This is a genomic window from Streptomyces sp. NPDC043908 (assembly GCF_056435525.1).
The window spans coordinates 573,246-685,298 of sequence record NZ_JBWKEI010000001.1 but is presented as its reverse complement, the minus strand read 5'-3'; the positions used below and the strand labels follow the sequence as shown (position 1 = coordinate 685,298).

Annotated in this window: 109 protein-coding genes (2 of these 109 running past the window's edge); 49 read left to right on the top strand and 60 right to left on the bottom strand. The window is 70.3% G+C overall.

Annotation, left to right across the window (positions count from 1 at the left end):
• On the top strand, positions 1–18 hold the 3' end of the coding sequence (locus tag AC069K_RS03225) for a M4 family metallopeptidase (RefSeq protein WP_478611618.1). Its footprint begins 1,038 nt before the window's first position; only the last 18 of its 1,056 coding nucleotides appear in the window; its start codon lies beyond the left edge, outside the window; it ends in the stop codon at positions 16–18.
• A 141-nt stretch (positions 19–159) separates the two neighbouring features.
• On the opposite strand, the gene AC069K_RS03220 is transcribed toward AC069K_RS03225, so the two are convergent.
• Positions 160–2,178: a glycoside hydrolase gene (locus AC069K_RS03220; RefSeq protein WP_478611616.1), complete on the bottom strand. Its 2,019-nt coding sequence runs from the start codon at positions 2,176–2,178 to the stop codon at positions 160–162.
• Positions 2,179–2,661: 483 nt separating this feature from the next.
• On the bottom strand, positions 2,662–3,675 hold the full coding sequence (locus tag AC069K_RS03215) for a LacI family DNA-binding transcriptional regulator (protein ID WP_478611614.1): 1,014 nt from the start codon (positions 3,673–3,675) through the stop codon (positions 2,662–2,664).
• A 383-nt stretch (positions 3,676–4,058) separates the two neighbouring features.
• On the opposite strand from AC069K_RS03215, the gene AC069K_RS03210 reads away from it, so the two are divergent.
• Positions 4,059–5,003 (top strand): glycoside hydrolase family 6 protein, encoded by a 945-nt coding sequence (locus tag AC069K_RS03210; RefSeq protein WP_365107928.1) that lies wholly within the window; start codon positions 4,059–4,061, stop codon positions 5,001–5,003.
• A gap of 98 nt (positions 5,004–5,101) precedes the next feature.
• Positions 5,102–6,388 carry a glycoside hydrolase family 6 protein gene (locus tag AC069K_RS03205; protein WP_478611611.1) on the top strand — a complete coding sequence of 429 codons (1,287 nt, stop codon included), beginning with the start codon at positions 5,102–5,104 and terminating at the stop codon, positions 6,386–6,388.
• Positions 6,389–6,472: 84 nt separating this feature from the next.
• On the opposite strand, the gene AC069K_RS03200 is transcribed toward AC069K_RS03205, so the two are convergent.
• From AC069K_RS03200 to AC069K_RS03185, 4 genes are all read right to left on the bottom strand, one after another.
• The gene (locus AC069K_RS03200; protein ID WP_365107923.1) at positions 6,473–6,970 is read right to left on the bottom strand and encodes a hypothetical protein; all 498 of its coding nucleotides are present in this window, start codon (positions 6,968–6,970) and stop codon (positions 6,473–6,475) included.
• Between the two features lie 141 nt (positions 6,971–7,111).
• On the bottom strand, positions 7,112–7,528 hold the full coding sequence (locus AC069K_RS03195; RefSeq protein WP_478611610.1) for a DUF2752 domain-containing protein: 417 nt from the start codon (positions 7,526–7,528) through the stop codon (positions 7,112–7,114).
• A complete protein-coding gene (locus AC069K_RS03190; RefSeq protein WP_365107917.1) occupies positions 7,521–7,964 on the bottom strand; it encodes a TM2 domain-containing protein in 444 nt (147 codons plus the stop codon). Before AC069K_RS03190 ends, AC069K_RS03195 begins: the two co-directional genes overlap by 8 nt.
• Before the next feature lie 152 nt (positions 7,965–8,116).
• Positions 8,117–8,578 carry a nitroreductase family deazaflavin-dependent oxidoreductase gene (locus AC069K_RS03185; protein WP_478611608.1) on the bottom strand — a complete coding sequence of 154 codons (462 nt, stop codon included), beginning with the start codon at positions 8,576–8,578 and terminating at the stop codon, positions 8,117–8,119.
• A 594-nt stretch (positions 8,579–9,172) separates the two neighbouring features.
• Here AC069K_RS03185 and AC069K_RS03180 point away from each other — a divergent pair.
• From AC069K_RS03180 to AC069K_RS03170, 3 genes are all read left to right on the top strand, one after another.
• Positions 9,173–11,161, top strand: a complete 1,989-nt coding sequence (locus tag AC069K_RS03180) for a PIG-L family deacetylase (protein ID WP_478611606.1) — start codon at positions 9,173–9,175, stop codon at positions 11,159–11,161.
• Positions 11,162–11,360: 199 nt separating this feature from the next.
• Positions 11,361–11,546: a hypothetical protein gene (locus tag AC069K_RS03175; protein ID WP_478611604.1), complete on the top strand. Its 186-nt coding sequence runs from the start codon at positions 11,361–11,363 to the stop codon at positions 11,544–11,546.
• A gap of 177 nt (positions 11,547–11,723) precedes the next feature.
• Positions 11,724–12,686 carry an expansin EXLX1 family cellulose-binding protein gene (locus AC069K_RS03170; RefSeq protein ID WP_478611602.1) on the top strand — a complete coding sequence of 321 codons (963 nt, stop codon included), beginning with the start codon at positions 11,724–11,726 and terminating at the stop codon, positions 12,684–12,686.
• Between the two features lie 58 nt (positions 12,687–12,744).
• Here AC069K_RS03170 and AC069K_RS03165 read toward each other — a convergent pair whose 3' ends face one another.
• Positions 12,745–14,025 carry a PucR family transcriptional regulator gene (locus AC069K_RS03165; RefSeq protein WP_478611600.1) on the bottom strand — a complete coding sequence of 427 codons (1,281 nt, stop codon included), beginning with the start codon at positions 14,023–14,025 and terminating at the stop codon, positions 12,745–12,747.
• Positions 14,026–14,266: 241 nt separating this feature from the next.
• Here AC069K_RS03165 and AC069K_RS03160 point away from each other — a divergent pair, with 241 nt between their 5' ends.
• The 3 genes from AC069K_RS03160 to AC069K_RS03150 all read left to right on the top strand — a co-directional run bounded on the left by AC069K_RS03160 (position 14,267) and on the right by AC069K_RS03150 (position 16,664).
• Positions 14,267–15,610 carry a lipase family protein gene (locus tag AC069K_RS03160; RefSeq protein ID WP_478611598.1) on the top strand — a complete coding sequence of 448 codons (1,344 nt, stop codon included), beginning with the start codon at positions 14,267–14,269 and terminating at the stop codon, positions 15,608–15,610.
• A 32-nt stretch (positions 15,611–15,642) separates the two neighbouring features.
• Positions 15,643–15,780, top strand: a complete 138-nt coding sequence (locus tag AC069K_RS03155; RefSeq protein WP_478611596.1) for a hypothetical protein — start codon at positions 15,643–15,645, stop codon at positions 15,778–15,780.
• A 113-nt stretch (positions 15,781–15,893) separates the two neighbouring features.
• Positions 15,894–16,664 (top strand): aminoglycoside phosphotransferase family protein, encoded by a 771-nt coding sequence (locus AC069K_RS03150; RefSeq protein WP_478611594.1) that lies wholly within the window; start codon positions 15,894–15,896, stop codon positions 16,662–16,664.
• 78 nt (positions 16,665–16,742) lie between these two features.
• On the opposite strand, the gene uvrA is transcribed toward AC069K_RS03150, so the two are convergent.
• Positions 16,743–19,211, bottom strand: coding sequence for an excinuclease ABC subunit UvrA (gene uvrA, locus AC069K_RS03145; RefSeq protein WP_478611592.1), 2,469 nt, complete (start codon positions 19,209–19,211; stop codon positions 16,743–16,745).
• An 86-nt stretch (positions 19,212–19,297) separates the two neighbouring features.
• Positions 19,298–19,990 carry a TetR/AcrR family transcriptional regulator gene (locus AC069K_RS03140; protein ID WP_478612008.1) on the bottom strand — a complete coding sequence of 231 codons (693 nt, stop codon included), beginning with the start codon at positions 19,988–19,990 and terminating at the stop codon, positions 19,298–19,300.
• A 56-nt stretch (positions 19,991–20,046) separates the two neighbouring features.
• On the opposite strand from AC069K_RS03140, the gene AC069K_RS03135 reads away from it, so the two are divergent.
• From AC069K_RS03135 to AC069K_RS03115, 5 genes are all read left to right on the top strand, one after another.
• Positions 20,047–21,162, top strand: coding sequence for an FAD-dependent oxidoreductase (locus tag AC069K_RS03135; RefSeq protein ID WP_478611590.1), 1,116 nt, complete (start codon positions 20,047–20,049; stop codon positions 21,160–21,162).
• 163 nt (positions 21,163–21,325) lie between these two features.
• A complete protein-coding gene (locus AC069K_RS03130; RefSeq protein ID WP_478611588.1) occupies positions 21,326–21,859 on the top strand; it encodes a hypothetical protein in 534 nt (177 codons plus the stop codon).
• A gap of 119 nt (positions 21,860–21,978) precedes the next feature.
• On the top strand, positions 21,979–22,815 hold the full coding sequence (locus AC069K_RS03125) for a DUF4097 family beta strand repeat-containing protein (RefSeq protein WP_478611586.1): 837 nt from the start codon (positions 21,979–21,981) through the stop codon (positions 22,813–22,815).
• Between the two features lie 281 nt (positions 22,816–23,096).
• A complete protein-coding gene (locus AC069K_RS03120; protein ID WP_478611584.1) occupies positions 23,097–24,116 on the top strand; it encodes an ATP-binding cassette domain-containing protein in 1,020 nt (339 codons plus the stop codon).
• Positions 24,113–24,937 carry an ABC transporter permease gene (locus tag AC069K_RS03115; protein ID WP_478611582.1) on the top strand — a complete coding sequence of 275 codons (825 nt, stop codon included), beginning with the start codon at positions 24,113–24,115 and terminating at the stop codon, positions 24,935–24,937. The genes AC069K_RS03120 and AC069K_RS03115 overlap by 4 nt, the downstream gene beginning before the upstream one ends.
• 136 nt (positions 24,938–25,073) lie before the next feature.
• On the opposite strand, the gene AC069K_RS03110 is transcribed toward AC069K_RS03115, so the two are convergent.
• Complete coding sequence (locus tag AC069K_RS03110; protein ID WP_478611580.1) at positions 25,074–26,714, bottom strand: class I adenylate-forming enzyme family protein; 1,641 nt, start codon at positions 26,712–26,714, stop codon at positions 25,074–25,076.
• A 284-nt stretch (positions 26,715–26,998) separates the two neighbouring features.
• Between AC069K_RS03110 and AC069K_RS03105 the strand changes: the two genes are divergently transcribed.
• Complete coding sequence (locus AC069K_RS03105) at positions 26,999–27,637, top strand: hypothetical protein (protein WP_478611578.1); 639 nt, start codon at positions 26,999–27,001, stop codon at positions 27,635–27,637.
• 9 nt (positions 27,638–27,646) lie between these two features.
• Here the strand turns inward: AC069K_RS03105 and AC069K_RS03100 are convergent, their stop codons facing one another.
• The gene (locus AC069K_RS03100) at positions 27,647–28,093 is read right to left on the bottom strand and encodes an ATP-binding protein (RefSeq protein WP_365107870.1); all 447 of its coding nucleotides are present in this window, start codon (positions 28,091–28,093) and stop codon (positions 27,647–27,649) included.
• A 187-nt stretch (positions 28,094–28,280) separates the two neighbouring features.
• On the opposite strand from AC069K_RS03100, the gene AC069K_RS03095 reads away from it, so the two are divergent.
• Complete coding sequence (locus AC069K_RS03095) at positions 28,281–28,694, top strand: FKBP-type peptidyl-prolyl cis-trans isomerase (protein WP_365107867.1); 414 nt, start codon at positions 28,281–28,283, stop codon at positions 28,692–28,694.
• 212 nt (positions 28,695–28,906) lie between these two features.
• On the opposite strand, the gene AC069K_RS03090 is transcribed toward AC069K_RS03095, so the two are convergent.
• A complete protein-coding gene (locus AC069K_RS03090; RefSeq protein ID WP_478612007.1) occupies positions 28,907–30,991 on the bottom strand; it encodes a phosphocholine-specific phospholipase C in 2,085 nt (694 codons plus the stop codon).
• Positions 30,992–31,715: 724 nt separating this feature from the next.
• Here AC069K_RS03090 and AC069K_RS03085 point away from each other — a divergent pair.
• Positions 31,716–32,036 (top strand): hypothetical protein, encoded by a 321-nt coding sequence (locus tag AC069K_RS03085; RefSeq protein WP_478611576.1) that lies wholly within the window; start codon positions 31,716–31,718, stop codon positions 32,034–32,036.
• A 33-nt stretch (positions 32,037–32,069) separates the two neighbouring features.
• The gene (locus AC069K_RS03080; RefSeq protein ID WP_478611574.1) at positions 32,070–33,212 is read left to right on the top strand and encodes a polymorphic toxin type 44 domain-containing protein; all 1,143 of its coding nucleotides are present in this window, start codon (positions 32,070–32,072) and stop codon (positions 33,210–33,212) included.
• 989 nt (positions 33,213–34,201) lie between these two features.
• Here the strand turns inward: AC069K_RS03080 and AC069K_RS03075 are convergent.
• The 3 genes from AC069K_RS03075 to AC069K_RS03065 form a co-directional block, all read right to left on the bottom strand.
• Positions 34,202–34,561 (bottom strand): RICIN domain-containing protein, encoded by a 360-nt coding sequence (locus AC069K_RS03075; RefSeq protein WP_478611572.1) that lies wholly within the window; start codon positions 34,559–34,561, stop codon positions 34,202–34,204.
• Positions 34,562–34,864: 303 nt separating this feature from the next.
• Complete coding sequence (locus tag AC069K_RS03070) at positions 34,865–35,353, bottom strand: GNAT family N-acetyltransferase (protein ID WP_478611570.1); 489 nt, start codon at positions 35,351–35,353, stop codon at positions 34,865–34,867.
• Positions 35,354–35,481: 128 nt separating this feature from the next.
• Complete coding sequence (locus tag AC069K_RS03065; protein ID WP_478611568.1) at positions 35,482–35,937, bottom strand: hypothetical protein; 456 nt, start codon at positions 35,935–35,937, stop codon at positions 35,482–35,484.
• Between the two features lie 129 nt (positions 35,938–36,066).
• On the opposite strand from AC069K_RS03065, the gene AC069K_RS03060 reads away from it, so the two are divergent.
• The 3 genes from AC069K_RS03060 (at position 36,067) to AC069K_RS03050 (ending at position 37,599) form a co-directional block, all read left to right on the top strand.
• Complete coding sequence (locus tag AC069K_RS03060; RefSeq protein WP_358832486.1) at positions 36,067–36,222, top strand: DUF6131 family protein; 156 nt, start codon at positions 36,067–36,069, stop codon at positions 36,220–36,222.
• Between the two features lie 286 nt (positions 36,223–36,508).
• Complete coding sequence (locus tag AC069K_RS03055; protein WP_478611566.1) at positions 36,509–37,060, top strand: hypothetical protein; 552 nt, start codon at positions 36,509–36,511, stop codon at positions 37,058–37,060.
• A 50-nt stretch (positions 37,061–37,110) separates the two neighbouring features.
• A complete protein-coding gene (locus AC069K_RS03050; RefSeq protein ID WP_478611564.1) occupies positions 37,111–37,599 on the top strand; it encodes a hypothetical protein in 489 nt (162 codons plus the stop codon).
• Between the two features lie 30 nt (positions 37,600–37,629).
• Here AC069K_RS03050 and AC069K_RS03045 read toward each other — a convergent pair whose 3' ends face one another.
• Entirely contained in the window at positions 37,630–38,541 is a 912-nt protein-coding gene (locus tag AC069K_RS03045; RefSeq protein ID WP_478611562.1) for a hypothetical protein, read from the bottom strand.
• Positions 38,542–38,891: 350 nt separating this feature from the next.
• On the opposite strand from AC069K_RS03045, the gene AC069K_RS03040 reads away from it, so the two are divergent.
• Positions 38,892–39,374: an SSI family serine proteinase inhibitor gene (locus tag AC069K_RS03040; RefSeq protein ID WP_478611560.1), complete on the top strand. Its 483-nt coding sequence runs from the start codon at positions 38,892–38,894 to the stop codon at positions 39,372–39,374.
• Positions 39,375–39,413: 39 nt separating this feature from the next.
• On the opposite strand, the gene AC069K_RS03035 is transcribed toward AC069K_RS03040, so the two are convergent.
• The 7 genes from AC069K_RS03035 to AC069K_RS03005 form a co-directional block, all read right to left on the bottom strand.
• Complete coding sequence (locus AC069K_RS03035) at positions 39,414–39,719, bottom strand: STAS domain-containing protein (RefSeq protein WP_478611558.1); 306 nt, start codon at positions 39,717–39,719, stop codon at positions 39,414–39,416.
• A 567-nt stretch (positions 39,720–40,286) separates the two neighbouring features.
• Positions 40,287–40,742 (bottom strand): VOC family protein, encoded by a 456-nt coding sequence (locus tag AC069K_RS03030; RefSeq protein WP_478611556.1) that lies wholly within the window; start codon positions 40,740–40,742, stop codon positions 40,287–40,289.
• Positions 40,743–40,862: 120 nt separating this feature from the next.
• Positions 40,863–42,638, bottom strand: a complete 1,776-nt coding sequence (locus AC069K_RS03025; protein ID WP_478611554.1) for a caspase family protein — start codon at positions 42,636–42,638, stop codon at positions 40,863–40,865.
• Positions 42,631–43,074, bottom strand: coding sequence for a hypothetical protein (locus AC069K_RS03020; protein ID WP_365107838.1), 444 nt, complete (start codon positions 43,072–43,074; stop codon positions 42,631–42,633). Before AC069K_RS03020 ends, AC069K_RS03025 begins: the two co-directional genes overlap by 8 nt.
• Before the next feature lie 78 nt (positions 43,075–43,152).
• On the bottom strand, positions 43,153–44,070 hold the full coding sequence (locus tag AC069K_RS03015) for a tyrosine-protein phosphatase (RefSeq protein WP_478611551.1): 918 nt from the start codon (positions 44,068–44,070) through the stop codon (positions 43,153–43,155).
• A gap of 269 nt (positions 44,071–44,339) precedes the next feature.
• A complete protein-coding gene (locus tag AC069K_RS03010) occupies positions 44,340–45,593 on the bottom strand; it encodes a beta-ketoacyl-[acyl-carrier-protein] synthase family protein (RefSeq protein WP_365107830.1) in 1,254 nt (417 codons plus the stop codon).
• A 118-nt stretch (positions 45,594–45,711) separates the two neighbouring features.
• Positions 45,712–46,389, bottom strand: a complete 678-nt coding sequence (locus AC069K_RS03005) for a lysophospholipid acyltransferase family protein (protein ID WP_478611548.1) — start codon at positions 46,387–46,389, stop codon at positions 45,712–45,714.
• 321 nt (positions 46,390–46,710) lie between these two features.
• On the opposite strand from AC069K_RS03005, the gene AC069K_RS03000 reads away from it, so the two are divergent.
• Together AC069K_RS03000 and AC069K_RS02995 are read left to right on the top strand one after the other, a co-directional pair.
• Positions 46,711–48,006 carry a cytochrome P450 gene (locus AC069K_RS03000; RefSeq protein ID WP_478611546.1) on the top strand — a complete coding sequence of 432 codons (1,296 nt, stop codon included), beginning with the start codon at positions 46,711–46,713 and terminating at the stop codon, positions 48,004–48,006.
• Between the two features lie 39 nt (positions 48,007–48,045).
• Positions 48,046–49,665 (top strand): peroxidase family protein, encoded by a 1,620-nt coding sequence (locus AC069K_RS02995; RefSeq protein ID WP_478611544.1) that lies wholly within the window; start codon positions 48,046–48,048, stop codon positions 49,663–49,665.
• Between the two features lie 45 nt (positions 49,666–49,710).
• On the opposite strand, the gene AC069K_RS02990 is transcribed toward AC069K_RS02995, so the two are convergent.
• Together AC069K_RS02990 and AC069K_RS02985 are read right to left on the bottom strand one after the other, a co-directional pair.
• Positions 49,711–49,968 (bottom strand): hypothetical protein, encoded by a 258-nt coding sequence (locus tag AC069K_RS02990; protein WP_478611542.1) that lies wholly within the window; start codon positions 49,966–49,968, stop codon positions 49,711–49,713.
• Positions 49,969–50,002: 34 nt separating this feature from the next.
• A complete protein-coding gene (locus AC069K_RS02985) occupies positions 50,003–52,171 on the bottom strand; it encodes a hypothetical protein (protein WP_478611540.1) in 2,169 nt (722 codons plus the stop codon).
• A gap of 309 nt (positions 52,172–52,480) precedes the next feature.
• Between AC069K_RS02985 and AC069K_RS02980 the strand changes: the two genes are divergently transcribed.
• From AC069K_RS02980 to AC069K_RS02965, 4 genes are all read left to right on the top strand, one after another.
• On the top strand, positions 52,481–53,458 hold the full coding sequence (locus AC069K_RS02980) for an acyl-CoA desaturase (RefSeq protein ID WP_478611538.1): 978 nt from the start codon (positions 52,481–52,483) through the stop codon (positions 53,456–53,458).
• An 83-nt stretch (positions 53,459–53,541) separates the two neighbouring features.
• The gene (locus AC069K_RS02975; protein ID WP_478611536.1) at positions 53,542–54,279 is read left to right on the top strand and encodes a VOC family protein; all 738 of its coding nucleotides are present in this window, start codon (positions 53,542–53,544) and stop codon (positions 54,277–54,279) included.
• Between the two features lie 283 nt (positions 54,280–54,562).
• A complete protein-coding gene (locus AC069K_RS02970; protein WP_478611534.1) occupies positions 54,563–55,213 on the top strand; it encodes a DUF998 domain-containing protein in 651 nt (216 codons plus the stop codon).
• Between the two features lie 146 nt (positions 55,214–55,359).
• On the top strand, positions 55,360–55,572 hold the full coding sequence (locus AC069K_RS02965) for a hypothetical protein (protein WP_478611532.1): 213 nt from the start codon (positions 55,360–55,362) through the stop codon (positions 55,570–55,572).
• Between the two features lie 29 nt (positions 55,573–55,601).
• Here the strand turns inward: AC069K_RS02965 and AC069K_RS02960 are convergent, their stop codons facing one another.
• The 3 genes from AC069K_RS02960 to AC069K_RS02950 form a co-directional block, all read right to left on the bottom strand.
• Positions 55,602–55,793, bottom strand: a complete 192-nt coding sequence (locus AC069K_RS02960) for a chaplin (protein WP_478612004.1) — start codon at positions 55,791–55,793, stop codon at positions 55,602–55,604.
• A 281-nt stretch (positions 55,794–56,074) separates the two neighbouring features.
• Positions 56,075–56,857: an oxidoreductase gene (locus AC069K_RS02955; protein WP_478611531.1), complete on the bottom strand. Its 783-nt coding sequence runs from the start codon at positions 56,855–56,857 to the stop codon at positions 56,075–56,077.
• A 75-nt stretch (positions 56,858–56,932) separates the two neighbouring features.
• A complete protein-coding gene (locus AC069K_RS02950) occupies positions 56,933–57,511 on the bottom strand; it encodes a TetR/AcrR family transcriptional regulator (protein WP_478611529.1) in 579 nt (192 codons plus the stop codon).
• A 281-nt stretch (positions 57,512–57,792) separates the two neighbouring features.
• Between AC069K_RS02950 and AC069K_RS02945 the strand changes: the two genes are divergently transcribed.
• Entirely contained in the window at positions 57,793–59,829 is a 2,037-nt protein-coding gene (locus AC069K_RS02945) for a M6 family metalloprotease domain-containing protein (protein WP_478611527.1), read from the top strand.
• A 133-nt stretch (positions 59,830–59,962) separates the two neighbouring features.
• Here AC069K_RS02945 and AC069K_RS02940 read toward each other — a convergent pair whose 3' ends face one another.
• Positions 59,963–60,409, bottom strand: a complete 447-nt coding sequence (locus tag AC069K_RS02940; RefSeq protein ID WP_478611525.1) for a nitroreductase family deazaflavin-dependent oxidoreductase — start codon at positions 60,407–60,409, stop codon at positions 59,963–59,965.
• A gap of 145 nt (positions 60,410–60,554) precedes the next feature.
• Here AC069K_RS02940 and AC069K_RS02935 point away from each other — a divergent pair, with 145 nt between their 5' ends.
• On the top strand, positions 60,555–60,944 hold the full coding sequence (locus AC069K_RS02935; RefSeq protein ID WP_478611523.1) for a winged helix-turn-helix transcriptional regulator: 390 nt from the start codon (positions 60,555–60,557) through the stop codon (positions 60,942–60,944).
• 168 nt (positions 60,945–61,112) lie between these two features.
• Here the strand turns inward: AC069K_RS02935 and AC069K_RS02930 are convergent, their stop codons facing one another.
• On the bottom strand, positions 61,113–61,760 hold the full coding sequence (locus AC069K_RS02930) for a hypothetical protein (RefSeq protein WP_365109988.1): 648 nt from the start codon (positions 61,758–61,760) through the stop codon (positions 61,113–61,115).
• A gap of 22 nt (positions 61,761–61,782) precedes the next feature.
• Positions 61,783–63,039, bottom strand: a complete 1,257-nt coding sequence (locus AC069K_RS02925) for a beta-ketoacyl-[acyl-carrier-protein] synthase family protein (protein WP_478611520.1) — start codon at positions 63,037–63,039, stop codon at positions 61,783–61,785.
• 67 nt (positions 63,040–63,106) lie between these two features.
• Between AC069K_RS02925 and AC069K_RS02920 the strand changes: the two genes are divergently transcribed.
• Positions 63,107–63,724 (top strand): TetR/AcrR family transcriptional regulator, encoded by a 618-nt coding sequence (locus AC069K_RS02920; RefSeq protein ID WP_365109982.1) that lies wholly within the window; start codon positions 63,107–63,109, stop codon positions 63,722–63,724.
• A gap of 350 nt (positions 63,725–64,074) precedes the next feature.
• Here the strand turns inward: AC069K_RS02920 and AC069K_RS02915 are convergent, their stop codons facing one another.
• Positions 64,075–64,734 (bottom strand): TetR/AcrR family transcriptional regulator, encoded by a 660-nt coding sequence (locus tag AC069K_RS02915; protein ID WP_365109979.1) that lies wholly within the window; start codon positions 64,732–64,734, stop codon positions 64,075–64,077.
• Positions 64,735–64,920: 186 nt separating this feature from the next.
• On the opposite strand from AC069K_RS02915, the gene AC069K_RS02910 reads away from it, so the two are divergent.
• The gene (locus tag AC069K_RS02910) at positions 64,921–66,039 is read left to right on the top strand and encodes a serine hydrolase domain-containing protein (protein ID WP_478611517.1); all 1,119 of its coding nucleotides are present in this window, start codon (positions 64,921–64,923) and stop codon (positions 66,037–66,039) included.
• Between the two features lie 177 nt (positions 66,040–66,216).
• Here AC069K_RS02910 and AC069K_RS02905 read toward each other — a convergent pair whose 3' ends face one another.
• Entirely contained in the window at positions 66,217–67,086 is an 870-nt protein-coding gene (locus tag AC069K_RS02905; RefSeq protein ID WP_478612002.1) for an AraC family transcriptional regulator, read from the bottom strand.
• A gap of 119 nt (positions 67,087–67,205) precedes the next feature.
• On the opposite strand from AC069K_RS02905, the gene AC069K_RS02900 reads away from it, so the two are divergent.
• Positions 67,206–67,988, top strand: a complete 783-nt coding sequence (locus tag AC069K_RS02900) for a phytanoyl-CoA dioxygenase family protein (RefSeq protein ID WP_478611515.1) — start codon at positions 67,206–67,208, stop codon at positions 67,986–67,988.
• A 153-nt stretch (positions 67,989–68,141) separates the two neighbouring features.
• Here AC069K_RS02900 and AC069K_RS02895 read toward each other — a convergent pair whose 3' ends face one another.
• On the bottom strand, positions 68,142–70,031 hold the full coding sequence (locus AC069K_RS02895; protein ID WP_478611513.1) for an HAL/PAL/TAL family ammonia-lyase: 1,890 nt from the start codon (positions 70,029–70,031) through the stop codon (positions 68,142–68,144).
• Between the two features lie 217 nt (positions 70,032–70,248).
• Between AC069K_RS02895 and AC069K_RS02890 the strand changes: the two genes are divergently transcribed.
• From AC069K_RS02890 to AC069K_RS02870, 5 genes are all read left to right on the top strand, one after another.
• Positions 70,249–71,505, top strand: a complete 1,257-nt coding sequence (locus AC069K_RS02890) for a hypothetical protein (RefSeq protein WP_478611511.1) — start codon at positions 70,249–70,251, stop codon at positions 71,503–71,505.
• A gap of 109 nt (positions 71,506–71,614) precedes the next feature.
• Positions 71,615–71,902, top strand: a complete 288-nt coding sequence (locus AC069K_RS02885) for a hypothetical protein (protein ID WP_478611509.1) — start codon at positions 71,615–71,617, stop codon at positions 71,900–71,902.
• Positions 71,903–72,228: 326 nt separating this feature from the next.
• Complete coding sequence (locus AC069K_RS02880) at positions 72,229–74,403, top strand: hypothetical protein (protein WP_478611507.1); 2,175 nt, start codon at positions 72,229–72,231, stop codon at positions 74,401–74,403.
• Positions 74,404–74,844: 441 nt separating this feature from the next.
• Positions 74,845–75,384 (top strand): ArsR/SmtB family transcription factor, encoded by a 540-nt coding sequence (locus AC069K_RS02875; protein WP_478611505.1) that lies wholly within the window; start codon positions 74,845–74,847, stop codon positions 75,382–75,384.
• Complete coding sequence (locus tag AC069K_RS02870) at positions 75,384–76,667, top strand: MFS transporter (RefSeq protein ID WP_478611503.1); 1,284 nt, start codon at positions 75,384–75,386, stop codon at positions 76,665–76,667. The genes AC069K_RS02875 and AC069K_RS02870 overlap by 1 nt, the downstream gene beginning before the upstream one ends.
• A 500-nt stretch (positions 76,668–77,167) precedes the next feature.
• Here the strand turns inward: AC069K_RS02870 and AC069K_RS02865 are convergent, their stop codons facing one another.
• Positions 77,168–78,151, bottom strand: a complete 984-nt coding sequence (locus AC069K_RS02865) for an aldo/keto reductase (RefSeq protein ID WP_478611501.1) — start codon at positions 78,149–78,151, stop codon at positions 77,168–77,170.
• A gap of 96 nt (positions 78,152–78,247) precedes the next feature.
• Entirely contained in the window at positions 78,248–79,093 is an 846-nt protein-coding gene (locus AC069K_RS02860) for an SDR family NAD(P)-dependent oxidoreductase (protein WP_478611499.1), read from the bottom strand.
• 134 nt (positions 79,094–79,227) lie between these two features.
• On the opposite strand from AC069K_RS02860, the gene AC069K_RS02855 reads away from it, so the two are divergent.
• A complete protein-coding gene (locus AC069K_RS02855) occupies positions 79,228–79,812 on the top strand; it encodes a TetR/AcrR family transcriptional regulator (RefSeq protein WP_478611497.1) in 585 nt (194 codons plus the stop codon).
• A gap of 439 nt (positions 79,813–80,251) precedes the next feature.
• Entirely contained in the window at positions 80,252–81,661 is a 1,410-nt protein-coding gene (locus tag AC069K_RS02850; RefSeq protein WP_478611495.1) for a M4 family metallopeptidase, read from the top strand.
• Here the strand turns inward: AC069K_RS02850 and AC069K_RS02845 are convergent.
• Entirely contained in the window at positions 81,631–82,293 is a 663-nt protein-coding gene (locus tag AC069K_RS02845; protein ID WP_478611493.1) for a response regulator, read from the bottom strand. The genes AC069K_RS02850 and AC069K_RS02845 overlap by 31 nt on opposite strands.
• Complete coding sequence (locus tag AC069K_RS02840; RefSeq protein WP_478611491.1) at positions 82,290–83,543, bottom strand: sensor histidine kinase; 1,254 nt, start codon at positions 83,541–83,543, stop codon at positions 82,290–82,292. The genes AC069K_RS02845 and AC069K_RS02840 overlap by 4 nt, the downstream gene beginning before the upstream one ends.
• Positions 83,544–83,999: 456 nt before the next feature.
• Here AC069K_RS02840 and AC069K_RS02835 point away from each other — a divergent pair, with 456 nt between their 5' ends.
• From AC069K_RS02835 to AC069K_RS02820, 4 genes are all read left to right on the top strand, one after another.
• A complete protein-coding gene (locus tag AC069K_RS02835) occupies positions 84,000–85,451 on the top strand; it encodes an alpha/beta hydrolase family protein (protein WP_478611489.1) in 1,452 nt (483 codons plus the stop codon).
• A gap of 403 nt (positions 85,452–85,854) precedes the next feature.
• The gene (locus AC069K_RS02830) at positions 85,855–87,726 is read left to right on the top strand and encodes an RNA polymerase sigma factor (protein ID WP_478611487.1); all 1,872 of its coding nucleotides are present in this window, start codon (positions 85,855–85,857) and stop codon (positions 87,724–87,726) included.
• 180 nt (positions 87,727–87,906) lie between these two features.
• Positions 87,907–88,068 carry a hypothetical protein gene (locus AC069K_RS02825; protein WP_478611485.1) on the top strand — a complete coding sequence of 54 codons (162 nt, stop codon included), beginning with the start codon at positions 87,907–87,909 and terminating at the stop codon, positions 88,066–88,068.
• A 296-nt stretch (positions 88,069–88,364) separates the two neighbouring features.
• Positions 88,365–89,933, top strand: a complete 1,569-nt coding sequence (locus AC069K_RS02820; protein WP_478611483.1) for an alpha-L-arabinofuranosidase B — start codon at positions 88,365–88,367, stop codon at positions 89,931–89,933.
• A gap of 218 nt (positions 89,934–90,151) precedes the next feature.
• Here the strand turns inward: AC069K_RS02820 and AC069K_RS02815 are convergent, their stop codons facing one another.
• The 10 genes from AC069K_RS02815 to AC069K_RS02770 form a co-directional block, all read right to left on the bottom strand.
• Positions 90,152–90,409, bottom strand: a complete 258-nt coding sequence (locus tag AC069K_RS02815) for a helix-turn-helix domain-containing protein (RefSeq protein ID WP_365109930.1) — start codon at positions 90,407–90,409, stop codon at positions 90,152–90,154.
• A complete protein-coding gene (locus AC069K_RS02810) occupies positions 90,409–90,900 on the bottom strand; it encodes a DUF2975 domain-containing protein (RefSeq protein WP_478611481.1) in 492 nt (163 codons plus the stop codon). Before AC069K_RS02810 ends, AC069K_RS02815 begins: the two co-directional genes overlap by 1 nt.
• A gap of 79 nt (positions 90,901–90,979) precedes the next feature.
• Positions 90,980–91,321, bottom strand: a complete 342-nt coding sequence (locus tag AC069K_RS02805) for a gas vesicle protein K (RefSeq protein WP_365110012.1) — start codon at positions 91,319–91,321, stop codon at positions 90,980–90,982.
• 61 nt (positions 91,322–91,382) lie between these two features.
• Positions 91,383–91,655: a gas vesicle protein gene (locus AC069K_RS02800; protein WP_478611479.1), complete on the bottom strand. Its 273-nt coding sequence runs from the start codon at positions 91,653–91,655 to the stop codon at positions 91,383–91,385.
• Entirely contained in the window at positions 91,652–92,572 is a 921-nt protein-coding gene (locus AC069K_RS02795; RefSeq protein WP_478611477.1) for a GvpL/GvpF family gas vesicle protein, read from the bottom strand. The genes AC069K_RS02800 and AC069K_RS02795 overlap by 4 nt, the downstream gene beginning before the upstream one ends.
• Positions 92,569–93,015: a gas vesicle protein gene (locus AC069K_RS02790; RefSeq protein ID WP_478611475.1), complete on the bottom strand. Its 447-nt coding sequence runs from the start codon at positions 93,013–93,015 to the stop codon at positions 92,569–92,571. Before AC069K_RS02790 ends, AC069K_RS02795 begins: the two co-directional genes overlap by 4 nt.
• 18 nt (positions 93,016–93,033) lie before the next feature.
• On the bottom strand, positions 93,034–93,282 hold the full coding sequence (locus AC069K_RS02785; RefSeq protein WP_358832608.1) for a gas vesicle protein GvpG: 249 nt from the start codon (positions 93,280–93,282) through the stop codon (positions 93,034–93,036).
• Positions 93,283–93,367: 85 nt separating this feature from the next.
• Positions 93,368–94,084, bottom strand: a complete 717-nt coding sequence (locus AC069K_RS02780; RefSeq protein WP_478611473.1) for a GvpL/GvpF family gas vesicle protein — start codon at positions 94,082–94,084, stop codon at positions 93,368–93,370.
• A gap of 3 nt (positions 94,085–94,087) precedes the next feature.
• Positions 94,088–94,567, bottom strand: coding sequence for a gas vesicle protein GvpJ (gvpJ, locus tag AC069K_RS02775; protein ID WP_365109915.1), 480 nt, complete (start codon positions 94,565–94,567; stop codon positions 94,088–94,090).
• 25 nt (positions 94,568–94,592) lie between these two features.
• Complete coding sequence (locus tag AC069K_RS02770) at positions 94,593–94,967, bottom strand: gas vesicle protein GvpO (protein WP_478611470.1); 375 nt, start codon at positions 94,965–94,967, stop codon at positions 94,593–94,595.
• Positions 94,968–95,162: 195 nt separating this feature from the next.
• On the opposite strand from AC069K_RS02770, the gene AC069K_RS02765 reads away from it, so the two are divergent.
• Positions 95,163–96,299 carry a histone protein gene (locus AC069K_RS02765; protein ID WP_478611468.1) on the top strand — a complete coding sequence of 379 codons (1,137 nt, stop codon included), beginning with the start codon at positions 95,163–95,165 and terminating at the stop codon, positions 96,297–96,299.
• A 3-nt stretch (positions 96,300–96,302) separates the two neighbouring features.
• A complete protein-coding gene (locus AC069K_RS02760) occupies positions 96,303–97,418 on the top strand; it encodes an SRPBCC family protein (protein ID WP_478611466.1) in 1,116 nt (371 codons plus the stop codon).
• A 194-nt stretch (positions 97,419–97,612) separates the two neighbouring features.
• Here the strand turns inward: AC069K_RS02760 and AC069K_RS02755 are convergent, their stop codons facing one another.
• From AC069K_RS02755 to AC069K_RS02745, 3 genes are all read right to left on the bottom strand, one after another.
• Complete coding sequence (locus AC069K_RS02755; RefSeq protein WP_358832614.1) at positions 97,613–97,786, bottom strand: CsbD family protein; 174 nt, start codon at positions 97,784–97,786, stop codon at positions 97,613–97,615.
• A 170-nt stretch (positions 97,787–97,956) separates the two neighbouring features.
• Positions 97,957–98,778 (bottom strand): GNAT family N-acetyltransferase, encoded by an 822-nt coding sequence (locus AC069K_RS02750; protein ID WP_478611464.1) that lies wholly within the window; start codon positions 98,776–98,778, stop codon positions 97,957–97,959.
• Between the two features lie 182 nt (positions 98,779–98,960).
• Complete coding sequence (locus AC069K_RS02745; RefSeq protein ID WP_365109902.1) at positions 98,961–99,173, bottom strand: cold-shock protein; 213 nt, start codon at positions 99,171–99,173, stop codon at positions 98,961–98,963.
• Between the two features lie 393 nt (positions 99,174–99,566).
• Between AC069K_RS02745 and AC069K_RS02740 the strand changes: the two genes are divergently transcribed.
• The gene (locus AC069K_RS02740) at positions 99,567–100,244 is read left to right on the top strand and encodes a DUF4328 domain-containing protein (protein WP_478611461.1); all 678 of its coding nucleotides are present in this window, start codon (positions 99,567–99,569) and stop codon (positions 100,242–100,244) included.
• Between the two features lie 12 nt (positions 100,245–100,256).
• On the opposite strand, the gene AC069K_RS02735 is transcribed toward AC069K_RS02740, so the two are convergent.
• The 9 genes from AC069K_RS02735 to AC069K_RS02695 all read right to left on the bottom strand — a co-directional run bounded on the left by AC069K_RS02735 (position 100,257) and on the right by AC069K_RS02695 (position 110,459).
• Positions 100,257–100,694 carry a VOC family protein gene (locus tag AC069K_RS02735; protein ID WP_365109896.1) on the bottom strand — a complete coding sequence of 146 codons (438 nt, stop codon included), beginning with the start codon at positions 100,692–100,694 and terminating at the stop codon, positions 100,257–100,259.
• 295 nt (positions 100,695–100,989) lie between these two features.
• Positions 100,990–101,340 carry a beta/gamma crystallin domain-containing protein gene (locus tag AC069K_RS02730; RefSeq protein WP_358832619.1) on the bottom strand — a complete coding sequence of 117 codons (351 nt, stop codon included), beginning with the start codon at positions 101,338–101,340 and terminating at the stop codon, positions 100,990–100,992.
• A 330-nt stretch (positions 101,341–101,670) separates the two neighbouring features.
• Entirely contained in the window at positions 101,671–102,171 is a 501-nt protein-coding gene (locus AC069K_RS02725; RefSeq protein ID WP_478611459.1) for a hypothetical protein, read from the bottom strand.
• Positions 102,172–102,293: 122 nt separating this feature from the next.
• Complete coding sequence (locus tag AC069K_RS02720) at positions 102,294–104,921, bottom strand: caspase, EACC1-associated type (RefSeq protein WP_478611457.1); 2,628 nt, start codon at positions 104,919–104,921, stop codon at positions 102,294–102,296.
• A complete protein-coding gene (locus AC069K_RS02715; RefSeq protein WP_365109891.1) occupies positions 104,918–105,268 on the bottom strand; it encodes an effector-associated constant component EACC1 in 351 nt (116 codons plus the stop codon). Before AC069K_RS02715 ends, AC069K_RS02720 begins: the two co-directional genes overlap by 4 nt.
• A 259-nt stretch (positions 105,269–105,527) precedes the next feature.
• Positions 105,528–106,544 (bottom strand): DUF5914 domain-containing protein, encoded by a 1,017-nt coding sequence (locus tag AC069K_RS02710; protein WP_478611454.1) that lies wholly within the window; start codon positions 106,542–106,544, stop codon positions 105,528–105,530.
• Positions 106,541–107,554 carry a phytoene/squalene synthase family protein gene (locus tag AC069K_RS02705; protein WP_478611452.1) on the bottom strand — a complete coding sequence of 338 codons (1,014 nt, stop codon included), beginning with the start codon at positions 107,552–107,554 and terminating at the stop codon, positions 106,541–106,543. The genes AC069K_RS02710 and AC069K_RS02705 overlap by 4 nt, the downstream gene beginning before the upstream one ends.
• Positions 107,551–109,083: a phytoene desaturase family protein gene (gene crtI / locus AC069K_RS02700; protein ID WP_478611450.1), complete on the bottom strand. Its 1,533-nt coding sequence runs from the start codon at positions 109,081–109,083 to the stop codon at positions 107,551–107,553. Before crtI ends, AC069K_RS02705 begins: the two co-directional genes overlap by 4 nt.
• Positions 109,080–110,459, bottom strand: coding sequence for a polyprenyl synthetase family protein (locus AC069K_RS02695; protein WP_478611448.1), 1,380 nt, complete (start codon positions 110,457–110,459; stop codon positions 109,080–109,082). Before AC069K_RS02695 ends, crtI begins: the two co-directional genes overlap by 4 nt.
• 233 nt (positions 110,460–110,692) lie before the next feature.
• Between AC069K_RS02695 and AC069K_RS02690 the strand changes: the two genes are divergently transcribed.
• Both AC069K_RS02690 and AC069K_RS02685 read left to right on the top strand, forming a co-directional pair.
• The gene (locus tag AC069K_RS02690; protein WP_478611446.1) at positions 110,693–111,886 is read left to right on the top strand and encodes a lycopene cyclase family protein; all 1,194 of its coding nucleotides are present in this window, start codon (positions 110,693–110,695) and stop codon (positions 111,884–111,886) included.
• Between the two features lie 25 nt (positions 111,887–111,911).
• A protein-coding gene (locus AC069K_RS02685) for a class I SAM-dependent methyltransferase (protein WP_478611444.1) crosses the window boundary here: on the top strand, positions 111,912–112,053 show its beginning. 590 nt of this gene lie beyond the right edge of the window; 142 of the gene's 732 nt are visible here — the first part of the coding sequence; its start codon is at positions 111,912–111,914; its stop codon lies beyond the right edge, outside the window.

Sequence of the window (112,053 nt, the reverse complement as noted above, 5' to 3'; positions counted from 1 at the left end):
GAGATTCCCGGGGTCTAGGAACACGGTCGTTCAGCAGCGACGGCGCCTCCGGCCGAAGAAGCGTTCCCCGCGACTGCGGCCGGAGCCGTCCACCTCAGTCCGCCGGCCGCCGCAGAACGTGGGCCCCGCAGGAACGGCGGGGCCCACGCGGCCGGTGGGTCAGCAGGTCGAGTTGGTCTGGGTGAGCAGGCCCAGCCGCCACGGCAGGCTGTTGTAGTCGCCACCCGCGTTGGGGTTCAGTCCCTGGTACAGGTACTGAAGCCGGCAGGAGGGGATCGTCAGCGTCTGGTCATAGCCCGCGCGGATCATCTCACCGTGACTGATGTCCCGGCTCCAGGCGCCCGCGGGGAAGGTGACGTTGTTCGCCCGGGCGAAGGGGTTGCTCTCGGACGCGGCGAGCGGGGTCCAGGAACCGGCGAGGCTGCCGGCGGTCCAGGAGCGGAAGTAGCGCCGCCCGTCGGATCCGATGGCCTCGACGAGGAGCAGGTACTGGTTGGTGCCCTGCACCTTGTAGACGTTGCTCGCTTCGAACAGCGCGTTCCTGGAGTCCTGCGCGGCGATGGCGGTGTTGGTGAAACCGTTCGGGAACTGGCCGACGGTGGTCTGCGAGCGGTACAGGTGCCCGTTGTCGTCGGAGGAGAACAGGTAGCAGTTGGCGTTGTCGCAGATCACCCACATGTCGACCCAGTAGCCGTTGCCGATGTTCTTGCGGATGATGTCCGGCATCGACGAGTAGAAGTTGCGGGGTGCGCTCCACCCGTTGGGGTTGCTGATGTCGGGGTTGGTGGAGTACGACGCGTTGCCGGTCTGGTAGACCAGGTACCACAGACGTTGCGGCGCGTTGTAGAAGACCTGGGGTGCGGCCCGGTACCCGGCGCCGATGGCGGTGCGGTCCAGGTAGTGGTGGGTGGCCGAGCCGGCCTGCGACCAGTCGGAGAAGCTCAGGTACACCAGGTTGTATCCGGCGGCGCTCGCCGTACTGGCGAAGACGTGGTACTTGCCGTTGTAGTAGACGACCGACGGGTCCTTGATCCCGGCGATGTTGTGGCCGGCGTCCGGCTTGGGGGCGATCAGCGGTCCGCTCGAACTCCACCGGAAGGACGAGGGGAGCGCGGTGGCGGACCGCGGCGCCGGTGCGGTGCCGGGCGCCGCCGCCCTGCCGCCGAGGGCGGTCAGGGCGGACTGGTAGGCCGGCTTCCTGTTGCCGTAGCGGTCGAAGAGCAGCGGGTTCTCGCCGGAACGCCAGGAGTCGCTGTCGCGGATTCCCCAGACGGTGATACCGGTGCAGCGGGCGACGTTCATGCAAGCCCGCACCGTGTTCGCGTAGGCCGTCGGCGGGGCTTGTGCGATGTCCAGTTCGGTGAGCTGGACATCGACGCCGAGGGCGGCGAAGTTGGCGAGCGTGGTCTGGAAGGTGGACGGCGGGCCGCCGGTGCCGAAGTGGGACTGGAAACCGACGCAGTCGATGGGCACGCCTCGCGCCTTGAAGTCGCGGACCATGCGGTAGACGCCCTGGGTCTTGGCGGCGTTCCAGTCCTCGATGTTGTAGTCGTTGTAGCAGAGCTTGGCCGCGGGGTCCGCCGAGCGCGCGGTACGGAAGGCCTGCTCGATGAAGCCGTTGCCCAGCAGGTTCTGGAACACCGAGGAACGGTGCTGGCCGCTGCCGCCGTCCGCGAACGCCTCGTTGACCACGTCCCAGGAGTGGATGCGGCCCTTGTAGTGGTTCGCCACGGTGGTGATGTGGTTGTTCATCACGCTGCGCAGGGTGTTCGCGTCGGTGAGGGAACTGACCCAGCCGGGCAGCTGGGAGTGCCATACGAGGGTGTGTCCGCGCACGCGCTGGCCGTGGGCCGCCGCGCGGTTGACGATCTGGTCGCCGGGGCCGAAGTTGAACGAGCCGCGGGACCGCTCGGTGGTGTCCCACTTCATCTCGTTCTCGGGGGTGACCGAGGTGAACTCACGGTCCAGGATGGAGGTGTACGTACCGTCGCCGAGCCTTCCGGCCGCCACCGCCGCTCCGAAGTAGCGCCCCGACTGCGCGGCTTGCGCTCCGAGGGTGGAGGCCTGCACGGCACGGGGTGCGGCCGTCGCGGCGGCCGGCGTCACCAGGGCGGCCACGGTCAGCAGGGATAAGACCGAGGCCCGACGACGGCCGAGCCGTTTCAGGGGATTGTTCATGGTTCTCCTCTATGGATTCGCGGGGGGTTGGGTAGTGCGGCTGGTGGGGTGAGGTCAGGGCCCGCCAGACGCGGCCACCGGGTTGGTGAACACCGCGTCGGTCGTACGGGCTGCGGTGTGGAGCAGCAGGGCGCCGGTGGTGGCCGGCCGCGGCCAGGGCTCGGCGACGACCCGAGCGTTGATCAGGGCATGACATGACCATCTGTCGACCTCACTGCGAGGGCGCGGCGCGCCTGGGTCGGTGGATTGGCTCCATGGCGTTCGATATGACGAACGACGGTCGACTCATCGAGCACCCTGGATCATACGAGGCGGAGCGCTCCCGTCAATACATCTCGCATGATTCGGGTGTGCCTTCGAAATCTTTCGAAGGCTGAGGTGCACGTCAGCCTGCGAATACGGCTTGCTTCTGCCTCTGGGCAAGCGCGCGGGGACGGCCTCCCGGCCTTACCCGCCGTACCGCTGAAGGGCCGGTCGAAACCCTCAGGCGCTGGAACGTACGACCAAGCGGGTCGGAAGGATGAGCGGAGTGCGCTCCTGCCCGTTGACGAGCGAGACGAGCATGCGCGCCGTCTCCCGCCCCAGAGCCTCTATGGGCTGGTGGACGGTGGTGAGTGGCGGATCGGTGACCTGGGCGACCGCCAGGTCGTCGAAGCCCACCACGGCGACGTCCGCGGGGACCCGTCGGCCGGCCTCCCGCAACGTGCGCAGCGCTCCCGCCGCCATGTTGTCGTTGGCCGCGAACACCCCGTCCACACCGGGATGGTCGGCCAGCAGCGCGGCCATGACGGCGGCTCCGCTGGGCTCGGTGAAGTCGCCCTCCCACGGGGGGAACGGTTCGAGGCCGGCGCCCAGCATGGCGTCCCGGTAGCCGCGGTACCGGGCGCGTCCGGCCTCGGTGTCCAGGCGCCCGCAGATCGCGGCCACGCTTGTGCTGCCGCGCGCGACCAGGTACTCGGTCGCCTCGCGCGCTCCGCCGACATTGTCGACGTCCACGTACCACCGGGGGGTCGAGCCGACGGGGCGTCCACCGAACACGACGGGCATCTGCGCCTCCTCCGCCATACGGGCCAGTGGATCGTCCTCACGGAGCGCCATGAGCATCACCCCGTCCGCGCCCCTGGACCGAAGAAGCTCCTCGACCCGCTTGCGGCCCCGGTCGGAGGCGGCCAGGCACAGCATCAGATGCAGGTCGGCCTCCTCCAGGGCAGCCGACGCCCCCACGATCACCTGGGCGAAGAACGGATCGGCGAAGATCGACGGGCTCTCTCCCGAGACCACGAGGGCCGCCGCTCCGGTCTGCCGCGTCGCCAGAGCGCGGGCGGTCGGATTGGGTACGTACCCCAGCTGCCGTACGGCCCGTTCGACCGCCTCCCGCTTGGCACGGCTGACGTGCGGAGCGCGGTTGAGGGCGCGGGAGGCCACGGAGCGGGAGACGCCGGCACGCTCGGCCACCTCGTCGAGTGTCGGCTGCCGACGGGGTGCACCCTCTGCCATGGACGACGAACCCTTCCCCCTCCAACCGGACGGGCAGCCTCCCAGTACGGCCCACGCCACCGCCACCCGCGGGTGGCGAGCCGGAGACCAGCAAAGACGCGTGCCTGTCACTCAATTGGGAGCGCTTCCAGTTATCTGCTCGTCACGAGCCTATACACAAGTCGAAGCGCCTGTCCGCGTGTTGACCCTTGACAGCTCAACTACCTCGTCACACCATACCGACCACAACACCAACGGTTCCGCCGCACTGTTGGGAACGCTTCCAGTGGGAGCGCTCCCAGTAATCGTTTCACCGCACTTCCCTCAGTGCCGCATGCTCGGGACGAGAGCGTGCCGCATCCCCGTCAGGAGAACGAGGTCCGCTCATGCGCCGACTCCGCGCCATGGCCGCAGCTCTCTCAGCTCTGCCGCTGGCATTCGCGGCCGCACCATCCGCCCACGCGGCCGATCCGACCACCATGACCAGCGGGTTCTACGTGGACCCCGACTCCAGCCCGAAGAGATGGGTGGCCGCCAACCCTGCTGACGGGCGGGCGTCCGCGATCAACGCCTCCATCGCCAACACGCCGATGGCCCGCTGGTTCGGCTCCTGGAGCGGCTCCATCGGCGCCGCCACGGGTGCCTACGTCGGAGCGGCGGACTACCGGGACAAGCTGCCCGTCCTCGTCGCCTACAACATCTACAACCGTGACTCCTGCGGTGGGCACTCCTCGGGCGGAGCCTCCTCGCCGTCCGCCTACGCCACCTGGATCGCCCAGTTCGCCGGCGGCATCGCCAACCGCCCGGCCGTCGTCGTCCTCGAACCGGACTCGATCGCGGACTACGGCTGCCTGACACAGGCCCAGGTCGACGAACGCGAGGGCATGATCACCGGAGCCCTCGCCGAGTTCCACCGCCAGGCCCCCAACACCTGGGTGTATCTGGACGCCGGCAACGCGCACTGGATAGACGCGGCGACCATGGCCCGGCGCCTGCACGAAGCCGGTCTCCGTCAGGCCCACGGCTTCTCACTCAACGTCTCCAACTACTTCACCACCGCCGAGAACACCGCCTACGGCAACGCCGTCAACGGCGAACTCAGCGCCCGCTTCGGCTACACCAAGCCGTTCGTCGTGGACACCAGTCGCAACGGCAACGGCTCCAACGGACAGTGGTGCAACCCCTCGGGCCGCCGCATCGGCACACCCACCCGGACAGGCGGAGGAGCCGAGATGCTGCTGTGGATCAAGACCCCCGGCGAGTCGGACGGCAACTGCGGCGCCGGGGCCGGCTCCACGGCCGGACAGTACCTCCCGGAAGTCGCCTACAAGATGATCTACGGCTACTGACCAGGACTCCCACCACCCGGCCGGGCGATGGACTGTCCGCCGGGACACCGGGCGACGTCAGGCGCTCCCCCGCCCCGCTCATCGACCAGAAAGCAGCCATGACTCCACGCAGCCCACGGCGCCGCGCGGCCGCCATCGCCGCGGCCCTCACCGCCTGCGCCGCTCTCACCGCGACGCACGCGCAGGCCACACCTACGCCCTCGCCCTCGCGGGAAGCGATCCCCCCGGCCACGAAGTTCTACGTGGACCCGCACAGCAAGGCCGCGAAGCAGGCTTTCGTGGACTTCCGCAACGGCGACACCGAGAACGCCGTGAACATGGCCAAGCTCGCGAGCTGGCCGCAGGCCGAGTGGTTCACCGAGGGCACACCCACCGAGGTGCGCTCGAAGGTGAGCGGGCTCGTGCGCCGGGCCCGTGCGGTCAACCGGACTCCCGTCCTGGTCGCCTACAACATCCCGGGCCGGGACTGCGCGCAGTACTCCAGCGGCGGCGCCGCGTCCTCGGCTGCCTACCGGCAGTGGATCGACGCCTTCGCCGCAGCCATCGGCGACAGCAAGGCGGTCGTCGTCGTGGAACCCGACGGCACGGCCCTCCTGCCCCGGGAATGCGGGCCCACCGTGGACCCGACCGGCGAACGCACGGCCGCCCGGATCGCCGATCTCCAATACGCCGTCAGAACCCTGAAGGCCAAGCCGCGCACCGCGGTATACCTGGACGCGGGGAACGTCCAGTGGCGTTCCGTCGGTGAGATGGCACAGCGACTGCTGGACGCCGGGGTCCGCTACGGCGACGGCTTCGCGCTGAACGTGTCCAACTACCACCCCACCGAGCACAACGCCAAGTACGGCACCTGGACGGCGAAGTGCATGTGGTTCGCCACCGAGGGGCCCGAGCAGGCGCGCGGCCACACCGACTGGTGCGCGAGCCAGTACTACTCCTCCGCCGCCCCCAACGACGGCACCCCCGGCAACTCCGTCTCCTCCACCGACCCCACCACCTGGCGATGGACCGACGCATGGTTCGACCAGAACGTGGGCAACCCGCCCGCCGACAAGCTGCGTCACTTCGTCATCGACACCGGCCGCAACGGTCTTGGCGCCTGGGCCCCGGAGCCGGGCAAGTACAGCGGAGACCCGGAGCCCTGGTGCAACGCGCCCGGCCGAGGACTCGGCCCGCGCCCCACCGCCAACACCGGCGTCCCCCTCGTCGACGCCTACCTCTGGATCAAGATCCCCGGCGAATCCGACGGCAGCTGTACGCGGAACACCGGCGGGACGATCGACCCCGAGTACGGCATCGTCGATCCGGCCGCAGGAGTCTGGTGGCCCGACCAAGTCCACACGCTGGCTCGCAACGCGGCACCACGGCTCACCTTCGGCCGCTGATGGACGGGTTGTCGGTCGGTGTCTGTCCCGTTCAACCGTGCGCGGAAGCCCGCGAGATGACGCGGACAGTCAGGCCGGACACACTCACAGCGACATCCAGCAGTAGAGCCGATCGTCAGCGCCGCGAGCCTGCCTGGCAAGCAGGATGAGTTCTTCGGCCAGGGGCTGTATATCTTCGGCGCGCGCTCCCCCCAGCTCCTCGGCCCGCACCCATCTGGCGACGACGGCCGGTATCTCGGAGTCGTGCACTCCTGCCAAGGTGTCGCGTACCGCAGATGGGAGTTCCGATACCCACGGTCCCGTCGCCCACGGGTCGTCCTCGTCCTCCGGGCTGTGCGGGCCGGATGGTGGCGGGGAGGTGGGCCATACGGCCGTCTCCTCCACCAGATCCACGCGCCACTCGATCTGCCGGATGGCGGCGATCAGCAGCGCCAGCACCACGGCGGGATCCACACGCTTGGCTTCGACGCCGTCGAACGCCGGCGGCTCCGTGAAAAGCGGAGAACCACCGTCCGCCTGTTCCAGCACCCGCACCACCGATGCCGCATCCGGCGCACGGAAGTAGTCGGTCAGCACACCCATCGTTCTTCTCCCCGTCCCGGGTTCACCTGCAGGCAGTAGATCAGACGCCACTGACAACCACCCGAAACCACTTGCCTACAGGGGGCCGCCGAACGGGATGACGATCGCTCCGTAGGGCCCTACCTGGTGCACCCGGGGATGTCAGACGAGGTTGCGGACCACTGCCCAGGCCACCGCCGTCACCAGGATCAGCACCTGCACGGCCGGGGCGATCCTCGGTCGCCAGGAACGGCCGCGCAGGCTTTCCAGCGCCCAGCGACCGCACAAGGCGAGCGCGAACGGCGCGGCGAGCAGCAGGCCCCGGTTGTCCAGCCAAGCCGCGCCGAGGTGACCGTGCATCAGGTCGTACGTCATGCGGGTGCCGCCGCAGGCCGGGCACAACAGTCCGGTGACAAGCCGGAAGGGGCAGGCGGGCAGCAGGTGGCCGCCCTCGTGGGGATTCGTACCCCACAGGTAGCAAGCCCCCGCGACGCCCGCGGCGAGCACCGCCAGGGGCGCCGCCGCGGGGTGCCGGAACAGACGCTTCCGCGTCGGCGCCGGATGGGGCACATCAACCACGCAGGAGTCGGCCCTGAGCATCGGTACGGTCGTTGCCGACCAGGTACATGATGCCGTCGATCAGTGCCCAGATGCCGAGGCCGCCGCAGGTGAACAGCTGGGCCAGGCCCACTCCCACGGAACCGGCGTAGAAGCGGCCGATGCCCAGCGTGCCGAGGCAGAGCTGGAGGATCCCGGCGATGATCTTCGACTTGTCCGAGTACGGGCGGCCGTACGGGTCGTAGCCGTAGGGCGCGTTGGGGTCGCCCGTGTAGAACCCCGGGGGCGGCGGGTAGCCCGGCGCCTGCTGGTAGCCGGGCGGGGGGTAGCCGCCGGGGGCCTGCGGGTTGCCGCCCTGCGGGTGGCCGTAGGGACCGGCCTGGCCTGCCGCGCCGGGACTCTGGTTCGGATAGCCGTAACCGTGCGGCTGGGAAGGCTGCGGCGGCTGCTCGCTCACAGTGGCGTCACTCCTGAATGGTATGGAAGGCTGCCGGACATACTGCAGGACTCGGCCACCAAAGAGAAATTGTGACGGTGGGAAGACGTCCACCGCGCTGCGGCATGCTCAGCTATCGCCCGCTTCTTGGGGGTTCTTCCGACGCAGTGCTGCTACGCCAGGAGCGAGGGCGACGGCACGGGCTCCAGCACGAAGACGGGGATGACGCGGTCGGTCGCCGCCTGATACTCGGCGTACGGGGGATACGCGGCGACGGCGCGCTCCCACCACTTGGCCTTCTCCTCCCCACTGACCTCACGAGCCGTCATGTCCCGGCGCACCGAGCCGTCCTGGAGCTCCACGTGCGGATCGGCCTTGAGGTTGAAGTACCAGACGGGGTGACGCGGGAAACCGCCCTTCGAGGCGACGGCCGCATACCGTCCCTCGTGCTCCACCCTCATCAGCGGGATCTTGCGGAGCTTGCCGCTCTTCGCGCCGCGCGTCGTGAGAATGACGACGGGCAGACCCGTGTCCCACAGCGTCCCGCCCCGCGCGCCGCCCGAGCTCTCGTACAACTCGACCTGTTCGCGCACCCACTGCGCCGGGCTCGGCTCGTACTCACCCTCAAGAGGCACCGCGCTCACCCCACCGTCGCCTGAAGCCTGTGTCGCACAGTTCAACACAAACCAGGCCTTGCTGATAGATGCCGTGCCGGTGCCCCGGCAGCGGGCGGCCGCCTGTTGCTCGGCAGGAACACCGGCAGTCCGGTCAGTGATGTCGTACCGCCCACTCAGCGAGGCCGCGGGCGGCCGGGGCGACTTAACACCTTCGCATGGCAATGTCCGGACAACTGTTACATCGCCGATGGAATACCTACGTGCGCTCTTCGTAACGTCGACCCTGCCGCTCACGCCCCGGCGCCGCCATCAGCCCGACCCGCATCCCGTAGGCCCGGGACAACGCCGTGCCATGCCTCGGGCAGACCACCGTGCCGGTGCACGCCTCCTCCCAGGAGTCGTGCGCGCTCCTCGCCCCGCCCGTATGCCTCCACCCGCGAAAGACCTCCCGTGCCGCCTCAGCCCGCTCGCCGCGCCCTCATCGCCGGACTCATAGCCCTTTCCGCGGCAATTTCGGCCTGCACTCCCGCTTCATCGACGCTCGCCGCCCCGCCGGTCCACAAGCGCGGCACGGTGCAGGCGTCCCGGGACGGTTCGAGCGGTGTCCGGGTCATGCAGGTCCTCGCCCACCCGGACGACGACCTGTACTTCATGAACCCCGAGCTCCAGCAGTCCATAGACGCCAATGACCAGCTCATCAGCGTCTATGTGACCAGTGGCGAAGCCCAGGGCCTCAACAAGGTCCCCGGCCGCAAGTCCCCCAAGCCCAACGTCGCCGACTACGCCGGCGCCCGCCGTCAGGGCCTGCGCCAGGCCTACGCGCTCATGGCGACCGGCGACCCCAAGACGCCTTGGTCCAGGCAGGCCACGGCCCTCCCGGACGGCACCTTCATAGAAGTGGACGCCCTGAGCCACCACCCGGGCATCCGTTTGGCCTTCCTCGGTGTGTCCCAGCACTCCCCCTCCCACGGAAGCACCCCCGACCTCGACCTGCGGCACCTCTGGGAGGACCCCCACACGGTCACGCGGACCCTGGTGGGCACGGGCTCACCGGCTCACACATCGCATCCGGTCACGCGCGCGTCGCTGATAGCCGCGCTGGCCCACCTCATGGGCAGCTACCGGCCCACGCTCGTACGCACCATGGACCCCGACCCGGACATGCAGGTCCGCGACGCCAAGCACCGCGCCCACCACGACCAGCGCGGCTACTCGGACCACCCCGACCACACCGCCGTCGCGCTGTTCACCTACGCCGCACTCGACCGCTACCGGGCGCCGCACGCCGTCACCGCCTTCCGCGGCTACTACAACGAGCGCTGGCCGCAGGCCCTCCCCGCGCAGATCGTCCGCGACAAGGCCGACGTCCTCAACGCCTACGGAGGCTCACCGCAGAGCTGCGACGAAAAGGCCCTCGGTGGCTGCGGTGACTACGACGTCGGCCGGGACCGCTCCTACGGCACCGGATGGCTCCAGCGCACCTCCTTGCGCTACCCCACCGCGGCACCGCAACTGCGACAGGACGCCGACGGGACGCTGACCGCGTTCGCCGTCCTCAACGGGCAGGCCGCGCTGTGGCAGGAGACCGCCCCCCGCAGCGGTCAATGGACGGCGCCGGCGTTCCTGGCGGGCAGTGGACTGTTGCCGGGCCTGACGGCCTCGTCGACGCAGGACGGGCGCCTGCAGCTGTTCGCCGAGCGCATCACCGCCCTCGGGGCACGGGCGACGGACAACCGGCGTGAGATCGTCATGGCGCAACAGACGCGCCGGGGCGGGCCGTTCGGCGCGTGGGTCTCGCTGGGCACCCCCGACCGCGATCCCGAGCACGGCCGCCGGGTCGGCGGGCCCGTCGTGACGCGCGGCGCCGACGGCACCACCTGGTTGTTCGCACGCAACTGGGCCAAGGGCGTCTCCGTCCGCAGTCAGCGCCCGGACGGTACGTGGAGCGACTGGTCGGACCTCGGTGGCGCCGAAGTACAGGAAGGACTCAGCGCCGTCACCGACCCGCGTGGCATCGTGCATGTCTTCGGTGCCGGCCACCACACCGTCCGCCACTGGGCGCAGCGGTACCCGGGAGGACCGTTCGCGGTCGTCCCCACCGGGCTGCCCGCCCCGGCCGATCCACCGGCGGCGCTGGCCCGGCCCGACGGCTCGCTGCTCCTCGCCTTCCGCCAGGCCGGGAACGCGCGCGTACTCGTGCGCACCCTGCCGGCCGGTGGTGGAGCGTGGCGCGACGAGCACGTCGACCTGGGCAGCCGCGGCTATGGTCCGCTCACACTGAGCCCGGTCCCCGACGGAGTGCTGCTGGCCACCCGCAACAACGACGGCGGTACGAGCCTGGTCCTTCTGGACACCGGGCGGGCCCCGCGCTGGAGCACTGTTCCCGGCGCCGTGGTCGGGGCGGTCTCCCTGGCAACGGACTCCGCCAACCGTCCCGTCCTCGCCCGGCTCGCCCCCGACGCGACACTCCGTATCCAGGCCGTACCGGAACACGGGCCCGCCGAGCAGGGAGACCGTCAACGCACGACGGAAGCCGCGTCACAGAGCGTTCCGCTCACGAACCTCCACCAGAACGGGACCCAAGGACCACCGACGCCGTGAACGCTCCCTTCCGAACGCGGAGGTCGCGGCTGGCGCAGTGGTTGGCTACCGCTACGGCGGTGGGGGGCGGTTGCCGGCTTCCCCCGTCGGTCGTGCAGGTGGCGTTGTGACGCATGACCACGGCTGAGGGGGGAACTCGTCTGTCTGCGCGACCACCGGACAGGCCGGTGGTTCGCCGTCCATCGGCAGGAGAAGACAGATGCTGGCAATCGTGGCGGCCGTGCTCTTCGTCATCGCCTTCGTCATCCACGCGACGGAGACGTCAACCGAGACGGTCTTCAGCCCGACGAGTCTCATGCTGGTAGGACTCGCCCTCCTCGCCATGCACTCAGCCGGTGTGGGGGCCGGATGGGCTCCTCCGAGGCGACGCGGTCGCCGACGCTGAGCGTTCCCGGGCGCCGGTCGCCCGTCGATCACGCGACCAGGCCCGGCGCCGCCTGTCGCCGTGATCGCAAGCCCTCTTGCACGTATACGCCGATCCGGCTGAAGAGTCGGTGGCAACCTTCTCGTCGCCTGTGGCCACTGAGTGAGGGGACACCGCACGCTCTTCGAACGGATGGACATGAAAGAGACACGTCAGGCCGCCCGACAGCGCAGGCACAGAAGAAGGCTGATGGTGGGCAGCGCCACAGCGCTGGTCGTCACCGGTCTTCTCGTCTGCCTGGTCATGACCCTGCAACCGGACGGCAGGGGGACTACCGGACGGAACACGGCCGTCGCCGACTCCCGGGGCGCGCCCTCACCGACCTCCCCAGGTGACGAGCGCTCCCCTGCCTCCCCGGCGGCCCCCTCTACGACCTCGTCGCCCGGCACGAGGACCCCTACTCCGGGTGCCACGTCCCGGACTGCCTCCCCGACCACGTCCGCGCCCCCATCGGCCTCCCCGTCCCGGCCCACCACCGCATCCGTTGCCGGGCGGATTCGGCCCAAGCACACCTACCGGGGGGTCGCCACCGTCTACAAGGCCGGGGTCGGGGACGGCGCCTGCTCCTACGGGCCGAGCGACGACATGATGATCGCGGCGATGAACACCACCGACTACGAGACCTCCAAGGCCTGCGGAGCGTATGTGCGCCTTCACGCGGCAAACGGCGCCTCTGTCACCGTGCGGATCACCAACGAGTGCCCTCTGCCCTGCGCGCCGGGCCAACTCGACCTCAGCGAGCAGGCCTTCGCCAAACTGGCCCCCATCTCGACCGGCCGGCTCGCCATCACCTGGAGTCTGCTGAGCCCCGACGTACCGCGTGCGATATCGATCCGCTACAAGACGGGCTCCAGCCCCTACTGGTGCGGCATCCAGGCACTGGGCCACCGCAACCCGCTCGCGCGGCTGGAGGTCCGCACCCGCGGCGGCTGGCGCCAACTGACCCGTACCGGCTACAACTACTTCCTCTCCCCCGACGGCAACGGGTGCGGCGGCGCCATCAGGATCACCGACATCTACGGAGAACGGCTGACCTTCAACGGCATCGCCCTGCGTCCGCAAGCCGTGCAACCCACAGGGGCCCAGTTCGCTCAGCACTGACCGTCCGCCTCGCGGCGGGACCCCTCTCGGGCCCGCCGCTCGTTCGGCCACTGTGACGTCACGGGCCGGTTTGCGGCGGTTTGGCATGATGTAGGGCGTCATGGGCGGACAAGGCCGCGCGCAGAGTGAGGATGTCGGCGCCACGGGAAGCGTCCAGGCCGGTGAGTTCGGTTGCCTTGCGCAGGCGATAGTCGACCGTGTTCGGGTGGACCTGGAGCCGGGCGGCGGCCCGGCGGCGGTCGAGGCCCAGCGCCAGGAAGGCGCGCAGCGTGTCCAGCAGCTCCGGGCGGGCGTCCAGCGGGTCGAGCAGTGCGGCCAGTCCCGCCCTGGCCGGGCTGGGCCGGCTCAACTGGTACTCCAGCAGCACGTCGTCGAGCAGGTACAGCCCGGGCCCCCGGCCGGACGCCTCGGCCACCGCGCGTACCTCCCCGGCCAGCCGGGCGGCGTTCGCCACCCCTTCGGGCGCCGCGGTCGTCGCGGCGGCGAGCAGCTCGGCGCCGCACACCAGGCCGAGCTGCTCGACCAGCCGGGACAGCCGCGCCCGGTCCGCCGGGCCGAAGTCGGCCGGCGGAGTCTCGTACGGGATGAGCACCAGGCCGCCGCTGCCGGACAGCACGGAGAGCGGAACGCCCGTCGTGTGGCGCTGGATCTCGTTGCGTAGCCGCCGGAGCTTGCGGCGGGCGGCGACCGAGTGGTTCACGCCGGGCACCAGCTCGTCCGGGTGCGGCCCCACCGCGAGGCTCAGCACCAGGTAGCAGGGCGGCAGCCGGATGCCGGCCCGCTCGGCCGCGTACTGCGGGCTGCCGCCCTCCAGCAGCCGGGACAGCAGTGACTGGAGGGCGACCTGTTCGTCGCTGAGCGCCGTCTGCCGCTCCTGCACGTACCCGGCGGCCACCTCGCAGCTCACCAGCCGCAGGTACGCGAGCATCTGGCGCTGCACCAGCAGGACGTCGGCCAGGTCGTCCGGTTCGGCCGCCGAGAAGACCTGGGCGGCGCACTCCTCCGCACCGAGGTGGTAGGCACCGACCACGGCCTCCAGCGGTACGCCCTCGTCCGCGCGCCGGGCCGACGACTCACGGATCACCGCCGCCTCGGCCTGCCCGGACATCTCGCCGGTGCGCAGAACCGCGGCGAAGCCCCGTATACCGTGCGCCACCTGCTTGGCGATGTCACCGCCGAGCTGCTCCGCCGGCAGCGTCCCGTACACGGGGAGCCGTTCGACCAGCCGGACCATCACGGCGCGCTCGAGCGCACCGGCCGCGTCCTGGAGCCGTTTGTGGACCGGCACACCGCCGAACCGCGGCACCCGCTCCCGTTCCACGGCGTTGGATCCGGTCACAATCCACCTCGCGCATCTCTGTTCCCCACCCCGGAGACTCGGCCGCCTACCGGCCGCATGATGTTTCCGGGACATCACCTACTGGTTGGTAACACGACTGGCCGGGGGATGGCCAGATGTGGCAGGACCTCGGCCGCGTCGTTCACCGCACTTCCCTGCCGGGGACCGCCCGCCCCGGCCCGGCGTGCCGCGCACCGGACCGGCCGGCGCGTCGGACCCCCACCCAGGAATCGAGGAACGCATGTCCAAGGCAGCCGTTCGCCTGATCTCCGTCGCTGTCGCCGCCGCAGCCATGGCCGCCGCGCCCGCCGCCACCGCCGCGGCGGCAGCCACGCCGACCGCCGCGACGGCCTCGGCAAGCGACTCGTTCTACACGTACACCGGCAGCGAGCCGCTGTCCGCGTTCGCGCCGGGCACCGTGCTCAAGACGCGGACCCTGCCGTACCACGTCCTCGGCATCCCCACGCCCCTCAAGGCGGTCCAACTGCTCTACCGCACCACCGACGCCCAGGGCCGTCCGGCCGCCAACGTCACCACGGTGGTGCGCAGCCCGACGGGTGACAGCAGCAAGGCCGTCTCCTACCAGTCGTTCTACGATTCGCTCAACCCGGCGGACAGCCCTTCCCGGGCGATCGCCGGCAACGTCACCCTGGGCGGTGTGATTCCCAACGCGGAGTCCCTCATCATGGCGCCGCTGCTGCTGAAGGGCTACAACCTCGTCATCCCGGACACCGAGGGGCAGCAGGCGAACTTCGCCGCCGGACCGGAGTACGGGACCAACACCCTCGACTCGATCCGCGCCGCGACGAAGGCCGCCGAGACCGGGCTGAACTCCACCACGTCGTTCGGCCTCATCGGCTACTCGGGCGGCGCCATCGCGACGAACTGGGCCGCCGCGCTCGCGCCGAGCTACGCGCCGGACGTGAACCGCCGCCTGGTCGGCTACGCCGAGGGCGGCCTGCTGGTGGACCCGGCGCACAACCTGAAGTACGTCGACGGCTCGCTGGCCTGGTCCGGCGTCGTGCCCATGGCCGTCATCGGTGTCTCCCGCTCGTACGGCATCGACCTCAAGAGCTACCTCAACGGCTACGGTCTGAGCGTCTACAAGGACCTGGAGGGCGGCTCGATCATCGATGCCCTCGGCCACTACCCGGGGCTGACCTGGAAGAAGATGGCGAAGCCGGAGTACGCCAACCCCAACTCGATCCCCGCCTTCCTGACGGCGATGAACAAGCTCAACCTCGGCTCCGCCGCCACCCCGGCCGTCCCCGGGTTCATCGGCCAGGGCAACGGAGGCGTCCTGGAGGGGACCTTCAGCAACCGCCCGGGCATCGGCAGGGGCGACGGTGTGATGGTCGCCGGCGACGTGCGCGCGCTCGCCCGGCAGTACTGCGCCACCGGCGGCTCCGCGGTCAAGTACACCCAGTACGAGCTGCTCAGCCACACGGGCGCGACCCTGGCCTGGGCGCCCGCCGCGCTGAGCTGGCTGAACGACCGCTTCGCCGGGCGGACCGCCCCGTCCGACTGCGGCCGAATAGCCGCCGGCAACTCCCTCGCCCCGGAGGAGCCCGCTCCGCTGTCGTGATCCGTAGCTGAACCCGAAGGCGCCGACGGCCCGTGTACGTACGGGACGCCGGCGCCTTCGGCTTGGCCCGCAGGGGCCGGGAGCCGCACATGGCACCGCCCAACCAACGGCCGGGCGCCCGCAGCCGGTTCGAGGCCGGGCTGCGCGCGGCGCGGCTCGGCTGGGTCTGACCGGCGAGGCCGACCTCCGCCGGGCCGACCCATCAGGTGATCGGCCCTGTCGCACGGTCGGAGGGCTGACATAGGGTCGCTTGACGGCGGAAGTGAGCCGGTCGGAGGCGGGCATGACTGAATGGCAGGAATTCCGTGGCGGCGTGAACGTCGTGCGCCGCCACGGCGACGTGGTCCATCGGCCGACGTCACCGGCGACACCGGCGATCCACCGGCTGCTGCGGCACCTCCACGCCCAGGGGTTCCACGGCGCACCGGAGCCACGGGGCTTCGACGCGAACGGCAACGAGCTGCTCACCTTCCTCGACGGCGAGGTCCCCGACGCCCTCACGCCGGACCTGCGTACGCCCGAACTGCTCACCTCCGCGGCCACGCTGCTGCGGGACCTTCACGACGCCGGCACCACGTTCCGGCCACGCCCCGACGACCTCTGGCTGCTCCCACGCCGGGAACCCGCCGAGGTCATGTGCCACGGCGACGCCGCCCAGTACAACAGCGTGGTGAAAGACGGCGTGGTGGTTGGTTTCATCGACTTCGACGCGGCCCACCCCGGACCACGCGTCTGGGACGTCGCCTACGCGGTGTACCGTTTCGCGCCGCTCCAGGGGCCGGACAACCCGGAGAGCTTCGGCACGCCGCAGGAGCAGGGGCGCCGCGTCGCCGACTTCTGCCGGGCGTACGGCCCGGGGGTGGGCGCCGAAGTCCTTGACATCGGCCCCGGCCGGCTGCAAGCCCTCGTCGACTTCATGCGCGACCAGGCCGCGCGGGGCAACGAGGCGTTCCGGCAACACATCGCGGAGGGCCACGCCGGTCTGTACGAAGCGGACATCCGCTATGTGCGCGCCCATCGCGACATCCTGCGCGCCGCCTTCGAGGGGGCGTAGCCCCGCCGCACCGACGGCCCGCGAACGGTGGTGGGGCCGTACACCCGACGCGGCGCGAACGCCGGCCCGAACACGTCGTCAGGATCGCGCGAGCCGGGCCGCGAGGTAGGGCGCGGTGGCGCTGCGTCGCGCTCTCGCCACCTTGGCGGGCGGGCCCGCCGCGACGACGCGCCCGCCCGCGTCGCCGCCTCCCGGTCCGAGGTCGATGACCCAGTCTGCGGTGGCGATCGTGTCCAGGTCGTGCTCGACGAGGACGACGGTGTTGCCGGCGTCGACGAGCCGGTGCAACTGCCGCAGCAGCAGGGCGATGTCGGCCGGGTGCAGCCCCGCCGTCGGCTCGTCGAGCAGATAGAGGGCGTGCCCGCGGCGGGCCCGCTGGAGTTCGGTGGCCAGTTTGATGCGTTGCGCCTCGCCACCGCTGAGTTCCGTCGCGGGCTGGCCCAGCCGCAGGTACCCGAGGCCCACTTCGCGCAACGTCTCCAGACTGCGGGAGGCGGCCGGGACGGCGGACAGGAACGCGGCGGCTGCGTCGACGGACAGTGCCAGGACTTCGGCGATGTTCTTGCCGCGGTAGGTGACGTCCAGCGTTTCGGCGTTGTACCGGGCGCCCCGGCAGGTCGGGCACGGCGCGTAGGTGCCGGGCAGGAACAGCAGTTCCACCGCGACGAAACCTTCGCCCTGGCAGGTCTCGCACCGCCCCTCGGGCACGTTGAAGGAGAACCGCCCGGGCGAGTAGCCGCGCGCCCGGGCCTCGTCCGTCGCCGCGTACACCTTGCGCACCGCGTCGAACAGGCCTGTGTACGTGGCCAGGTTGGACCGGGGAGTCCGGCCGATGGGCCGTTGGTCGACCAGGACCAGCCGGTCGAACGACTCCGCCCCCGAAGCGTCTTGGACGCCGACCTCCAACTGCGCCTCGTCCGGCCCCTCGGGTACGAGTCCGAGGTGCCCGCGGACGACTTCGGCGAGCACCTGCGTCACCAGCGTCGACTTCCCGGAACCGGACACACCCGTCACCGCCGTCAGTACGCACAGCGGTACGTCGACGGACACGTCGTGCAGATTGTGGCGGGAGACCCCGCGCAGGCGCAGCCAGCCGTGCGGGGTGCGCGGGCGGTGATCGAGCGGCTGAGCGCGCCCGAACAGGTACTGGCTCGTGGCCGACTCCCCGACCCGCTCAAGACCGGCGACCGGGCCGCTGTAGAGCACGCGTCCGCCGCCCTCCCCCGCGCCGGGGCCGATGTCGACCACCCAGTCCGCCCGCCGTACGACGTCCATGTCGTGCTCCACGACGAACAGCGAGTTGCCCGCCGCCTTGAGGCGGTCCAGCACGTCCAGCAGCGGTTCCGCGTCGGCCGGGTGCAGGCCCGCGGAGGGTTCGTCGAGGACGTAGACGACCCCGAACAGCCCCGAGCGCAACTGGGTGGCGATGCGCAGACGCTGTGCCTCGCCGGGCGACAGGGTCGTGGAGCGGCGCCCGAGGCTGAGATATCCGAGGCCCAGGCCGAGCAGGACGTCGACCCGGGCGGCCATGTCGCGGCAGATCCGGACCGCCACCTCGGTCGTCTCCCCGGATCGGGCGGTCGCCGTGGTGGCATCGGCCTCGGCCCGCCCTGCGACGGGCCTCAGCAGCGCGGCGAACTCGGTGAGCGGCATGGCGTTGATCTCGGCGATGGAACGTCCGGCGAAGGTCACGGCGAGGGCCTCGGGCCGTAGTCCGCTGCCCTGGCACTCGGGGCACGGCACGCTCCTGACGAAGCGGAGCGCCCGTGCGCGCATCTTCTCGCTCTTGGAGTCGGCGAGGACGTGCATGACGTGCTTGCGGGCACTCCAGAACCTGCCCTGGTAGCCGTAGTCGACGCGGTCCTCCTCCGGCTCGATGTACACGGAGGGCTGCTCGTCCGTGTACAGCAGCCAGTCCCGGTCCTTCTTCCTGAGCCTGCGCCACGGTCGGTCGATGTCGATCCCCAGACCGTTCACGACACTGCGGAGGTTGGCGCCCTGCCAGGCGCCGGGCCAGGCGGCGATCGCCCCCTCGCGGATGCTGAGCGAGGGGTCGGGGACGAGCAGGTCCTCGGCGACGTCGTGCACGACGCCCAGTCCGTGGCACTCCGGGCAGGCGCCGGCCGCGGTGTTGGGCGAGAACGACTCGGCTTCCAGCCGTGCCGTCCGGGGCGGATAGGTGCCGGCGCGGGAGTACAGCATGCGCAGCAGATTGGACAGCGTGGTGAGGGTGCCGACCGTGGAGCGCGAGCTGGGCGACCCGCGTCGCTGTTGCAGGGCCACGGCGGGTGGCAGTCCGGTGATCTCCTGTACGTGCGGTGCGCCGACCTGCTGCAACAGCCTTCGCGCATACGGTGCCACGGACTCGAAGTAGCGCCGCTGGGCCTCCGCGTAGAGCGTGCCGAACGCGAGCGAGGACTTGCCCGAACCGGAGACGCCGGTGAAGGCGACCATCGCGTCCCGCGGCACGTCGACGTCGACGTTCCGCAAGTTGTTCTCGCCGGCGCCCCGGACCCGCACGAAGGGGCTGCTCGCGTCCTTGTTCACCGTTCCTGATTACCTGATCGCGCCGGGAACCGCGCGGCAGGCGACCTCACCTCACGTGCCGAGGCTGGCGCGCGACGCGCGACTGGTCACGCCGGAGGCCGGGTGAGTCTGGCGGCCACCGCGTCGAGGACCCACTCCAGGCCGGTCCCGAAGGATGTCTCGGCGTCCACGTCCGTGCCGTCGTGCACGGCCTTGGTCAGTGCGGGGAAGCGGCCCGTGGCCAGCATCCTCGTCACACGCGGGCCGGAGGCGCGCTGCCAGTCCAGCTTGGACAGACCCGTGGCGCGCTCGGCCCGCAGGTTCGCGACCTCGCGCCTGATCGCGCCGGTGTAGTAGGCGCTGACCGTCTCCACGGCGCGCATGACGGTGTCGATATCGGCGAGGCCGTCGAGGGCGGCCAGCGTGGCCTCCGTGACGGCGAGGCCGTTCGGGCCCAGGGACGGGCGGCCGCCGAGCAGGTCGGCCAGCCATTCGTGGCGGAGAGCGGCCTGCCTGGTGCGGTGGGCGAGGACGCGCAGCGCCTCCCGCCAGTCTCCGGCCTGTTCCTCGGGCAGAATCTCGCCCTGCACCTCGTCCACCATGAGGTCGAACAGCTCCTGCTTGGTGGCGATGTACCCGTAGAGCCGCATCGGGCCGGCGTTCAGCCGGGCGGCGACCTTGCGCAGCGACACGGCCTCCAGCCCGCCCTCGTCGGCCAGCGCGACGGCGGCGGCGACAATCCGCTCCCGGTCGAGCGGCACAGGGCTGGTCGGCGGCTCCGGCCGGTCCCACACAGTCATGGTCACTTCACCGTTCCGTTGCGATGCGGCGTATTGGAGAAATACAGTGTATCGGCATGAGACATCGTATCGCTGTGGTCGGCAGCGGCCCCGCCGGCCTCACCTTCGCCCGTGTGCTGCACCGCCATGGCCACCCCGCCACCGTCTTCGAACGCGATTCCGCCCCTGACGCCCGCCCGCCGGGCGGCACGCTCGACCTGCAAGAAGGGCTGGGCCAGCTCGCGCTGGACAAGGCCGGGCTCCTGGCGGAGTTCCAGGCGCTGTCCCGTCCCGAGGGGCAGGCCATGCGCATCCTGGACACGGACGGGACCGTCCTGCGCGACTGGCGACCCGGTCCGGATGAGCGGGCCAATCCCGAAATCGACCGTCGGCACCTCCGTGACCTGCTGCTCGGCCCGCTCGACGTCCAGTGGGGACGAGGCGTGACGCGTGTGGCGCCGGGGACCGGGGGCGTACGGGTCCATTTCGCGGACGGACGACAGGAGACCTTCGACCTCGTGGTCGGCGCCGACGGCGCCTGGTCCCGGGTCCGCCCGGCGGTCTCGCCTGCGACGCCGCACTACACCGGCGTCACCTCGGTCGAGACCTCCCTGGACGACGTCGACACCCACCACCCCGGCCTCGCCCGGTTGATCGGGGACGGTTCGCTGGCCGTGTACGGCGTGAACCGGTCTCTCGTCGCCCAGCGCAACAGCGGCGGCCACGTCAAGGTGTACGCCAAGTTCCGCGCGCCGCTGGACTGGCACACGAACGTGGACCTGGCCGACGCCGAGGCCGTGCGATCGAGCCTGCTGGCCCTGTTCGACGGCTGGGCCGCTCCCGTCCTCGACCTCCTCCGCCACGGCACCGCCTTCGTCCACCGCCCCCTCTATGTCCTGCCCGTGTCCCACACCTGGACCCACGTTCCCGGGGTGACGCTGCTGGGCGACGCCGCCCATCTGATGCCCCCTCTGGGGGCGGGCGCGAACCTCGCCATGCTGGATGGGGCCGAACTCGCCGAGTCTCTCGCCACCGGCCCTGGAGATCCGGAGGAGACCGTCCGCACCTTCGAGGAACGGATGTGGGCACGGGCCGGCAGGTGGGCGCAGATGACGACGGCCGGTCTGGAACGCCTGGTGAGCCCCGACCCCGCCGAAGCGCTCGCCCTCTTCGAGCAAGTCCAGCCATCCTGACCACCGACGAGCGCGAGAGCACCGGCAAGCTGTCCACGAAATCTTGTCCAGGGGCAGGGCCAGGGTGAGCAGCATTCGAGTGTGGCGTCACTTGGCCGCCCACCTCGCCCGCCATGGCGCCATGACACTTGTCATGGCGCCATAGAGGTGCCAGTATTGCGTCATGGACCTCACTCCGTACGTTGACAATCTCCGGCACGAGCTCGCCGTCGCCGCCGAGGCAAGCGGCGAAGAAACCCGCGCCCTGGCCAAGCGGCTCACCACCCCGCTCGAGTCGGCGTTCCGCCTCACCTTGCTGAACGCCCTGTCCGACGCGATGGACGAGGTGACCCGTGACCTGGCGCCCGGCTCGGTCGACGTACGGCTGCGCGGCCTGAACCCCGAATTCGTCGTGACCGCACCACCGGCGGCCGACGCCTTCGAAGAGGCCCGAACCGCGGTGCAGGCCCCGCCGCCTCCGGTGGCGTCCTCCGTCGAGATCGAGGACGGCGCCACCTCGCGCATCAACTTCCGGCCGCCGGCCCAGCTCAAGGTCCGGGTGGAGGAGGCCGCGAACCGCGAGGGGCTCTCGGTCAACGCCTGGCTGGTCCGGGCCGTCGGCGCCGCCCTCGAACCCACGGCGGACCGGGGGCGGAAGAACGCGACCGGGCGGAGCACCGGGGGCGGCGGCCAGGGCTACACGGGCTGGGTTCGCTGACCCCGCCCAGAGCCACGTTGGCAGCTGTCTCAACTCGCCATCGCGCGGTCTCAAGTCGCCGCCGCACCAGGCACTCCCTCCGAACACGCACCTTCACCGACCCCAAGGACGGCACAGCCATGCCTACGTTCGACACCCCCGAGCCGCTCTCCGCCACCGTCGACATCCAGGTCGGACAGGTACGGATCATCGCGGGCAAGCGCATCGACACCGTGGTCGAGGTGGTGCCCAGCGACCCGGGCAACAAGCAGGACATCCAGGCGGCACAGGAGACGGCAATCACCTGCGCGGACGGAAAGCTGCTGGTCAAGGGACCGAGGAAACGCTCCCCCTTCGGCAAGTACGGCGCGGTCGACGTGACCGTGGAGCTGCCCGCAGGCTCTGAGGTGACCGGCGGTACGGGACTCGGCGATCTCATCGCCGAGGGGCGGTTGGGGAACTGCCGCCTGACGGTCGCCGCCGGGAACATCGCACTCGAAGAGGCCGCCGACGTACAACTGAAAACCACGCACGGCGACGTCATCGTCGACCGTACGACCGGCGAGACCGACATCTACGGGTCGGGCCGGGTGCGGGTCGGCAGGATCGACGGTGCGGCCACCATCAAGAACATCAACGGGGCGACCGCGATCGGGGAGATCGGCGGCGAGTTGCACGTGAAGTCGTCCAACGGGCCGATCAACGTCGTGCGCGCCGAGTCCTCGGTCACCGCGAAGTCGGCCAATGGCGCCATCCGCCTCGACGAGGTCGTACGCGGACGGATCGCGCTGGAAACCTCCGCCGGGGGTCTCGAAATCGGCATCGCCGCAGGCACCGCCGCCTGGCTCGATGTGCGGTCCAAGGCGGGCCGGGTCCGCAACGAGCTGGGAGCGGCGGACGGCCCGGACACGTCCGAGGAGACGGCCGAGATCTACGGCCGCACCAGCGTGGGCGACATCGTGATCCGCCGCGCGTAGCTGCCCCGATGGGCCGGGGGCTACGGGAGACCCCGCTTCCCGGCAGGCTGCTCCGCCCCCATCCACCAAGGCGCCTTTGCTGCCGGCCTCCGGGCCGGAGCAGGGGCGCTTTCGCGTAACCCGATCCACCCCACAGGACCAGGCACCCAGAGACTCGCGCACCCCCCATCGCGCGATGGCGCCATAAACACTCGACATGGCGCCATCACTTGTGCCATGCTGGCGACATCGCGAAAGAGCGAGGCGCCACTCAGGCGCACTTCGCAAGGAGAGGACCCGTCATGGCCCCCGTCCCGATTCCCACCCCGACCCCCGCCACTTCCTCCGGCGGCCACCGTCCGATCGCGATCTCCGCCGTCGGACTGCGCAAGTCGTACGGCGAGAAGGTGGTCCTCGACGGGATCGACCTGCGGATCCCGGAGGGCACGGTCTTCGCCCTGCTCGGCCCGAACGGCGCCGGCAAGACGACCACCGTGGAGATCCTCTCCACGCTGATCACCGCGGACGCGGGCCAGGCCCGGATCGGCGGCCACGAACTCACCGAAGACCCCGACGCCGTACGGCGCCAGATCGGGGTCACCGGGCAGTTCGCAGCCGTCGACGGACTGCTCACCGCCGAGGAGAACCTGCTCCTCATGGCCGACCTGCACCACCTGAGCCGCGGCGAAGGGCGCCGACGCGCCACCGAACTCCTGGAACGCTTCGAGCTGACCGAGGCCGCCCGCAAGAACGTCGCGACCTTCTCCGGCGGCATGCGCCGCAAACTCGACCTGGCCATGACGCTGGTCGGCCGGCCACGGATCATCTTCCTCGACGAGCCGACCACCGGTCTCGACCCGCGCAGCCGCCGCGTCATGTGGGAACTCATCCGGAACCTGGTCACGGAGCAAGGCGTGACCATCTTCCTCACCACGCAGTACCTGGACGAGGCCGACCACCTGGCCGACCGCATCGCGGTACTCGACCACGGCAGGCTCGTCGCGGAGGGCACCGCCGAAGAGCTGAAGCGGCTGATCCCCGGCGGACACGTCCGGGTGCAGTTCAGCGACGAGGCCGGCCTCGCCACCGCGGCGGCGGTCTTCGGCGTCGCCACCCGCGACGACGCCTCACTCACCCTTCAGATCCCCAGCGACGGCTCCCTCACCAATCTCCGCGCCGTCCTCGACGTCCTCGACCACAGCGGCGCGCGGGCCGAATCGCTCACCGTGCACACTCCCGACCTCGACGACGTCTTCCTCACCCTCACCGGACAGCAGAACAACCCCGCCGTCCCCGCCGCCCGCCAGGAGTCGAACCGATGAGCACCCTCACCCGCACCCCGGCCAACGCCACCAAGCCCACCCGCTCGTACGCCCTGCGCGACGCGATGACGATGCTGCGCCGCAACCTCATCCACATGAAGCGCTACCCGTCGATGACGATCTCGATCGTCGTGATGCCGATCCTGATGCTGCTGCTGTTCGTGTACGTCTTCGGCGGCGCCCTCGGCACCGGCATCGGCGCGGGCAGCGACCGCGGCGACTACATCAACTACGTGGTACCCGGCATCATCTTGATGTCCGCGACCTCGGGGGCCGTCGCGACGGCCGTGTCCGTCTGCACCGACATGACGGAAGGCATCATCAACCGCTTCCGCACGATGTCGATCTCCCGAAGCTCCGTACTCACCGGCCACGTCCTCGGCAGCGTCATCCAGGTCTCCGCTGTACTCGTCCTGGTCACCGGCGTCTCCCTCGCCATCGGCTTCCGCCCCGACGCCTCGCCCCTCGAATGGATAGCCGCCCTGGGGCTGCTCCTCTTCCTGTCCTTCGGTCTGGCCTGGCTGTCCGCGGCGATGGGCATGGGCGCCAAGACGGTCGAGGCCGCGAGCAACGCCCCACTGCCCCTGACCTTCCTCCCCTTCCTCGGCAGCGCGATCGTCACCCCCGACTCCATGCCGACAGGACTGCGCTGGTTCGCCGAATACCAGCCCTTCACTCCCATCAACGAGACCCTGCGCGGGCTGCTGCTCAACACCCCGATCGGCAACGACGCCTGGCTGGCGCTCGCCTGGTGTGCGGGACTCGCCCTGGTCGGCTACCTGTGGTCGCGCTCGGTCTTCAACCGCGAGACCACCCGGTGACGCACCGCCCGGCGCCAGGTCGCGCGGCGGCGGTGCTCGCCGACGGCCGCCCGCTGACAGGCCAAGCCACAACGACGCGACGAGCCGCTACGCGACCGAGCCGGCTACCGGCCAATTCCGCCGGCGAGATCGCCGCTCAAGGAGTGTCTGATGCCATGGACGTCCACGCGGCGCGCAGTGCCTTCTTGTCCACCTTGCCGACCTTGGTCATCGGCAGTCGGTCGAGGAGGACCGTTTTCCGGGGCTTGTACAGCTCTCCCAATTCGGCCGTCACCGCGGCGCCGACCACGTCCGGATCGACGTCAGCGCCCTCGGCGGTGGCCAGGAAGATCTGTACGGCCTCCCCGTAGTCCGCGTCCGGCACGCCCAGCGCCGCCGCGTTGAGGACACCGGGCAGCGTGAGCAGGAAGTCCTCCAGGACCCGCGAGTAGACGTTGTCGCTGGTGCTGCCGGTGACGATGATGTCCTTGGCCCGGTCGACGAGATAGAGGTATCCCTCCGCGTCGAGGTAGCCCATGTCCCCGGTGCGCAGCCAGCCCCCGGAGAACGCCTCTGCGGTGCGCTCCGGGTCCTCGAAGTAACCGAGCATCACGGCCTTGCCCCGGACGCACACCTCGCCGACGTGCCCGGCCGGCAGCGCCGCAACACCGTCTTCACCACGGATCTCGATCTCGGTGTCGGATATCGCGCGACCGCAGCTGCGCCAGAGCTCGGGCCTCTGGGCTCCCTGGGAGGCGAGGTCCTCCGCGTCGAACGCGGTGATGCCGAGCGCCTCCGACTGACCGTAACCCTGGCTGATCACGGGCCCGAAGACCTCCACCACTTGCTGGAGCCGGCTGGGCGACGAAGCCGCACCGCCGACGACGATCCGCCGCAGCGTAGGAACCGCGCCCGGCTCACACTCCGGGTGGTCGAGCAACGCGTACAGCATGGGCGGTACGAACATGGTGGCGGTGATCCGCTCCTCACGCAGGACTGCCAGCGCCGCACCCGCCTCGAACTCGGTCAGCACGACGAGGGCGCACCCCGTCACCAGCGCCTGGATCGACGTGAGGTGACCACTGCCGTGCGTGAGCAGCGTGGAGACGAGCACCCGGTCCGTACCCGGGTCCATGTCCGGGAAGAAGCCCGCATGAGGAGCGCCCTCCGGGTCGCGCTTCGGGTCTTCCTTCACGAAATCCAGCAGCACGTCGTACAGCCGGTGGCTGTGCGCGGCGAGCTTGGGCCTGCCCAGGGTGCCTCCGGTATAGAGGACGGTGACGGCTTCGTCCGCTCCGGGGGCGGGCACGCCGTCGGGGCGCACCACAGGGCACTCGGCTGCCACGGCCAGCAGGTCCGTACACCTCTGCTCACAGGGGCCGACGCTGAGCAGCACGGGTGCATGGGCGCTGCGGCCGGCCGCCTCGGCGGCGCGCTCGGCGAAGACCGGATCGGTGACCACCGCGCGTGCCTTGGACTGCTCGACCAGCGCGGCGAGTTCGCCGGGCCCCGGCTCCGGCGGCAGGAACACCACGCGGCAGCCGATGAGATGGACCGCGAGCTGCACCAGGACGGAGTCCACGCGGTTGGCCAGGAACAACCCCACACCGTCGCCGGGCTCGAGCCCCTGCCGCATCAGCGCGTGCCCCAGGCTGAACAGCCGCCGCCGGGCCTCCCCCCGGGTCAACCGCTGCGACCCCTGGACGAGTGCCTCGGCGTCCTCGTTCTCGTGCCAGTGCTTCAGGATGTGGTCCAGGTACGTCCGGGGCTCGGATGCTTCCCGCGAATTAACGATCATGAACACATGCAAGCATGCCCCTCAGGAGCCGGGACCGCACAGGGGGCAACTTCAGCCACCAGTCAGCGAAGTACAATGCCCCGGTATTAGAGGGTTCGCCGACGCTCCACAGCCCGTCGAGGCCTGCCTGCCGATAGATGTATATGGCTCGCATCGGATCAGCCCGACACAGGAATGGGCATCAGCAAACACACCGCCGCCACGGCAAGGTTGGGCGATTTGCTGGTTCCCGGGTTGCGTGGAACGCTGAAAAGAGTACTGAATGTCCGGATCGGAGGCTTCCGATGCGTCTCGGACCGTTGACCGGCCTGGTGGCCGTCGTTCTGATCGTCGTCGCGTTCGGTGTTGGCGGCGATACGCCGGGTATCGGTGATGCCGGCCCGCAGGTCAGGCTCTTCTTCCAGGAGCACGACACCCGGCAGGCCGTCTCCCTCTACCTGCTGGTCCTGGCGGGAGTCTTCCTGGTCTTCTTCGCCGGGAGCCTTCGCCACCACCTCGCCGACTCCGACCGGCACGGCTGGCTGCCCCAAGTGGCCTTCGCCGGAGGAATACTGTCGGCGGCGGGTTTCTGGATCGCCTCCGGCGTGACTCTCGCGCTGATCGACGCAAGCGACAAGCAGAAGGTCGAAGGCCCGGCCCTCCAGGCCATGAACGCCATCGGCAACGACCTCTTCATCCCCTTCGTCGGCGGAATCGGCATCATGGTCCTAGCCGCCGGCCTGGGCACAGCCCGCAGCGGGACTCCCCTGCCGCGCTGGCTGGGGTGGGCCGGAATCGTGCTCGGCGTCCTGATGTTCGTCCCCTGGGTCGGCTTCATCGCCTTCCTCGTATCGGGGCTGTGGATCATCATCGCCAGCGTGCTGCTCGCCCGGCGGCCGCATGTCCCGGACACCGCCAGGGCCTCGAACGTGCCGACGCCCTGACCGCGGGGATCAGCTTCCAGCGGGAGCCGGTGACGCGTGCGGCAGCCTGGGCGCGGGTGGTTGGAAGCAGGCCGTGACGTCCTTGCCGCGGGGGCAGCGGTACACCTGCCAGTCGTCGGCGAGGGCGTCGAGCAGGAGCAGCCCGCGTCCCCCGGTGGCCTCTTCACCGGCGTGCCGGGGCTCGGGCACCTGCGGGGACGCGTCGTGGACGGTCACATGCAGGCATGTCTCGTCCCAGGTGAGGAGGAGCTGGGCGTCGCTCCGGGCATGGACATGGGCGTTGGTGACCAGCTCGGACACGGTCAGTACGACGGAGTCCACCAGGTCCGGCGCGGTCCGGTCCCAGCCGAGCCTCGCGAGATGCTCGCGCGTCCAGTCCCTTGCCGTCTTCACGCCGCTGCTGATCGGCAGCGAACGAGCCCACCCGACGGCTTTCAGTGATGGTTCCTGCGGCACTGTCTCTCCTTCCGCCGATTACGCTGCTCGTCTGCGTCTGCCCGGTGCCGCGGCCTTGATGCGGTTCTGCCGGGCGGCGGCGCGGAACTGGTGGGTGGCGTGACGAGAGGTGCCGCTGTGCACGCCGTCGTATCGGGTGTCCGGCTGGTCCGTGCGGGGGCTTCCCGCGGAGAGTGATGAGGTTGTGATGAGTGAACTGACGAAGCCCGAGGTCGAGGTCCCGGAGGGTGACGCGCCCACCGAGCTGACCATCCGCGACCTGGTCGTCGGGGAGGGGGCCGAGGTGAAGCCGGGCATGGTGGTCCGGGTCCACTACGTCGGGGTGACCTTCGAGTCCGGGAAGGAGTTCGATGCCTCCTGGGACAGGGGCCGGCCGTTCAAGTTCGCCCTGGGCAGTGGCCAGGTGATCAAGGGCTGGGACCGGGGAGTGAGGGGGATGAAGGTCGGCGGCCGACGCGAGATCGTCGTTCCCCCGCGTCTCGGCTACGGCAAGCAGTCGCCCTCGCCGTTGATCCCGGCGGGCGCGACGCTGGTCTTCGTGGTGGACCTGCTGGACTCGTATTCCAGCACTGCCGGGTGGAGCAGCGCGTCGCAACCCTGACCGCTCCGCGCCGCTCCTCGACTTGCGGAAGCTACCCGCCACGGCCAACCGGTCTGCCCTCACCGTGCCGCTCCTCGCGCTCCCGGGTCTGGCGGGCTGCCACGACGGCTCGTCGCCGCAGCCCGTCACGACCACACAGGGGGCCTCGCCCGGCTGACCGCAGGGCGGCCGGGCAGCCGGCCAACCGGTCAACCGGTCGACCAGCGAGCCGGTCAGCCGGAGATGCTCGGGCGGCCGTTCTCGATGTGGCCCATCAGGCGCCTGCGGAACGGGCTCCCGCCGTCCACGGTCACTTCGAGGTCGTACCAGCCGTGCGCGTCGGCGGCCGAGTGGACCACGGTGCGGCTGCGGCCCGGCTTGACCGTCACCGAGCGCTCCCAGTCCCGCAGATCGGCCTCGTCGGCGTAGCCGAGCGGCCGCACGACGAAGGTGACGGGCCGCTTCCCGCGGTTGCGGAGGGTGAGGTGGACGTCCCGGTCATGGTGGTCCAGGTGGGTGGTCACCTCGGCGACGTCCGTGCCTCCGGCGCCTTCGAACTCGCGCCGGAAACCGTTCGGCCCGGTCACCGTGAACCGATAGGCGCCGGTCAGTGGCACGGTCCACCGGCCCTTGCCCCGCACGTCCTTGTGCTGCGGCGCGGCGAACTCGTTCGCGTACGGATAGAGCGCGAAGTGGGCGCTGGCCCGGCCCTCGTTGCTGAGCTGCACCTGGAGGGCACCGCCCGCGACCTTGGCGTACGCGTCCGGCTGGTACGGCAGCGGCCGGGCGGGACGGGTGCCCTCCTCCTGGACGGGCATGTGCTGCCGCGCCGGTGGCTCGGGGCGCCAGCGGCCACTCAGCGGCGGAATGGGCCCCGGCCGGTGCACCATGGGCTGCGACCTGCCGTGCTTGAAGTCGAAGGCCGACGTCAAATCGCCCGTGACGGTGCGCCGCCAGGCACCGATGTTGGGCTCGCGCACCCCGGTCCAGCGCTCCAGGAACCGGATGACGGAGGTGTGGTCGAAGACCTCGGAGCAGACGTAGCCGCCGACGCTCCAGGGCGAGACCACGAGCATCGGCACCCGTGCGCCGAGGCCGGTCGGCTTGCCCTGCCACTGCTCGTCCGTCACCTCGGGCGGGGCCACCGGCGGCGGTACATGGTCGAAGAAGCCGTCGTTCTCGTCGTAGTTGATGAGGAGGACGGTGTGCCGCCATACGTCGGGGTGTTTGCCGAGCGCGTCGAGCACCTTGTAGACGATCGTGGCGCTGTGCACGGGCGAGGAGACGCTCGGGTGCTCGGAGTCCAGTGCGGAGGGCACCAGGTAGGAGACCTCCGGCAGGGTGCCGGCGGCGACGTCCTTGCCGAAGGCCTCGGCGAGCGTCCCGGTCGGCACCCGCCTCAACCCCCGCTCGAACAGGCTGCGTTCGGCCTTGGTGAGGGTGGCGACGCCTTGGTCGAGCAGCCCGAGGAGCCGCTGGCGCTCGGTGTCGCCCGGGGCGTCGCGTACGACGGAGTAGAAGGACTCCATGAACGTGTGCCCACCCGTCCTGGCGAGCGCCTTGCGCGCGATCGCCTTGAACGTGGTGAAGAACTCGATCTGGTTGTCGGTGAAGTTCTCCCACTCGGTGTACGTCTTCCAGCTGCGTCCGGCCTTCTCCAGCCGCTCGGCGTAGGTGCCCCAGTCGTATCCGGGGTGGGTGCCCTCGTCATAGGCGTCGTTGCCGACGGCCCGCTGACCGCCCGGCTCGAATCCGGTCTTGCCGCTCCACAGGTGGTTGCGGTTGGGGCTGGTGGAACTGTGGATGGAGGAGTGGTAGGCGTCGCACACGGTGAAGGTGTCGGCGAGTTCGTAGTGCAGCGGGATGTCCTGGCGGTCGTAGTACGCCATGGTCGCGGAGGTCTTGGCGGACACCCAGTTGTCCATCCACCCCCCGTTCCACGCCTTGGCCCCGCCCGCCCAGGAGTGGTCGAGGGCGCCTATGTACTGGAGGTCCTTGCGCTGGGTGGCGGCGGCGCCGCGCACGGAGAAGGGCAGGACGGCTGCGCCGGGCGACCCCGGCTGCTCGAACACGGACTGACCGCCCGGGAGTTGGATGGCGTTGCGGTCACCGAATCCGCGGACTCCGCGCAGCATGCCGAAGTAGTGGTCGAAGGACCGGTTCTCCTGCATGAGGACAACGACGTGCTTGACCGCGTTCAGCCCGCCGGCCGGAGGTCCCGCGGCCATCGCGGTCTGCAGCGAGGGCGGCAGCAGGGACCCGGCCGTGGCCGCACCGACGGCGCCGCCGCCCAGTGCGAACAGTCGCCGCCGTGAGATGCCGCCTGCGTTGTCCGAGATCAACTGACCCTCCCGAGCCGTGTGGTGTGTCTACGGGGGAACGCTAGTGACCCGCGGTGTCCACCAGAAGACCCCCTCACACCTCCCAGGTGAACGTCCAACAGCCCGGCCCCGAAAGTCCAAACGGGATGGCTTGGTTATGGCGCGATCGATGGGGGCCGTGCTCTCCGTTGACCGCAACCCCTCGGGTCGTATGGTCGGTCAGGCCAACCCCCTGGCGGGGTGCAGGCGGCACCGCCGGCTGACGAGCTCGTCGATGGCGCGAGGCCCAAGCCACGGGGATCGGGATCCGCTCATAGCGCCGGTCCTGTTCTCACGCGCTTTACAGGACGTCAGTGTGCGGTCGAGCATCGATCCTCCCCGGGTTTTCCGCAGCTGCCAGGATGGGTGAGAATTGAGCTCCGGCCCATACGTGGTGTGCTGTGAGTTCACGACTGACGTGCAGGTCGGGGTCGAATCGGACGGATGCGACCAGATTTCCTTCACCTAGCGTCTCTTGGGGGCTGGCCGCTCGGCCTGCCCGACCTGTCAGTGTCCGGAAACGCTCGCTGAGTCCTGGACCTACGCTGGACCCACCTATGATCCAAAACAGACCAACAGACAGGAGTGGATGAGCATGCCAGAAGGCCCGAACAACCCAGGAACAAGGCTCAACGGCGTGGATGGTTCACCAGTTGGCCCCTTAACTCCCGGAGGAGGGAGCGTGTTCGGCTCGACGCCGGTGGAGAAGAAGGCGGCGGCAAGTACCGTCGAGGTTGAGCTGGAGCCCAACACCAAGAAGGCCGCGGACGGTGCGAAGGACACCACGAGCACGGCGATAAGGACCCTTTCGGGCTGGGAGGTGGCAGCTGGGTTGAAGAAGGTCACTGAGACCTGGGACCAACAAGTGAAAATGCTGATGGGACGTCTGAGCGCCGAAAAGGCTTCCTTGCGTGGAGCTTCGGGGATGTTCGTTCAAAACGATGTGCATACGGGTGACCAACTCCGCGCAGTCGGACCGAAATCCAAGCTCGACGGACTGTAGGGGGTTGGGCACGTGTTGACATATCAAGACGTCATGACAACCGATCTCGGAGTCCTGTTGACGGCTTCCGAAAAGTGGCAACTCATGGCCGCTGGTCTCTCCAAGGTAGAAAAGCGTTACGGAGAGACTGTCCAGAAGATCACCCTGGGTCAGAACTGGCTCGGGTTCAGCATGGAGGCAGCGCACACGAAGTTTGCGACGACCCGGCGCGAGTATAAGTCCGCACAGACCGAGGCGAAGGCGGTAGCTAAGATCCTAGGGGATGCGCACGCCGGCTTCGCGGACCTGAAGAAGAAGGTCGAATCAGCGCGGGATGACGCGGTGGCCGCCGGTATGGCGGTCTCAGCAGCGGGACGTGCGACCTTCGACTTTACACGAGTCCATAGCCCGGCACAGGCCAAGACGCTGCGTCACGACCCGGCCCTCAAGAGCGTAGAAGAATCCTGGACCGAACACATCGCTGCGGCGGTGCGGGCAGTGGACGAGTTCGACAAGGCTGTCAAACAAGCACTCGAATCCGTGGTTGTGGACGGGAACGTCCTCGACGGCACCATCGGGGGGTTCAACGCCTCTGCCAGTCCTGTCATCCCGCCGACGGGATCGGCGCGGAGCGAGCAAAAGTTCTCCGACGCTGAAAAATGGATATTTGAGGAGATGAAACGTAACGCGAAGTCGGACACGGTTCGGCAGATACATTCCCTTCTGGACAAACCCGAGTGGTACGAATTCGGGCGCAGCTACGGTTCCGACATCAACGCGGCACTGACCATATGGGGCGTGAAGGTGGCCCCGGGGCAGGACTGGGACCATAAGCCGCAGCTCCAGAAGCGATACGACCTGCAAACTCTCGACGACTATTATTTCAAGCAGCCCGGAACGAACCGCGAAGTCTTCTACGACATCTATTCCAACGTCCACTATGGATACGTCGGTCGCGCAGCCGGCTTCGACGCGGACACCTTGATCAAGGGTGCCTCCCTGGGAGAAACTCTTCTCACTGGGGACGATGACCAAGGGGATCAGATCACGATGCGCGTCGGCATCGACCTCTACGACAAGTACGGCGACAACCTGACTGAGGAACAGCTCCGGCAAGGAATCAACGACGCGATGGACCAGATGGAGAAAGCGCAGCGCAATGGCGAGAACGTCCCGCAGGTCAGGAACCGTAAGTGACGCGGGGACAGTGGGGCTGCACGATCGCTCCCTTGGCTGGTCTGGCCACCGGTGTGCTCGGGGCGGTTTTGTTGGCAGCTGCTTGGCGAGCGTGTGACGTAGGGGTGAACAGCGCGGCCAGCGCGCCAGCGCTGCTCTTCTACGCAACCACGCTCACGATCGCGGCAGCCGTGTGGTGGGGGTTGCTTATCGGCTATGCAGGGCGCTGGAACCTCACGGTCGCCCTCCTGGGAGGCATGGCCGGATCGGCGGCCATGGTGTGGATCTTCGTGGCTCTCCTCCAGGTCCCCAATGGTTACCGTTGCTAACCAAATTCGCCCCGCCGGAGCGATCTGCCGAGCACGGCTGCAGCTACGGCGATGGCGGTGGCTCGGATGAGGCCGACCCTGATAGGCGGGGCAGGCCCTCGGTGCGGGCGCAGACTTCGGCGCAAACGATGTCCGTGGCGGTGCAGTAGATGACGTGAGGTTGGCGCCGGCGAGTTGTTCGTCAATGTGGGCGGGGCTCTGCTGTTGATTGGCAATGTGGCGACCGCACAGGTCGTGATGTAGACGATGAGGGGGGCTGCGCGTTGTCCATAATCGATTCCGGGAGCGGCAGTGGGTGGGGTTTTTGAGATGCGCGGCCATGGCAATCAACTTGCGGACCGTCGTCCACAGTCGGGTCAAGCGACACGTTCGCCCTGTTCCCAGAGCAGCTGGCGGCGCTCTCCCTGTCCCTGGCCTGCCCCAGGCACGCCAGGGGGCAGGTGAGGTTGATGTCTTACGTCCGGCCTCCGAATGATCCTGGCACACCCCCGCTCGCGCGGGAGTGGCAACCTGCCCGGCGGCCGCCACGCTGTCGGCCTGCTCGAAAAGAGAAGCAGGGAGCCCCTCGCTCGCCCTGCTACCGGGGTTGCGTACGGCGAAATCGTCGCCGCTGGGGTTGAGCGTCCGGCCGGTATGACGAAAGTCCGGCCGATTGATCGGCCGGGCTGGTGTCGGCTTCCGTCAGCGGGTCGGGCAGACGTCCTGGGTGACCTTGCCGTCCTTGCCGCCGTTCGTCGCGGGGTCCAGGGTCAGGCACTTGCCGCTCCACTGGTTGACGAAGTAATAGACGCGTCGCCCGCCGTACTGCTCCGCCGGCATGATCTCCCAGAGCGGGTTGGCCGAGGCCCAGCGGCCCTCGCACGGCCACGAGAACAGCTGGGTGCCGTTGCCGGGCGGCACGCCGAGGTTCCACGGGATGGTGAGGCAGTGACCGTTGCCCGCCTTGAGACAGTAGTAGCCCATTCTGTCGTAGGGCGGCGGGGTGCCCGCATACTGCTGGCTGCTGGGCGCCGGGCTCGCGCAGGCCCGCTGCGTGACCACGCCTCCCGAGCTGTCGGGAGAATCGTCGCCCCGCACCGTGCATCGGTTCGGCGCAGTGGTCTCGTAGGTCTGCCCGATGAACTGCTTGTTCGGGGTGACGGTCCGCAGCGGGACGGCAGTCCTTGTCCATCCGCTGCTCCAGGGTCGAGCCGTTGTCACCCGGCGCCTTGGCTTCGGGTTTCAACACACTCGAGTCGAGACGGAGGCACCGCCTTTCGCGGTGGATTGCGGCAACGCCGGTACGGCTACGCGTCCCAGCTCCCGCCGCGTGCGTGCGACCGAGCACCACTGAGCTGGAACGCGTCACGTCGTCGCGGTGACCGCCGACGCGGACAGCTCGACAACGATCTCGTCCCCCTCGACAGCCGTTGGCCGGAACCCCAATGAGGTGTACAGGCGCCCGGCCACCTCGTTGTCCGGGTGGTACGACAGACGAAGAACCCGGCAGTCCTCACGGTGTGCCAGCCAGGCCAGGAGCGTACGGACCGCTGCCCGCCCCACTCCCCTGCCCTGCTCGGCGCCGTCGATCAGCATGCCCCCGATCCAGTACGAGCCGTCCCCGTCGCGACCCCACATGATGTGCCCCACCACCGTGTCGTCGGCGCAAACGGCAAGCGAGTTCCATACTTCTTCACGCATCGACAGCAGGAGATAGCGAGCGGCCGAGGGGGCCACGTATCGGCGCTGGTCGTCCAGCGGGGCGACGTCGGCGACGGCTCTCCAGTTCTCGTCGTGCACCTCATGCAGGGCAATGCGCCGCCCCGCCCTGTCCGACAGCCCAGAACTCATCATGGACGGCAGGGTACGAACCCCACGATCAACTCCGCGACCCGTTTACCCGCGCGGTCGGCCATCCCCGCCCCGGCAACTCCCCGCTCCGGCAACGAGGAATGCTCACCCGTACATGCGCGACTGCCGCCCTACCCGGGCTGCGATCGGTGCCTGAACGGGTTCAGTCCCCTCCGGTGCTCAGCGTCCGGGTTGGCGTGCGGGTCGTGCTGGTCGTCACCGGGCGCGGCCGTCCCGGTATCGCCCCGCGCGGGCGATCGGGCCATGCCGTTCCGGTCCAGGTCGTCGTCGCGGCACGGGCCGCGGTCGACGGTGTCGCGGCGCGACATCCTGGGTCCAGGCCGCCCGTGGATACCGCGGTGCGAGGCACGGCGGACACCGGCCAGGAGGAGACTGAGCCCGAGCAGGCCCACGGCCCCGACGACGATGCCGTAGAGGAAAAGGGTGCCGGTGGAGCCGGAGAAGTCGTAGCCGAATACGGAGAACCCGCCGCTGACCTCGTGGGCGGCGCCCTCGTTGGCGACAACGCCGGACACCCCGATGACCAGGGCGGCGATCAGAAGGACGAGTCCAAGCAAGACGAACATGGCGCGCTCCAGAGATAGGCGCTCTGTTCCCTCCACGGTAGAACCGCGCTGTCCACGAAGCCATTGCCCAGGACCGGATCTAAGCTGGGAGCAGGGGCCATTCCTCCCTTCGTGAGATCGGCGTTCATCATGATCATCCTCGGAATCATTCTGCTGATCATCGGTTACGCGACCAGCATCGCCATCCTGTGGACCATCGGCATTGTCCTGGTCGTCCTCGGCCTCATCCTGATGGTCCTGGGATTCGTCGGGCGCGAGGTGGGCGGTCGGCGGCACTACTGGTAGGCGTCCCCGGCCGGGCGCGGGAACGCCACCCGTTCTCGCCTCGCCTCACCCTGACGTCGACATCGACATCTACATCGGCGGGGGCGGCGACGGCAGTACTTAGTCGCTGCCCCGGCCCGATGCCCGCTGACCGGCCGCAGCGACGCTCGAGCGCCGCCCGATAGCACATTTCGCCCGATATGTGAAATTCTGGAAGGTGGCACCACCAAGGACGGCGGCGCCGGACGGCGACGCAGGCATGCCCCGGCCAAGCCGCTGTGTGCGCTGCCATGGAGTGGAGGATGCGATGTGGACCATCGTCATCATTGTGGTCGCCGTGGTGGTCCTGGCCGCCGTCGCGTTGACCATGCGGACCATGACCCGGCGCCGGCACCTTCGGGAGCAGTTCGGTCCTGAATACGAGCGCGCCGTCCAGACCGGGCAGAGCCGTGGAGCGGCCGAGCGCGACCTCAAGGCGAGGGAGGAGCGGCATCAGTCGTTGGAGATCAGGCCGCTGCCCTCGGCGGTCCGCGACCGGTACACCCGGGACTGGGCCAGCGTGCAGGAACACTTCGTCGACAGCCCCGACCAGGCCGTGGGCGAGGCGGACCGGCTCGTGACCACGCTCATGAGCGAGCGCGGCTACCCGACCGAGAACTATCAGCAACAGGAACGGGACCTCTCGGTCGAGCACGCCCGGACCCTGGACCATTACCGCATCGCCCATGAGATCAACGGGCGGGTCGGCACCAGGGACACCACCACGGAAGAGCTGCGGAGCGCCATGGTCCACTACCGGGCGCTCTTCGAGGAACTGCTGCACGACGGCACCGATCCGGCCGATGAGGAACGCCACTGAGCGCCCACCCGCCGCAGGCGGCCCACCGGCCCGCACGGAGGTTGAGGGACATGCAGGGAGAAGGACCGTACGGGCACGACGACGAGTACGCCGAGCCCGCCAAAGAGACACTCTCCACCGAGGACATCGCCCGGCCCCAGACGGACGAGGTCCTCACAGCGGCCCCCGACGACGAGGGGACGGCACCCCGGACCAGACTCACCGACGAAACCGGAGACGAACCGGTCGCGGCGTCCGGCACGGAGCACCAATCCGAGCAGGAGCGTGACACTGCCCCGCTCCTCGGGGCCCAGGAGGCAGAGAGGCTCCGTGGCCGGTGGCAGGAGATCCAACAGGGCTTCGTCGACGACCCGAAGCAGTCGGTCCTCGCGGCAGACGGACTCGTCGCCGAGGTCATGCAGCTCCTCGCCACCACGTTCGCCGACCACAAGCAGGGGCTGGAGAGCCAATGGCACCGAGGTGAAGAGGCCGCCACCGAAGACCTGCGCCTGGCCCTGCGCCAATACCGCTCGTTCTTCGACCGCCTCCTCAGCACCTGACCCGCGCGTCCCGCGTATGGTCGCGTGCGCTTACGCGCCGCCAGACGTGAAAGTGGTGAGCGGAAGGGCTGCGGCGTCTTTCGCGGGTCGGGACAGGTAAAGGGCTGCATGGAAGTAGCCCTCGGTCTCCTTGCCTTGTGGATCCTCACCGGCGGCCGTCACCGCCGCCAAGGCGTACCGCTGCTCATGCACACTGGTGAAGCGGCGCTGCGGATAGCTCAAGGCGGCCGCTTTCTCGGTGGTGAGGCCGTACGGCGTCAGCCCGTCGGCGATGGAGCGGTAGGAGCAGGTGCGCAGAACGAACGCCGCGACCCACACCTGCTCATGAGCGGCGGCGAGGAGTGGTTGGAAGGTGCGGGGGGACAGGAAGCTCGCTCCGCCCGTGAGGGTGACCAGGAGGGTTGGTTGCGCGGCGCGTCGGAGAGCGGGGGTGGGGGGAGCCGCTTCGAGGTTCTCGGCGAATCCTTCGTCCAGCAGACCGACGGCGAGTGCGTAGGAGACGGCGTTCGCGGCGATGTCGAGTCCGATCACCCGGTGCGGGTCCGGCAGTCGGTGAGCGGCGTAGTAGGCACGGTCCCACTCGATCAGCTCCGCTGTGGTGAGCGCTGCGGCTCGCGGCGACGTGTAGTGGTCGTAGAGGTCGGCCATCGTCAGGCTGTGGTTGAGAAGGGCCGCGTTGACGCCGTAGGAGCAGCAGATGTCCAGCACGGTGACGGGGGCGCGGGCGGTTCGCCGGCGGGCGGCGGCGAGGCGCCGGAACACCTCCTGTGCATGGTGAGGCGTCTGATAGTCCCAGTTGCCCAGGAGGCGGAAAAAGGGCCTGGGGTCCGGCTGGTCGTACACCTCGTCGAACGAGGTCATCTCCACCTGGCCGCAGGCGGCCGAACCGCCGGATGCGGTTGACTCGAGGTCTTCGTGGCCAACGCGCCGCGCATGGGTCATCAGTGTCCTTTCCCTGACCGGGGAGGGGCGCCTTGCATCCCGGCAAGGAATACCGGCTCGCCGGGAGGCGGGGAAGAGAACACCTGCGAATCCAGCCAAGTCCCCGGACGCGTCTCAGCGAGTGGTCGGACCGAGACCATGAGGGACGCAAACGTAGTTCATTTCCAGGAGTTCCCCCGTCACGGGTGCCTGGCCATCAGGTCGGCCACCGCGGTGCTTTGGGAAGCCCTGCTGATCCGGGTTGCTGGGGATTTCCCCTACTCGTGCGTGGTCGTAACGGATGGCGCGGCGACGATCCCGTTCGGATGAGCGGGCTCACGTAACCGGTGCGTTCTGCCGACGCCGAAGACATGCCTCGTTTCTCTCTCCCCGCGAAGACCGCGCACCCATTCCCTCTCGCCCTGGCCGCACTGACGCTCGCCGCCACGCTCGCTCCCGTCCCCACGTACGCCGCCGCCCCTACCGGTAACTGGCTTCAGCTCAGTACCACCACCGGCGACAGCCACGCCTCCAGCACCCGGGGCACCCTGCTCCAGTGCCCACCCACCTCCCAGGGGCACCACCCCCGGGCAGCCGAAGCGTGCGCGCAGCTCACCGCTGCCGACGGGCGTATCCGCCGCATCGGCGAGATCCCCCCACAGGACATTCCGTGCGACCTCGACTACATCCACGTCACGGCCCAGGCCCTTGGCCAATGGAACGGGCACCCGGTGCGGTACCGGGAGACATTCGCCAACCAGTGCGAGATGTACGCGCGGACGGGCGCGGTGTTCGCTCTGGACAAGCAAGCCCCCCGCACGCCGGGGCACGAGGGTGCGGCACTCGGGGCGTGAGTCGGGGTGGGGAGCGCCGGGCGCGCGCCCCGTTCCGGCTCAGGCGGCTCCGAGCGGTCGTACCGGCAGTGCTTCGTTGATGCCGTCGGTGATGGTGAAGGCGGTGGTGGCACCGGTCAGATCGAACAGGCGCTGTAGCTGGGCGGGCAGGGGGCCGGCGAGGACCAGTTCGCCGCGGCGGCGGGCTCGCAGCAGGACGGTCAGCAACGCGCAGTCACCGAAGCCGCAGCCGGAAAGATCCACGACGATCCGCTGCTCGCGGGCGCACAGCAGCGCGTACTCCAGGGCGGGGGCCGTCTCGATGTCGACCTCACCGGTGACCTGCACCAGTTGCGTCCGAGCCACGCTCGTCTGCACGATGTGGGCCGGCCTCCGCTTCGGCACCGCGCAGGCGGCGGCAAAGACAGCGGGGCCCGGTAACAGGCAACGGAATGTATGCGGGCCTACGTCGTTCGCCATCTGAACCGTCCCGGACTGGAAGGGAAGCTACTCCCCGTCCGCAACGTCGTGCCGGCAAGGAAGCGCGCGGCCCGCTGCCTAGGACCGCGCGGTTGAGGAGGACCGTACCGAGGGCGCCCCTCCCGCCGGGGAAGGACGCAATAGCGCGGTGGACACCAACGGCTGACACCACCGTATGCTCATCCGCGGCCCCCGCACAGGGCGCCCGACAGCGCATCAGCCTGCGCCCCCACGCCCCAACACCGGGTCAGAGTAAGCGAGTTGGCCCGCGCCCTGCTTGATCTGGTCTCCCGGAACCCGCCTGCTTCCCTGAGCCCCGCACATCAGTTCGTGCCGCTCGACTGCTCCGCCGCTTGATGGCAGGGGGCCGTTCTGGTCCGCCGTTCTGGTCCCTGGTGGGCGCTTGGCCCCTGCTCGACCAGCGCATGCAGACGGACGGCCCAGACGGATGGCTCAGACGACGTCGAATTCGTTGCCCTCGGGGTCCCGCAGGCCGGCGGCGTAGAGCCCCAGGTCCGGCTCATCCTTGATCCGCAGCACGGTGGCACCTGCTTTGACCAGCCGTTCCACCGTCGCCTCGACCCGCTGTACGCGAACGTCCAGGGGGACGTCACGGCCCCCGCCGACCTTCAGGTCGAAGTGCCACCGGTTCTTGGCGGCCTTCAGCTCCGGGACCTGCTGGAACCACACCCTCGGCCCGCGCCCCGCAGGGTCGACGATCGACTCCGGAAGATCCCCGGCACCCGCCGGCAGCTCTGTCTCGGGCACCCCCAGGGCGGCCCAGTAGGCGCGCCACGTAGCGTGCCCGGCCGGCGGCGGCTCAGGCACGTAACCCAGGGCCTCGGCCCAGAAGGTCACCATCCTCTGCGGATCGGAGCAGTCGATCGTGAGCTGCACTGTCATCTCCATGCCCAGAGCATCCCAGGCAGGTCTGACAGACGATCCGCGTTCGCACCATCCCCCTGCGCCGCACCGCGCCGAGGCTCGTCAGGGCGCGCTCTGGACCAAGGCCGCCTGCTGAACGTCCCGCTACTGTCGCCCGCTGTCGGCACGGGTGCCCCTGGGGAGCGGCCGGTGGTGGCGGATGGCCCGGTCGAGTTCGAAGCTGTAGCAGTACTTGACCCGCCCGACCGGCCAGAGGGTGCCCTGCGGGGAGCGGACGAGCACCCACTCCCCCGGGTGGCGCAGACCCATCACCTCCACGGGCAGCGGGTCGTCCGGGGCAAGGGGCGCCTCGCACGGCGGGATGCTGTTGAAGAAGCCCGATGGCAGCGCCAGCATGTAGTCCTCGGACCAGAGGTACGTGTGTTCCTTGGGGGGAATCGTCACCGGCACCCCCTCTTCGGAGACGACCGTGTACGCAGGTTCGACATAGGTGTTCAGCAGCATGCGGCACACCGGCAGCTCGGGGATCTTGACCAACCGCAGGAGTCGGGAGCGAGCCCAGACCCGGGAGGCGAAGACACCCACGGACAACCCGCTGACGAGGGCGAGGACGAACGGGTAGACCGGTATCTGGTCGGGAACGTGCGGAGTCATCACCCGTACGGTCATCACCACCGACAGGGCGAAGGCGATCAGCGATCCCGCCAGCATCCAGGGGGCACGCGTGAGCATGCGGTACGTCCGGTCGTGGGCCTTGAGCACGATGTGGGTGGCATCGGTCTGGGTCGGTCGCCGCGTGGTGGGCCAGTCGCTGGTCGCGCGTGCCTTCTCGAAGGCCTTCAGCTGCCCCGCCGTCCAGGTGACCGTCCCCCCGGCGTCGTCGGGCAGAGGGAACCGCACGTCACCGTCCAGGGTCACGGTGCCGGTCAGGCGTACCCGCTTGCGCCGGTATCCGAGCGGGTGGGCGGCGAACCACCACCCCCGGACCTCGTCGCCGCTCCGCGCCGCGAGGAGTGCGTCCAGGTAGACGCTCAGCGTTCCCCGCAAGCCGGGCAGCAGTACGTGCATGGCCCCGGTGAAGTGGCATTCCACCGGGGGGTGTTGGTTCGGCCCCCTGGTGGGTGCGAACACGGGGCAGGTGTCCACCGTGGTTGCGCACGCGGGTTGCCCCTGCGGCTCGGCGGCGGTCCGCTCGACCGGCACAGGTCTCCGCGCCAGCACGATGTCCTGGGTGTGTTCCTCCGTCTTGCAGTACGGCCGCTGGCCGGTACCACGCAGTGCGTCGTCCACGTAGCACCACACCTGGTGGGCCGTGGCGTAACCGTTGTGTCCCACCGCTCCGTGCCGTAGCGCCGCCACGAAGTGGCGGGTGAACAGGCTCGGCTCGCCGTCCCTGGGCGCGTCGTTGGCGATGCCGCGCCGTTCGCAGCTGCTCATGACGAACCGTCCGCGGCCCTCGAAGGGGGCTGCCACGGCGGGCCCCTTCGCGTCGGTCGCCCGGCCGCTGTAGCAGCAGTCCAGGACGACGACGATCGCGCGTGCGGGACAGTCGTCCATCAGGTCGGTGACGTAGGAATGCGGAACCGCCCGCAGTCCCCTCCTGGCGAGGGTCGTGTCCTGTGTGCACAGGAAGAGCCGACCGCGCGTGTCCAGCAGGCCGTGACCGCTGTAGTAGAGCAGCAACTGGTCCTCGCGCGCCGCCCCATCGAAGAAGTCGTACAGCGCCTCCTCGACCTCCTGGCTGGTGCGGTCGAGGAGTTCACTCACCTGCCAGGGCAGCCCCACCTCGGGATCGGTCAGCGCGGCGGCCAGCTCCCTGAGGTCGTTCGCCGGGCCCCGCAGGGAGGCCAGTGCCGGTTCGTCCGGGTAGTCGGCGTTGCCGATCAGCAGGGCGCGGTACGGCAGGCGCGCCTCAGCCAACAGAACCGCCGTCCGGCGACGAGTCGCCCTGTGTCGGAGTAGATTCTTCCTCTCCTTCCCCACCGCGGAACTTGGAGCGCAGCCAGGTCTCCACGGTCGCCTGCAGGGCGGCGTTGTCGCTGTTCCTGGTCGTGACGGTCAGCCTGCTCTCCTCGCCGCCTTCTTCCCATCGCAGATGGACACTGCGGTCGCGGCTGTTCGCGAGCCAGTCCCTGATGACCGCACCGACCACGTAGACGGCCGACGGGACGATCACCAGGACCACCTGGGGCAGTCCCCCGCTCTTGGCACCCGGCTCCCCGGCCGTGGCCCGCGCCTCCACCTGGACCTCCCTGCTCAGTTCGTCCAGGAGAAGACGCACCTGGGACAGCCACCTGCTGTCGTCGGCGTCGAAGCGGTCGCTGGTCGCCGTGATAGGTACGTGCAGCTTCTGCACCGTGCACCACCCCCGATGGGAAGGGTACTGACAGCGGTGCGACCGCGGAGGCCGTTTTCCCGTGCTGCACGTCGCGGGTCAGCCGACGACGCGGAGCCGGAGCTTGAACAGGGTGAGCGTGTCGAGTCCGAGCCCCTGGGTGAGGAAGTCGCCGAAGGTTCCGTAGTCGGCCACCGCCTGCGCCCTGAACGCCGCCAGGTAACTGCTGCGCACCTGGAGCAACGGGTCGAGCAGAGCCGGGTCCTGCATGAGACCCGCGGCCTTGAGCTGGCTCTTCAGCGCGGCGTCCGAGGCCGCGCGGAGTTGGTTGCTCAGAAGGTAGTCACCCTCGGACGTGGCGGCCGGTACGCCGACCGCGCGCAGGATGGTGTCCGCCAGGACTCCCGTGCGGTCCTTGCCGGCCGAGCAGTGGAACATCGCGGGCTCGGCCGCGTTCGCCACGGCGCGGATCGCCGCCCCGAACGCGGCCCGGTTCGCCGGGTTGGTGACGAAAGCACGGTAGAGCGCTCCCATCCTCGCTTCGGCCTTTCCCGCGCCGAGCTGCTGTTGCTGGTAGACGGGGTCCTTGCTGCGCACCACCATGCCGATGAACGCGAACAGCGACGTGTCGTCGACCGGCAGGGCGACGGACGTCACGCCGGCCGGGAGCCGGTCGGCTCCGTCGGCCTGCACCTCGGGCCCGGTCCGCAGGTCGATCACGCTGTCCAGTGCCAGGCCGGCGAGCGCGCTCACGCCCTCGGGCGGCAGCTTCGACAGGGTCTCCGAGCGGTACAGCACACCCCAGCGGCTGGTCCTGCCGTCGTAGGTGCGGTAGCCGCCGATGTCCCGGGCATTCACCGTGCCCGGGACCGCCAGCACCCGCGGGGACGTCACTGAACCGGCGGCGGGACGGGGGCCGTTGGCGGCCGGGGATGCCTGTGCCGTACCGGATACCAGGGGCATCACCAGGGCCAGGGCGAGCACAGACATGCTGAGGGCGCGTCTTGTCGCTGCCACGAGAGGGCTCCTTCCATCGAGAGAGCCGGGAACGTAGCGCGTGGATCTTGTGCCTGGAAGGCGCGCGCGGAAAGCAACGGCCCCGCCTGCCGGATCGGCCCCGGGGGCAGCGCCTCACGGAGCCTGCGCAGGGAGGCCGTGTTGTTGCCGATCGGTCCTGGCCGCGAAGAGCGAGGGCGCGGCCAGGACGTTCGGCATGCCGCCGTCACCGCACTCGGCCGGCAGCCGGGCGTGGCGCATCACCAGCCGCAGCCCGTCCTCGAAGTCCTTCAGGGCGTGGCCGTGAAGGCGAGCACGGCGTTCTGGCCGCCGAAGCCGAAGGAGTTGCTGACGGCGGCCTCCATGCGCTGCGGGCGGGGCACCTTGGTGACCACGTCCAGGTCCAGTGCGGGATCGAGGGTGTCGAGGTTGGCGGTGGGCGGGATCAGCTGGTGTCGCAGGGTGAGCACGGTGCAGGCCGCTTCGATCGCCCCCGCGCCGCCGATGGCGTGGCCGATGGTGCCCTTGACGGCGGTGACGGGCGGGGGCCGCCGGAAGACCTGGTGCAGCGCGTTGTGCTCGGCCGCGTCTCCCTGCGGGGTGGCGGTGCCGTGCGCGTTGACGTGGCCGATGTCTTCCGGGGCCAGACCGGCGTCCGAGAGGGCGGTGCGCAGAGCGCGGGCGGCCCCGTCCCCGTCGGGCTGCGGAGCGGTGAAGTGGTGGGCGTCGCAGGAGGCCCCGTAACCGGCGAGCAGGGCTTGAGGGCGCGTGCGCCGTGCCCGGGCGTCCTCGATGCGTTCCAGGACGAGGACGGCCGCTCCCTCACCGAGGACGAACCCGTCGCGGTCCCGGTCGAACGGGCGGGAGGCGGTCGCGGGACTGTCGGCACGGCGTGACAGGGCGCGCATCTGGGCGAAGCAGGCGGCGGTCATGCGCAGCCGCGCCGACTCGCTGCCGCCGGCCAGGACCACGTCACAGGAGCCGGACAGCAGCCAGTCGCGTGCCAGTCCGATCGCGCTGGTCCCGGAGGCACAGGCGGCGCTGACGACCAGGTTGGGGCCCTGCGCCCCGAGATCGAGGGCGATCTCGGCGGCGGCCATGTTCGGCACGCTGCGTGGCAGGGCCAGGGGGGAGACACGTTCGGGCAGGTGGGCCGCGAGCCGGTCGAACTCGGCCTGCCACCCCTGTATGGAACCGGTGCCGACCCCCATCACCACGCCGACACGCGCCCCGTCCCAGCCGTCGGGGGCCAGGCCCGCGTCCGAGACAGCCTCCCGGGCGGCGAGCAGCGCGAAGAGCGTGAACCGGTCGAGGCGTCGGGCGAGGCGGTGCCCGAGCAGACCGGCCGCGTCGAGGCCGGGCACCTGGCAGGAGAAGGCCACCGGCAGCCCGCTCAGGGCAGGGTCGTCGGCGGCCGTGGACAGCCCGGCCGTGAGGCCCGCCCACGCCGCGTCCCGGCCGATGCCCGCCGGGGTGACCAGTCCCAGTCCGGTGACGGCCACGGGGTCGCGCCGTCTCGGGCCATGTGCTGTCGCAGGGTGCATAAGGGTGATTCTTCGGTCCCGGCGGGGCCCTTCGGGGACGCCGCAACTCGTTCGGCCCAGGAGGAGGGACCCGGACCACCCGTACGAGCGAACGGTGACGCCCCGTCATCAGCGCTGGTCACGGGGGACGGGGGTCGTCGCCCGACAGCCCGGCCCCGAGCCTGTGCACCGCGCGGGACCAGGTGACGCCCAGCGCGGCCTCCAGGTCTTCCATCGGCCGGTCCGATGCGTCGAGCCGAAGCGCCGGTCCGATGTGTACGTGGACGCGAGGCCGGCGTACCGGTGCGGTGGCCCAGCCCGCCAGTTGCTTGGCCCGGCTTCCGGAGGCGACCCGGCGGGCACCCGCGTGCCCGATGGGGATCACGGGCGCGCCGATGGACAGCGCGAGCCGGACGACACCGGTCTTCAGCCGGCCGGGCGGCCGGTCGTGGGAGGTGCGGTGGCCGGGCAGACCCCCCTCGGGGTAGATGAGCACGCTGCGCCCCTCGTCCAGCGCCTCGGAGGCGTGGCGCAGCGCGTCCCCGGCGCGTCGGCTCCCCCGGTACACCGGCACGTACCCCTCCCGGGTGAGGGCCCGGGACAGCAGAGGCACCCGCCACAGTCCGGCGGTGGCCAACACGGCGGGCCGCAGTCCTAGCCGGTGCAGGGTGCCGATCAGCAGCACCGGGTCGAAGAACGAGGTGTGGTTGGCGGCGAGGACACACCCCCTGCCGGCGGCCTGGCTCAGGTGCTCGGCACCGCTCACGGTCGTATCGCTGAGGACGGGCACCAGGGATCCGGCCCACGCGGACAGCATCCGGGCCCCTCCTTACGGGACGACTCCTTACGGGACGACGTTCGGCCGTCCGCCGTACGGCACGCGGCGGCCGCCGGACCGGACGCGGCCCGTACGGCCGGCGGCAGCCCGAGGACGGTGCCAGGGGCCCGGCCAAGGGTCCAGGACGCGCTCACACCCCGGTGGCCACCGGGACCGGTCGGCGGCGCCGGACCGTTGCCGCCCCACGATCCTCACCCCGGCTCCACGATCCTCGCCCCGGCTCCGCTCCCCCGCACTCCGGCGCTGCCCCGGATGCCTGCCCGACGTGCGACGCCCGCCGTGCGGTGGCTCAATGCCGTCATGGACTTCCTCACCGCGTACGACGCGCTCCCGGAGGACGACGTCCCGCGGCGGGTGGGCCTGCTGCGGCAGAGCATGGCAGCCGACAAGGCGGCCCTCTTCGCCGAACTGCGCGCACACCGGCCGGTGTTCCCCACACCCGTCGGTGTGTTCGTCACCCGGCACCCGGACGTTCTGGAGGTGCTGTCGGCGCCCGGGACGTTCACCGTCGGCGTGTTCGGGCCCGCGCTGGAGGAGGTGCTCGGTGCACCCTTCCTCCTCGCCCGGGACGGCCCCGACCTGCACTGGCGCGAGCGCGGTTACGGGCAGGTGCTCCTGGCCGCCGAGGACGCGCCCCGGGTGCGCGAGCTGACGGCCCGGATCGCCGACGCCGTCCTGGACGAGGCGGTCGCCCGGGGCGGTGACACCTTCGACCTGATCCAGGACTACGCCCGTCCGGCCGCCGCGCGGGTGGCCCGCGCCTACCTCGGCCTGGACGGCATCGAGGAGGAGGTCCTGCACTCCTGCACCCGCCGGATGCAGTGGGCGTTCGCCGTCAACCCCGACCGCGACCCCCGGATCCACGCCGACGGGGTGGCGGCCGGGCGCGAGCTGCGCGAGCGGGTCGCCGAGGTGATCGCCCGGCGCCGGTCCGCGTCCGAGGACGGCGACGGCGGCGGCGACGGGTCCACGGACGTCCTCGACCGGATGCTGCGCACGCGGCTCCCCGCCGAGTACGGCTTCGACGACGAGCGGATCAACGCCAACTTGGCCGGATATCTGACGGGTTATCAGCAGAATGCCACCCAGTGCACGGCTACCGCGCTGAAGGAGCTCACCCTGCGCCCCGAGGCGCTGGCCGAGGCCGAGCGGGCGGCCGGCGCGGGCGACCCGGAGCGCTTCGACGAGTACGTGTGGGAGGCGCTGCGCTTCCACCCGTTCGTGCCCGTCACACCCCGGCTGTGCGTGCGCGACCATGTGCTGGCCGCCGGGACGCCGCGGCAGACGGTGATCCCGGCCAAGAGCGTGGTGCTGGCCTGCTTCGCCTCCGCCATGTTCGACGAGGAGGTGCTGGACGCGCCCGCCGAGTTCCGCCCCGGCCGCCCGCCCGCCCACAATCTCGTCCTCGGGTACGGCGCCCACGACTGCCTCGGGAAGTACGCCGCCCAGGTGATCGTGCCGGAACTGGTGCGACGGGTACTGCTGCGTCCCGGCGTCCGCCCGCTGCCCGGCGGGGAACGCGCCCTCGACTACGCGGGCACCCCGTTCCCGCAGCACTACCCGGTGAGCGCCGGCCGCCCGCCCGTACCGGCCTGACCGCCACCGACCGCCGCCGACCGCGCACCCGGAGGACCCATGACCGTCACTTCCCGCGAGACCGAGGACCGGACGGCACCGCGCAACGAAACCCGGGACAGGTCCCGCGACGGCCGGCGCAACCGGTTCGAGACCCATCTGCTGACCCACTACCGCCCGGTCTGGCAGACGGCCCAGCGCAGCAGGTGGCTGCACCGCAGGCTCAACTCCACCCTCACCGACCTGGCGGTCCTCAAAGCGCCCCCGCGCCCGGAGCCCTTGAGCACCAAGAGCCCGTACACCTCCTGGGACTCCCTCACCGACCGCACCTGGGTGGGCCGGCACCTGCCACCGACGACCGGCACGCCCGGGAGCCTGCCGGCCCCGCAGGAGGTCGCCGAACTGTTCCGCCGCGAAGGCGCAGGACGGTACTGCGCGCGCTCCACGGCGCTGCTGCCCGCGTTCGCGCAGTGGTTCACCGACGGCTTCCTGCGCGGACACGCCGCCACCGGCGACCCGCGGCGCACGGACTCCCCGCACACCTTGGACATGTGCCAGCTCTACGGCGACCGCGAGGAGGTCACCGCGTGCCTGCGCACCTTCGAGGGAGGCAGGCTGAAGAGCCGGATGATCAACGGCGCCGAGTTCCCGCCCGCGCTGTGCCGGGACGGCCGGATCCTCGAGGAGTTCGGGGCGATCAAACCGGTCCGCTTCGGCGAGGTGCCCAAGGACTGCGTCGACACGCTCTTCGCGTGCGGCGGCGAACGGGTACACGCGCACATCGGCCCGATGGCGCTGAACATCCTGTTCCTGCGCGAGCACAACCGGGTCGCCGGCCTCCTCGGCGCCGCCCACCCGGAGTGGGACGACGAACGCGTCTTCCAGACCACCCGCAACACCCTGATCGTGATGATGATCCGGGTGATGCTGGAGGAGTACATCAACCACATCACGCCGTACCACTTCGACTTCGTCCTCGACCCGGTACGCACCGACCGCGGGGTGTGGCACCGGGAGAACTGGGCGACGATCGAGTTCAGCCTCGTCTACCGCTGGCACAGCCTCATCCCGTCCACCTACCGGATCGCGGACCAGGAAGTGCCGCTCGCCCGGACGATCGCCAACGGGCAGCTCGTCCTCGACCGCGGCCTCGGGCCGCTCTTCGAGGACCTGTCCCGTCAGCCCGCCGGTCTGTCGGGGCTGTTCAACACCGACGAGCTGCTGCTGCCCATCGAGGCGCGTTCCGTCGCGGTCGGCAGGGAGCTGCGGCTGGCGTCGTACAACGACTACCGCGTCCACTACGGTTTCCCGCCGGTCACCCACCCACGGCAGATCACCGGCGACCTCCGCGTCCAGGAGGCGCTGCTGGACCTGTACGGCGGTGTCGACGACATCGACCTCTACGTCGGCCTGTTCGCGGAGGAGCCGGAGCCCGGCGCCATCTTCGGCCGACTGCTCGAACGGATCATCTCCGTCGACGCGTTCTCCGAGGCCCTGAACAATCCGCTGCTCGCGCCCCGCCTCTTCGCCCCCTCGACCTTCTCGGAGGAGGGCATGCGGGTCGTCCGGGAGACCAGGAGCTTCTCCGACCTGGTGCACCGCAACCTGCCGGAGGACTCGGGGCGTTACTTCGTGTCGCTGGGCAGCGGTGCGGGCGACACCCCGCCACCGGCCCGCTGAACGGAGTGCCCCACGGCCGTCCTGCCAGTGGCCGCGCCGCGTGGCTCAGCCTCGGGCGTGCGTGAGCAGGGCCTCGGCGGCGGTGCGCAGTTGTTCCGCGGCCGTGACGCAGGCGGCGGCCTGCTGCTCCAGGGTGGCCCGGCTCCACTCGGGCGCCGCCGGGCAGCCGTCGAGGGTCGCGGCGGCGGAGAGCAGCTGCCGCGCGTAGGCCCCCATGAGGTCGGCGTCCTGACGCAACGTACGCACCTGACCGAGGAGGTCGTCGGAGGCGCGGGCGGCTGCTCGGGGGGACTCGGTCACCATGGCGGCTCCCACTCGGGTCGGTGCGGTACGGGGCTCAGCGCGGCAGGACGGCGCCCGCGCTGCGGTGGAGCATGAGCTGGGGGCAGCTCAGGACGAACATCGGCCGGGTCCCGTCGATGCCGAGTGCGCGCAGGTGACCGGCGAGCGGTCCGGAAGCCGCGCTGTCCAGCCGGAGCCGGACGTCGCGGCCGGGGTGCAGCCGCAGCTTGCCGTGGGCCCGGACCAGCGTGCGTACGGTGCTCTCGTTCCGGCGGCCGTAGAGCACCCAGTCCGCCTCCAGGCAGCGCACACCAGGGCCGATCCGGCCCTCGACGGCGAGCCCGAGGCCCGGGGAGCGGGCGGTGATGTGCCGGCCCATCAGATCGGCCTCGGCCGCCGTCCGCACCGCGGGCTGGCCCCAGATCTCCTCGGCGACGATCCGGGCCTCCTCGCTCGTCGCGGCGAGGGACAGGACGTACCGGCCGGTCCGGCGCAGGTCCACCCGGCGCAGCAGGTCCGCCGCGACGTCGTAGGGACGGGGCCGCCACAGGTCGTCGACCAGGACGGACAGGGTGATCTCCGTGTACGGGCCGATCGTGGTGCAGCGGTGCTCGTACAGCGACAGCACGGCGAGGGCCCGTCGGGCCAGTCGGCTGGGGGTCATCCAGGTGACGTCCGGCAGCAGGGCGCGTGCCGCGTCGGCGGAGACCGCGAAGCAGAGATGGGCGGCGGAGGAGTCGTAGTAGCGCACGGGGACATCGACCGGACCGGCCGTCGTGGGGAACGCGCTGGTGGGCAGGGTCAGGAAGGGGTAGCCCTCGGGTGGGCGGGCGCGGTCCTTGAGCTGGTACACCTGGCTGCGTACGACGGTTCCGCGGTAGGGGCCGAGTGCCGCGTCCACGTCCTCGCGTGCCTCGGGGATGACGGTCGTGAGGTGCTTGATGTATTCGCGGAGCATGTGGCACAGCGGGAACTCGTGGCTGGGACCGGTGTAGTCGACCTCGTACCAGTTCGGGTGCGGGTCGAACGCGGAGCCCGCGCCCCGGCCGTCGAGGACGGGCACGATGTCGTGCTGGTTGGTGATGCTGGCGACCCAGGTGCGCGGATCGGCGGGCTTCTTGTTGTCGACCGGCGAGCCGACGGTCACGACGTGCGTGACCCGGTAGAGGCGGCAGAACTCCTCGTTCTGCGCGAGGTTCATCAGGGCGATGCCGCCCTCGCTGTGCCCGATCAGCGCGACCTCGGCACCCTTCGGAATGCCGTAGTCCGCAAGGGCGAGCAGGATCGAGCGGGTGTAGGGCGAGTCCGACATGAACAGGTTGCGCCAGGCCCCGATGAAGTCCTGGGGGGAGTCGTTGCGGGGCCGGCCGGGGGCCATGCCGGGTGCCTGCAGGACGTGGCGGACGACGCCGTCGGGGCCGCGCACGTCCTGCACGAGGACGCGCCCGTCGGTACGGAGCGCCTCGATGTTGCCCAAGAACCCGAGGAAGGACCCCTCGGCGGCGATGAGCTGCCGCTCCTGGTCGGAGAGGTCCACCGGCTCGGCGGCGCCCTCCCCCTTGTCCATGGCCGCCAGATGGGCGGCGCTGATGCCGTGCAGCGGGTCCGCGGACAGTTCCCGTCCGGCGGCGAGCGCCCAGGCGGTCTCGTCGTTCTTGGGGTCCTCGTCCAGCAGGGCTCGAATGGCGAGGAGCTCGGCCATCAGCGGCGCGAGTCCGGACAGCGCGCGCTGGGCGCCCTGGTCCCGGAACAGGGCGCGCAGCGCCCGAACCGCCTCCAGGTCGCGGTCGGCGGTGACCGCGACCATCAGCCGGCGCATACCGGGGTCGCGTTCGAACTCGGGGTGGTCGATGAGCACGGCGGCGATCCTCAGCCGCAGCGAGGTGACGGCGACCAGCGCGGCCAGGCTCTCCCGGCCCAGCGCCTCCCCTGCCGCACCCAGCACCTGTCCCATGCCGCTGGCCGCGGTGATCGCCGAGCCGCCCAGGCCCTGCTTGTTCGTCAGAGCGCGCAGCAGCGCCCACTGGGCGGCGAGGCCGGTGCGGGGCCGACGGCGCACGGAGGCGGCCAGGGCCGGTGCGAACAGCGCGCCGCTGGTGCGCGCGGACACCGCGCGGATGCCTTCGGCGGCCTCGACCACATCGCGCGCGCACCGGCGCAGCAGCTCCCGGTCGTCCTCTCCGTCCGGCGTGGGCCGTCCGGGCGCGTGGCCGTCCACTCGCATCCCTCGCTCCCTCCCTCGACCACCCGCTGAGGCACGGTTCGCGCGTACGCCGCCCGGTGTCCGCCGGGCCCGTGCCCGCGGGACACGTCCCGACCTGGTCCCATCGTCGGCCAGGGTCTCCGGCCCCGCACCTTCATCCATCCAGGTAGAGGATGGCGCCGGGGCCGTCCCACTCGCCGCGCCTGAGCTCAGGAGGCCTGTCCGTTGCGCATAATCGCCGCACATGACTCCCTGCACTCCCCCGCTCGTGGCAGGACCGTCCTTGGTACTCCCGGGAGGTTCGTCCTCCCAGCTCCTGGGAGGTAAGCCGTGACCGCGTCCCTCGACCACGCGGAAGGCCCGCGGGCCCCGCTTCCCGACACCGTCCCGGTCGGCCTCCCGCTGCGCACCGGCTACCTGCTGACGCTCGTGGTGGGACCGCTGGCCGTGCTGCTCCTGGCACTGCCCGCCGCCCTGGCCGCCGGCTGGGGGCCGCACTGGTACGACGCGGTTCTCGGCGCCGCGATGTACGCCCTGTCCATCATGGGCATCACGGCGGGCTACCACCGGCACTTCACCCATCTGTCGTTCAAGGCGAAGCGCCCGCTGCGGATCGTCCTGGGCATCGCGGGCATGCTCGCCCTGGAGGGCCCGGTGACGATGTGGGTGGCCGAGCACCGGCGCCACCACCAGCACGCGGACCGGGAGGGCGACCCGCACTCGCCCTGGAAGTACGGCACCACCCGCCGCGCCCTGCTCAAGGGGCTCTGGCACGCCCAGGTCGGCTGGTTCGCCTCCTCGCCGGTCCGCTCGCACTACCCGCGCTACGCGCCCGACCTGCTCGCCGACCCCGACGTACGCCGTCTGGACCGCTGCTATCCCCTCGCCATGGCCGCCTCCCTCGGGCTGCCACCGGTACTCGTCCTGGCGGTGACCCACGACTGGAGAGCGGCCACGGTCACCCTCCTGTGGGCGAGCCTGGTCCGCTACGCCGTCGTCCACCACGTCACCTGGTCCGTGAACTCCGTGGCGCACGCCTTCGGCAGCCGGCACTACCGCACCCGCGACCAGTCCCGGGACGTGGCCTGGGTGGCCCTGCTGACGTTCGGCGAGGGCTGGCACAACCTCCACCACGCCGACCCCAACAGCGCCCGGCACGGCGGCCTGAAGGGCCAGCCCGACCTCACGGCCTGGCTCATCGCCCGCTTCGAACGGTGGGGCTGGGCCTACGACGTGCGCTGGCCGGACGCACGGCGCATCGCCGCACGGCTGCGCACGGAGACGACCACCCGGCGCGCCGTACCGTGACCGGACCGGCCCCGCTCACTCCCCTACGGCCCGGCGCGATCGCGTCGGCACCCGGACCGTCGCGGGTATCTAGGCTCTGTGGCATGGCGACACGACTTGTGCAGATCCATATGAGGGCCCTGGAAGCCCCGGTCCTCGGCAAGTTCTGGGCGCAGGCGCTCGGATGGGGGGTCGGCAGCGAGGCACCTGGGGTGATCCACCTCGAACCCGTGGGCTTCACCTACCCCGACCCGGTGGCGGTCTGCATCAACATCGTCGCCCGCCCGGAACCCAAAACGGTGAAGAACCGGGTCCACCTTGATCTGGCCACCACCTCTACCACCCATCAAACGGAGCTGGTCGCGCGTCTGCGGAAGCTCGGTGCGACGCTCGCGGACGTGGGTCAGGGCGATGTCCCGTGGACGGTCATGGCCGACCCCGAGGGCAACGAGTTCTGCGTCCTGGAGCCCCGCCCCGTCTACCGGGACACCGGCCCGATCGCCGCAGTGGTGGCCGACTGCGCAGACCCACGGGAAATGGCTCGGTTCTGGGGCGAGACGATGGACTGGACGCTGCACGAGGTCAGCGACGACTACGCGAGTCTGCGCTCCGCGCAAGGCGTCGGCCCCTACCTGGAGTTCCTGCGCACCCACGACACCCAGAGCGCAGGGAACCGCGTCCACCTCGACGTCTGCCCCTACCCCGGTGACGATGTGAGGGCTGAGGAAACCCGACTGCGCGCCCTGGGTGCCACCGATCCCGGCACCGACCAGTCCACCCGGTCCTGGCGGGTTCTGGCCGACCCGGAAGGCAACGAGTTCTGCCTCCTCACCCCTCGCTGACCGCCGGTAACGGTTTCGGCTGTCCGTGGACCGGCGGCTGACTCCGTGGCGTCCGCTCCGCGGATCAGGCCCATGGGTATGCCCCGTTTGAGCTGGCCATATGGCTGAAGAGCGTGTTCATACCCCCGGCCGCGGGAAGTGCACGTACATGACGTGTGACCCACCGTCCGACCAGCCGCAAGGGAGACCCCGTCGGCCCACGGCTGCTGCTGGTTCCGACGCGGCAGCCGATCCCCCTGCTGGACGGCGTCGGGCCGTCCTCGCGCTCCTGGTCGTCGCGTCGGTGGCGTACAACGGCTGGCTCCTGGAGTTCCTGGTGCCCACCGGGCTGGACCCCGCCAACTCCTACGTCAGTGAGGCCTTCGCGGCCGATCAGCCGTACCGGATCCTCTTCAGCGGCATCGAGCTCAGCTGCGACGCTCTGCTGGTCTCAGCCGCGCTCTTCATGTACCGGGAAGACGCGCGGAGACTGCCACGGGCAGGGTGGGTGGCGATCGGGGCCTTCGGTGGGTTCTCGGTTCTGGATGTGATGGTGCCGATACGGTGTGCGCCCTCCCTCGGAGGCGGCTGCGAACCGGTCAATCCCTGGCACACCGCGACCAGTGGGCTGGTGCACTTCGCGCTGTTCGCCTCCATGGCGTTGTTCGTCGCGGACACGCGACGGCAGCACGGGGCCGGCCACAGCCCCATACGTCGATGGGGCCCATGGCTCCTGTTCATCTCGATGGCGGCGGCCCTGGCCACCGTCGGCCCCCTGCTCGGACATCCGGGCGGCCAAGGCGTGGCCCAGCGCCTGCACCTCGTGTGCGTCGGCCTCTGGCTCCTTCTGCTGGCAGCCGGACTGCGGCCCGGCGCAGTGCCTTGCACGCGCGAGTTTCGTTCCGGCTTGGCAGACGCCGACGCGTCCCCGTCCGAACGGGAGAACAGTTCCTGAGCCAGGCGCTGCCACCGGATCGCCCTACGCGTCCGGCGCCCGCCGTTCGGGTGGACCTTCCAGGAATACCCGCTGAGCAGCAACGAGCCGGGAAGGGCAGGAGCACCACGTCGGCCCGCACGGGGTCGGCACCGGAGGGAGCTCTCATGGCCGCAGATGCTCAGAGCGACGACACCGTCCACCCGCTCGTCGCGCCCCTGGCCCAGTCCATCGTGTCCGCCGGCGTAGGCGCGCCGATCACCCAGGACATGGTGAACCAGGCCAGGGCATTGCAGCAGTCACCGGGTGGGAACGCTCACCCTGTCACCCAGAACCCGGCCTCCCCCGCCGACGACAGCCGCGGCAAGATGGGGATCTGAAGCCCGAGCAGTGTGTGTGCCCGAGGTGGTCAGTCGTTGGCGCAGGTGTTCGCGAAGGCCGGGTTGAACAGACCGATCACATTGACGGTGTTGCCACACGCGTTGACCGGCACGTGCACGGGAACCTGAATCGTGTTCCCCGAGATCGCGCCGGGCGAATGCACGGCCGCACCCTGCGCACCCGCGTCAGCGAAAGCCCACGAGGCACCAGCAGCAACCATCGCACCCGCGGCCAGAACAGCGGCAGACAGCTTCCTCAACGAAGACACAGTGTTACTCCTGGGCAGACGAGGACCGATCAAACCCCCGCCGGACAGCGGGGACACCCACCTCAACGCACCACGCCCCCACAGGTCACCCTGTCCGTTCAAAGCCATACGAGTGACACCGCTCCGGCAGCCACGGGGAAAGCACGCACCGACACCGCTTCCTGAACCCGTGGCCCAGGGCTGCCGAACCCGTGGCCGACGGGCTTGTACACACGCAACCACCGGGACACGGCTCACACCGTCTTGATGCCACCGCCCTCGACGACATAGTCGGCGCCGGTCATGCTCGCCGCGCGGTCCGAGGCGAGGAACGCGACGACAGCCGCGACCTCCTCCGGTTCGACCATGCGGCCGGTGACCATGCCCATCGCCGCGGGCACCCCGGACACGAAGTCGCGGTGCCCGACGCCGTCCGCCTCGGCGAGGCGGGCGCCGAAGCTGTCGTCGTCCTCCCACATGCCGGTACGTGTCGGGCCGGGCGAAACCGTGTTCACCCGGACGCCCTGAGGGCCGAACTCCTCGGACAACGCCTTGCCGAACGCGTTGAGGGCGGCCTTCGCGGCACCGTACTCGATCGGCCCCGTGCCCGGCAGCCGCGCGCTCATCGACGAGATGTTCACCACCGAGCCACGGCGCTCCAGGATGCTCGGCAGCAGGCGGCGGGTGACCCGTACCGTGCCGAACAGGTTGACTTCGAAGCTCCGCGCCCACAAGGCGTCATCGGTCGCGAGGAACCCTTCCAGAGTGAACGCGTCGCCACCGCCCAGGTTGTTGACCAGGATGTCCACGGCGCCGAGTTCCGCGAGCGCCCGCGTCCCCAGTTCGTCGGCGCCTTCCGGCGTACTCAGGTCGACCGCGACGGGGTGGGCGCCAGTCTCCTTCAGTTCGGCCGTAATCGTCCTGGCCGCACCGACCACTCGGACCCCCTCGGCGACGAGCTGCCGGGTGATCGCGAGACCCACGCCCCGGCTGGCCCCGGTGACGACCGCTGTCTTCCCGGCGAGATCGAGTTCCATGTCAGACTCCTTGCAGATTTTTGAACCACAGGTACAAAACAAGTGCACAAAAAAACCACCGCCCGGGCAGGCTGATCAGAGCGACTGCATCACCGCGTCCACGACCCGCCTCAACTGCGTGGCGTCCTCGGCGGTCTTCGCCAGCACGCGCATGCCGATCACGGTCGCGAGCAGCCAGGCGGCCACCGCCGCCGCGTCGCGTCCGCCGTCGATCTCGCCGGCTCGCTGACCTTCCTCGACCGTCGCCCGGAACGCACTCTCGGTACGGGCGAACATCCTGCGTACCGTTTCGGCCGTGTCGGCGTCCGAGGAGGCCAACTCGGTCGCGGTATTGACCGCCATGCAGCCGCGTCGATCCCGGTCGCCAAGGTCGAGTTCGACCAAGGCTTCCAGAGCGCCGCGCAGCCGGTCCTTCGCCGAACCGGGATGATCGAGGAGCTCCTCCAGCCAAGCGGCCTGCGAGTCGCGGTAGCGCGCCAGCGCCCGTTCGAACAACGCGTGCTTGCTGCCGAAGGTGTTGTACAGGCTTCCCTTGCCGATGCCGATCTCGTCGACGAGGTCCTGAGGCGTCGTCGCCGCATACCCCTTGCGCCAGAACACGCCCATCGCGCGCTCCACCGCCACGTCCGGATCGAACTGCTTCGGCCTGCCCATGCCACGATCATAGCGCTGTTTTTGACCTTGAGGTCAACTACGGAGCTCGCCTCGCGCCCCCGCAAGAAGGCCGATCCCGACAGGTGGCATTCCGGCCACGGCGGCACACCTCCGACCCAGGGCCGCGCAGGCACCCTGGCGTCACGCCTGCCCACAGCTCTACCGTGACACGGGGGACGCACCCACCCCCAGTTCCTGCTTTTGTCATGGCCGCGCCATTCTTTTTCGGCTTGTCATTCACGCACCCCGTGACCTCGATGACTCCAGGCAAGAGGTGAGCCATGTACGTGTACCGCAGACGCCTGCACCCCCCAAGCCGACTGCCTCGGCTCAGTGTCGTCATCCTGCTCCTCGGCGTCGTCGCGGCCGTCGCGGCCGGGCCCGCCCGGGCGACGCCGGATGCCGCGCCGTGGCGCCCGCCCCTCGTCCGGCCGGTCGACCCCCAGCACTGGCGCAACCCCGACGACATGACCTGGGCCGAATACCGCTCCGTCCCGGGCACGGACTGGGCCAACCCCGACCGCCAGCCCACCCGGCGCAAGTTCAAAGGGGCCCTCGTGCTGCTGGACTACGCCGACGAGGAGTTCTCGGTCACCAAGCCCGCCGGGGCCGCCAAGTTCGGCAATCCCCTGCCCAGCGCGTCCGGCATTCCCCGCGCCCAACTACCCAGGTTCTACCAGGACTTCCTCAACAAGCCCGGCCCGCTCAACCACGGCCACACCATCAACGAGTACTGGATGGAGGATTCCGGCGGCCGCTTCGGCGTCGGGCTGACCGCCTTCGGCGCCTACCGCATGCCGGGCAAGTCCTACCAGTACGGCATCGAGCCCGGCATGAACCCGGACGCCTGCCCCGTGGGCGCGACCTGCGGCAAGGACATCCGCGCCGACGGCAAACGGGCCTGGGTCGCCGACGTGGGCGCCGGCAAAGCCGCGGAATTCGACTTCGTCTTCTACCTCACCGCCGGCGTGGACGAGTCCTCCGCCTGGCAGGAGTTCGGGCCGATGAAGTTCGCCTCCGCCCAGGACGTACCGGCCGCGTGGGGACCCCCCTCCCCCATCGCCTCCGGACAGAACGCGGCACGCACCCGCTATGTGCCGTGGACGTCCTGGCAGGCGGCCGCCCGTATCTGGCCCAATGCCGCCAACGGCTCCTCCACCCAGGCCGAGAGCTCCGGCATGGCCACCTTCGCCCATGAGCTCAGCCACATCCTGGGCATCGGCGACAACTACAACAATCCCTACGGGACACCGCTCAGCCGCTCCTACACCGGCATCTGGGGCATGCTCTCGCGCGGCTCGTTCAACGGTCCCGGCGGCCCGCACACCCGATGGCAGATACCCGCCACCGCGGGCGGCTCCATGGGGGCCCAGCACGTCCTGCGCGACAAGCTCAAACTCGGCATGGTCGACGAGAGGAACATCCTGCGCCTGGACCGCGACGCCCTCAAGGACTCCGGCCCTGTCGTCGCCCGCGTCACCGCCCGCTCGGCCCCGCCCGGGGACAAGGGGCTGACCGGCCTCAACATCACCATGGCCCGTGACCTGTCGCCCACCTGCGACCGGTCCACCGATCCGCTGTGCGACGGCGGCGGCTACGAGAACTACACCGTCGAGGTCGTCGACCGCATGGGCATGGACTCCTTCACCCCCGACAGCGGCGTCCTCCTCAGCAAGACCAAGAACGCCGACCGGGCACCGTTCGCCTGGGTGATCGACGCCCACCCCGAAGACATCGGCCTGGTGGACTTCATCCGCCCCGACGGCACCCCGCAGAAGATCACGATGGGCGACTACCGGCAGCTCAGCGACGCGCTCTTCCACGCCGGGGCGGACTCCGGCAGCTCGTACGAGTACATCGACGAGGCCAACCGGCTGCACTTCTACGTCCTCAACGTGCGACGCGACGCCACCGGCGTGCTCTCCTACGACATCGGCGTCAAGTCCTTGGACGGATCCGGACCACAGGTCCGTGCGGTCGCCCTCTCCAAGGGCTCTGTCACGAGCGCACCCGCCACGGGCCGGGCCGTGTGCACGTTCCGCCTCGCCAACACCGGGCAGCCCGACCCCCGCAACCAGCCACACCTGTCCTCCGACATCTACCGGCTGAGCGCCGCGACCTCGGCACACGGCTGGTCGGCCTGGCTCCCCAACCGCCTCACCGCCACGGCCGCCGGCACCTCCGTCCCCGTCGACGTCGCCGTCACGACCAAACCGGGCGCCGAACGCAAGGGGACCGTCACCCTCACCGCCCGCTCCGAGAGCGACCCGACCAAGACAGCCCAGGCCACCTGCTCACTGCCAAAACCCGGCAGATAGCTCCCCAAGGCGTGGGGCGGCCGGGCCGCATCAGCCCGGCCGCTCCACGCCGCCGTTCCGGATCAGGGTGTGATGCGAGCGGCGGGACACACCGCCCGTCTCTACGCGTCTCCGCCCCTACACCTCTACGCCTCTACTCAAAGCCTCGCTCACTCCCCGCTTCCGTCGGGGTGACCATGACCAGGGGGATCTCCCGGGCCGTCGCGGTGCGGTAGGCCGCGTACGAGGGCATCGCGGCAATCACCGCCGGCCACAGACGGGCGGACTCCGCAGCCGTGGCGGGCCGCGCCGTCGCCGGGGAGATGGCCGAGCCAACCTGGAGGGTGACTTCCGGGTTGCTCAACAGGTTCAGGTACCAGGCGGGATGCCGGTCCGCGCCCGCGTTGGACGCCGTCAGGACGTAGGCGTCCCCGTCCCGGACGTAAGCCAGTGCCGTGCGGCGCAGCAGGCCGGACTTGCGGCCCCGGGTCGTCAGAAGCAGGTCGGCAACCCCGGGGCGGGGGTGGCCGCCGGTCTCCTCGAAGCGGCGGATGTGGTCGGCGATCCACGGGGTCGGGTTGTCGTGCACGATCTCGGTCATACCGCGGACACCCCGGCCTGCGCGACGGCCGTCCGGCCGCCACCCCCTCCGCACGTCGCGGGGATGTTGCTGCTCTGCGTTTCCATGGGCCAGAGCGTAGGCCGGGGGCTGGTTTCCGATCGGATACCACCCTACGGTGTGGATCATGACCAAGTTGCAGGCCGACCGCAGGCCGCTGGATCCGGAGATGTTCGACCCCGTCTGTCCATCCCCGCTGGTGCCGTTCCGCGTGGGCGACAAGTGGGCCCCGCTCCTCCTGCGGTGCCTGCAGGACGGCCCCCGCCGTTTCTCGGAGCTCAAAGTGCCGCTGCGTGGCATCACGGCCAAGTCGTTGACGCTGTCCCTGCGCAGACTTGAGCGGGACGGTTTCGTCGTCCGCAAGGAGTACGAGGGCGCGGAGCGCCGGGTCGAGTACGCCTTGACGCCGCTCGGCCTGGGCCTGTTGGGCCCACTGGACGCGGCCTGTGAATGGACGCGCGACCACTGGGACGAGCTGATCGATGCTCAGGAGGCGGACAGGCCAGGCGGATTCTGATGCCGCCGTCCGGGAACGCTCCTACCAGGTTCCGCAGGGCGCGGGGGGTGCCGCCGCCCAGGTCAAACCGCGCGGCAGCCACCCGCCCCCCTGGCCACGGCGACGGCGAGCGGGGGCGGGATCGGCGCATCAGTGGAGCCTGCGGCGGGCAGAACCGCTACGCGGCGATTACGCCATGCCCAGCCAGCTCTCCAGCACGGCCTCGCGTTCCCGCGAGCGCAGGACTTCGACGGGCTGGGTTTCATTCCACCAGTTCGTCAGGGCTACGGGCGAGGCCTCACCGCGTGTGAAGCGGGCGAGCAGCCCCAAAGAGAGATCGACTTCTCGCTGGGTGTAGGCGATCGCCGCACCGGAGTACACCGTTGACTCGACGCTCTCCCCTTCCGTCGTGGTGACGGCGACCGTCATCTCCGCCGGACTGCCGGGCACCCAGGCGTCAAGAGCCGCGGCCGCCACGGACAGTCCGCGTGCCGCCCACCGCACGAGCGTGGAGCGGACCGGTACGTGCAGCACCTGGAGATCCATCACCGCCGACCACCGCCAGGCGTGCGGAGCGGGGCCGGTGATCCGCACCCCCACCGGGGAGAGCAGCACCCCCGGTCCCCCCGCCGCGGGCGGCGTACCCACGTACACCCTCTCCCCGTTGACCCAGAAAAGACCTATGGTGCTGCCCATCCGGTCGGGCGCATGGGTGGGCAGTGACGGTTCCACAATCAGCTCCATCTGTTCGGCCGCCGCACGGCGATCATGTCGAAGCAACTGAACATAGACCAACGTGACGGACAACCGCCGCAATCGCGCCACCAGGGCGTTCACCGAGGGGATGGCAGCGGACGGCTCACGGGGCGGGCATGAGAGCAGAGCCGGTGCCGGTCTCGGTGAAGATGAGGGAGACGTTCTGCCCTCCGAAGCCGAACGAGTTGCTGAGCACGGCCTCTTGAGGGGTGTCTCGTCGCTCAGCGACGACGTCGAGGGCGATGTCGGGATCGACGCCGGCCGCGGTGAGGTTGCGGGTGGGCGGTATGACCCCGTGCTCCACGCTGAGGACGGCGATGAGCGCCTCGATCGCTCCGGCCGCGCCGAAGAGGTGACCGAGCGCCGCCTTGGGGGCGGTTACGGCGGCGCGACCGAGGACTTCCTGGATCGCGTGCGCCTCGGCGACGTCACCGACCGAGGTTCCGGTGGCATGGGCGTTGACGTGGCTGATCCGCTCGGGAGCCAGACCGGCTTGGGCGAGGGCCTTGCGCATGGCGGAGATCTGTCCCGAGCCGTCGGGCGCGGGTGCCGTGATGTGGTGAGCGTCGGCGGCGATACCGGCGCCCGCGAGTACCGCGTGGACCCGCGCGTTACGGGCTCTGGCATGCGCGGCGCTTTCGAGCACCATCACGGCGGCTCCTTCGCTGAGGACGAATCCGCTGCGGTCGGCGGCGAACGGCCGTGACGCGGAGGCGGGTTCGCCGGTGTGCCGGGACAGTGCTTGTGCCTGGACGAAGCCGGCGACGGTGATCGGGGTGATCGCGGCCTCGGTTCCGCCCGCGATGACCACGTCCGCCTCGCCGGCACGGATGAGCCGGGCTCCCAGGGCGATCGCCTCGGCGCCGGAAGAGCACGCCGATACAGGGGTGTAGGACCCGGCCTGTGCACCGTATTCAATGCTGATCAGCGCCGCGGCAGCATTGGGCATGAGCATGGGAACCGTACGCGGCGAGACGCGCCGAGTCCCGCTCGCCTCCAGGGCGTCGTCTTCCTTCAACAGCGTCTGTACGCCACCGATGCCCGTGCCGATCGCCGACGCCAGTCGGTCCGGATCCACGTCCGGGGCGCCCGCATCGGCCCAGGCCTCGGCCGCGGCGACCAAGGCCGCCTGCTGCGAGCGGTCGAGCCGCCTGGCCCGTACCGGCGGGAGCAACGTGGCGGGATCGACTGCCATCGTCCCGCCGACGACCTCGGGCAGGCCGACGTCGTCGTGGCCGCTCAGAGCATTGCCCTGGATGCCTGACTCACCGGCGAGCAGGGCTTCCCAGGTGGATTTGACGTCTCCGCCGAGTGGGGTGATCGCGCCGAGTCCGGTCACGACGACTTCGGTCCCTCGCATACGTTCCAACCTTTCTTGTATGCCATACAAGCGGGCAGGACCTTGTTGTATCACATACAATCCGGGGGTGGAGAAGAAGCCATCCAGAGCACAGGCAACACCGACCAAGGCGCTCGAGCGTGGTCGCGCGACGAAGCGTCGACTGATCGAGGTCACCGCCCAGCTCTGCGAGGAGCGGCCGGGTGCCGAGGTGAGCGTCGCGGAGATCGCGAAGGCGGCCGGCGTCTTCCCCAACCAGGTCACCTACCACTTCGGCTCCAAGGACTCGCTGCTCGTGCACGCCGCCTTCCTGGGCCTGCTGCACGACACCCGCCGCATCGAGCGCATCGGCCGCCAAGCCCCCGATGCGGCGGCATTCCGGCGCAACATCGCCCGCGCCGTACTGAATCTGCCCTCGCTGCCCTCAGTGGCCCGAGCACTCGCGGCCGGGATCTCCAAGCCCGAACTCGCGCCGGTCATCGACCGGCACCTCCAGTTGCTGTTCCGGCAATCGGAGCGCTTCGTGAGCCGGTTCATCGACGAGCGCGGCTGGAAAGCCCGCCGACCGCTCAATGTGGAGGCCAGGACGTTCTGGAGCACCGCGCTCGGCGCGGTGCTGCTCGTACGCGCCGGGGCACACGGCACCAACGCCGAACTCGACCTCGCGGGAACACTGACCATCCACGACGATCCCGAGCGCGGCTAGCTCACACGCTCGGGGCCGGACGTCCTTGCCGGGGACGGCGGCACACGGACGACACCGCCTCGCCGCCCAAGGCGCGCTATAGCCGTAGCTGTAACCGCGTCCGTCCAGGGCGATCAACGGCCGGGAAGGGCGTGTTCGACCTCCCCAGGTCCCCCCTTCCCGGCCGGCCCCGCCCGCTTACCCCGTCCACCCGGATCCATGCCCGACCGTTTCCGGGACGCTGCATCGAGATCCGCTTCGGGAAAGCAAGCCACGGCCATCCACCGGGCCGGGCTCCACGCCACCGGCACTCTTCCGCTGGCGAGCAGCGAGCGGGGCGTGGGCGGGCCCGGCGACTGTACGGGAAGCTTCTAGTCCGGGCTGATCGCGCTCTCGATGTGGGCGAGTTGGGCGGCCAGGATCTCCTCGAAGGCGGCGCCGCGGTCCGACCCGAGCGGGCGGACGTCGCGGGCGAAATGGGCGAGGGCGGGGAAGCGTTCGGGGTCGGCGCCCAGTACCGCCACGCGGAAGTGCTCCATGCCCTGTTCGTGCTCTTCCGGGGTGACCGCGCCGGCCCCGGCCTCGGAGGTGATCAGCGCGGCGATCAGGACCGCGATCCGGTGGTAGCGCACCGGGATCTCCTCGTCGCGCAACCCGGACGCGCGCAGCGCCTGCAACACCTCTTCCATGACCAGCCGGGATCCCGCGCCGCCCGACGCGTAACGCCCCCAGACCGCGGCGAGCTGGGGCTGCTGGCCGAAGGCATCTCTTATGCGCAGGGCCAGAGCAGTGATGCGCTGCTTCCAGTCCCCCTCGGCGCGGTGGCCGTCCATGGCTGCGAGAAGGATCCGGTCGGCGACCGCGCGCAGCAGTTCCGTCTTGCTGCGGAAGTGCCGGTAGAGGCTGGAGGAATCGGTCCCGAGGACCGCGGCCAGTTTGCGCACGCTGAACGAGTCCGCGTCGCTCGTGCGCAGCAGCTCTGTCGCCGCGTCCAGGATCTCTTCGGTCGACCAACGCCTACGGGCTGCCATGTCGCTCCTCTCACCGGACTCGACCCTAACCTATGCACTTGGTGTTGCACGCACCGCGTGCATAATGAGGACACGAGCGCGCCAAGCAGCCCAGGAGCTGGGGCGGTGTGCCGACTCGTGCCCTTGTGTCCGGGGTCGGGCGACGGATTCGGCGCTCGCCCCGGGGAGACGAAAGGACGCAGACACATGAAGAACGCACTCGATTGCGCAGCGCTGGACGCGGCCGTGGAAGCCGTCCACCGCGCCGGGATGCCGGGCCTGTTCGCCGAGGTCAGAGACGGCGACCAGGTATGGCGAGGCGCCGCGGGGGTCGCCGATGTCACCACCGGTCGCCCCGTCACCGCCGACATGCGCCACCGCGTCGGCAGCATCACCAAGACCTTCACCGCCGCCGCGGTGATGCAGCAGGCCGAGGCCGGCCGGATCGGGCTCGACACACCGATCGGACAGTACCTTCCGAAGCTGGTTCCCGGAGAGCGCGGTGAAGCGATCACGGTCCGGATGCTGATCAATCACACCAGCGGCCTGGCCGAGTACCTCCCGTATGCCTACCCCTCCCTCAAGGCCTACCCCGTCCTCGCCGACACCGGGCCCGAGAGCCTGGACGACCACCGGTACACGCGGTTCGACCCCGTCGAACTGATCGGGATGGGGGTCGCCGCACCTCCTGTCGGTACCCCGGGCGGCACACCGGGGGTGTACTCCAACACCAACTACCTGCTCCTCGTCGAACTTCTGGAACAAGCGACCGGCATCACGGCCGAGCAGTACATCACCCGCAACGTCATCGAGCGCGCCGGACTCCGCGACACCGGATTCCCCACCGGCCCGCATGTCGCCGGTCCGCACTCGCAGCTCTACGAGGCGTGGTTCGGCATGATCGACCCGCCGCGCGACTACAGCGTCTACGACATGTCATGGGTGGGCCCGTCGGCCTCCCTCATATCAACCGTCTCGGACCTCAACCGCTTCTACGGCAAGCTGCTGGCCGGGGACATCGTCAGCCCGTCGTCGCTGGCCCAGATGCAGCGCACCGTCCCGGTCGTCTCCCAGGAGGGCAAGTTGATTGAGTACGGCCTCGGCCTGCACCCCACAGAGAGCCCCGGCCAGGACACCTTCTGGGGCCACGGTGGCACGGTCTGGGGCGGCGGAACGCTCGCCATGACCCGCGCCGACGGCCGACGGGGAATGGCCGTCGCGGTGAACATGCAGAGGTGGAACAGACTCGACGCCTCCGGCAGGCCGCAACCCCATCCCATCGACGACGCGCTCGCCGCCCTTTTCCGCGTGGCGATGTACGGCTGACGTCCATTCAGGAAACGGCTTGGCCCCGGCCGGCAGCGGTACGTCCGGATACGGTTGAGCACCGTACCGGGCGAGGCCGGCCGCTCTGGTCGGGTGGCCGGCTGGTCGCCGCTTCTCTCTCCCCCCCCGGACCAGCACACCGACCTCGGCGCACACGGCGAGGCAGGGACCCGTAGATCAATCGGCCTCCCGCTCCACCGGCAGCCACAGCTCGGCATCCGCCTCCCTGCCGTCGGCGGACATCCGCGTACGAAGGATCTCCGGCCCGGGGCGGCTCCGGTACGGGTTCGACGGGAACCACTCGGTGAACGCATCCCGCCACAGGGTCTGGATCGCCTGCGGCGCCGGCCCGGAGGTGGCGAAGACCGCCCACGTCCCGGCCGGTACAGGGAGCGTGGCCATGCCCTGCGGCGCCGACGCCGAGGTGACGACCCCGTGGTAGTAGTCGAGCTCGGTGCCCTCCGCCCGGCTGGGATCGAGGTCGTCGCAGATGGCGAGGATGCCGTGCGGTTCCTGGTCGGACAGTTTCTCCAACAGTTCCCTGGACTGGCCGCTGCTGGTCCTGCGGACGAAATCGATGATCGCCTGGTTCGGCCCCGAGTGCACGAGCGGAACCCGGGTTTTCGCGCCGACGACGCTGAACGGCGGCTTGCGCACAAGGCGGTAGCGCATGCTGCTGCTCCCCTCGATGATGAGGCGGAAGCTCATACGGGGCTGGGAGCTGAGTGCCGCGCCGGTGCGCCGCGCCTCGCCGGGCCCGACGCCGTGCATCGCGCGGAACGCCCGCGCGAACGCCTCGCCCGAGCCGTATCCGTACCGCACCGCGATCTCCAGCAGCGTCCGCTCACCGGCCAGGACCTCCGCGCCCGCCACGGTCAGCCTCCGACGCCTGATGTACTCCGACAGCGGCATCCCCGCCAGCGCCGAGAACATCCGCCGCAGGTGGTACTCCGAGGTGGCCGCGACCCGCGCCAGCTCGCCTACGTCGACCGAGCTGTCGAGCTGCCGCTCGATCTGCTCCATGGCCTGGTTGAGCCGCTCCAGCACGTTCGCCTCCAAGATCCCGACCATCGATTGAACCAGAAGCGGCCGCGCATGCCGGACCCGAGAAAAGCGGTGCGGCAGGTGTCGGGTCACCGGGGCATGCGGCCCCGCACGATGGAGGCATGGACGACACGACCCTGGTATCCCGCTTCCTCCGCGACGGCTTCGTCAAGCTGGAGGGCGCCGTCGCACCCCGCGTGGCCGCGAGTTGCGCGCGGCTGCTGTGGGGGGAGACGGGTTGCGATCCGGACGACCCGAAGACCTGGACGCGGCCCGTGCACTGGGTGGGCGGTATGGCACAGGGACCGTTCGCCGCCGCACCCAACTCCCCTGACCTGCACCGGGCGTACGACCTCCTGGTCGGCGCCGGACGCTGGGAGCCGCGCTACTCGCTCGGCACCTTCCCGCTGCGCTTCCCGCACGAGGAGGAGCCCGACGACGCGGGCTGGCACATCGAGGGGAGCTATGCGGTGGAGGGTGAGACGTGGCCCTTCACCAACCTCCGCTCACGCGGCCGCGCGCTGCTGATGCTGTTCCTCTTCAGCGAGGTGGGGGAAGAGGATGCCCCGACCCGGATCCGAGTCGGCTCCCACCTCGACGTGCCGAAGGTGCTGGAGCCGTACGGGGAGAAGGGCGCGAGCGTCCTGGCCATCGCGCCGGACCTCGCGGCGGCATCCGCCCAGCGGCCGCTCGTCCTCGCCACCGGTTCCCCCGGGGACGTCTTCCTCTGCCACCCGTTCCTGGTGCACGCGGCACAGCCCCACCACGGGACGCGGCCACGCTTCATGGCCCAGCCACCGCTGATGCCGACCGCCCCGTACGAACTGGAGCGGGCTGACGGCGCGTACTCACCCGTGGAGATCGCGATCCGCCGGGGCCTGGGGCGAGGCCACCTCCGGTCCTGATGGTGTCCGCCCGCCTATGGCCGCGAGCCCCACCACAAATCCCACCAGTACGCCCATCGTTCCCCCGTCCCAACCGGTCAAGAAGACCAACCCTATGCAAGATCCCTCCCGCCGACGTCGCTGATACCAGCCACAGCTCTGCGGGCGCGGCTGTCACGGCCGGCGGCCGGGTGTGCCACGTCGGTTGTTCGCGGAGGGGTGATGGGGCGCTTGCGGCAGGACGGACGACCCTTTCGTTGACGTCGACCTGCGGGGTGCCTCCGCGGCCGTGGGGTCGGTTGCGGAGTGCACCCAGGCAATCATGTTCTTGAGGTGCGGCGCCAACCACTCGTCCTTGGTCACTCGCGGCACCACCCTGCGGATCTCCCGCTGGATGGCTTCGGTCCTCTCCGCCATCGGCAAGCCCTTCATGTAGGGGTCGCCGCCCTTGGCCGGGTTCATGTGCTGGACGATGTCGACGCCTTGCGCGGTCATCATCAAGGTGACGGCGAGGACCTTCTCGAAGCGTTCGAGATTGTCGTCGAGGTTCTGCACGGACGCCACGGCCATCGGGTTGTGGTCCTCCTGCCCGACCTTGACGGGACGGCTGAGCACGCCTGAAGGGGCAGCGCGGGTCTGCATCTCAGGAATGACCGCCGCGGCCACGGTCTCGACCTGCACCATCCCGGAGTTCAGCCCCGCCTTGTCCTCGTCGCTCCACACTCCCACCAAGTTGGGTGTGAGGCCGTAGCTCCACTCCTTGCCCATCAGCCGCTCCCCCAACGCGTGGAGGAGCAGCGCCACGTCGGTCATCTGGGCATTGAGCGTGTCGATGGCGTGGCCGATGCGTGTGCCGTCCCAGTTGCCACCCATGACGAACTCACAGGAGCGGAAACGGGGGCGGGAAGGGGAAGGGGAAGGAGAAGGGGAACGGGAGCGGGAGCGGGAGCGGTCGCAGAAGAGCAGAGGGTTGGACGTCGACGCGTTCGCCTCGCTGGTGATGATGGCCCAGGCCTCGTTGATGGTCTGCCGGGCGGTCGCGAAGATGTGGGGAGCGGCGCGCACGGACACCGCGTCCTGGACCCGGGGCGTATGGCTGCCCAGGGTCTCGGGGTGGGCTTCATAGGCCTGACGGCCCTCTTCGGTCATCCAGGTGCTGCCGTGGACGAGTTCTCTGATGCGCCTGGCCACGTTGGCCTGCTCGGGAAACTTGCGCTCCGCGTGTGTACGGGCGTCCAGAGAGCCGCCTTCTGCCCGGGTCGCTTCCATGAACATGGCGAATGCCCTCTCCGTGTGGTCCAGCAGCCCGGTGGCACGCTCGACGTCATGGGCATAGCGGGCGGTGAGTACGCTGTTTCCGCTGACCAACGGCAGGGCTTCACCCGATTCCAGGGCGAATTCCGCGCCCAGGCCCGCGTCACGTACCGCCTGATGCGCGGGCATCATCTTCCCCTGGTACCAGGCACGGGTGTTCCGGGTGGCCCGGTCCCCCGTGAGAACGAGCCCCGCCTCCGCCATCGGTTGCAGATCCCCGGTGCCCAGCGGCCCGGTGCGGGGAATCACGGGAGTGACCCCTGCATTGAGGAAACGCACGATTCGCTGGACGAGCTGGGGGCGCACCCCCATGTGCCCGCGGGCCATGGTGTTCGCCCGCAGCAGCAGAGCGAGCCGGGTCACCTGCTCCGGGACGGGCTTGCCCACACCGGACGCGTGTGAGCGCAGCACGTTCTTCTGGAATGCGACCTGCTGCTCCGGGGTGAGAGCGGCATGGTGCAGGGGGCCCAGCGCCTGGTTCCAGCCGTAGACCCGCTGGTTGCCGTCGCTGAGGTGTTCCAGGGCCCCTTGGCGGGCGTAGGCGAGATTCTGGGAAGTTCTCGCAGGCAAGGTGAAAGTCAGATCGTCGCCCGCGAGGACGCGACGGATGGTGTCCGTCGAGATACGGTCCCCGTCGACGATGACCTCGTGTCCGGCCTCGCTCGGTGGCGAGCGGTACGCGACATGGCCGGGTGTGACAGGCGCCGCGCCGCTCAACCCTGCCGAAGGCAACACCGCGCCGACTGCCAACGCCAGCACTGTGGCGCATCGCAGCCATCCTCCGAGCGGCCCAGGGCAGGATCTACTCCGGCCTTCTTGACTGATCATATGATCGTTACCTCCTGCCGTAAGAGGAACAGCACGAGGCGCCAAGATCGCCCGGTTGATCTCTCTGTGGGCGCGCCGCCCGATCGAGACTTCGGTAGCCTCTCCGCCCGTCATGCCGGGCACCGATTAGGCTCTACCCATGCTGACCAGCGGAGACGAGTCGTACGAGGCCGTCAGGCGGCTTGCCGCCGGGGTCGCTCTGGACCGGGCGCTCGATGTGACGGACCCGGATTCCTGGATCGGTCTCGACTTCTGGGTGCGCCAACTGGCCTGGCAGCGGCCGGAGCTGTTCCACTCGAAGGCGTCGCTGTCCAGGCGGCGGCTGAGGTGGGATCCGGGCGCGTCACTGCCCACCGTCACATGGCGCCGGAAGCCCGGTGGGACCGAACTCGCCCTCGCCCTTTGCCACCCCGACGGCCGCATCCGCGCGGCCGCCCTGGACCACACCGATGACCACCCCGCGCTGCTCGCGCTGGTCATCATCCGCTGCGCGGACTGGGCGGAGCCCGTACGAGAGCGAGCCCGTGCACGCCTCGCCGATACGCCCCCGCACCGGCTTGCCGCGCACGCCCCGCTGACCCTGCGAGTCGGTCGCCGCCGACGAGGCGGATTCGCCCAGGAGCGGCTGACGGAGGCGTTGCGTACGGGGCCGGCCGCACACACCGAGGCACTGCTCGGCAGCGGTGACCGGGCCACGGCCCGCCTGGCGCACCGCGTCGCCGTCGAGCGCCGACTGCTCCCCGCCGAGCGGCTCGCTCAGACCGCCGCTCGGCACCGAGACGTCGCCGTGCAGGACCTGTGTGCCCAAGCGGCCGTGGCCACACTCGGCGAGGGCAGTTCCAACAGTTTCACCGAGGTCGTGGTGCCGCTGCTCGCCTCCCGCCAGTCCCGGGTCAGGTCGGCGGGGGTGACGGCACTGCGCCGGACCGGACGGCACGCCGATGCCGAGCCGTACCTCGGCGATCGCTCCGCCGTCGTACGAGCGTGTGCCCGCTGGGTGCTGCGGCAGGGCAGCATCGACCCCGTTCCGCTGTACCGCGCACTGTGCGCCGACCCCGAGGCACAGCCCCCCGCTGTGGTGGGCCTCGGCGAGTGCGGGATGCGTGAGGACGTGGACCTGGTCCGGGCCCTCCTCACACACCCGGCGGCCGCGGTGCGCGCCTGCGCGGTGGCCGGGCTGCGGGCCCTGGACGCGGTGCGCGCCGACGACGTACGACCGCTCCTGGACGACCCGTCGGCGGCCGTGGTCCGGCAGGCGACCGCCGCCCTGCTGCCGTGCGCCGACCACATACCGCGGGAGCTGCTCCGCCGGCTCCTGGCCCAGGACCGTCCGCGCCACCAACGGGTCGCAGCGGTCCGGCTACTGCGAGCCCTTGGGGTGCACGCCCAGGTCTGATGGCGCAGGCAGGTGTGTGCGCTGCTTGCCAACGCCCGCCACGGAACCCCAGTTCCAGGCCACGGGCCTATCCGTGCGGCCGCCTCGTCTCGCGTGGGATCATCCGTCCATGAGCGGCAACCTGGAAGTGAGTGCTCTGGCGGTCAACGTCACGATCCCGCAGGCGCTCCGCTGGACGGACACGCGACGGGGTGAAACCTTCCAACTCACCACACTCAACATCCGGCTTCTCCCGGACGGTCACCTCGCCGTAAAGGCCTATGGCCGACCCGTCGGCGGTGGTCGGGGCGCATACGTCTCGTTCCCCGTCCCCGACCGACCAGAACTGGCAGCTCTGGTCGCGGACGCGGCCACCCGTGCCGGAACGCTGTGGGCCGCCCATCGTGGCCTCGGCTGAGCCTTGGCCGCGGGTGGATCGGGGCTACTCGGTGCCCGGCCGCCGAAAGAGCGCCCGGCCAGGTGTGACCGCACGAAAGTCGAGCCACATCCCTGCAACCGCGAGGTCGGGCCCAGGCGTCGAAGATGTGGGAGGCCACTGAAGTACGTACTTGCGTACGTACCCGCCCGGCTTAGTTCCAGAGGGCGTTCAACCACCCAGCACAAAGCCCCCGTTCCGGATAATTAGTTGCATAGGGTGTACAACCGTCCAGTCTCCTCATAGGTCTTGGTGGATGTCGCGTTCTCCGCCCGGACACGCGCATCCCTCACGAGGAGGCTCATTCCATGTCACGCGCTCGCGTTCGCACCCCTCGGTCGCGGCTCGGTGCCGCCGTCGCCGTCGCCCTGGCCGCCACCGCGGCCGTCACGCTCAACGGCCCGGCCGACGCCGCGACGCCGGCTCCTGCCCGCGCCGCCGCAGCCGCGCGACAGGGCGCCGGGAACGCGACTTTCCCGTTCGTCAACAGTGTCCTCGCGACCGCAGGGCCCAGCGGGTTCCTCGCCGTCCGTACGGACGACGTCGCCTGGACGCGGTACGCGGACGGCGCCGTCACCCCCTTCCCGAAGAGCCCGGCGGTCACCTACCAGGGCGCGGCCGGAGCCGACATCGTCGTGGCGAGCGAAGGAACCCGCCACACCATCCACGACATGGCCAAGGGCGGCGACCCGGTCGTCATCGACATCCCGTACAAACTGCGTGAGGTCAACGGCTCGACGCTCGTGATGGTCGACCCGGCCACCCACGACCTCCACCTGGTGAGCCGGGCGCCCGGCGGCGAGGTCGTCGACCGCAAGGTGACGGGGATGCCGGCCGGTGTGCCCTGGGGGTCGCCTTATGGCTCGACACCCGGGACCGTCGCCGTGCAGACCTCGGCGTCGGACGGCGACTTCTATCTCGCCCTGGTCGACGTGGCCACGGCCGCCACCGTCGAGACGTACGACCTCGACCGCTACAGCGGCTTCGCGCAGGTCACGCCCGACCGCGTGCTCTGGGAGCCGGCATCCGGCCAGACCAGGATCGTGGACCGGAAGACCAAGCAGGCCGAGACCCTCCCCTACCACGCGCAGATCGCCCTGGGCGGCGACTGGCTGGCGATCACGGGCAACGACAAGGTCGTCGTCGACGGGGTCACCTATCCGAACAAGCCGATCGTCCTGAAGTCGCTGAAGGACGGCCGGAAGGTGCCGCTCCTCGACCTCGCGAGTCATGTGGCCCCGGCCGGCGACGGGACCCTGCTCGTGTCCGGCGGCACCTTCGCGCAGGGCCAGGGGCTGTTCCGCATCTCGCTCGACGCGAGCGGCTCCCCCGTGGCCACCATGATCGGCGACGGGCAGAATCCCCTGGAAATGATCCTGAAGGGGGCGAACGTTCCGAGCGTCTTCCACTTCGACGGCACCGACAAGCGCGTGACCTGGGAGACCAACCAGCCGGACCTGGGCGTCTCGCTGGACCTGACCCACGTGGCCACCGGCCGCACGGTGTCGCTGTGGAGCTATTACGACACCTACATCAACTGGAAGGGCTACTTCGACCAGGTGGTCGGTGCCTACAACGGCGAGTACACCTGGAAGATGACCGCCCGCCCGGCGTCCGGCGTCGGCCCCTCCGCCGTGAAGACCGGTACCACCACGGTCGAGCGCGGCACCGCACCACGCGACTTCAACGACAACGCGCAGGCGGACGCCCTCGTCCGCGACAGCTCGGGCAACCTGGGCGCGTACGACCTCAGCCACCTGCGCGCCATGGGCAACAGCCCCGACTGCGACGACGAGGGCTGCCCGCCGGTCGTCCACGACCCGAAGCCGGACGTGCTGGGCACCGGCTGGAACACGTACACGCTGATGGCCTCCCCCGGAAACCTGGCGGGTTCAGCAGCGGACGACGTCGTCGGCCGGGACCGTGACGGTGTGCTGTGGCTCCACCAGAGCGACCACCAGAAGCTCCTGCCCCGCACGAAGATAGGCGGCGGCTGGAACATCTACACGCAGATCACCGGCGGGTCGGACCTGAACGGCGACGGCCGGGGCGACCTCCTCGCCACCGACCAGGCCGGGGTGCTGTGGTTCTACGCCTCCACCGGCGATGCCACCACCCCCTTCAAGGCCCGTCAGAAGATCGGCGGCGGCTGGCAGGTCTACAACCTCCTCACCGCGCCGGGCAACATCGCCGGCGCCTCCGGCGGCGACCTCCTCGCCCGCGACAAGGACGGTGTCCTCTGGCTGTACCTGGGCAAGGGCGACGGCACCTTCACCGCCCGCCGCGAGGTCGGCGGCGGCTGGCAGAAGTACACGCACATCATCCCGGCGGGCAAGAACAGCAAGGGCGTGGCCGACCTCTACGCCATCGGCTCCTCCGGCTCCGCCCTGTACTCCGGGCGCAACAGCACCACCGACCCCTTCGAAGCGGCCCACGCCCTGCCCCTGCGCAGCGACTCCACCCGCTTCCAGACCTTGTTCTGATCCTGCCTCACGTCTCCACGGGGTGGCGGTCGCCGCGGTGACTCCCTGGAGGGAGTGAACGCCGCTGGCTCCAGCGCCGGTTGATCCCGTGGCAGTCGCGCGGCGGTGAGCGCGTGAACGGGTTACGCACTGCCCCGCGCACGCGAACACACGAGCACGCGAATAACCACCGCACCAGCAAGGGTGCACAGGCCCCGCAGAGTGGGAAATGCAGCGTTCCGCTGCCCACTCTGCGGGGCCTGTGCGTCGCATGTGCCGCCCTGCTCCGCAGGCGCGGAAACAAGCCCCTGACCTCGATCGGCCGACGCGGCTTCGCCCACGGTCGCGAGCTCGGCAGGCCGCGCTGAGCCATCGAGCGCGCCCACGCCTCCTGGACCAGTTCACACGAATCCCTCGGAAATCCCCTTGCGCAATGGTCAAGAAGTGTTGACCATTGGACCCATGCCTACCGATGATCTTCCCGAGACGTTCCACGTCACCACTGACGACCAGCTGCGCGCCGTCTCCAACCTCACTCGCCACCGGATCATGGCCGTGCTCCGCTTCGAGCCCGCGACGATCACGCAGATCGCCGAGCGGGTGGGCCTGGCGAAGGGGAGTTCCAGCTACCACGTCCGGCTGCTCGAACGCGCCGGGCTGGTGAAGGTGGTACGTACGCGGAAGGTCCGCGGGGTCACCGAGCGGTACTACGCGATGGCCGCGCGGTCGATCGTGCTGCCAAATCCGGGCGAAGGCGGGCCGGATGTGCTGATGCGGCATGCGGTGGCCGACCTGGAAGCGGCGCCGGCGGAGAGCGAACGGCACGTACGAATGGCCCATCTGCGGCTCACCGACGAGCAGTTCGCGGAGCTGGGGGCGCGACTTCAGGCGCTGGCGGACGAGTACCGAGAGCTGTCCGACCCCGCGCTGCCGGACGCGTCGCTCGTCTTCGCCCTGTTCCACCCGGCATCGCGAGTTCAGGCCGAGGGGGAGGCCAAGTGATGTCGGACGGACGGAAGTTGCCTACGGGCTTCGGGCAGTTGTGGACCGCGCAGACGGTTTCCTCGCTCGGCGACGGGGTGTCGCACGCCGCGCTGCCGCTGCTCGCCCTGACGTTGACGCGGGACCCGATGGCGCTCGCCGTCGTCACGGCCGCCGGAACGCTGCCGTGGCTGCTCTTCGGGGTGCTGGGCGGTGCGCTGGTGGACCGCTGGGACCGTCGGCGCACGATGTGGGTCACCGACGCGGCACGTACGATGCTGCTCGCGATACCGGCGGCAGCGGCCGCGCTCGACGTACCGAGCATTGCGCTGCTCGCGGCCGTCGCCTTCCTGCTCGGCCTCGGCGGGCTCTTCTTCGACACGGCCGCCACGGCCTATCTGCCGGACCTGCTTGGCCGCGACCCCGCACGCCTTGAGCGCGCCAACTCCCGCCTGCGCGGGGCCCAGACCGCCGCGTCCGGCTTCGCGGGGCCACCTGCGGGCAGTGCCCTGCTCGCGCTCGGACGGCCGGTTCCGCTGTTGGCCGACGCGGTGTCGTTCGCGCTCTCCGCCCTGATCGTACGGTCGCTGCCCGCCCTGCCCCGGCCCGTGCCGCAAGCCCGTGAGTCGCTGCTGCGGCAGGCGCGCGCCGGCGCCTCGTATGTGTTCCGTGACCGGTTGCTGCTCGGGCTCGCGCTCCGTCCGGCGGTCGGGAACATCGCCTTCCTGGCCGTGGAGACGGTGCTCGCCCTCTTCGCGCACGAGCGTCTCGGCATCGACACCTTCGGCTTCGGCCTGCTCCTCACGGCGGAGGCCACCGGCGGTCTGCTCGGCGCGGGCATCGCCCCTTTCCTCGGCCGCCGACTCGGCACCGGCACCGCGCTGACCTGCACGGCCGCAGTCGAGGGAGTCGCCATCCTGGGCCTGGCCGCAGCCCCGAACCCGTACGTCGCCGGCCTCGCGCTCGCCGTCTGCGGAGCGGGCATGGGCGCCACGATGGTGCTCGGACCCTCCCTGCGACAGGCGATCGTCCCCGCCCACCTGATGGGCCGGGTCGCCTCCACCTCCCGCATGCTCGCCATGTGCGCCGCCCCGTTCGGCGCGTTCCTCGGGGGCTGGCTGGCGACCGCGTACGACGTACGCACCCCGCTCTACACCGCAGCCGGCCTCCTCCTCACCATGACCGCCGTCACGACGACCATGACCAGCAACCGCCGGGTCGAGGCAGCACTGCGCGCCGCCGCCCGGGCCGACGGCCCGGATCAGCCGGAATCGCGGGAATCCGTGCAAGAGGGTGCCCTCTAGTCCTACGCGCATAGGCGAGCTCGTCGGTCAGGGCCTCAATGTTGACACCGCGCCGACGACGCTCGCTCAGGCTTCGCGTCGCCGCTTCAGAACGATGTAACCGATACCGGCGGCACCAGCCACCAGCCCCACACCCGCGCCGATCTCCAGCCCGCCGGGCCCGGCCTCCGAAGCACCCCCCATTCCGCCCCGGGCACCGCGACTGGGCAGTGCGCTCGGGACGACAGGCGCCCGCGTGGTGAGAGCGGTCCCCCTTCTGGGCAACGCCTCACAGGCGATCCCGTCGTCGGGGCCCTGGTCCTCATCCAGCCGGTAACGGGTTACCACCCTGTCTCCCCCTGCCTCCTGAACCGACGGAGCGGACTCGAACGTCACCGGGCTCTGAGCGCCGCATCCGGTGAGCCCGTCCCGGCGCTTGGCGCTCCGGGCCGACGGGATCGCATGCCGCCGACCCGTAGAGGTTCGCCGGTAGGTGAGCACGGGTAACTTCCGTGCCCCGCTCAGCCGTTGAGGGTCTGCATCAGCTCGGGAGCGTAGCGGTCGCCGGAGACGATGCCGCGCGGGGCGACCGCGTCGATGGCGGCCAGCTCCTCGTCGGTGATCGTCACCGTGGTGGCGGCGACGTTCTCCTCCAGGTAGCGGCGGCGCTTGGTGCCGGGGATGGCGACCGCGCCCTGACGAAGCACCCAGGCGAGGGCCAGCTGGGACGGCGAGACCTGCTTGGCGGCGGCGATGCGGCGGACCTGGTCGACGACGGCCAGGTTGCGGTCGAAGTTCTCGCCCTGGAAGCGCGGGTCGGTGCGACGGAAGTCGTCGGCGGCGAAGTCGTCCGGGCTGGTGATCGCGCCGGAGAGGAACCCGCGTCCGAGCGGAGAGTAGGCGACGAGACCGATCCCGAGCTCGTTCAGGGTGGCCATGACCCCGTCGTCCTCGATGCCGCGCTCGAAGAGCGAGTACTCGGTCTGGACCGCCGTGATCGGGTGGACGGAGTGGGCCCGGCGGATGGTCTGCGGGGCGACCTCGCACAGGCCGATGTGACGGACCTTGCCGGCGTCCACCAGCTCGCTCATCGCTCCGACGGTCTCCTCGACCGGCACCCGGGGGTCGACCCGGTGCAAGTAGTACAGGTCGACGTGATCGGTGCCCAGGTGGCGCAGGGAGCGGTCAAGGGAGTGGCGGAGGTAGGCGGGGCTTCCGTTCTGGCCGCGGAGCGTCCCGTCGTCGCTGAACTCGATTCCGGTCTTGGTGGCGAGGACGGCCTGGTCACGGCGGCCCGCGAGAGCCTTGCCGAGGAGCTTCTCGTTGAGGAACGGGCCGTAGCTCTCGGCCGTGTCCAGCAGAGTCACACCCAGTTCCAGTGCGCGGTGGATGGTGGCGAGGGACTCGGTCTCATCGGTGTGGCCGTAGAAGGCGCTCATGCCCATGCAGCCGAGTCCTTCTACGGAGACGGTCAGGCCCCGGTTGCCGAGGGTGCGGAGTTCCATGGTGATCTTCCTTGCTGTTTTCGGGTCGTGCCCGTGGTGCGTGAGGGGTGGATGGGACGGGTGGGGTGGGCCATACGTACGGGATTCCCCAAGCGCTCAGCGCACCCAGGTACCGGTGAGGTTCTGGACGGCGGAGCCGTCGAGGTCGGTGAGGGTGGTGGCAACGAAATCGCGGGCCCACGGCGAGGTCTGCATACGGTAGGGCGGGTGGGCGGCGGTCAGTGCCTCGATGATCGGGGCGGCTGCCTCGGCGGGGGTCTGGGCGCCCGCGAATGACTGGCTGGTGCGGTTGAGGTAGGCCTCCAGCGCCGGGCCGTAGGGCCCGGCGGCGGCCAGTTGCTCGGGGATGTCCAGGCCCAGATTGGCGACGAACTCGCTGGCCACGGCGCCGGGCTCGACCACGGTGACATCGACGCCCACGGTGGCGGCGACGGGGGCGAGGGACTGCATGAAGCCCTCGACCGCGAACTTGGCCGCGCAGTACGCCTCGTTGAAGGGCTGGCCGACGACGCCGCCGACACTGGTGACGGTGATCACCCGGCCCTTGGACGCCCGCAGATGCGGCAGGGCTGCCTTGGTCACCGCTACCACGCCGAAGAAGTTGACCTCCATGGCCGTGCGGACGTCGTCGAGGCTGCTCTGCTCGATGGTGCCGACCTGGGCGGCACCGGCGTTGTTGATCAGCGCGTCGAGGCGGCCGTGCTCGGCGACGACCTCGTCCACGCAGCTCGCGATACCGGTGGCGTCGGTCACATCCAGGCGCTTGACCTGGACGCGGTCCGATACACCCGCATCGGCGGCGGCCCTGAGCAGGGCCTCGGCCTTGCCGGTGTCGCGCATGGTGGCGAGGGTCGTCCAGCCCGCACGGGCGGCGCCGATCGCGGCGGCCAGGCCGATACCGGAGGACGTACCGGTGATCAGAACCGTCTTCGGGGAGGTCATGGAGGAGGTCTTCCTTGCAGGGGGCACGACGGGCGGAAACCCGTAACCGGGGAGTTCCCCAGTTATGCCTTCAAGGTAAACGGGGAACTCCCCGGTTGTCCAGTTAGACTGGTCCCCCGACGAAGGGAACAAACTTGACCAGCAAGCCGAGCGTGTTGCGTGCCGATGCCCGCCGCAACCGCGAGCGGATCCTCGAAGCAGCCGTGCGCGCCTTCTCCGAGAAGGGCCCCGACGTGGCGATCGACACGATCGCCAAGGCTGCGGGCGTCGGCTCGGCCACGCTCTACCGCCACTTCCCCACCCGTGAGGCCCTGGTCGAGGCGGCCTACCGCAACGAGCTGGCGCGGGTTTGCGACAGCGCCACGACGCTCCTCGCCGATCATGCGCCGGACCGGGCACTCCGTCTGTGGATGGACCGTTTCATCGATTACGTGGCCGCCAAGCAGGGCATGGCGGACGCGCTGCGGGCCGCGGTCGCATCCGGCGCGGACCCCTTCGCCGAAACCCTCGACAAGCTCGGCACCGCGCTCACCACGCTGATGCACGCCGGCGCGGACGCCGGTCTGGTACGCCCTGACGTCGACCCCCTCGACGTCGGCTTCAGCCTGGCCGGCGTCGCACTGATCACCAGCGCCCCCGACCAGCGCGAACGGGCCGACCGCCTCCTCGACCTGCTTTTGGACGGCCTTCGGTACGGAGCGGACGGGGTCGACGCCTGACGGGGTGCGAATACCCTTCTCCGTACCAGCGCCCACGGCGGGGCCACTCGACGACCGCAGGAGAAGGTCCACCGTCGGACGAAGGGGCGCGGCTCCCCGCCCCGCTCGGAGTGCAAGTCGCAGCCCACGAATGGATACTCGAAGGAGACACGTCTTCACCGCTGCGGTCATCCACCCAGCGGATGCGAGGGCCGCGAGCGTACGGCAGAGCCGCGGACCGTACGCCACCTCGCCCTCGAAACAGGCGCCGGACGCGGCCGTTCGGCCACGGCACCCCCGCCGACCCTGCCCCGGTATGAGCGCGCGCCTGTCCCGGCGGGAGTGGGCGGCGTCGACCCAGGGTTGTTCTGGAACACGCAGATCATCAACGCAGAACAACCACACCGGAACACCCGATGAGCGAGCCCACGCGACCGCTCCTCCTCGCACGAGGCACCCCATGACCAGGACCCGCCGCATCAGCTGCATCATCCCTCCGCTGCTTCTGGAAAAGCTCCTGCGCAGCGACAACGACGAAGTCCACCGAGCAGCGCTGGACACCCTGCTGACCACCGCCGGACTGCGCGGTGAGCGAGCGATCCGGGCGGGATTCTCCGGCGTCACCACGCCCGGCAACGGACGGCGGACCGTCTTCGACTGCCAGAACGGCAGAATGCTTCCCTCGGCCATCGTGGCCCGACCGGAAGACGGGCCGGCGTCGACGGACGACGCGGTCAATCGGGCGTTCAACGGCCTCGGCACGACGCACGACTTCTACCACGAGGTGTTCAACCGCGATTCCATCGACGACCGCGGGATGCGCCTGGACGGATACGTCCACTTCAGCGTGGAGTACAACAACGCTTTCTGGGACGGGCAGGAGATGGTCTTCGGTGACGGGGACGGAAAGATCTTCACCGACTTCACCGGGTCCCTCGACGTCATCGCCCACGAACTGACCCACGGAGTCACCGAGAACACCGCCGGGCTCGCCTACCACGACCAGCCGGGCGCCCTGAACGAATCCGCCTCGGATGTCTTCGGGTCGCTGGTGAAACAGTGGTCGCTCAAGCAGTCGGTCGAGGAGGCGGACTGGCTGATCGGTCCCGATGTGTTCACTCCCGGGATCGACGCCGACGCCCTGCGGTCGATGAAGGCCCCGGGCCAGGCATACGACAACGCCCTGTTCGGCAAGGACCCCCAGCCCGACCACATGAGCAGGTTCGTCCATCTGCCGAGCTCCGAAAGGGGCGACAACGGCGGGGTGCACATCAACTCCGGCATTCCCAACAAGGCGTTCTACCTGACCGCCGCGGGCATCGGTGGATTCGCGTGGGAGGCGGCCGGAGCCATCTGGTACGAATCCCTCAGGGCTTCCAGCGCCGAGACCCAGTTCCAGGAATTCGCGAACACCACCTACCACAAGGCCGCGGAACTGTACGGCGACAACAGCACCGAGCAGTTGGCCGTCCTGGCGGCGTGGCACGAGGTGGGCATCCAGATCAGCGGGGTCCCCGCCGGTGTCGTCCGCGGGCGCGGCCGCGCTCACCGGAACGGCAGTGCCGGCAGCACCAGCAGTACGGACGCCCTGGCAGCCCTGTCCAAGCAGATCGGCGTACTCACCACCCAGCTGACGGGGCTGGCCAAGGACGTGGCCGCGCTGAAGGGCAAGAAGTGCCCCTCGGCGGGCGCCGCCCGCGGACCGGACCACGAGGCCCAGGAGCCACATGACCTGCCGGGCCTTGACCAGCATGGACGCGTGAACGCGCCACGCGGGGGCCACGTGTTCGGACCGGGGCGCCCTGGGACGGCCGGCACGCCGGCAGCGGGCCCATCGCATCATGCCGGGTGGATGAGACGGCTCTCGTAGGCGAAGATCACGGCTTGTATCCGGTCGCGGAGTTCGAGCTTGTGCAGGATGCGCCCCAGGTGGGACTTCACTGTCGCCTCCGCGAGGTGCAACGTGGTCGCGATCTCGGTGTTGGTCAGGCCCCGGCTCACCTCGATGAGCACCTCGCGCTCGCGGGGGCTGAGCCGTCGCAGCCGCTCGTCAGGGCCAGGGGGGCCGCCCTCGGGGATGTGCCCGCGGAGGTTCTTCAGCAGCAGGCGGGTGATCCGCGGGGAGACCACCGCGTCGCCCGCGGCCACGTTGCGTATCGCGGTGAGCAGTTCCTCGGGCCTGGTGTTCTTCAGCAGGAAACCGGAGGCCCCGGCGTTGAGTCCTGCGAAGGCGTATGCGTCGAGGTCGAAGGTGGTGAGGATCAGCACTCTGCTCTGCGGAGAGGCGCGCATCACCCGTCGGGTCGCTTCGATCCCGTCGGTCCCGGGCATCCGGACGTCCATGAGGACGACGTCGGGCCGCAGTTCCCTGGCAAGGCGTACGGCCTCGCTGCCGTCCGCGGCCTCGCCGACCGGTGCCATGTCGGACTGTGCCTCCAGAACCGTGCTGAAGGCCATACGGAGCAGCGCTTCGTCGTCGACGATCAGGATACGGATCGTCATGTGGGTCGCCCTTCTCCGCTGCCGAGGTCGAGACGGGTATGAACTCCCCAGCCGCCGGCCGGGAGCGGTCCTGCCCGCACGCTTCCCCCGTAGGCCGCCACGCGCTCGCGCATGCCCGCGATGCCGTGCCCGCCGTACGGGGTGGCGCCGGGCCGTGGGGGTGGTGGGCCGTTGTCGGTGACGTCCACGGTGACGGTCTCGGCCGAGCACCGAACCCGGACCTCCGCGTGCGTGCCCGGTGGGGTGTGCTTCAGGGTGTTGGTCAAGGCTTCCTGTACCAAGCGGTAGACGGTGAGTTGCGCGGTGGCGGGAATGCCGGTGTGGTCGCCGCGGACGTCGAGACGGGTCGGCAACCCGGCGGCGGCCATTTGGTCGGCGAGGGACGGCAGTTGTGCGATGCCGGGCAGCGGGTGACGCTCCGCGTCCGGTTCGTCGGCCCGCAGGACGCCCAGGGACCGCCGCATGTCGGTGAGGGCCTGCCGCCCCGTCTCCGAGATCTGGAGCATCGCGGTGGTGGCCCTGTCGGGCGCCCGGTGCTGCGCGTAAAGGGCGGCGTCGGTGAGAGCGACCATGACGGACAGGTTGTGGGTGACGATGTCGTGCATCTCCCGGGTGATACGTGTCCTCTCCTCGGCGACGGCGAGCCGCGCCTGCTGGTCCTGCTCCTGTTCCAGGCGGGCGGCCCGTTCCTCCACGGCCGCGAGGTAGTCGCCCCTGGTCCGCATGTTCACGCCCAGGACGGCGGCGGCGACGACCATCGCGGTCACCGCCACGAAGGGGGTCGGAAACGCGTCTTCCGCCACCCAGCGCAGACAGGCCAGCAGGACTCCCGTCTCCACGACGGCACCGGCGACCAGTGTGCCGCGCCGACCCGCGTTCGCGGCCACCGTGTAGAGCGCCACCAGCAGGGCGACGTCCGCCAGCAGTTGGACGTCCATCAGCCACTGGACGAAGGCCGCGGCCGCCACGACGCCGAACACCGTGAGCGGGGCCCGGCGCCGCCACACCAGGGGCAGCGCGACAGCCGCGGTGAGGGTCAGGGCGACGGGCCATGCGTGCGGCTCGAACGTGGTCACGACGTTGAGGAGGAGCAGCGCCGGCAGCAGCGAATCCCCCACCATGGGCGGCACCCGGGAGCAGCGGCGCCGAGCCGCACTGATCGGGCGCGCCGCCCGTGCGACGGCCAGGCCGGCACACCTGGTCAGTCGTACGGCCATCGAGGAGCGCAGCACCCGGTCTCGGAAACCCACCGGGTGAATCGGGCGAGTCGAGTGAGTACTGCCGGTTTCCACAGCCGCCTCGGCCATCACATGTTCCTGTCGACTCAACGTCATCATGGCCCCGGTTCGGGACTGCCACCTCGTACAGCTGGAGCCGGGTCGAACACGGAATGGGGAGGACCCGCACTGCCCGGCGCGTACCGCGCGCGGCCCTGTCACCGTAGGCCGCGGGCCGGTGCGCACGCATGAGTCCAGCGTCTGACGGCGCGGTGCCGACGTACGACCGCAGGAGGAGTCCGACCCCCTCCCGTGGTCGCAAAGCCAGCGCTGACCTGCCGCGTTCGATTGCGACTCCGGTTGCACCCGTGACATGCCTGGATGCGACGGGGATCGCACACGGGGAACCCTGGGAGTGCGACTCCGGTTGCACGCGCCGGCGACCCGGGGCCGATGTGACGGTGTGTGGTCCGTGCCGAGGATGGGCGGGTGACCGACATCATCACGGGACTGCACATGTCTCCCCTGGAAACGCTTGCTCTGCTGGGCGCCGTCACGCTGGTGCTGGCGCGCTGGCTTCCCCCCGCCGTCCGCCCATCCGTCACGATCGCGGCGGGAGCGGTTTTCGTCCTGTCCGCGACCGTGCTGAGTGCGGTGGGGCTGCGCTGGCAGATGCTGCCAGTGCTGGCAGGCGCCGCCCTCGCCTTGCCGTTCGCCGTCTCTCCGCTGTTCCGCCGACGTACCGGCCGGCCGGTGAGACGGGCCCGATGGTGGCTCGCGCTGCCGGGATCGGTCGCCTGCGTCGCCCTGATCGCCACGGGTCCCGTTGCCGCCTGGGCCTTCCCCGTCCCCGTGTTCCCCACGCCGACCGGCCACTTCGCCGTCGGCACCCGCGTGATGCAGTGGACCGACCCGAACCGCTCCGAGACCGCCACTCCCGAACCCGGCGACCGGCGCACGGTCGTGGTGCAGCTCTGGTACCCCGCGCGGAAGATGCCCGCCGGCTCGCCGCGAGCGCAGTACCTCGGCCGTACGGAGCAGGAGGCGCGCACGGTCTCCCATGCCCTCGCGCGCTATACCGGCCTGCCCGGCTTCCTGGTCGACGGTGTCCCGCGTGCCCACACCCACGCGGTCTTCGACGCCCCGGTGGCCCGCGCTGACGCGAAGTTCCCGCTCGTGGTGTTCTCCCCAGGACTGGGAGGCGTACGCACACAGAACACCGCCTGGGCGGAGGAGCTGGCCAGCCAGGGTTACGTGGTCGCAGCGCTGGACCACCCGTATGACTCCGCCGCCGTCGTCCTCACCGACGGCCGAACGATCAACACCAAGATCGCTTCCACGGGCGACGACGACGAAGACGACAGGCGAGCCGTCGAAACCACGAAGGTGCGAGCCGCGGACCTCAGCTTCGTCCTCACCCAGCTGGGCCGCATGGACCGAGGCGAAATCGACAGCCCGCTGACGGGACGTCTCGACACCGGCCGGGCCGCGGTGACCGGCCACTCCCTGGGGGGCGGTGCCGCCCTGCAAGCAGCCCGCCAGGACCGCCGGTTCGCCGCCGTCATCAATCTGGACGGCTACCCCCGCGACCCCGCCCTGCTCCCCTTCCACCAGCCGGCACTCGCGCTCACCCAGGCCGTCGGCACGGAAACCGACCCGCGCTACATACCGCGCCTCACCCAGGTCCTCAAGCTCAGCACCTCCACGAGCTACCGACTCACCATCCCCGGCGCCGCCCACCTCACCTTCATGGACGCCCCCCTGTACCTGCCCCCCGTGCCGTCGATGGTCGGCTCCTTGGGCCGCACCGAAAGCCCCCACGTGGTCGCCGCAACCACACTCGCCTTCCTGAACGCGACGCTGCGGCACCAACCCGGGGACGTGGCCGGGGTGCTGGCAACTTACGGTGATCTGAGCGTCTACCGGCCGGGCCGGGCGTAAGCGGAGGCAGGGACCGCTCCCCCAGAGGATCAGGAGCCGCCCAAAGGTGGGGAGCGGGCCGGTCCTGGCCGCGTCCCGCTCCGCTTCGCTCCGCGGGTGATACCGGACCACGTTGACGAGCCCCGGCGCACAACCCGCGCGCCTACCTGCCGTACAAGCGCCGGGATGGTCCGTCTACAGCGGACCCCGGAATCCTCATCAGGCGTCTTCCGTCAACGTCCACACGGCATGACGGGCGATGTACCGCAAATTCCTTGCATGGCACCGGAAAACCGCTGGGAAACCGTTTCTCCAGAAAATATGGGGGTGCCAGCTGTCAGACCTCGGGCGGCCCATGCGACCTCATTGTCGATGACGCACCTCAAGGACGGTGTGATCGACCAGGGAAGAGAGGCGGGAAGCGATGACCATGGATGACGGCGAACTCGTCGAGCGGTTCCGGAAGGGGGACTCCGAAGCCACGGAGATCCTCTGGTCCGCCACCAAGTGGCTGAAGGTAGTCGCCCGGCGGAGGCTGGGGGCGGGACAGTGGGCCGAGGCTGAAGACGTGGTCGCGCAGGCGTACGAGGCACTGCTGCGTTCCAGGAAGCCGGTCGCGAATCCGCGCGCATGGCTGAAGGAGGCCGTCACCAACCTGGTGGCGACGAGGATCCGGCAACTGGCGTCGGAGCGCAGGGGACTGAGCAAATTGTGGGACCCCGATCCGGAGACCTGTGTGCCTCTGCGGCAGGCAGAGGAGCAACTGGCCGCCCAGAAGCTGTGGGACGGGATCCTGTCGGCCCTGAACGAGCGCGAATGCCAGACCCTGGAACTGGCATTGGAGCAAACAGTAACTGGACGGTCCACGAGGGAGCAGGCCCGAGAGCTGAGGATCGCTGAGAACACGCTCTCCCAGAGGAAGGTGCGGGCGCAGAAGAGCGCGCAGGCCGCGCTCCTGGTGATGCGGTGGCAGGCAGCGTCGGTCGAGTGCCCGGAGCTGAGGCAGGAACTGGCCAGCTCGGCGACGCATGTCACCCCTGCCCTGATGGCGAGCGTGGAGTCGCACCTGAAGGGATGTGAGGAGCCGGGATGCCAACGGCTTCGGACGGAGTGGGAAGCACCCTCGCAGCACAAATTCGTCTGGACGCTGCCGGTGTTGCTTCCCTCTCCCGCCATGCGCGACCGAATCCGTAACGTCTGCGACGAGCTGGGGACGGAAGACACCGGAGCAAAGGCGCGTGTACGCGAGCTACGACGTACCGGTGGTTCCTGGACGTCACGCGCTGCCGCTGGCAGCGACGGTCGCGGGACACGGCGTGACGGCACTGGCCGGAACCCGCTCGACCGGCCTGTGGGAGCGTGGTACTCACACCAGCAGCCCTCGCGCCGCACAAAGCACCGTGTCTCCACAACGATCGGCGCATGCGTCGTCGCCGGACTCGTCGTGGGCGTGGCCCTGCACAAGAGCGGGTCGGACTTCGCGGGACCTCTGCGGGCACTGGCACCCGGCATCGTCGCCCCCTCCGACACTGTCCCGGGCAGCTCCGGCAGTCCCGGTGGCCACACCGGCAACCCATCGATCAAGGACGTCGGCAAACGCGGTGACCCATCCGGTCACAGCGCCGGCGACAGGGACCGCAACGGAAACCCCGACGGCAGCGACAGCGGCGGAAACGGTTCCCATGGCTCCCAGACCGGCAAGAGCCAAGACAACAGTCACGGCGGGGACGACAACAGCGGAAGCGGGCACGGCAAGACCGCCGGCAACAAGGGGAGTGATGACCAGGGTCGCCCGGACGACCGCGGCCTGGCCAAGAGTCACGGCGACGGTAACGTCGACGGCACCAACAGCTCCCACAGCGACTCCCGCAAAAGCGAAGACGCGGGTCTAGTCGTCCCGCCGCCCGACACCACCGGCCCCGCGGTGTCCCTCAGTCGCATCAGTACGGACGCGGTCGGGCAGGTGGTCCTCGACTACCACGGCGTTCAGATGCAGACCTGTGGCCCAGCCGGAACACCCACCACCTACCGCGTGTGGCTCGCGGCGTCCGACCCCTCGGGCATCTCCCACCTGACGCTGTACATCCAACACCCCACCGACGGGACGTACGTATCGGACGCCGGAGTTGCCGACGGAGGCGCCATCCGCTTCGACGTCCCGGACTACCGGGCGACGCCCAAGCCTCTGAAGACCGTGAAGCTGCGACTCACCGCCGTCGCGGTGGACACGCTCGGGCACCGTACGGACGCCTACCTCGGCAAACTGCCCTTGTACGAGTGCGGCGAGCCCGGCTGACCCACGGGCGTCCCGGCCCCTGTGGCCGCCGAGCCCCGAACAGACGCCGCACGCAACAGGAGCCAACAGGAGCTCTCTCACTTCATCGTCATCCCGTCTCCTATCCTGCCTCTGGAGCAGCACGTGAGTTCCGTACCTTCCCCGATCCCGCCCCGCACGTCACCGCCACCCAGTCCCTTCGTGACCATGCACACCGCCCTCGTCCTCCTGACGGCGTTCATCATGGGGCTCGTGGTCGGCGGCCTCACCTTCCTGGGCAACGGCCGCGTAGCCGGCGCGATTCTCGCGGGTCTGTTCACCGCCGGTGGCAGCGTGCCCGTCCTGCGGAATCTGATCCGCTGACGTGGCCGTGGTCCTCTGACGCAGCTCTGATCCGCCGACGCAGACCCGGTCCGCCGACCCGACTGCGTTGCACAGATACCCCGTTGGCGACATCGACCGGTGCGGGGCGGCCCGCGCCGGTCGAACGCGTGCAAAGTGTTGACAGCCGTAGGGAGTTACCCAATCATCAATCCTCGTCCGTAATTGCGACCATCGTTCGAAACCTCGAACAATTGCATGTCATGAGCATGACTCTCGGGCTCCTTCACCTTCCCCGGTGAACGGTGCCCTCCTCACCCACCTCCGGGAGAGAAACCATGTCTGTGGGATTGGTTCGCTCAAGGCCGGCCAGGCCGCTCGCTCTGCTGGCACTCGTGCTGGCCATGGCCGCGGCTCTGCTCGGCGGGCAGGTGTCCGCCGGCAGCAGGGCCGCGGCCGCCGGGTCGCTGCCCTGTGACCTGTACGCCGCCGGCGGCACACCCTGTGTGGCCGCGCACAGCACGACCCGGGCCCTGTACTCCGCCTACAGCGGCCGCCTGTACCAGGTGAAGCGCGCGTCGGACGGCTCCGTGCGGGACATCGGGGCCCTCGGCGCGGGCGGTTACGCCGACGCCGCCGCGCAGGACGCGTTCTGCGCCGGGACGAGCTGCCTCATCACCGTTCTCTACGACCAGTCCGGCCGCGGCAACCACCTCACCCAGGCGCCGCCCGGAGGGTTCCAGGGCCCCGCCGCGGGTGGTTACGACAACCTCGCGGAAGCCTCCGCCGCGCCCGTCACCGTGGGCGGCCACAAGGCGTACGGCGTCTTCATCGCGCCTGGCACCGGGTATCGCAACAACAACACCAACGGCATCGCGACCGGCGACCGGCCGGAAGGCATGTACGCGGTCCTCGACGGCACCCACTACAACGGAGGTTGCTGCTTCGACTACGGAAACGCCGAGACCAACAGCCGGGACAACGGCAACGGCACGATGGAGACCATCTACTTCGGCAACAGCAAGAGCTGGGGCTACGGAACGGGCAACGGCCCCTGGGTCATGGCCGACCTCGAAAACGGCCTGTTCTCCGGAGTCAACCGCGGCTACAACGCCAACAATCCCAGCGTCGGCCACCGGTTCCTCACCGCCGTCGTCAAGGGCGAACCGAACCACTGGGCCATCCGGTCCGGAAACGCCCAGTCGGGCGGCCTGTCCACCTCGTACGACGGTCCCCGCCCCAACGCCACCGGGTACAACCCGATGAAGAAGGAGGGGGCGATCATCCTCGGCATCGGCGGCGACAACAGCAACGGCTCCGCCGGCACCTTCTACGAGGGCGTCATGACGTCCGGCTATCCGACCGCCGCAACCGAGAACGCCGTACAGGCCGACATCAACGCGGCCCGGTACGCCGCGTCCCCCGTGGCGGGCGCCCCGACCACGGGTTCCAGGGTGTCCCTGCGCGCCACCACCACCTGCTGCACCAACGACTACCTCCGGCACAACGCTTCCGACAGCAACGCCGTCATCGCCGCGACCTCGTCCTCCAGTCCGGCTGCCGACAGGGCCGCCGCCACCTGGATCGTGCGCGCGGGCCTGGGCGACGCCTCGTGCGTCTCCTTCGAATCCGCCGACAAGCCGGGACAGTACCTGCGCCACTACGACTACCGGCTACGCGTCGACAGCATCGGTGACGGCCTGTCCCGGCTGGACGCCACCTTCTGTCCGCAGGCCGGCCACCGCGGTCAGGGGATCTCGCTCCGGTCCGCCAACTACCCCAGTGACTTCGTCCGCCACTACGACTACGCCACCTACATCGCCGGCCACGGCGGCCCGAACGCCTGGGACAGCGCAACCGCCTGGGCCGACGACACGACGTGGGTCGTGACCTCTCCCTGGGCCTGACGTCCTCTCCGTGATGTCCACTGTTTGACGGTGGTCACCTGCGCCCGCCCGCCGGTCGGGGTATCGCAGGTGACCACCACGGGCCCCGGCCCACCCTCAGTGCCCCCTGGGGAGCCCATTGAGTACGTCGAACAGGCGGTGCACGGTGATGTTGCCCGCCGGACCGGGTGACGGGTACGGCTCATCGTCCGGCCAGTGACTGATCCCGAAAGGGCGCGCTATACGCCTGCCGCGTCCTCGGCCTTGTCGAACTCCTCGGACTCCTCGACCTCCTCGGCCTCCCAGCGCAGCAGGTCACCCGGCTGGCACTGGAGCACCTCGCAGAGCGCGGCGAGCGTCGCGAAGCGCACCGCCTTGGCGCGGCCGTTCTTGAGTACCGCCAGGTTGGCGGGGGTGATCCCCACCCGTTCTGCGAGTTCACCCACGGACATCTTCCGCCTGGCCAGCATCACGTCGATGTCGACGGCGATCGGCATCAGATCACCTCGTCCAACTCGGCCTGCATCCGGGCCGCTTGGACGTCGCGCGCGACGGCTTGGGCGAGCAGCATCCGCAGGACGAGCACGATGAGCGCGACGCCCAGGATGGCCACACCGATCCCGCCCATGATGAGAGTGACGCCGGGGTCCTCGCGCTGGCCCGGCGCGTTGATGACCGTGACCACGAACCAGAGCAGCGCGATCGCCACGATGGCCCCGATCACACCGTCCACGTACCGGAAGGCGGCGTGGGAGAACACCGTGCCGCGTCGCACCATCGTCACCAGCCGCCCTACGCAGACCAGGGCGACCTGGACCGACACCATGCCCAGGATCGCGATCACGCGCAGCGCGGTCAGCGGGAGCGATCCGTCCTCCGGGTCGTTTCCGCCGGCCAAGGTCCACACCATCAATACCTGTACGAACGCGGTACCGGCCAGCACCACCCAGAGCACGGCAGACAGTGCACGCACGGTCAGCTTTCCCATGTCCCACCCTTCCATCGACTTGCGATGTAAATCTATCGAATCTCGATAGGTGCGACAAGTGGGGACGAGCAGGGGACGGTCAGTCCTCGCGCGGGAGCAGTGTGCCCAGGGGGCCGAGGTCGAGGTTCAGGTCTTCCAGGGAGTAACCGTGCTCGGCACACAGGTTGGCGAGGCTGTCGTGGAGGGCGAGGAGGGTGGCCCCGAGCTCCTCTTCCTGGTCGTCGGTGAGGTCGCCGGCGTCCACACGGCGCAGGGCCTGGCGTTCGATGAGCTGGCGCAGGAGCTCGATGAGGGTGAGGACGAGTTTGAGGAGGTCCTCCCCCACGGTGTCGGGGTCGGTGTGGATGCGGTGGGCGGGATCGGCCGCTCTGGCGTCGCGCGAGGTGGGGGGCGCCTGGACCAGCCGGAACGCCCGCGCCATGGTGTCGCCCACGCTGTCCAGGCCTGGGTCAGCGCCGCGGCTGCGGGGCTCTTGGGGCTGGTCACGGTCCACGTCTGCCTGCCGGAAGGTCGTGCGCCCGGGAGGCATCCGCCAAGGAGGCATCCCTCTGGGAGTCATCCGCCTGGGAGTCATCCGTCTGGGAGCTGACGGACACGATGAGGGCGCGCAGCGAGATGCGGACGAGGTCGATGTCCGCGATCGACAGGACGATGTCACCCGCCACGACCACTCCCCCGCTGAGCAGCCGGTCGAGGAGGTCGACCAGCGCGACCTGGCGGCCGGGCAGCGGCTCGCGCGGCTCCGCAGGCGTCATGGCCCCTGCCCCTCGAGTCCGGCCTGGTCCGCCGCCTCATCGGCTGTCATGGCGAAGGAGTACGGGGCCCAGGGGCCCGTCACCTCGACGCGGATGTCGGGGAACTCCCGGGCGGCGTGTTCGATGTCGGCCCGGAACCGGGCGGCGTCCTCGTCGGGCACGAGGTAGGCGTCGTTGACGACGTTTTCCCGGCGGTCTTCCCGGGGACCAGTGAGGGCTCCGCTCTGGGGTGCGTGACGGACCCGGTGCGGGGTGTAGGTGGCGGCGATCGCCTCGACGGACGCGGCCGCCTGCCGCGCCTCCCGGTAGACCGTCTCGCGGGCGTGGTGCTGTGCTTTACGACGCTGTAGGTATGCCTTGCCCGGTGTGGTGGGGCCGGGCCCGTCGGCGCTGCCGACGGGGGCTGCGGCGGGCGGCGGGGCCCCGGGCCTGAGGTAGACCTTGACGCCGTATTCGGTATGGGCCTCGAGCTCGGCCAGGCGTCGCGCGAAGACGGGCTGTTGGTCGGTCAGTGCCAGACGGGCCCGGCTGTCGTCCCGGTAGACGGTGGCCATGCGCAGGGGCAGGACGGTTTCCCGGGTGGCGATGGCCTGCACCACCTCGTGGTGGGCGCGGGCGACGCTTTCGAGCCACTCCAGGTCCTCGAAATGGTCCTTGAGAGCCGCCTCGTTGAAGTCCTCGTACGGCACGGGGCTGACGACCAGGGCGAGAGGGGCGGGAACGGCCCCGGCGGCAGGGGCGTGCCTGGCGGCAGTCGTGCACCCGGCGGCTGGGCTGGGCTCGCTTTCCGGGTCCGCGGCCAGCAGGAGGACGGGAGTCCGGCCGACGCCCCGGAGGTCGGCGAGGAGCCCCCGCAGCGCCTCCGTCTGCCGGGTGACGGCATACACGTACGTGAGGGTGTCCTGTCCGGTGTTCACTGCGGGCGCCTCCGTGTCGCCCCACGAGGTGCTCCGCCGGAAGCTCCGCCGGAAGCTCCGCCGGTCTCCTCGGTGTTCTCCACAGTCTCCAGAGGTTCGTGGCCGCCCGTCCGTCCCTGGCGCAGGGCCTCCAGTTCGGCGCGCAGGCGGCGGTTCTCCTGCTCCAGGGGGCTGCCGGTGTGGCGGGACGACAGGGACGGGTCGTGCTCCCACCAGTCGATGCCCATCTCCTTGGCCTTGTCCACGGAGGCGACCAGGATGCGGAGTTTGATGGTCAACAGCTCGATGTCGAGAAGGTTGATGCGGATGTCCCCGGCGATCACGATGCCCTTGTCCAGCACCCGCTCAAGGATGTCGGCGAGGCTGGACGAGGAGCTCTGCCCGTACGGCGTCGGCGCGCGGGAGGCGAAGGATCCGGGTCGGCCGGGCAGGGGTTCGCTCACGGGTGGCTCCCGGTGTCCTCAGGGCAGTTGCTGCCGGAACTCGGAGATCTCTTCCAGCCGGTCGAGCAGCTCGTCCTCCTGGCGGTCGAAGGTCTCCTGGTCGATCTCACCGCGCAGCAACTGCTGCTCCAGCTCGCCGAGCCGGCGCCAGACCGGTGCCGGGTCGTAGTACTCCTCCTCGGCCTTGTCGACCACACGCTGGGCGACCCAGGTGACGGCACGTACCGGAGCGACGGGCAGGGTGAAGAGGCTGGTCAGCAGTCCCATCCGGTATCCCTCCTCTCCCTGGTGGCGCTGTGATGCTGCGATGCGGTCGGGCCGGTGCCGGTGCCGGCCGGTGGCCGGTGCCGGATCACACGAAGCTGTAGGGCGGCAGTGGGCCGGAGAACCGCAGGTCGACACCGTCGCCGATCCCGCGGGCCAGCTCGGCCTCAGCCGCGCGGAGACCTTCCTGCTGCCCGTCCGGTACGAGCAGCGAGAGATTGAGAAGATCGTTAGACGCGGGCGGTCGGGCGATGTGTTCCCTGGCGTAGGGGACGAGCGCTTCGGTGATGCCTGCGGCCAGGGTCTCCTGCCGGGCCTCCACCTCGCGGGCGACCAGTTCCCCCAGGGCCAGGGGCAGGCGCGGGTCCTGGTCGCCGCCGCGGATCCGCTCGTTGAGGTCCCGTGCCTCGGGCACATCGGCGAGGATCTGCTGCAACAGGGGCGTCTCATCGGTCTGCGACGCGCGCACGTGGTACTCGGCGCAGCCGTCGAGGCGCTCAAGGGTGCTGAGGTAGCTCTCGGCGTTGCTCTCCAGGGCCTGGCGGACCGCGAGGTCGTCGGTGGCGGTGTACCCGAACTGCAGCGGCAGGACCGAGCCGTCGGCCATCAGGCGCTCCTGGACCTCCTGGTGCGCGGTGAGGTCCCGGCGTTTGGGCCGGATCTCTTCGGTGATGTCGCTGACCACGGCGCACAGGGGGCCGGCGGCGACGCTCCGCAGCGCTGTGGGTTCGGATCCGACACCGCTGACGCCGTCCAGGCGGCGGGGGTGGTCCTGGGCGGTGATCGAGTACACGTAGAGGGGCATCGCTTACTCCTTCTCCCGCTCCCGCCGTACGGGCCGCCGGGAAGACGGCCGGCGACGCCTGGGTGCCTCCTCGACCTCTTCCTCTGCTGCCTCTTCCTCCGGCTCCGCGGACTTGGACGACTTGCCGGACAGGGCATCGGTCACGGCCTCCGCGGCCCCGCCGAGGGCTCCCTTGGTCTTTCCCCGCGCGCCGCCCTCGAGCATGTTGCCCATGACCTCCGGCAGCTGGGCGGGGGCCTTGCGGCCCGATTCGAGGTCGAGGCGGTTGCAGGCCTCGGCGAAACGGAGGTAGGTGTCGACGCTGGCGACGACGATCCGGGCGTCGATCTTGATGAGTTCGATGCCCACCAGCGAGACGCGGACGAAGACGTCGATGACCAGCCCACGGTCGAGGATGAGTTCCAGGACGTCGTAGAGGCTGCCCGTGCCGCCGCCCCCTTGCCCTCGCGCGACCGGGCTGCCGCCCTGCGGCACCATGGTCATGGTGCCTCCTTCCGCCGGCGACGGTTCAGGTCTGCCGGTCGATCATGCCGCGACTGTAGCGGCGGGTGCGTTCGTAGGAGATCAGCTCGCCCTCCTCGTCCAGCGCGACCCGGTAGCTGGCCATCACGCTGGTGGTGTCCGGGATCCGTTCCAGCTCCACCACCTCCACCTGCGCTTCCCAGCCGCCCTCGGCCGGCTTGAGCGAGGAGACCGATTCGGGGAAACGGCCCAGGAGTTCGGCGAGCTGGTCGGCCGCGGCGCGCATCGCCGCCGCCGCGCCGGGCCTGCCGGAACGGTGGCGGGGTGCGGCGCGCCGGGGCGCTGTGCTCTCCGGAGCTCCGTCCTCACCGGCGGCGCGCGACGAGGCGCGTCGGGGGCGTGCTGGTTCCGCTGCGGTCATGGATCCCTCCTTTGGGAAGACCGCCTCACAGAACCTAGAATGTCACCATATTCATGGATAAGTCTCGCCGTAGGGGCAGAAGTTTTTCGAGGACCGCCCAGGCTGGACCTCCCACTCCTCGATGGGCGGCACGACGTCACATCCGCCGCCCTCGGGCGAGCATTCAGTCCGTCAGTGCCCTGGTAGGGGATGATCATGGAGGACACCAGCAAGATCGCGCTCGCAGCCGCGCTGGCCGGGGGTTATGTACTCGGCCGAACGAAGAAGGGCCGCCTGGCGTTCACCGCGGCGACCTATCTCGCCGGACGCCGCTTCGGGCTCGGACCGGGGCAGCTGCTCAAGGAAGGCGCGTCCCGGCTCAAGGAGATGCCGCAGTTCGCCGACCTCGGTGAGCAGCTGCGCGGCGAAGCCCTCGACGCCGGCCGTCAGGCGCTGGCCACGGCCGCCAACCGCAAGCTCACCGACCTCGCCGGCTCCCTCCACGAACGCACCCTGGAACTGTCCCGCAGCGGCGCCGGTCGCGGCCGGGAACAGGAGGACGAGGGTCAGGAAGAAGAGTCCGACGAGGACGAGGAGCCGTACGAGGACGAGGACGAAGCCGTAAACGCGGGGCGTTACGACGAGGAGGACGAGGAGGACGAGGAGGAGGAAGACGAGGAGGGCGGCGAGCCCGAGGACGAAGCGGAAGAGGAGGAGGAAGAGGAGCCTGAGGAGGAAGAGCCCGAGGAGGAAGAGGAAGAACCGCCTCCCCCGCCGCCGCGCCGGACCCGCACCCCGGCCCGCGCCCGCGGCACCAGGACCTCCGCCCCCGCCAAGAAGACCGCAGCGCGTCCCGCCCCCGCGAAGAGGGCGGCGGCCCCCGCGAAGAAGACCGCAGCCGCCAAGCGCGCACCGGCCAAGAAGGCCGCCCCCGCCGAGAAGACCCCGGCGAAGGGCTCCCCGCCGGCCAAGAAGGCCACGGCAAAGAAGACCACGGCCAAGCAGACCCCGGCGAAGAGGACCGCGCAGAAGAAGACGGCGGAGAAGGCCCCGGCAAAGAAGCCGACGACGAGGAAAGCCGCCAGCAGCAGGACGGCGTCAAAGAGCGCGTCCGCACCCGCCAAGAAGAGCACCGCATCCCGGACGGCCCCGTCGAAGCCAGCCGCGAAGAAGAGCAGTGCCGCGCCGCGCAAGAAGACGGCCACGCAGAGCCCGGGACGTAGCTCGGGAAGTAGCCCGGGACGCAAGAGCGCCGCATCCAAGGCCTCTGCCAAGAAGACCACCGGCCGCACCCCGGCCCGGAAGACGGCCGCGAAGAAGACCGCGGCCCGCAAGACGGCCACGCGGAGGTAGGCCATGGCAACCTCAAACCGCTCCTCGTCCCAGCCCTCGGGACTGGACCAGCTGCTGAAGGAAGCGTCCGGGTACCTCGGCGCCCAGGCCGACCAGCTCGCCGACAAGGCCACGGACAAACTCTCGGACCTCACCGACCAGCTCTACGACGTCGCCGACAACGGCGGCTCCCTCTCCGACGTCGCCGGCATCGGCGGCCGCCTCCTCGAGGGCGACTCCCCGTTGAAGGCCTTCGCCGGACAGAAGCTCGGCAACCTCAAGGACAAGGTGACCGACACCGTCTCGGGCCTCGGCGGCGGCAAGGGCCGCGGCCGCAAGAGCGGCGGCAAAGTGGTCAACATCGTCGAGGCGCTCGACATCGGCCTTCCCCTGCGTACGGTCTACGACTTCTGGACCCAGTACGAGGACTTCAGCGGATTCGCCAAGGGAGTCCGCGATGTCTCCCGTGGCGAGGAAACGGAAAGCGACTGGAAGGTCAAGGTGGGTCCCTCCACGCGGAGCTGGAAAGCCACCGTGCAGGAGCAGATACCCGACGACCGCATCGTGTGGACCTCAGAGGGCGCCAAGGGCACCACGCGGGGCTGCGTCAGCTTCCACGAGCTGGCCCCGACACTGACCCGCATCATCATCGTCGTCGAGTACTACCCCAGCGGGCTCTTCGAGAAGACCGGCAACCTGTGGCGGGCACAGGGCCGCCGCCTGCGCCTCGACCTCAAGAACTTCCTGCGCCACACCACCCTCACCACCGACGAACCGGAAGGCTGGCGCGGCGAGATCCGCGACGGCGAGGTCGTCCGGACCCACGAAGAAGCCCTTGAGGACGAAGAGAACGAGAACCCGGACGAGGAGGAGGAAGAGGAAGAGGAAGACGAGGAAGAGGGTGAGTACGCCGACCAGGACGACGGCGCCGAGACGGACGAGGAGGAGGACGAGTACGCGGACGAGGAGGAGGACGACGGGGAGTACGCGGACGAGGATGAGGAGGCGGAGTACGCCGGAGAGGACGAGGAGGAGGGCGAACCGGACGAGGAGGAGGACGAGGACGAGGAGGACGAGGACGAGGACGAGGAGGACGAGCCCTCCCCGCCCCGGCGGCGCCGACGCTCACGGTCCGCGTGATACCAGCGGGTAACGCGTGCCGACCTGCCGGAGTGTCCGCCACAGTGCATTCCTACGTGAGGAGTGCATTCCTCCGTGCAGGTGCCCGCGTGCGAAACGCGAGAAGGCCGACGGAACGTCTCCGTCGGCCTTCTCGACACCCTTCCGGACCCACGAGCGTCAATGCTTGTCACTGCTTGAGCGTCAACGCTCGGTCAGTGCTTGAGTGCGTCCTTGGCCTTCTGACCGGCCTGTTTGACGTCACCCAGCGCCTGCTCTCCCCGCCCCTTGGCTTCCAGACTCTCGTTTCCCACAGCCCTGCCCGTGGTCTCCTTCACCTTGCCCTTGGTCGTCTTGCCAACGTTCTTGACCTTCTTGCCTGCACCCATGCCGCTCACCTCCACGCCACGGCAACGTGGGCTCGCTTCTGTCGTACCCCGCGTGAACATCACTACGCATAACGGGCCAAATATGCGAAATCGCACGGGGTGAGGGGTGCTCCGGGCAAGGCATCCTGGCCAGCTCGGCCGCCTCGGCCTCGGCCTCAGCCGCCTCGGGCTCAGCCGCCCCCACCCGTGAAGTCCAGTACCAGGTGGTCCTGGACCGGCCGGTACCCCAGCCGCCGGTAGAGCGCGTTGCTCGTCGGGTTGGCCAGGTCCGTGAACAGCACCACCTGCGCCGCTCCCCACCCCAGGGCAAGGCGGGTCGCGGCCACTGTGGCGACGGCCGCGAAGCCACGGCCGCGCAGGGCGGGCGGGGTGTAGACCGGTCCGATACGGGACTGGCCGGCCAGCACCCCCGAGGCGGCGGCCAGTGACACCGGGCCCTCCTCCGTCTCCCACAGAACCACCTGTCCGGCGGCCGTACGCCGGGCGGCGGCAGCCGCGGCGCCCAGCGCGGTCGGCAGCGCCACCTCGTCGAGGAACGCGGTCATCCATTCCGTGACCACCGGGAGATCCGCCTCGGTCGCGATACGGGCGCGGCCCGCGACCGGCGCCGGCTCGGCGAGCGCCGCCAGCTCGAACAGGCGCTCCTCCCGGTCCACCCGGTACGGCCCCCATGCCTCGCCGAAGGCGCGAGCGGTGACTGTGGTGCCGTTCACCCCGACCAGCGTCTCTCCGCGCAGCACGTCGGCGAGTTCGCGGGCTGCCTCGTCCGGCATCGTGCCGAGCACGGGCGGCATCCCCGGGGTCTGGACGTACGCGCCGCCCACCGCCCGCCCCGGCCCGGTCCACCACCCGAACCGGGCTCCTGGCCAGTGCCCTTCGCGCGCCCCCGCGCCGAGGGTGAGCAACACGGTGTTGCGGGCCGGGTCGGCAGCGAGGAAGGGGTCCGCGGCCACCAGGAAGGTTTCGACGTCGTCCGTGAGATGCCAGGTCATACCCGATCGTCTTACGGCACCGGGTTCCGGCGCACCCCTTTTTCCGCGCCCGCACGGTGACGGGGGGATGGACGGTCAGACCGCGCGGTCGAGAGGGCGGCTGCCGCCGCCCCCACCGGGTGCTTGACTGAGTGCCGCAGTCGACGCAACTGGCCGCCTGCGGCACTCAGTCCGCAAGCGGGCTACTCCGGACGGACCTGCGCAGCCTGCATGCCCTTCTGTCCGCGCTCAGGGACGAAGGAGACCCTCTGGCCCTCTTTGAGGGACTTGAAACCGTCGCTCTCAATGGCCTTGAAGTGCACGAAGAGGTCGTCCCCGCCCCCTTCCGGGGTAATGAAACCGAACCCCTTCTCGTCGTTGAACCACTTCACCGTGCCGAGTTGCCTGTCGGACATGATCTACCCCAAGAGGTCGCGTGGCGGCCAAGCACCGCCCAACGGATCCTGGCACGCGGACGCGAGCTTCGGCTCGAAATGTCAACTATGAGCCACCACGAGACGCATCATCGCCCGACCTCCTGCCTGCGGTCCCCGCCTGCCGACGAGCGGCATGAACGTGGACGCCGCCCGGGCGGTGTCGTACAGTCCGCTGGCGCGCCGACCCGGAGGCGGGGCGCGATCAAAAGGGGGATCGGAAACATGGCTGGTGCGCCGCTGAGAGCCGGCGAGTCCGAGGAGGAGGACTGGGCCAAGGGGTTCGAAACGTACGCCGGACTCGACGGCGACGCTGTGCCGTCCCGCACGGCAGCGGCACGAGGGCCCGGGTTCCGCCCAGTACGGGGGCCGGCCATGGCCGTCACACTGCTGCTCGCGCTGGCCGCCGTCGCTGCCGTCTACGGACTCGTCGCCGACATCGCCGCCTTCCGGCACTCGGGTCGGTCGCTGGTCCACGGCGGTTACGACGCGCAGGCATTCGGCCTGCTGGACGCGGACCGGGACCGACACAGCACGGCCGGCAGCCTGCAACTGTGGGCCATGACCGTGACGGCCGGCGTCTTCATCGCCTGGTTCCACCGGGTCCGGACCAACGCCGACGCCCTGGATCCGCACACGTGCTCCACGGGACCCGGCTGGGCCATCGGGGTCTGGTTCGTACCGTTGGTGAACCTCGTGATGCCATGGTTCATCGCACGCGAGATGATCTACGCGAGCGACAGGTCGGCGCGCGGGGACGACGCACGCCACGAGGACTCAACACGCAAGCCGTCGCTCACGCTCCTCAACGCGTGGTGGGCCGCCTGGGTCGCGTCGAAGGTGCTGCTCGTGGTCGGCTCCCGCCTGCCCGCAGCAGGCGATGAGACGGCTTCGGTACACCGGACTTCGGGCGTCTGGATCGGCGTCGACGCCCTGAACCTCGTGGCCGCGCTCCTCGCGGTTCTCCTTGTTCAGCGACTGACACGTCTACAGCAGCGCGGCTACGAGCGGATGAAGGCACCCCCGGCGCCCCCGGCAGCCTCAAGCGGCTGATCCGGTCGGTCGTCAGTTCTTCTTCAGCTCCTGGGCGAGCATCACGAGGATGCCGCTGGGGCCGCGGACGTACGTGAGCTTGTAGACGTCCTCGTAGGTCGCCACACCGCGAAGCGGAAAGCATCCGTGCTTCGCGGCTGTCTCAAGGGCCTTGTCGATGTCGTCGACGGAGAAGGCGACGCGGTGCATGCCGATGTCGTTGGGACGAGTGGGCTGGGACTCGATCGCGTCGGGGTGGATGTACTCGAAGAGTTCGAGGCGCCCCTGACCGTCCGGCGTCTGGAGCATCGCGATTTTGGCGTGGTTGCCGTCGAGCCCGACGGCGGTGTCGGTCCACTCGCCGCTGACCGTGTCACGGCCGACGACCGTGAGGCCGAGATCCGTGAAGAAGGAGATCGTTTCTTCGAGGTCGCGAACAGCGATGCCGACGTTCTCAAGTCTGATGCCCATGCGCCGCATGTTACCGAGCACGAGCCCGCTGATCGGACGCTTGGGGCGAGGACGCCGGCAAGGCCGACCGACCGCGCCCGCGCCCTGTTCCAGTAGATCGGAGCGGCGGTTACGAGTCGCACAGAAAGCCGCAGCGCTAGCAGAAGGCCGCCACCGCCCTGGACATCGGGAATAGCATGACGCCGCCGATGCGGATGCAGGCCACGCGGGACTCGCGTGGCCTGCATCCGCCGACTGGGCGGAGAGCATTTACCCCTATAGGCAATTCAGCGCCGGGGGTATATCCGCTCGCGCGTCAAAGAATTTCGATGTCCTTTATCCGCGGCGGACGGTTCGGGAAGGTAATGTCCGTCCACCGGTTGATGCGGACCGAGTCGCCGTTGACGTCGTAGTAGATCAGGTCGTTGTTGCCCGTCGAGATGCGGTCGACCCACCAACTCCCGAAGGACATCCGGCCCTTGTTGGCGTAGCAGTCCACGCTGCTGCGGTCCAGGTGGGACCAGATCTTCAGGAAGTTCTCCCCGCCGCGGCACTCGACGTGGTTGATGGCGAACGCGTTGCCCGTGGGCATCGCGACCGTCATCGCCGTGGTGGCTGCCAACGCCACGATCACGGAACGGGCGACCCTCTTCGTCTTTGAGATCACAAGTTCTCCTTCATTCGATTGTCGAACGGGGAGGCCACGTCACGACCGCATCAGTGGAGGTCTGCCGAAAAATTTTTCGCATACCCCCGTGCAGCCCTTCCGTAGTCTCGTCTCTCGGACTTGCCTGACGAATATCACGCAAGGCAGCTGCATACGGCAATCACCTACGATCCTCTGGGCCTGAATTACCCCCATGAATGTCCAGATCGAGATATGCCTGATGCTGCTTCCCTTACTCCATTTACCGGCCACGCGCCTCAGCGACAAAGGGCTGAACGGGCAGTCCCGCGGGCATCATTGCCACCCGATGGGGCAACCGTCCCAGGAAGGTCAGTACTGCCAGTGGGGACGGCCGCTCACGATCCGGCAGTAGATCCTCCTGCCGTTGGCCGCATCGGTGGACCTCCCGAGGTCGGCTTTGCGGCAGAACTGACCGGCGTTGTAGCAGTTGCCGGCGTTGGAGACGATCTCGCAACTGCCGGAGTGGGCAGAGGTGGTGGCCGTCGTGCTCGGGTGGCTGCCCGGGGCCGGTGTCCTCGGGGCGCGCGGCTTGGGCGTGGAGGGGGCGGGGGTGTGCGGCTTCGCGCTCGCGCGGCTCGGCGTGGGTGCGGGAGCGGAGGAGCTAGTGGGGGGCGCGGGCGGAGAGGAAGGGGACGAGGACGGGGAGGGGGACGCGTCGGCGGAGGTGGCCGCGGTGGTCACCGCGGGCGGTGGCGAGGTCGCGACGGGGTTGCCGTCCTGGCAGCTCGCGAGGGTGAGGGCGGCCGCCAGGGCCGCGCCCATGACAGCGGCTCTGCGGCCCCTCCGGCGGGAGGGTCTGGGTATGCGCATGGCTGAGCACTCCTCGTACGGGATCCGAAGGTGCGCGCGGCGTCCTTGCCGCTCGCGCCGCTGCGCAGCAGGCTACGCTCCCGACGCCCGCCCCACGGGGCGAACCGGTGACCGGCTGGGGTCTAGGGTCGCTGAGGCTCGGTCAGACCCGGAGTCGTCGGAGGCTCCGAGAATCCCCTGGTGTGGCCCATGCGGACCGCTCGGGACGACGGATGGGCGATGGCTCTGGTCGACGGGCCTTCCTCGATTCCGGGGCCGTGACGCAGCTGGTGTGCGCGTTCCATCAACCGCCGGGCGTACGCGTGGTTGCCCCGGGCCCATTCGACCTTGGCGAGGAGGCGGTACGCGTAGCTGAGCGCGGCGGGATCGTCGATCGCCGCGAACCGGTCGAGGGCCAGGCGCGCAGGGGGATGCGCCTTCTCGGGGTCCCCGGTCTTGCGCAGCGCCTCGGCCACCGTCGCGAACGCGTGTGCCGCCCCTTCCCGATCGCCCCGCTCGTCCAGGAGCAGGGCCGCTCGTCGGGCCGGTTCCACCGCTTCCGGATGCTGCCCGGCGTAGATGCGCAGGGCCGCCTCGCCGACGAGGCACTCGGCCAGCAATCCCTGCTCCCCGCTCTCCTCCGCGTGGGGGCGTGCCTCGGTCTGGAACCGCAGGGCCTCGTCGACGAGGTCGGCGGCCAGGGCACGTTCGGCGAGGTCCATGAGGTGCCGGCCGTGCGCGGCCGCGTCCTGCGGGGCCTGCGCAGCCGCGCGTACGAGGGCGGCTCCCACGTCCTGGCGGGTGGCCGAGGGATCGGACGGGCGCAACGGTGGCCGGAACGGGCGTAGTCGGGTGCCCGAAAGGGCCAGTGCGGCCTGGGCCCGGGTCGTTCCCGTGCTGTCGCTCCTGCTCGTGGCGTACCGATAGGCGGCCTCGGCCTCTTCCCTGGCCTCGGCGGGTCTCTCCTCCGCGTGCAGGGCGTCGGCCACGTCGCAGCTCAGCTCGGCCGCAAGGCTCCACCCGTCCTCGCGCGCCGCCCGTGCCGCCGCGCGCAACTCCCCGAGCGCGGCGGCCCGCCACGAGCGCGAGCTGTCGTCCCGCGCGGGCCCCAGCCGACTGCGCAGATGCGGGTACAGGGAGGCCCGCCTCCGGACCACCGTCGCGGGCGCGGGGCGCGCATAGCCGCGGTACAGATCGTGGAAGGCGTAACGGTCGCCCGCGCGTTGGAGGAGGCCGACGTCGACCAGCTCTTCCAGCATCAGTCCGCAGATGCCGGGGGGCAGATGGCAGAGTGCGGCGGCGGAGTGGCGGTCGAAGTCCGGACCGGGGTGGCTCGCGCAGTCCTGGAGCACCTGCTTCTGCTGGGCGCCGAGGGCCTCGTACGACACGGTGAAGGCCGTACGGACGCGATCGTCGTCGTCGTGCAGGTGCTGCAGCGGCCGGTCCGACTCCCGCATCGCGTCGAGGAGCAGGTCGGGCGGGGTGCGGCGGAGCCGGGCGGCGATGGGACGAAGGGCGAGCGGGAAACAGCTCAGCAGTTCGGCGATTTCGGCGAGTTCGTCTGCGTGGCCGGTGAGTCCGCTGATGTCCTGGAGCAACGCCACCGCGTCGGCCACCCGCAGCGGGGCCAGGGCGTAGTGGCGCACCTGATGGGGCGCGAGGGCGGCGGTGAGTGAGGCACGGCTGGTGACCAGGACCAGCGTGTCGTGCGGTGTCGCGTCGGTCCGGGAGAGGTCGGCCAGGGTCGTGATGTCGTCCAGCAGGACGACGGGCACCGGCACATCCGCGGTCCCGGGCTTCTCGTGATCGTCGGTGAGCCGGCGGTGGAGTTCCGCCGCGAGCGCCGACTTGCCGACCCCGGGAGGCCCGTGGACGACCAGGACGCCCGGCCCCTGGCCCGCCAGCGCCGTGAGCTCCCGCAGCTCGCGCTCCCGCCCGAACAGCCGGGTGGCGGGCAGTGGTTGCGGTGTGTCGGGCTCGCGATCGGCCTCGTGCGGGGTCGGCGCGGTGAACGCGAGGTTGTGGAAGATGGCGATCCGCTCGCCTGAGTTGTGGGCGCCGATCTGCGGGTGCTGGGGGTGCTCGCGCGTACTGAGGGTCTGATGCAGTCGGGCGTGGAGGGTGCCGAAGTCGAGTACCGGCCCGGCGTCGGGCACGCCCGTGCGCAGCAGTGTGAGCATCGCTCCGGTGAAGGCGGACAGCTCCTCGTCGACCAGGGAGTAGGCGACCTCGGTGGCCGCGCTCGACGTGAGGACGCAGACGCCGTCGATGTCGGCGGCCTGCCGCAGCAGGGTTTCGGGGGCGCTCATGCCGCCTTCCACCGCGGCTCCGCTGAAGCAGCAGTCGAGGACCATGGCGCACTTGAGGCCGTGGCGCCGGTGTGCCGACCGTACTTCGTCGCGGATGTGCGCGTACGGCAGGGACCGCCACATCTGCTGTTCGTTGGAGTCGTGCAGGGCGAGGTGGAGTTCGGTGGGGCGGTCCGGGTGCAGCAGGCCGTGCCCGGCGTAGTAGACGAGCAGCGTGTCGGTGGCTTCGCCCACCGCGGCGTGGATGGCGCGCATGACGTCACCGCCGTCGGCCTCGCCGTCGAGAACGCGGCAGCTCGACGGGGCCAGGCCCCACACGGAGTCGTCGCACAGGGCGTCCCGCAGAGCGGTGATGTTCCGTCGCACGGCGGGAAGTTGGGCCAGGCGGCCGGCCGCCGTGTACCGGGACACGCCGACGAGGACCGCCCGGGAGGCCGCCGGGTCGGACAGCAGAGCGGTCATGTGTCGGACGGCTCCCGATCCTCGCGGGCCTGCAGGATGCGCAGGACCTCCTCGGCCGTCCCCTCGATGATCGTCCCGTCGCTCTCGGTGATCCGCACGGTCGGCCTCCGCACGCCTCGGGGACGTCGCCAGGCGGCCGTTGTGACCAACAGCCCGAGCACGCCGACCGTGCTGTTGGCCACGGCGATGATGGTGTCCAGGGACCCCATGGTCGTCGCCGGTGACGTGGCGGTGTGAGCGGACTCGATGGTGATGCCCGCACGCGCCACGGACGGGTCGCGGCGCAGCCACCCGGTCAGGGCCGTGGCACTCGCGGCGCTCCCCGCGCTGATCCGTACCTCGGCCATCCGGCTCCCCCGTGGATCATGTGCCCAGTATCGGACCACCAAGGTCAGGATCCCAGCTCCGTCCGGCGAATGGGAGGACTTCCCCGGGTTTCCCCCGGCAGGAGGACAGGCGTTGCCGTTGCGGCGGTACCTGCGTGGCCAGCTTCTCGTCGATATCGGTGTTCTACGGGCGCGATTCCTCGACCGTCGCAGAGGAGAGCGGGTCGGCGTCGAGGTGGGAGGCGGGACCGGTTGAGAGCCCTTCCGTACGCGTGGACGATCAGCCCGGGAAGCGGCCCGTGGAACGCAACTGCCAGCGCCGTTCGGCATAGGCGAGGTCGTCGCGCCACAACCGTCCGGCGGCGGCGCGGATCAAGGGGCGCAGGACCGGGGCGGCCCGGCGTACCAGGGCGAAACCCGCGCGGTCGGATGCGGCGACGACCGCCTCGACGACCGCGGTGCGCGGGCGGCCCCGCTCATCGGGTCCCAGTGGGGTGGCGTGCGTCTCCACGACGCTGCCGGCGCCCTCGCCTTGGGTGATGTGCATGACCACCGTGCGTGGTTCGGGCGCGGTGAACACCGCTCGTACCGGTACGACCAGCCGTCCGGCGACCTTGAACGAGACGTCCACGGTGAAAGCGTCGCCTTCCTCGTCCGGCCTGCCCCGGGGTGTGTCCAGCACGGTGAGATCGACGAACGAGTACGGGTGGAACCACGCGCCGTGCCAGGGGTCCAGGCGGTTGGCCAGGACGTCCTCGGGTTCGCACGTCCCCACGCCCGTGTAGACGGCCGACACGGCCCCGGCCGGTGCGGGGCGGTCGGGCAGGACGGGTGCGTCGAGCGGCGGTTCGCCTCCCACCTCGTCCAGGCGGACCCACACCAGCACCCCGTCGTCGTGTACGGGCCAGGGGCTCCAGCCCGTGTACGGGGTGCCGTCCAGGGCGAGTCCGTGCCAGTGGCACATCAGGCGTCCGCAGGTGACGGGGCTGTCCTTCAGCGGCGCCCCGAGGTGCGGGCAGATGCCGGGCCCTCCCACCGCACGGCCTTCGGCGTCGCGCCAGACGACGACCTCGTGCCCTGCCACGGTCTGCGCCAGTGGCCGGCCGCCGTCCAGATGGTGCGAGGCGCCCACGACGTACCAATTTCCCGACGGACGCGCCTGGGCGCGCTTGACGGCCGCCGCGATCACGCCCGGTTTCGCGTCGCGCCAGGTGGGGCGCTGCTGTCCCCAGGAAAGCGCTCGCCTGCGCAGGGACAGGGGCAGCCGGGCGCGCCGGGACGCGGGGTCGGGCTTCATGCAACCTCCTCGTGAACGGGGCGGCGCGAGCTTTCCAACGGAGGTGACTGCGGTACGTACGCGGCCCGGCGTCGCCCGCGCACACGCAGCCGTGCCGCCGCCACGCGCACGAGCCCGTCGGCGGCGACCGTGGCACGGCGTCCGCGGGACACGGCCGCGCGGCGGTGCACCACGGCGTACCCGTCCGCGGCCACGGCGTCCAGGATGCCCCCGTACAGCACGCACGCGGTACGGATGCACGGCCGCGAGACGTCGGCGAGCATGGGGATGCCGGGTACGGCCTGGCGGTAGACGCCTCGGGTCAGCGCTTCGAACTCGCGCAGCGCGGCCGTGATGCGCCGGTCGGGGCGGCCCGTCGCACGGCTCCACCGCAGCAGCGGCCGGTCGGCGCCGTGCGCCATGAGCAGGTCGGCGGGCAGGTACACCCGACCGCGGTCGAGGTCCTCGCCCACGTCGCGCAGGAAGTTGGTGAGCTGGAAGGCGACTCCGAGCGCCGCCGCGTGCGGCGCGGCCGCCTCCCGGGGCGCGACCGTGCCCAGGACGGGCAGCATCTGGAGTCCGATCACGGCCGCGGATCCGTGCATGTAGGCGCGCAGATCGGCGTACGTGGCGTAGCCGGTGACCGACAGGTCCGCGTGCATCGCCGCCATGAAGTCGGCGAACAGGCGGTGGTCGATGGCGTACCGGCGTGCCGTGTCGGCGAGGGCCAGCACCACCGGTTCGCTGCTGCCGCTCCCCCGCAGGCCCTCGGCCAGCGTGCGGTGCAGGGCACAGAGGGCGGCGTCGCGGTGTTCGAGGCCGACAGCGGGGTCGAGGGTGTCGACGATGTCGTCGGCCCAGCGGGCGAATCCGTACAGGGCGTGCACGGCCGCCCGGTGCTCCACGGGCAGGAGCCGGGTGGCGAGGAAGTAGGTCCTGCCGTGGCGGGCGTTGAGCCGGCGGCACTGCCGGTAGGCGTGGCGCAGTGCGGGGTCGGTGATGCCGGCGGCGTCGAGTTCGCGATCGGTCATGCGGGGCTCTCCTGGGGACGGACACGGCGGCCGTGCCGGCGTGCGCGGGCGGCCCCGGTGACGCGCGCCGCCGCGAGCTTGCCCGAGAGCAGCACGGTGGGCACGCCGACGCCCGGTGTGGTGCCGCAGCCCGCGAGGACGGCGTTGTCGGTGCCGTGGACCAGGTTGCGGGGCCGGAAGGGGCCGGTCTGGGTGAAGGTGTGTGCCGCGGAGAAGGGGGTGCCCGCGGCGTGCCCGAGCGCGTGCCAGGAGGCCGGGGTGACCAGGCACTCCTCCTCGATGGCGGAGGCGATGCCGTCGAGGCCGCGCCGCTCCAGCTCCCGCAGGAGGCTGTCGCGGTAGCGCGGCGCGAGGCCGCTCCAGGCGGTGGCATCGGGTCCGATGTCGGTGTTGGGGCACGGCGCGAGGATGTAGTGCAGGTGTTTGCCGGGCGGCGCCAGGGCGGGGTCGGTGGCGGTGGGCCGGGTGATCAGCAGGGAGGGGTCGCTCATCAGGTGCCCGGTGCGGGTGAGTTCGTCGAAGGTGCTGTGCCAGGCCGCGCCGAAGGAGAGGGTGTGGTGGGCCAGGCCCGGCCAGGTCCGGTCGGTGCCCAGGTGCAGCACCACCGCGGATGGCGAGTGCCGCAGCCGCAGCGGCCGCCGGGGAGCGCGACCGAGGAGCCGGTAGGCGACGGGCAGATCGGTGGTGAGGACGACGGCGTCGCAAGGGATGCGCGCGTGGTCGGTGACGACGGCGGTGACGGTGCTGCCGGAGCGTTCCAGGCGTACCGCCTCCTGTCCCAGGCGCAGTTCGGCGCCCGCGTCCACCGCGGCCGCCGCCATGGCCCGGGGCAGCGCGTGCATGCCGCCGCGGGGGAAGTACACCCCGGCGACGGTGTCCATGTAGGCGATGACCGCGTACGCGGCGAGCGCGCGGGCCGGAGGGACTCCGGCGTACAGGGACTGGAAGGTGAACACGCGGCGCAGTCGCTCGTCCTTCAGGAAGCGCCCGACGCGGGCGTCCAGTCGCCCGAACCCGCCGAGGACGGCCAGCCGCGCCAGGTCGGTGGTGAGCAGGTTGAGCGGCGAGTCGAAGTTCGCGTCGATGAAGCGGCGCATCTGCGCGCGGTACACGCGCTGGAGCCAGTCGCGCAGGTCGCGGTAGCCCGCTGCCTCCCGGGCCCCGGCGAAGCGCTCGACCTCCGCGCTCATCGCCTCCGCGTCGGTGTGCACGTCGAGGTTGCTGCCGTCGGCGAAGGCCGCGCGGTAGGCGGGGTGGAGCGCGATGAGCTCGACGCGTCGGTGGAGGCTGTCCCCCACCGCCGCGAAGGCCTCGTCGGCGAGGTCGGGCATGGTCAGGACGGTGGGACCGGTGTCGAGCCGGTAGCCGCCGAGGTGGAGGCTTCCGGCGCGGCCGCCGGGCCGGGTCTCGCGTTCGACGATCGTCACCCGCCGTCCGGCGCCCAGCAGGTGCAGGGCGGCGGACAGCCCGGCGAGCCCGGCTCCCACGACCACCACGTGATCGGTGCGCCCCGGCACCGAGCGCGTCACGGACGCGCCCTCTCGCCGTGGCTCTCCAGGGCCGCTTCACGGTGCTCTGCGAACCCCGGACCATGGGCGCGCTGCCCGTCCCCGCCGGCTGCCCGCGTACCTCCACCGCCTGCCGCACCGGCCACGGTGTGCAGCAGCTCGCCCAGTCGCCGTCCGGCGACCCGGTCCAGGCCGGCGCTGCCGAGGTGGCGAAGCCCCTGGGCGACGAGCTCCTCGATCCGGGCCTCGGCGCTGTCTCTGACCCCCGTCGCCGTCAGAATCCCGCGGACCTGGTCAAGGTGGTCCCGCGTCAGGTCCGGGCGGCCCAGGGCGCCTTCGAGTACGGCCAGGGCGTGCCGGTCGCCGGTGGCTTCGAGCCGTTCCCTGGCCAGGGCGATCAGATAGGTCGGCTTGCCCTCGCGGATGTCGCCGCCCGCGGGCTTGCCGGTGATCCGGGGGTCACCGAAGACGTCATTGAGGTCGTCGCGCAGTTGGAAGGCCATCCCGACGCGCTGACCGGCGCGGCCCACCTCGCGCCGCGTGGCCTCGTCCGCACGGGCCAGGGCGGCACCGAGCGCGAGTGGCCGTTCGACGGAGTAGCGGGCGCTCTTGAGGCACGCGGTCCGCCGCGCGCGGAGCATCGAGTGCGAAGCCGTGGCCTGACCGTGGACGTCCAAGTACTGCCCGGCGACCATCTCCGTCCGTATGTCGCTCCACAGGCGGCGCACCGCCGGGGCGGTCCCGGGTGCCGGGGGCGTCTCGGCGAGCAGGTCGTCCGCCCAGGACAGCGCCAGGTCCCCGGCGAGGATCGCGGAGGCGCCGGTGAAGGAGGCGAGCCGTGCGGGCGGGACGGCGTGGGCGTACTGCTCGCGCACCTCGGTGTGGAGGGTCGGCCGCCCGCGGCGCAGGGCGGATCCGTCGATGACGTCGTCGTGGATGAGCGCACAGGTCTGCAGCAGTTCCAGGGCGGCGCCGATCCGCAACGCGGCCGCGACCGGCAGCCCGGCCGCGCCGCCGCACGCCCGCAGCGACCACCACAGCAGCTGGGAACGGCTCCGGGCGCCGCCCCGGCTGAACCGCGCGACCCGTTCGGCGATGTCGGCGGCGAAGAGCGGATCCAGTGCCCGTGCCCGCGCCACCCGGTCGGCCAGCACCTGCTCCAGTACGCGGCCCACGGCGGCCCGCACGTCCTGGTCCACCCGGTGTGCCGCGGCGGCCGCCGCGCACGGCGACTGCGCGGCGACGCGACGCGCGTGGCCCGCTGACGCGCGGGTGCGGCCATATGGCCGCACCCAGGCGGTGGAAGCCGACACCGCTGCCGTGCGCGGCACGGACGGGGCGTCGTCCGTGGTGTGATCGGTCGCCGGTGAGCGGCGCATCCCGGTTCCTCTCGTCATGGTGCGTGCATCGCTTCGTCCCCCCTCACTACGGGCCGGACGACCGGCACGGATGCACCAGCGGCTACCTGCGCCACGGACACTGGCGCATGTTTTCCCGCCCCTGGCCGGTTCGCGCGCCGATGGAGCGCAGTCACCCGGGCGAGTGGCCTGCATCCGATCGCGCCCCTGGACAGGAATGCTGGGGACGGGACGTCACCGAAAGCGGGAAGAACGGGAAGAAGGAGGCCGCCGTGCACGAGGTGGACGTCGCCATCGTCGGCGCGGGAGCCGCCGGACTGTCCCTGGCGCACCGGCTGTCCGGCCCCCGCTTCCGTGCGCGCCCCCGCACGGTCGCCCTCATCGACGCGCCGCCCGGGCCGCTGCGGCCGCCCCGCCGGACCTGGTGCTTCTGGGAGCCGGGCCCCGGCCGCTTCGACGCCGCGGTCACCGCGTCGTGGCAGCGGCTGCGCACCCGGCCGCGCACCGGCCCACCCGTCGAGGGCGACATCGCGCCCCTGCGGTACAAGATGATCAGGTCGGACGCGTTCGAGGCGCTGGTGGCCGGACAACTGGCGCGCCACCCGGCCGTCCGGCGCCTGGAGGCCACCGTCGAGGCGGTGGAGGACGGCCACCTCGGGGCCCGCGTCCATCTGCGCGACGACCAGGACCGCCCGCGGGTGCTGCGCGCCCGCTGGGTGTTCGACTCCCGCCCCCTGGGCAGCCTGCCCGCCGCGCGCACCACCCTCCTCCAGCACTTCCACGGTTGCTTCGTCCGCACCCCCCGCCCCGCCTTCGACCCGGCCACCGCCGATCTGATGGACTTCCGCACCCCGCAGCCCGCACGCGGTCTGTCCTTCGGCTACGTGCTGCCCCTCACGCCCCACGAGGCCCTGGTGGAGTACACCGAGTTCTCGCCGCGAGTGCTGACGCCGACTCAGTACGAGGCGGCGGTCGGCCACTACACCACCGCCGTGCTCGGCCTCGGCGAGCTGGAAGTGGTCTCCACCGAGACCGGCGTCATCCCGATGACGGACGCCCCGCTCACCCGCCAGACCGGCGCGTCCGTGTTCCGCATCGGCGCCGCGGGCGGCGCGACCCGCCCCGCGACCGGGTACACCTTCGCCGGACTGCAACGCCAGACCCGGGCGGTGGCCGCGGCACTGCACCAGGGCCGCAGACCCGTGCCGCCGCCCGCCCACTCGGCCCGCTCCCGCGCCATGGACGCCGTACTCCTGCGCGCCCTGGACAGCGGCCGGGTCGAGGGACCGGAGCTCTTCGCCCGTCTCTTCGCCGGAGTGCCACTGGGTCGGCTCCTGCGGTTCCTTGACGGACGCACCCGCCTCCACCAGGACCTCGCCATCGGGCTGCGCACCCCCGTGGCCCCCATGCTGCGCTCGGCCCTGGAGCTGCCCTTCCTCCCCCGCCGCCCCTACGACCGCACCTGACCGCACACCGCTCACGGGAGACCGCATGACCTTGCTGCGCGACCAGGACCTGGCCCTGGCGTTCGACCACGCCGCCCGCAGCTACGACGCTCTGGTGGCCATCAACCCCGGCTACCACTCCCACCTGCGCCGCTCGGTGCGGCGCCTGGGCTTCACCGGCGGCGGCG

What these genes read in the sequence shown, in the direction of transcription:
- AC069K_RS03220 (WP_478611616.1), bottom strand. Translation starts at nt 2,178, where the DNA reads ATGAACAATCCCCTGAAACGGCTCGGCCGTCGTCGGGCCTCGGTCTTA.
- AC069K_RS03215 (WP_478611614.1), bottom strand. Translation starts at nt 3,675, where the DNA reads ATGGCAGAGGGTGCACCCCGTCGGCAGCCGACACTCGACGAGGTGGCC.
- AC069K_RS03210 (WP_365107928.1), top strand. Translation starts at nt 4,059, where the DNA reads ATGGCCGCAGCTCTCTCAGCTCTGCCGCTGGCATTCGCGGCCGCACCA.
- AC069K_RS03205 (WP_478611611.1), top strand. Translation starts at nt 5,102, where the DNA reads ATGACTCCACGCAGCCCACGGCGCCGCGCGGCCGCCATCGCCGCGGCC.
- AC069K_RS03200 (WP_365107923.1), bottom strand. Translation starts at nt 6,970, where the DNA reads ATGGGTGTGCTGACCGACTACTTCCGTGCGCCGGATGCGGCATCGGTG.
- AC069K_RS03180 (WP_478611606.1), top strand. Translation starts at nt 9,173, where the DNA reads ATGCAGGTCCTCGCCCACCCGGACGACGACCTGTACTTCATGAACCCC.
- AC069K_RS03175 (WP_478611604.1), top strand. Translation starts at nt 11,361, where the DNA reads ATGCTGGCAATCGTGGCGGCCGTGCTCTTCGTCATCGCCTTCGTCATC.
- AC069K_RS03170 (WP_478611602.1), top strand. Translation starts at nt 11,724, where the DNA reads ATGAAAGAGACACGTCAGGCCGCCCGACAGCGCAGGCACAGAAGAAGG.
- AC069K_RS03160 (WP_478611598.1), top strand. Translation starts at nt 14,267, where the DNA reads ATGTCCAAGGCAGCCGTTCGCCTGATCTCCGTCGCTGTCGCCGCCGCA.
- AC069K_RS03150 (WP_478611594.1), top strand. Translation starts at nt 15,894, where the DNA reads ATGACTGAATGGCAGGAATTCCGTGGCGGCGTGAACGTCGTGCGCCGC.
- AC069K_RS03140 (WP_478612008.1), bottom strand. Translation starts at nt 19,990, where the DNA reads ATGACTGTGTGGGACCGGCCGGAGCCGCCGACCAGCCCTGTGCCGCTC.
- AC069K_RS03135 (WP_478611590.1), top strand. Translation starts at nt 20,047, where the DNA reads ATGAGACATCGTATCGCTGTGGTCGGCAGCGGCCCCGCCGGCCTCACC.
- AC069K_RS03130 (WP_478611588.1), top strand. Translation starts at nt 21,326, where the DNA reads ATGGACCTCACTCCGTACGTTGACAATCTCCGGCACGAGCTCGCCGTC.
- AC069K_RS03125 (WP_478611586.1), top strand. Translation starts at nt 21,979, where the DNA reads ATGCCTACGTTCGACACCCCCGAGCCGCTCTCCGCCACCGTCGACATC.
- AC069K_RS03120 (WP_478611584.1), top strand. Translation starts at nt 23,097, where the DNA reads ATGGCCCCCGTCCCGATTCCCACCCCGACCCCCGCCACTTCCTCCGGC.
- AC069K_RS03115 (WP_478611582.1), top strand. Translation starts at nt 24,113, where the DNA reads ATGAGCACCCTCACCCGCACCCCGGCCAACGCCACCAAGCCCACCCGC.
- AC069K_RS03110 (WP_478611580.1), bottom strand. Translation starts at nt 26,714, where the DNA reads ATGATCGTTAATTCGCGGGAAGCATCCGAGCCCCGGACGTACCTGGAC.
- AC069K_RS03105 (WP_478611578.1), top strand. Translation starts at nt 26,999, where the DNA reads ATGCGTCTCGGACCGTTGACCGGCCTGGTGGCCGTCGTTCTGATCGTC.
- AC069K_RS03095 (WP_365107867.1), top strand. Translation starts at nt 28,281, where the DNA reads ATGAGTGAACTGACGAAGCCCGAGGTCGAGGTCCCGGAGGGTGACGCG.
- AC069K_RS03080 (WP_478611574.1), top strand. Translation starts at nt 32,070, where the DNA reads ATGACAACCGATCTCGGAGTCCTGTTGACGGCTTCCGAAAAGTGGCAA.
- AC069K_RS03070 (WP_478611570.1), bottom strand. Translation starts at nt 35,353, where the DNA reads ATGATGAGTTCTGGGCTGTCGGACAGGGCGGGGCGGCGCATTGCCCTG.
- AC069K_RS03065 (WP_478611568.1), bottom strand. Translation starts at nt 35,937, where the DNA reads ATGTTCGTCTTGCTTGGACTCGTCCTTCTGATCGCCGCCCTGGTCATC.
- AC069K_RS03060 (WP_358832486.1), top strand. Translation starts at nt 36,067, where the DNA reads ATGATCATCCTCGGAATCATTCTGCTGATCATCGGTTACGCGACCAGC.
- AC069K_RS03055 (WP_478611566.1), top strand. Translation starts at nt 36,509, where the DNA reads ATGTGGACCATCGTCATCATTGTGGTCGCCGTGGTGGTCCTGGCCGCC.
- AC069K_RS03050 (WP_478611564.1), top strand. Translation starts at nt 37,111, where the DNA reads ATGCAGGGAGAAGGACCGTACGGGCACGACGACGAGTACGCCGAGCCC.
- AC069K_RS03045 (WP_478611562.1), bottom strand. Translation starts at nt 38,541, where the DNA reads ATGACCCATGCGCGGCGCGTTGGCCACGAAGACCTCGAGTCAACCGCA.
- AC069K_RS03040 (WP_478611560.1), top strand. Translation starts at nt 38,892, where the DNA reads ATGCCTCGTTTCTCTCTCCCCGCGAAGACCGCGCACCCATTCCCTCTC.
- AC069K_RS03030 (WP_478611556.1), bottom strand. Translation starts at nt 40,742, where the DNA reads ATGGAGATGACAGTGCAGCTCACGATCGACTGCTCCGATCCGCAGAGG.
- AC069K_RS03010 (WP_365107830.1), bottom strand. Translation starts at nt 45,593, where the DNA reads ATGCACCCTGCGACAGCACATGGCCCGAGACGGCGCGACCCCGTGGCC.
- AC069K_RS03005 (WP_478611548.1), bottom strand. Translation starts at nt 46,389, where the DNA reads ATGCTGTCCGCGTGGGCCGGATCCCTGGTGCCCGTCCTCAGCGATACG.
- AC069K_RS03000 (WP_478611546.1), top strand. Translation starts at nt 46,711, where the DNA reads ATGGACTTCCTCACCGCGTACGACGCGCTCCCGGAGGACGACGTCCCG.
- AC069K_RS02995 (WP_478611544.1), top strand. Translation starts at nt 48,046, where the DNA reads ATGACCGTCACTTCCCGCGAGACCGAGGACCGGACGGCACCGCGCAAC.
- AC069K_RS02990 (WP_478611542.1), bottom strand. Translation starts at nt 49,968, where the DNA reads ATGGTGACCGAGTCCCCCCGAGCAGCCGCCCGCGCCTCCGACGACCTC.
- AC069K_RS02985 (WP_478611540.1), bottom strand. Translation starts at nt 52,171, where the DNA reads ATGCGAGTGGACGGCCACGCGCCCGGACGGCCCACGCCGGACGGAGAG.
- AC069K_RS02975 (WP_478611536.1), top strand. Translation starts at nt 53,542, where the DNA reads ATGGCGACACGACTTGTGCAGATCCATATGAGGGCCCTGGAAGCCCCG.
- AC069K_RS02965 (WP_478611532.1), top strand. Translation starts at nt 55,360, where the DNA reads ATGGCCGCAGATGCTCAGAGCGACGACACCGTCCACCCGCTCGTCGCG.
- AC069K_RS02960 (WP_478612004.1), bottom strand. Translation starts at nt 55,793, where the DNA reads ATGGTTGCTGCTGGTGCCTCGTGGGCTTTCGCTGACGCGGGTGCGCAG.
- AC069K_RS02955 (WP_478611531.1), bottom strand. Translation starts at nt 56,857, where the DNA reads ATGGAACTCGATCTCGCCGGGAAGACAGCGGTCGTCACCGGGGCCAGC.
- AC069K_RS02950 (WP_478611529.1), bottom strand. Translation starts at nt 57,511, where the DNA reads ATGGGCAGGCCGAAGCAGTTCGATCCGGACGTGGCGGTGGAGCGCGCG.
- AC069K_RS02945 (WP_478611527.1), top strand. Translation starts at nt 57,793, where the DNA reads ATGTACGTGTACCGCAGACGCCTGCACCCCCCAAGCCGACTGCCTCGG.
- AC069K_RS02940 (WP_478611525.1), bottom strand. Translation starts at nt 60,409, where the DNA reads ATGACCGAGATCGTGCACGACAACCCGACCCCGTGGATCGCCGACCAC.
- AC069K_RS02935 (WP_478611523.1), top strand. Translation starts at nt 60,555, where the DNA reads ATGACCAAGTTGCAGGCCGACCGCAGGCCGCTGGATCCGGAGATGTTC.
- AC069K_RS02925 (WP_478611520.1), bottom strand. Translation starts at nt 63,039, where the DNA reads ATGCGAGGGACCGAAGTCGTCGTGACCGGACTCGGCGCGATCACCCCA.
- AC069K_RS02915 (WP_365109979.1), bottom strand. Translation starts at nt 64,734, where the DNA reads ATGGCAGCCCGTAGGCGTTGGTCGACCGAAGAGATCCTGGACGCGGCG.
- AC069K_RS02910 (WP_478611517.1), top strand. Translation starts at nt 64,921, where the DNA reads ATGAAGAACGCACTCGATTGCGCAGCGCTGGACGCGGCCGTGGAAGCC.
- AC069K_RS02900 (WP_478611515.1), top strand. Translation starts at nt 67,206, where the DNA reads ATGGACGACACGACCCTGGTATCCCGCTTCCTCCGCGACGGCTTCGTC.
- AC069K_RS02890 (WP_478611511.1), top strand. Translation starts at nt 70,249, where the DNA reads ATGCTGACCAGCGGAGACGAGTCGTACGAGGCCGTCAGGCGGCTTGCC.
- AC069K_RS02885 (WP_478611509.1), top strand. Translation starts at nt 71,615, where the DNA reads ATGAGCGGCAACCTGGAAGTGAGTGCTCTGGCGGTCAACGTCACGATC.
- AC069K_RS02880 (WP_478611507.1), top strand. Translation starts at nt 72,229, where the DNA reads ATGTCACGCGCTCGCGTTCGCACCCCTCGGTCGCGGCTCGGTGCCGCC.
- AC069K_RS02875 (WP_478611505.1), top strand. Translation starts at nt 74,845, where the DNA reads ATGCCTACCGATGATCTTCCCGAGACGTTCCACGTCACCACTGACGAC.
- AC069K_RS02870 (WP_478611503.1), top strand. Translation starts at nt 75,384, where the DNA reads ATGTCGGACGGACGGAAGTTGCCTACGGGCTTCGGGCAGTTGTGGACC.
- AC069K_RS02865 (WP_478611501.1), bottom strand. Translation starts at nt 78,151, where the DNA reads ATGGAACTCCGCACCCTCGGCAACCGGGGCCTGACCGTCTCCGTAGAA.
- AC069K_RS02860 (WP_478611499.1), bottom strand. Translation starts at nt 79,093, where the DNA reads ATGACCTCCCCGAAGACGGTTCTGATCACCGGTACGTCCTCCGGTATC.
- AC069K_RS02850 (WP_478611495.1), top strand. Translation starts at nt 80,252, where the DNA reads ATGACCAGGACCCGCCGCATCAGCTGCATCATCCCTCCGCTGCTTCTG.
- AC069K_RS02845 (WP_478611493.1), bottom strand. Translation starts at nt 82,293, where the DNA reads ATGACGATCCGTATCCTGATCGTCGACGACGAAGCGCTGCTCCGTATG.
- AC069K_RS02830 (WP_478611487.1), top strand. Translation starts at nt 85,855, where the DNA reads ATGACCATGGATGACGGCGAACTCGTCGAGCGGTTCCGGAAGGGGGAC.
- AC069K_RS02820 (WP_478611483.1), top strand. Translation starts at nt 88,365, where the DNA reads ATGTCTGTGGGATTGGTTCGCTCAAGGCCGGCCAGGCCGCTCGCTCTG.
- AC069K_RS02815 (WP_365109930.1), bottom strand. Translation starts at nt 90,409, where the DNA reads ATGCCGATCGCCGTCGACATCGACGTGATGCTGGCCAGGCGGAAGATG.
- AC069K_RS02810 (WP_478611481.1), bottom strand. Translation starts at nt 90,900, where the DNA reads ATGGGAAAGCTGACCGTGCGTGCACTGTCTGCCGTGCTCTGGGTGGTG.
- AC069K_RS02805 (WP_365110012.1), bottom strand. Translation starts at nt 91,321, where the DNA reads ATGGCGCGGGCGTTCCGGCTGGTCCAGGCGCCCCCCACCTCGCGCGAC.
- AC069K_RS02800 (WP_478611479.1), bottom strand. Translation starts at nt 91,655, where the DNA reads ATGACGCCTGCGGAGCCGCGCGAGCCGCTGCCCGGCCGCCAGGTCGCG.
- AC069K_RS02785 (WP_358832608.1), bottom strand. Translation starts at nt 93,282, where the DNA reads ATGGGACTGCTGACCAGCCTCTTCACCCTGCCCGTCGCTCCGGTACGT.
- AC069K_RS02780 (WP_478611473.1), bottom strand. Translation starts at nt 94,084, where the DNA reads ATGCCCCTCTACGTGTACTCGATCACCGCCCAGGACCACCCCCGCCGC.
- gvpJ (WP_365109915.1), bottom strand. Translation starts at nt 94,567, where the DNA reads ATGACCATGGTGCCGCAGGGCGGCAGCCCGGTCGCGCGAGGGCAAGGG.
- AC069K_RS02770 (WP_478611470.1), bottom strand. Translation starts at nt 94,967, where the DNA reads ATGACCGCAGCGGAACCAGCACGCCCCCGACGCGCCTCGTCGCGCGCC.
- AC069K_RS02765 (WP_478611468.1), top strand. Translation starts at nt 95,163, where the DNA reads ATGGAGGACACCAGCAAGATCGCGCTCGCAGCCGCGCTGGCCGGGGGT.
- AC069K_RS02760 (WP_478611466.1), top strand. Translation starts at nt 96,303, where the DNA reads ATGGCAACCTCAAACCGCTCCTCGTCCCAGCCCTCGGGACTGGACCAG.
- AC069K_RS02755 (WP_358832614.1), bottom strand. Translation starts at nt 97,786, where the DNA reads ATGGGTGCAGGCAAGAAGGTCAAGAACGTTGGCAAGACGACCAAGGGC.
- AC069K_RS02750 (WP_478611464.1), bottom strand. Translation starts at nt 98,778, where the DNA reads ATGACCTGGCATCTCACGGACGACGTCGAAACCTTCCTGGTGGCCGCG.
- AC069K_RS02745 (WP_365109902.1), bottom strand. Translation starts at nt 99,173, where the DNA reads ATGTCCGACAGGCAACTCGGCACGGTGAAGTGGTTCAACGACGAGAAG.
- AC069K_RS02740 (WP_478611461.1), top strand. Translation starts at nt 99,567, where the DNA reads ATGGCCGTCACACTGCTGCTCGCGCTGGCCGCCGTCGCTGCCGTCTAC.
- AC069K_RS02735 (WP_365109896.1), bottom strand. Translation starts at nt 100,694, where the DNA reads ATGGGCATCAGACTTGAGAACGTCGGCATCGCTGTTCGCGACCTCGAA.
- AC069K_RS02725 (WP_478611459.1), bottom strand. Translation starts at nt 102,171, where the DNA reads ATGCGCATACCCAGACCCTCCCGCCGGAGGGGCCGCAGAGCCGCTGTC.
- AC069K_RS02720 (WP_478611457.1), bottom strand. Translation starts at nt 104,921, where the DNA reads ATGACCGCTCTGCTGTCCGACCCGGCGGCCTCCCGGGCGGTCCTCGTC.
- AC069K_RS02715 (WP_365109891.1), bottom strand. Translation starts at nt 105,268, where the DNA reads ATGGCCGAGGTACGGATCAGCGCGGGGAGCGCCGCGAGTGCCACGGCC.
- AC069K_RS02710 (WP_478611454.1), bottom strand. Translation starts at nt 106,544, where the DNA reads ATGAAGCCCGACCCCGCGTCCCGGCGCGCCCGGCTGCCCCTGTCCCTG.
- AC069K_RS02705 (WP_478611452.1), bottom strand. Translation starts at nt 107,554, where the DNA reads ATGACCGATCGCGAACTCGACGCCGCCGGCATCACCGACCCCGCACTG.
- AC069K_RS02695 (WP_478611448.1), bottom strand. Translation starts at nt 110,459, where the DNA reads ATGACGAGAGGAACCGGGATGCGCCGCTCACCGGCGACCGATCACACC.